Consider the following 113,383-nt stretch of genomic DNA (forward strand, 5'->3'; position numbering starts at 1 on the left):
CAGGAGCTGGAGCGCCAGACCAAGCGCAACATCCGCCGCGTGCTGGTGTCGCCGCCCGAGATCAAGCGCTACATCGCCGAGTTTTTTGCCTTGGCGCGCTCGGTCAAGGCCGCCGTCAAGGCCGGTGGCAACACCACGGCGGCGAGTTTCGAGCAGCTGGTCGAGCTGGGTTCGGGCAACAAGCAGCTCGACGCCAACGACCAGGGCGTGGTGCAGGTCGTGGACTGGCTGTGGCAGTACGCCTTCGAGCAGCGGGCCAGCGACATCCACCTGGAGCCGCGGCGCGAGCAGGGCGCGATCCGCTTCCGCATCGATGGCGTGCTGCACCGCGTGTACCAGATGCCGATTGGCGTGCTCAACGCCATGATCGCGCGCGTCAAGCTGCTGGGCCGCATGGACGTGGTCGAGCGCCGTCGCCCGCAGGACGGCCGCGTGAAGACGCGCAACCCGGCCGGCGCCGAGGTCGAAATGCGCCTGTCCACGCTGCCGACCGCGTTTGGCGAAAAGCTGGTGATGCGGATCTTCGATCCCGACAACTCGGTCAAGACCTTGTCCGAGCTGGGTTTCACGCCCGACGAGGCGCGGCGCTGGGAGACGCTCACCAGCCGGCCGCACGGCATCATCCTGGTGACGGGCCCGACAGGCTCGGGCAAGACCACCACGCTGTACGCCACGCTCAAGCGCCTGGCGACCGAAGAGGTGAACGTGTCCACCGTCGAGGACCCGATCGAAATGATCGAGCCGGCGTTGAACCAGACCCAGGTTCAGCCGCAGCTGGACTTCAGCTTTGCCGAAGGGCTGCGCGCACTCATGCGGCAGGACCCGGACATCATCATGGTGGGTGAAATCCGCGACCTGGAAACCGCCGACATGGCGGTGCAGGCGGCGCTCACCGGGCACCTGGTGTTCTCCACCCTGCACACCAACGACGCGCCGTCGGCCGTGACCCGTTTGATGGAGCTGGGCGTGCCGCCGTACCTCATCAACGCCACGGTGTTGGGCGTGCTGGCCCAGCGCCTGGTGCGCACGCTGTGTCCGGCCTGCAAACAGCCCGACGAAGCGCCGGACCCCGAAAGCCTGGCCGAGGCCATCAAACCCTGGACGCTGAACCGCGGCAACTACCGCCCCTACCGGCCGGTGGGCTGCCTGGAATGCCGCATGACGGGGTATCGCGGCCGCATGGGCCTGTATGAGCTGTTGGGCCTGAGCGAAGACTTCAAGCACCTGGTGAACAAGGAACCCAGCATCGACCGGCTGCGCCGCCAGGGGGTGAAGGATGGCATGCGGCCTTTGCGGCTGGCCGGCGCCATCCGGGTGGGCGAGGGCATGACCACGCTGGACGAGGTTGTGGCTGCCACGCCGCCATTGCACTGATGTGACGGGGTCACCTGGGCGACGGAGTATGCCGTCAAAACCGGGGTAAACCCGTATCAAATCAGGGGGTCTGCAGCCTTCGTAGGTGAAATCCACATCGAAGCGTGGGATACCCGTGCGCACAATCGCGCCCGGAAATCACCCATATGAAGGAGATGCAGTGTTCATCAAAAGTGAGAAGGACTTCTGGTCCGGCCTCATGTTCATCGGCATCGGCGGCGCATTCGCCATCGGTGCCCAGAACTACACGATCGGTACCGGTGCCCGCATGGGCCCGGGGTACTTCCCCATGATGGTGGGCATTCTGCTTGCCGTGCTGGGAGCCGCCATCCTGTTCAAGTCCATCACCGTGGCCACGCCCGATGGGGACAAGATCGGCAAGTGGGCCTGGCGCCCGTTGTTCTTCGTCATTGCAGCCAACCTGGCCTTTGGCGCGCTGTTGGTCGGCATCCCTTCCTGGGGCATTCCGCACATGGGCATGGTGGTCGCCATCATCGCCATGACCTACATCGCGGCACTTGGGGGCGATGAGTTCAACTTCAAGGAAGTGACCATCCTGGCCATCATCCTGGCGGTGGGCAGCTACATCGCTTTCGTTTGGGGTCTGAGTCTGCAGTTCCCTGTCTGGCCCAGCTTCGTGGCCGGTTGATCGGGGAGACGACACATCATGGAATTGTTTGACCACTTGGCCATGGGTTTTGGCGTCGCCTTCACGATGCAAAACCTGTTGTACTGCTTCATCGGCTGCTTCCTGGGCACGCTGATCGGCGTGTTGCCCGGCCTCGGCCCGGTGACCACCATCGCCATGCTGCTGCCGGCGACCTATGCGCTGCCGCCGGTGTCGGCCCTCATCATGCTGGCCGGTATTTACTACGGCGCCCAGTATGGTGGCTCGACCACTTCGATCCTGGTGAACCTGCCGGGCGAAGCTGCCTCGGTGGTGACCGTGATCGACGGCTACCAGATGGCGCGCAAGGGCCGTGCAGGTCCGGCCCTCGCGGCGGCTGGCATCGGCTCCTTCATCGCCGGCTGTTTCGGCACCCTGGTGCTGGCGGGTTTCGCCGGTCCGCTGACCGAAGTCGCCTTCAAGTTCGGCCCCGCCGAATACTTCTCGCTGATGGTGCTGGGCTTGATCGGCGCCGTGGTGCTGGCATCGGGCTCGCTGCTCAAGGCCATCTCGATGATTCTGCTGGGCCTGCTGCTGGGTCTGGTGGGTACCGACGTGAACTCGGGCGTGGCCCGTTACTCGTTCGACATCCCCGAAATGACCGACGGCATCGACTTCATCGTGATCGCCATGGGTGTGTTCGGCTACGGCGAAATCATCAAGAACCTGTCGACGCCCAGCGCGGAGCGCGCCGTGTTCACGGCCAAGGTGGAACACCTGTATCCGTCCAAGGAAGACTGGAAGCTGATGACCCCCGCCATCCTGCGTGGCACGCTGCTGGGTGCATCCCTGGGCATCTTGCCCGGTGGTGGTGCACTGCTGTCCTCGTTCGCGTCGTACACGATCGAAAAGAAGACCAAGCTCCGTCCTGGTGAAGTGCCGTTCGGCCAAGGCAACATCCGCGGTGTGGCGGCGCCCGAGTCGGCCAACAACGCCGGTTCGCAAACCTCGTTCATCCCGCTGCTGACGCTGGGCATTCCGCCCAATGCCGTGATGGCGCTGATGGTCGGTGCCATGACCATCCACAACATCCAGCCTGGTCCCCAGGTGATGACGAGCAACCCCGAGCTGTTCTGGGGCCTGATCGCCTCGATGTGGCTGGGCAACGCGATGCTGATCGTGCTGAACCTGCCGCTGATCGGCATCTGGATCAAGCTGCTGTCGGTGCCGTACCGCTGGCTGTTCCCCGCCATCGTGCTGTTCTGCGCCATGGGCGTGTACTCGACGAACAACAACTCGTTCGACATCTGGCTCGTGGCCCTGTTCGGCATCATCGGCTACATCTTCGTCAAGCTCGGTTGCGAACCCGCTCCGCTGCTGCTGGGCCTGATCCTGGGCCCGATGATGGAAGAAAACCTGCGCCGTGCGCTGCTGCTGTCGCGTGGCGACTGGAGCGTGCTGGTGACCCGTCCGCTGTCGGCCACGCTGTTGGGTCTGGCGGTTGCACTGCTCGTCATCGTGCTGTTGCCGGCCGTGAAGAAGAGCCGCGAAGAAGCCTTCGTCGACGAAGACTGATGGGCGTGAGGGCCGGGCTCTTGCCTGGCCTGACACCCGCAGACCCACAACGCCTCGCAGGCTTTCTGCGAGGCGTTTTTTCATGGCCGGCCGCGACGGTGATGCCGCCCATTTGTGGGGTGTATGTGCCAGCTGTCGTTTCATAGCCATCGGGTGCTGTGGGATACTGAGGCATTCAATCGGCGGTGTCCGGTTTCAGTCCGCTGTGCGACTGTGGCTGGCCGGGCATTCGGTATGGTGACGCGCAAAGGCTGCATGGGCGGCCGCAGGAGTGGATGACATGGATTTGGGCATTGCAGGCAAATGGGCGCTGGTGGGTGGCGCCAGCCGGGGTTTGGGCTGGGGTTGCGCCAAGGCGCTGGCCGAAGAAGGGGTGAACGTGGTGATGGTGTCGCGCCGTGAAGACGTGCTGCGCGACGCTGCCGAGACCCTGGCCAAGCAGGTCAAGTCCCAGGTGCTCTGGGTGGCGGCCGACATCACCACGCCCGCGGGGCAGGATGCCGCCTTTGCCCAGCACGGGCAGTTCGACATCGTGGTGAACAACGCCGGCGGCCCGCCGCCGGGCGACTTCCGCGACTGGGAGCGCGAGGACTGGATCAAGGCCCTGGATGCCAACATGCTGGCGCCGATCGCGCTGATCAAGCGCACGGTCGATGGCATGGCCGAGCGGGGCTTTGGCCGCATCGTCAACATCACCTCCAGCTCGGTGAAGCAGCCGGTCGAGATCCTGGGCCTGTCCAACGGCGCGCGTTCTGGCCTGCACGGCTTCGTCGCAGGCGTGGCGCGTCAGCCCAAGCTGGTCAGCCGCGGCGTGACCATCAACAACCTGCTGCCCGGCAAGTTCGACACCGACCGCATCAAGACCACGCTGGGTGCCCGCGCCCAGAAGACCGGCGAGTCGCTGGAGACGCTGCGTGAGGAGCAGGCCAAGCTGGTGCCGGCCAAGCGCTTTGGCACCGCCGAAGAGTTCGGGGCGTTCTGCGCCTTCATGTGCAGCCAGCAAGCTTCGTACCTCACGGGCCAGAACATCTTGCTGGATGGCGGCGCCTACCCGGGCACGTATTGAGTTGCTGATGGGGTATGAGTCAGTTGCCGTTTTTGAATCAACGGCAACTGCTGTATACCCCTGAGAACCACTGCCTCAGCGCCGCGCCGAGAGCGCGATGCCGCACACGATGAAGGCAAAGGCCACCACGTGGTACCAGCGCGGTGGATCGCCCAGCACCAGCGTGGACAGGATGGCCGCGAACACCGGCGTCAGGTTGGTGAAGAAGCTGGCCAGCGTCGGGCCGGCCAGTTCCACGCCCTTGCCCCAGCAGGCGTAGGCCAGCACCGAGGGGCAGACCACCAGGAAGGCCATCGCGGCCAGCACGCCGGTGTTCCAATGCCACTGGCCCTGGCCCGCGGCCCATTCCAGCCCGCTGGCGGCGCCCGACCACATCAGGCCGAACACGATCTGGCCCAGCAGCATGGCGGCCCAGTCGCCGCGGATGGCCTCTGGCTCGCGCCGCTGCACCAGCAACCAGCTGTAGCCGGCCCAGCAGGCGGCCGCCACCAGGATGTAGAGGTCGCCCGGCACCAGCTTGAGCGCCAGCAGCTGCGACCACTGCCCGCGCGAGAGCACGAACAGCACGCCCGTGATGGACAGCGCCGCGCTCGCCAGCTGGCGGCGCGTGATGCGGGCCTGGAAGAACAGGCGGCCGATCAGCATCATCCACAGCGGCATGCTGGACGCCACCAGCGTCACGTTGACAGGGCTGGAGGTGCGCAGGGCCAGGTATTGAAAAGCGTTGTAGCAGCCCACGCCGAGCAGCCCCAGCAGCGAGAAGCGCCGCCAGTGGGTCCACAGGCCGCTGCCGGGTTTCAGCACCCAGCCGGCCAGCGGCAGCAACACCAGGCCGGCCAGCAGCCAGCGCATGAAGTTCAGGCTGATGGGCGAGACCTGGGACGCCAGCATCCGCCCGACCACCGCGTTGCCGGCCCAGAACAGGGGCGGCAAGGTCAGCAGCAGGGCGGTTCGACCAGTGAGAGCGGACATGGGGACGTGGCCGTGGCGGCCTGGCAATCGGCAAGGCGCTCGATTGTGCCAGCCGGGCTGTCTGGGCCAGCGGGGTAGCCGCCGGTCTGGCCGCACTGCGCCCGGTGTGTGGCTTCATGTCGAGCCCGTGCGCCAGTTCAGAGGCGGGCCGATGCGGCACGGTCGGCCCACTGGCGCCCAGCACTTGAGCCGCCATGGCAAACCCGGGCCATCCTGGCCGGCGGTGCGGACGCTCAGAAGCCGCTGCATTGCCCCGGGACGGCCGCCGGGGGCGTTACCTGCACGGTTGTCCCGTCGGGGGCGCGGGCCTGGTGCGGCGCACCGGGGGCCGAGTGCTTTAGGTGTCAGACACGGCTGACGGCTTCTGGCAAGCTGCCAGCTGCATTCGCGGCGATGGTCAAGCGCCGCGGACACCTTCCCAGAACGCTTTTTCACCGAGACAACAGGAGTCACATCATGGCAGCAGAAGCCTACATCGTCGCCGCAACGCGCACAGCCGGTGGCCGTCGCAACGGGCGCGTCAGCGGCTGGCACCCCGCCGACATGTCGGGTCTGGTCATCAACGAGCTGCTCAAGCGCGTCGACGCCGATCCGGCGCTGATCGAAGACGTGATCTGGGGCTGCGTGGGCCAGGCTGGCCAGCAGGCCGTCAACATCGCCCGCAACTCGGTGCTGTCGTCCAACCTGCCGCTGACCGTGCCCGGCACCTCGATCGACCGCCAGTGCGGTTCGTCGCAGCAGGCCTTGCACTTCGCCGCGCAGGCGGTCATGTCGGGCACCATGGACATCGTGATCGCCGGTGGCGTCGAGTCCATGTCGCGTGTGCCCATGGGGTTGGCCTCCATCCTGCCGGCTAAGGAAGGCCTGGGCACCTACACGAGCGAAGCCATGGGCGAGCGCTTTGGCAACGTGAAGTTCAGCCAGTTCACGGGCGCCGAAATGATTGCCAAGAAGCATGGCTTCAGCAAGGACGAGATGGACGCCTTCGCGCTCATCAGCCACAAGCGTGCCAAGGCCGCCACCGAGTCGGGCAAGTTCACCAAGGAAATCCTGCCCATCGACGTGCGCATGGCCGACGGCACCCGCACCGGTGAGCAGCACACGGTCGATGAAGGCATCCGCATGGACGCCACCATCGAGTCCATCGCCGGCGTCAAGCTCATCAGCGAAGACGGTCGCCTGACGGCTGCGACCTCGAGCCAGATCTGCGATGGCGCCTCGGGCGTCATGGTGGTCAACGAGCAAGGCCTGAAGACCCTGGGCGTGAAGCCGCTGGCCCGCATCCACCACATGTCGGTGCTGGGCGATGACCCCGTCATCATGCTGGAAGCGCCCATCCCCGCCACGCAACGCGCGCTGAAGAAAGCCGGTCTGTCGCTGAATGACATCGACCTGTACGAAGTCAACGAAGCCTTCGCCTCGGTGCCCATGGCCTGGGCCAAGGTGCTGGGCGCCGATCCGCAGCGCTTGAACGTCAACGGCGGCGCCATTGCGCTGGGTCACCCGCTGGGTGGCTCGGGCACCAAGCTGATGACCACGCTGGTCCACGCCCTGCACGAGTATGGCAAGCGCTATGGCTTGCAAACCATGTGCGAAGGCGGCGGCATGGCCAACGTCACCATCGTCGAGCGCCTGTAAGGGTCTGATCGATTGATGGGGTATGGAGCCATTTCTGTTGTGTCAAGAACGGAAATGGCGGTATACCCCATTTACACATTGATTGATGCCGGCCCATGTGCCGGTATTTTTGTTTGCACCTGAGATGGCCAACCGTTCCTACGTCTACAGCCTCAGCAATCGGCCCACGGCCTACGAAGACCGGCCCGAGACGATTTCTGGTCTGTCCGAGTGGCCCTACGACGTGCCCTTCATGGTTCGACTGTTGATGTCGGGCGATCCGCAACTGTGTGCCTCGTTGATATCGGACGGCTTCGATGACGAAGGGCCTGGGCGCAAGACGAAGCTGTACGCCATCAGCAGCCGTTTCGAGTCGGGATTCGAGCGCGTGAAGCGATTCGCCACGATCGCCCGGGTGGCCGCCAGCTTGCCGGACGATGCGGTGAACCTGCCGCAGGGACGCCCCCTCATGGACCGTCTGAAGCGGGTGTTCTCCGCCAGGCAGCCCGCAACAGTGCCGCCCGCTGCCTCGACGGCGTGGTTCCTGGCCGGGCTCGACGAAACGCTTGAATTCCTGGAAGCGCACCGCGATGCCTTCCTGCTGCTGGAGACCGTCGAGCTGGACTGCATGACCGAAGGGGATGAGGCCGCACTGCGTGCCTGTGTCGAGCGGGAGGTGTCCCGATGTCTGCGGGCGGGCGCAGCCCTGGATGCGCTGCCCCTCGACGTGACGCAAGCCGCCAGCATTCTGAAGCGGGCCACCCGTCACAAAGGTGAGCTGCCGCTCGACGCCTTCTTCGGCTTGCGGCTCGATGACGACTGCGACAACACCCGCGACGGTGCCACCCAGGTACCGCTGGGGTTGTTCTGGGACGAGGTGCTGTACTTCCAGCTTCGAAATCGCGCCGAGTTCAAGGCGCGGGAGCAGAACGCCTGAGGGTGCTCCCGCTGCCTGCCAGGTCGGGCCGTGTCAGCGCAGCGGCGCCGATGCCGTGTGGGGCGCCACCTGCGGCAACCGGGTCTCGGCGGCGCAGCCCCGGGTCGACCAGCCACCCAGGTGGTCTTCGACGATGCCGACCAGCGCGGCCATCCAAGCGCGGCTGTCGTTCAGGCAGGGGATCTGGTGGAACTCCTGGCCACCGGCGGCCAGGAAGGCGTCGCGGCATTCCAGTCCGATTTCCTCCAGCGTTTCCAGGCAGTCGCTGACGAACCCGGGGCACACCACGTCCACGCGGCGTGCGCCCTGGCGGGCCAGCGATTCGATGGTGGGCTGGGTGTAGGGCTCCAGCCACTTCGCGCGGCCAAAGCGCGACTGGTAGGTGAGCTTGAACTGGTTGGGTTTGAGGGCCAGCCGCTCGGCCAGCAGCGCGGCCGTGGCCTCGCACTCGCGCGCATAGGGGTCGCCGCGCTGCACGTTGCGCTCGGGAATGCCGTGGAAGCTCATCACCAGCTGGTCGGGCTGGCCGTGCTGCTGCCAGTGCTCCATGACCCGGCGTGCCAGTGCCCGGATGTAGCCGGGGTCGGCGAAGAAGCGGTTGGCAAAGCGCAGCTCGGGGATGTCGCGCTGCTCAGCCGTCCAGGCATTCACGGCATCGATCACACTGGCCGTCGTGGTGGCCGAATACTGGGGGTAGAGCGACACCACCAGGATGTGCTCGCAGCGGTCCTGCTCGCGCAGCGCGGTCAGCTGATCGGCGATGGAGGGCTTGCCATAGCGCATGGCGTGGCGCACGCGCACGCGGTCGTGACCGCGCTCGCCCAGCCAGCCGCGCAGCAGCAGCGCCTGTTTTTCGGTCCACACCTGCAGGGGCGAGCCTTCGGGCAGCCAGACCTTGCCGTACTTCTCGGCCGATTGCCGGGGGCGGCGCGGCAGGATCACGCCATGCAGGATGGGTTTCCAGAGTGCGGCCGGGATTTCCACCACGCGCGGGTCGCTGAGGAACTCGGCCAGGTAGCGGCGGACGGCCGACGGGGTCGGGGCGTCTGGTGTGCCGAGGTTGCACAGCAGCACGCCGATCACAGGCGACTTGACGGGGTCGAATTCGGGAACATCGCGCGTGGGCATGCGGTATTGTCCTGCAAGTTCCCCGTCATTCGCATAGACCATGACCCGATTGTCTTTCGATACCCGGTCCATTCGTGCAATCAGCCTCGATCTGGACGACACCCTGTGGCCGGTCGTGCCCACCATCGTGCGCGCCGAGGAGCAGCTCCGGCGCTGGCTTGCGCTGCACGCGCCCGCCACGGCCACGCTGGCCGGTCAGGGCAGCGCGTCCAAGGCCGCTCGCGAGGCGGTGCTGGCCCGGTACCCCGACAAGTTGCACGACTTCAGCCACCTGCGCCGCGAGAGCATCCGCCACCTGTTGACCCTGGCCGGCGACGACCCGGCGCTGGCCGAGCCGGCGTTCGACGAGTTCTTCGCCTGGCGTCAAAAGGTGGACCTGTACCCCGATGCCTTGCCTGCGTTGCAATTGCTCGCGGCCAAATACCCCATCGTGGCCTTGACGAATGGCAACGCCGACGTGGCCCGTGTGGGCCTGTCGCCATACTTCGCGGGCGCCATCAGCGCGCGGCAGTTCGGCATGGCCAAGCCGGCGCCCGCCATCTACGCCGCCGTGGCCGAGCATGTGGGTGTGCCCATGGAGGCCGTGCTGCACGTGGGCGATGACCCCGAACTGGACGTGGCCGGCGCCCTGGCCGCGGGCCAGCAGGCCGCCTGGGTCAACCGCGAAGCCCGGGACTGGCCGATGCAGCTCGCCACGCCCACGCTGCAGGTGCGCGACATGACCGAGCTGGCGCGCCTGCTGCTGGCGTGAAGCGCGTCGCGCGCCGCAGCGGGCGGACCGGCTGCGGGGCATGGCCGTGGGAAGGCGTCCATGAACCAGCGCGTGGTGCGAACGGGATGGCGCTGGTGAGGCGGATGAGCGGCAGTGCGCAGCTTGCGTGCGAGGCGGGTGGCGACGCGCTGTTGCAGCCGATGGGGCTGTTGAGGGATGTTGGCCCTGTATGCTGCCCTGGTCGTTGTTCAAAGAACGGCCAGTCCGCCATAGCCATACCCTGTATCGCCCATGCGGTGGTTGCGGCCGTGGGCATCACCCGCACCCAGGCCGCGCGACCTGGCGCAGGCCGAGGCTGAGTCCGAGTCGAGTCTGAACCGGGTCCATGCAGAAACCGGTCGTCTCAGCTGCGCGCCAGGGGCGCGGGCAGGCCATTCAGCGCGCCGACGGCCGCCTGCGCGGTGCGCACGGCGCCTTCCAGCGTGGCGGGATAGGGGCCCGCCACGTGGTCGCCACAGGCCAGCAGACCGGGTGCGATGTGCAGCGCAGGGCGGACCAGGCCCGGCGTGCAGCAGAAGGTGGCGCGCTTGTCGGTCAGCACGTGCTGCACGGCCACGCGCAAGCCCAGCTCGGCCTGGGCCTGGGCCGCGACGGCCTGGGCCAGCGTGACGCGGTCGAGCCGGCTGGCGCTGACCACGAACGCCAGGGCCTGCGTGCGTGTCCAGGGGGCGGCAGCTGCAGCCAAGGTGCGTGCCAGGCCGGCGTTCGGCTCGACGTCGGTGGCGTGGCGCTGTGTTGCCGGGTCAGGCGGTGCGTGATCGGCGGTGGGTGCGGCATGCAGCTGGTCGCGCTCGAACACGAATTGCGCGGGGTGCTGGGCGGTGTTGCGCAGGGCCAGCATGGGGTGTGCCAGGTGGTATGGGCCGCCGTGCGATGTCAATTCATCGGCAACCCGGGCATACACCGTGCTGATGGCCTCGTAGCGCAAAGCCTCGGCGGTTTCGCACCAGCGCTGCAGCCGGGTCTGCAAGGCGGTTGCAGCGGCGCGGGCCAGGGTGCTGGTGCGCGTGTCGCGCAGCAGGCGCGCGGCGGGCGCGGCGTTGGTGGCGAGCAGCACCTGGTCGAACGGTGGGCAGGGCGCGCTGGTGTGAACCCGCCAGCGCAGCGCAGGTTCGGCGCCAGGGTGTGGGGCAGCGGGCGCATGGGATGGACGCATGCTGGCGGCTCCGGCTCCGGCTCCGGCTCCGGCTCCGGCTCCGGCTCCGGCTTCGGCCTCAGCATCAGCATCAGCATCAGCATCAGCACGCGATCCAGATTCAGTACCAGTACCAGTACCTGCTGATCCTGGGTTCCCGGGTCCCGCCGTGGCATCCAGCGCTTCCAGCGCCTGCACGGCCTGACCCAGGCGCAGGTCGGCGCCGCGTTCGCTCAGCCAGCGGGTGGCTTGCTCGCACCACAGTTCACCCAGGGGCTGCCGCGGCAGCATGAGGTTGGACGGGGCCACGCCGTGCTGTCGCGGCCCCATCAGGCTGTCGTGCAGCACCCGCAGGAACACCTGTCCGCTGGCGTCCGGCGCCAGGGTGTTCAGCGCCGACACGCAGAGCGGCTCGATGAATTCGGCCATGAGGCGCGGCGTCAGGCCCTGGCACAGCCGCGCCACGCTCCAGTCGGGCGGGCAGGTAAAGCCCATGGCCTGCCAACGGCGCGAGGCGCGCAGCAGGCTGAGCCGGTCGGCCCAGCGCCAGCCCCGGGCCGTGGCGATGCCCCAGGCGGCGTCCAGACCGGGCAGGCGCGCCAGCGGGCCGTGCCGCCAGTCGGGCAGGGCCAGGCCGGTGCCGTCGGCAAAGCGCAAGGTCAAGGGCAGGCGAAGAAAGGCGGCGCCGGGGTCGGCGCCCACCTCGCGCATGAGGTCGAAGGTGGCGCTGTAGGCGCCGATGAGGATGTGCTGGCCGTTGTCCAGCGCCAGCGGCCGGGTGTGGCCGTCGGCATCGGGCCAGGGCAGGGTGACGGTGCGGGCGCGTCCGCCCCAGTGGTGCGCGGCCTCGAACACGGTGACGTGGTGGCCGGCCTGGGTGGCGCGCACGGCCGCCGCCAAACCGGACCAGCCGCCGCCCACGATGGCGAGGCGCTGCGGGGTGATGGGTGCGGCGAGGCTGTGTGAATCAGGTGTTGGGGCAGTATGCATGAATCGCCGTCAATGAAAAAACGGGGATGGATGGATACTGCTGCTGATGTGCGTGCGGCGCATCGTCAGGCCGCCGTTGCGCCGGTCGGCGCGTCGCGCATCGAAGGACCGCTGCTGCGCGGCGAGCCGCGCATGTCGGCAGCTGGCCTGCCCGTGGCGGCCCCCTGGATGGGCACGCGGCGTCACGTCCCGACCCCCAGCTTCGGCACGCCATGGTGCAGGGGGTGCCGCCCGGCCGTTGTCGGGCCTGGGGCCGTGCGGCTGTCTGCGGTCATCCGACGTGTCTGGCCGATCCCGTCCGCCAGCCTGCACCGGCGTGCGTGCCGCGTTCACGCCCGGGCTGCCGCTCAAAACCGCCCCAGCGCTTGCATCTTCCAGACCAGCCACAGCTTGCGCATCGGGCTCAGGCTGATGCGCTGGTGCAGCACCTGGAAGTTGTCGGACTCGATCTCGCGCAGCAGGCTGCGGTAGATGCTGGCCATCATCAGGCCGGGCTTCTGGGCCAGGCGGTCGGCCTCGGGCAGCAGCGCCAGGGCCTCGTCGTACAGGCGGTGGGCCCGTTCGGCCTGAAAGCGCATCAAGGCCGTGAAGCGGTCGGAGTACACGCGGTTGGTGATCTCGTGCGCCTTGACGTCGAACTGCTGCAGCTCGCTCACGGGCAGGTAGATGCGGCCGCGCAGCGCGTCCTCGCCCACGTCGCGGATGATGTTGGTGTGCTGGAACGCCTGGCCCATGCGGTGGGCGTACTCGGTGGTGCGGGGATCGGTCTGGCCAAAGATGCGCGCGGCCACCTCGCCCACCACGCCGGCCACCAGGTGGCAGTAGCGTTGCAGACCGGCGTGGTCCAGGTAGCGCGTCTGCGTGAGGTCCATCTCGCAGCCCTCGATCACGGCCAGCAGGTGGTCGGGGCGGATGTCGAAGGCGGGGGCATGCGGCATCAGCGCCTGCATCACGGGGTGGCTGGGCTGGCCGCTGAAGGCCTTGCCGACCTCGGAGCGCCACCAGGCCAGCTTGGTCGCGGCCACGCCCGGATCGCTGACCTCGTCCACCACGTCGTCGACTTCGCGGCAGAACACGTAGAAGGCGGTGATGGCGGCGCGGCGGTCGGCCGGCAGGAACCGAAAGCCATGGTAGAAGCTGCTGCCCGACTTCGCGGCCTTGTCCTGAACGTAGCTTTCCGGTGTGGTCATAGGGCGCGGATTGTCCCATGGGGGCGATGGGGTTTTGACATCGGCTGAGCAGAGCCGGGTCATGCAGTGGCCGCCGACCTGTGGCCGAGCCGCGCTCGTTAACATGGCGCCTTGTCCGGCAAACGCACAGGCGCGCCGCCTGCGCTCGCGAAGACCCATGCCTTTTTCCCCGTCGTTCCGATGCCTGGCCGGGCTGCTGCTCCTGGCCAGCCTGACCGCCTGCACCACCCCTGAACCCGCGCCCGGCCGCCTGCCGGCCAGCCGCGCCCAGCCCACACCCACCGCACCCGTCGACGTCGCACAGACCCGGCCGGCCACGAACGTGCCCGCCGCCACGCGCGACGCCCAGGGCCGCCGCATCGTCGCCCATTTCGCTGCCCCGGCCGGCGAGGGCCCACGCACGACCCAGGTCGACGCGGCGGGCACCTACCGTGTGCAGCTGGAGCAACTGCCGCGCGGCGCCGGCTGGCGGGTGCAGGACTTCTTCGAGGTCTCGGGCCGGCCGTTCTCCGACCCCTTCGTGGTGCAGGACGAGGCCGACTTCACGCGCCAGCCCCCGCAATCCGTTGACGGCTGGCTGCGCCAATACCACCACGGCGGTGGCCGGCGGCTGGTCCAGCTGTTTCGCAATGGCCAGCCCGAGGGCACGGCCAGCACCTTCTACCCCGGCAACAAGCGCAAGTCGGTGGTGATCTTCCGCGGTGGCCAGCCCGAAGGCGTGGGCACCTTCTGGCATGCGGGAGGCGAGCTCGCGCTCAAGGTGACCTTCCGCAACGGTCGGCCCGCCGACTACCGCGGCTGGAACGAGGCGGGCGAGACGCTGGACGCGCTCGCGGCCCAGGCGCTGTACGAGCAGCTGCGCCGGAACGAGTGACCCTGCGGTCCTCGGCCTGGGTCTGAGGATCGCCGTGATTGGCCGACTGGCCGATCTGTGCCCGCCGCGGCACACCTCGCGGCCCTGCTCGGCGTCGGTCATGCGGACCCCGGCCGAAACCGTTGCGGTTCAGGCGCAAGGGCGCCATCGCGATGCGCATGAGTTTGCCCAGGGCGCGCTCGGTGGCTGTCTGTCGCCGGGCCCATCCCCGTGCGTGCATCCCCTGAGCCTGCCTGGCCGCACCCCGATCAGGGCCTGGCGGGCGCTTGCATGCCGACGCGCGTGCCGACGCGCATGCCCCCTCTGCGTGGATCGGGGTTGCTCAGGATTTTGGCAGTATGCAGTGGTTGCCGATGAGCATGAAACGACCTTGGCCGGATACTGCTTCAACATTGCCCATCGGTGATGTGAAAAACCAACGCTTGTGCCCGTTGCGGGTGCGTCGTGCACCGGTTTTGATCAGACCGCGCGCGCAAAGCCTTGCCGCGCCCTACACTGCGGTGCCTCATTTTGGCGGCCAGGCCGTGTTCACGGGTGTGCACGGGCGGCGGCCCGTCCTGCGCAGCGGGATGGCAAGGGTTGCCGGGCCGGGCCGGGTGTTCCACGCGACGCCCTCGCACCTTGCCGGCCAACGCCAGGTGGGCCGCGGCCCTCGTGAAGCAGGGCCGCGCGGGAGTTCTTTTCAGCGGAGTGCGCGGTGGCAATTGGCAAATGGGTGGGTGTGGGCCTGGCTTGTGTGGTGGGCGTGGCGGGCTATGCCGTGTGGCGGCAACAGGCGGTGCCCTCGGTCGGTGTCGAGCGGCCGGCGTCGCCCGGTGCTGGGCAACGGGCTGGCGCAGCGGTGTCAGGCGAACAGGGCGTGGCGCACGCGGCACCGGGCGCTGCAGGCGCGCGTGAGGCGGGCTCGGCATCGCCTGCAGCCGGCGTCCACGCCAGTGCGAGCGCAAGCGTCGGTGCACGTGCCACGGTGCAGCCCGGCCCGGCGGCGCAGCGGGCGCCGCTGCCGGCCAACACGCCGGTGTTCGTGCTCAACTCGCTGAGCGGCAACGTCAGCGTCATCGACCCCACGACCTGGACCGAGGTGCAGCGCATCCAGACCGGCAAGGAGCCGCACCACCTGTACCTGACGCCCGACGAGCAGTCGGTCATCGTGGCGAACGCGGGCGGCGATTCGCTGACCTTCATCGACCCGCGCACGGCCCAGGTGCAGCGCACGCTGACCGGCATCCTCGACCCCTATCACCTGCGTTTTTCGCCGGACATGAAGTGGTTCGTGACGGCGGCCAACCGCCTCAACCACGTGGACCTGTACCGCTGGGACGGCCAGACGCCGACCCTGGTCAAGCGCATTGCCACGGGCAAGACGCCCAGCCACCTGTGGATCGATTCGGGCAGCCGCTGGGTGTGGTCCAGCATGCAGGACAGCAACGAGCTGGTGGTGATCGACCTGGCGACGCAGACGCTGACGCACCGCGTGCCCACCGGCGCGCTGCCGGCGGACGTGTACGTGACGCCCGACGACACAACCCTGCTGCTGGGCCTGACCGGCGGCAGCGGTGTCGAGGTCTATGACGTGGCCGGCGGCAAGGCGCCCAAGCTGATCGGCACCATCGCCACCGGCCGCGGCGCGCACGCCTTCCGCTCGGCAGGCGATGGCCGCCATGTCTACGTGAGCAACCGCGTGGACAACACCATCAGCAAGATCGACACGCAGACGCTGAAGGCCGTGGCCACGTTCGCGGCGCCGTCCGGTCCCGACTGCATGGACGTGCTGGCCGATGGCAAGACCATCGTCGTGGGCTCACGCTGGGCGGGCAAGCTGACGGTGATCGATGCACAGACGCGGAAAATCGTCACCCAGGTGCCCGTGGGCAAGTCGCCGCACGGGGTGTGGACGCTGAACCACGTCACCCGGCAGTGAGTGGCGCGGCCGGGCGATGCGGCGAGGGGCAGCGTTGCCGGGGCCTCGACCGGGGCCGGTGGGCGGATTCGGCTTCTCGGAGGGCGCGCCGAGAGCGTTCGTCCGAAGGCTTGCCGGTGAATCCGCCGCATCGGGCGGGGCGGGCTGTGCGGCCGTTCAGGTTCAGGCGCGCATGTCGTGCGGTGTCAAACGTGAGAAGGGTATGGGGTCATGGTCGATGAAAAAATGGACGCGGTGATGGCATACCCTGCCTGTCAAGGCGGGCAGGCCGGGTTCACGCCGGCGGTGCGGTGGCGCTCGGCGGGCCTGCGCCTGGCGGCCGGCCTGGTGGTCGCGGGCGCTGCCTCGGCCCAGCCTGCCACGCCGTCGGCTGCCCGGGCCGAACCCCAGCCGCCTTGCGACAAGCCGGTCTACCTGACCTTTGACACCGGTCACATGGGCGTGGCCAAGCTGGTGGCCGACCTGCTGCACAAGTACCAGATCCGCGCCACCTTCTTCGCCGCCAACGAGAAGACGCTGGCGGGCGAGGGCAGCCTGAGCCCGGCCTGGCAGGCCTGGTGGGCCACCCTGGCCAAGGGCGGGCACGAGTTCGCCTCGCACACCCTGAACCACACCTACTGGGTGAAAGACCTGCCGGGCGACCGGCCGGTGCGTTTCGTGGTGCGGCCCTCGCAAGGCCCGTTCGCCAACCGCAGCTTCACCTGGGACGAGAAGCAGTATTGCGAGGAAATCACGGCTGCGCGTGACCGCCTCAAGGCCTACACCGGCAAGGAACCGCTGGCGCTGTACCGCGCGCCGGGCGGCAAGACCTCGCCCCGCCTGCTGGCTGCCGCCGAGCGTTGCGGCTACAAGCACGTGGGCTGGTCGCCCGCGGGTTTTCTCGGCGACGAGCTGCCCAGCGACCGATACCCCAACGACAAGCTGCTGGCCAAGGCCCTCAAAAACATCCAGCCCGGCGACATCCTGCTGGCGCACCTGGGCATCTGGTCGCGCCAAGACCCCTGGGCGCCCGCCGTGCTCGAGCCGCTCATCGTCGACCTGCGCGCCAAGGGCTTTTGCTTTGCCACGCTGCGCGAGCACCCCGACCTGCGGCCCTGGCTGCGCGGCAAAGGGCAGTGAACGTGGTGACGGCCTTCTCGTTTCGGGTGCTGCTGGTCGCATCCTGTGTCCTGGGGGTGCTGAGTGGCTGCCTGGATTTCTTCATGCCCGAGCTCGTTCCCGCGGCCTTGCATGCGGATCGCGTGGCGATTGAAGCAAGCCGCGCGGACAGCTACACGCTGCCGATGGGCGCCGTGGCCTTGCTCGCTCTGGGCGGCGTGCTCATCGCGATCTACGGCCTCTACACCTTCAGGCGTTGGGCCCCGTGGCTCAACCTGGCAATGACCGGCGTGGGCTTGGTCTTGACGGTGGCCGTGGGTCCCGGTGTGCAGTCGGGTTGGGCCCTGGCGCTGCTCATGCTCTCGTCCTACCTGTGGGGGGCGTTGGTGCTGGCGTCCTTTGGCGGCGTGTACCGCGCTCAGTTTCAAGGTCAGAAGCATTGAGGCCAAGCCATGCAAGACCTGTTTGCCCAGCTGCAAGGCTGGCTGTTTGAAACCCTGGTGCAGCCCCTGGCCTTTGCCGTGGGCGCGGGCAACCTGCTCGAGGACGGCTACGTGGCCACGGCCTGGCTGCTGTATGGCGTGCTGCAGATCGCGGTGCTGGTGGCGGTCATCGGACCGCTGCAGCGGCGCTGGCCGGTCGAGCCCGTGCAGGACCGCGCGGCCATCCGCGTGGACGTGATCTACACGCTGCTGCACCGGCTGGGCTTGTTCAAGCTGGCGATGTTCTTCACCTTTGAAAACTGGGTGGAGCAGGGCCTGGGCCTGCTGCGGGCGCAAGGCCTGCCGACGCTGCACATCGACCAGCTGTGGCCCGGCGTCAGCGACCAGCCGCTGGTGAGCTTTGCCATTTACCTGGTGGTGTTCGATGCCGTGGCCTGGGCCATGCACTGGGCGCAGCACCGCTGGGACTGGTGGTGGCGGCTGCATGCCGTGCACCACTCGCAGCGCCAGATGACCATGTGGAGCGACAACCGCAACCACCTGGTCGACTCGGTCCTCACCGACCTCATCGTGGCCGTGCTGGCGCTGTTGATCGGCGTGGCGCCCTCGCAATTCATCGCGCTGGTGGCGGTGTCGCAGCTGCTGGAAAGCCTGCAGCACGCCAACCTGCGCTGGCGGTTTGGCGCCGTGGGCGAGCGGCTCTTGATCAGCCCCAGCTTCCACCGCCGCCACCACGCCATCTGGCTGGGGCACAGCCCGCAGCAGGCGGCCCATCAGCTGCCGGCAGACACGCATGGTGAGGGGCTGTATCAACCCATTGCCGTTGATGTGAAAACGGAAAACAAGGCATACCCCTATGGGGCGAACTTTGGTGTGCTGTTTCCCTGGTGGGACATGCTGGCGCGCACGGCCGATTTCACGCCCGGCTTCGGCCCCACCGGCATCGATGACCAGGTCACCCTGGGGCGCGACTATGGGCGCGGCTTCTGGGCGCAGCAGTGGCTGGGGCTGCTGCGCCTGTTCAAGGTGAAGGGCGTGTGACCGACGCGGCCCGTGCTTGATCGGCCTGGCGGGGCCTGAGCCGCGGCCTGGTCACGCGTGGCAATCTGGCCGGATGCACCGGATCTGACGGCTGCCGCGACACGGTGTCGCGGCAGGGCAGGCGGATCAGCGGACGGGCAAGCGGGCGTGGCGCAAGGTGCGGAGACCGGCGAAGGCCTGCGCCCAGCCACGGGCCGCTGCGCCGCAGGGTGGCTCGCGTTGAGGCGCTCGGGTCCGAGGTCTTCAAGCGTCACCGTTGTCCGGCGGCAGACCGTCCAGCTCCATTTGCGGCACGCTGGGCAGCGGTTGCGCCCAGGGCTGTTTGACGAAGCTGTCGGCCAGGTAGCGGATCAGGGCCTGCACGCGCGCCGGGCGGCCCCGGCCGGGCGGCGTGACGATGTGCAGCGAAATCGGCGGCGGCTCCCATTCGGGCAGCACCGCCACCAGCTCGCCCGTCTGCAGGTGCTGCCAGGCCAGGAAGGCCGGTTGCAGGGCCACGCCCAGGCCGGCCAGCAGGGCCGGGGTCAGCGCCTCGGCGTTGTTGACGCGCAGCGGGGTCTGCATGACCTGGACGAACTCGCCCTGTGTGGCGTGGCGAAAGCGCCAGCTCGCACCGCTGCGCGCGTAGGCGTAGCTCAGCGCATGGAGTTGCGCCAGGTCGCTGGGGTGTCGGGGCGTGCCGTGGCGCGCGAAGTAGGCCGGCGAGCCCACGATCTGGATGGGCACGTGGCAGAGCTGGCGCGCCAGCAGGCTGGAGTCCTCGAGCCGGGCGATGCGCAGCACCACGTCGAAGCCCTCGGCCACCACGTCCACCTGCGCGTCGTCGAAATGCAGGTCCAGCTGCACCTCGGGGTGCGCCCGCATGAAGGCCGGCAGCAGCGGCGCGACGTGGGCCACGCCGAAGGACATGGGCGCCGCCACGCGCACCAGGCCGCGCAGGCTGGCCGATTGCTCGGTCACCTCGGCCTCCAGGGCCAGGCCTTCGTCGAGGATGTGGGTGGCGCGCGCCAGCGCGGCGCGCCCGCCCTCGGTCAGCGTCATGCGGCGCGAGGTGCGGTGGAACAGGCTGGCTTTCATGCGCGCCTCGAGCCGGTTGATGGCCTTGGACACCGTGGCCTGGGAGACGCCGAACTCGGCGGCCGTGCGCGCGAACGAGCCGGTTTCGGCCACCTTGGCAAAGGTGGCCCAGGCTTCGAGGTCGGGCATGTTCTTCATGGGGACGCAGGGCTTGATTGGATCAAAAATGGAAAGAATGAGATTCCATCTTGGCTATTTTCAAGATGATCGGCCGATCCTACAGTACGTCCATCGCAACACATTTTTGAGAGGACGCACACCATGATCGAGATTCGCAGCTTTGACTCCCTGGGTGGCGCCAACCACGGTTGGCTCGACGCCAAGCACCATTTTTCGTTCGCCGACTACCACGACCCCAAGCGCGTGCACTGGGGCAATGTGCGGGTGTGGAACGACGACACCATCGCTCCGGGCACGGGCTTCCCGCCCCACCCGCACGCCGACATGGAAATCATCACCTACGTGCGTCAAGGCGCCATCACGCACCAGGACAGCCTGGGCAACAAGGGCCGCACCGAAGCCGGTGATGTGCAGGTGATGAGCGCCGGCACGGGCATCCGCCACTCGGAATACAACCTCGAGTCGACGGCCACGCAGATCTTCCAGATCTGGATCCTGCCGAACCGGCGCGGCGAGCAGCCGTCCTGGGGCGCCAAGCCCTTTCCCAAGGGCGACCGCTCGGGCAAGTTCGTGACCCTGGCCAGCGGCATGGCGGGCGACGAGGACGCCTTGCCCATCCGCACCGATGCCCGGGTGTTGGGCGCCACGCTGAAGGCCGGCGAATCGGTGGTCTACCGCTTCGACGATGCCCGCCGCGTGGGCTACCTGGTGCCGGCCACCGGCGCGCTGGAGATCAACGGCGTGGCCTTGAACGCCCGTGACGGCGCGGCCATCCAGGGCGAAACCGAAATTCGCCTGACGGCCACGCAAGACACCGAGCTGGTCCTGGTCGACTCGGCCGACCTGCAGTGACGCGCCACCGGTGGCGGGCAAGGCCTGCCACCGGGGCCACCCATGCCTTCCGGGCCGACTGGCCCAGTCCATGAACCCTTTGTCTGTTTTTTTAGGAGCCTCCCATGCCTCAAGCGTCCTACCTCGAAGTCCTGACCCCCCAGAACAGCCAGATCATCTTCATCGACCAGCAGCCGCAGATGGCCTTCGGCGTGCAGTCCATCGACCGCCAGGTGCTCAAGAACAATGTCGTCGGCCTGGCCAAGGCGGCCAAGGCCTTCGACATTCCCGCCACCATCACCACGGTGGAGACGGGCAGCTTCTCCGGCCACACCTATCCCGAACTGCTGGCCGTGTTCCCCGAGCACAGGCTGCTGGAGCGCAGCTCCATGAATTCCTGGGACGACCAGAACGTGCGCGATGCGCTGGCCGCCAACGCCGCCCAGGGCCGCAAGAAGATCGTGGTCTCGGGCCTGTGGACCGAAGTCTGCAACACCACCTTCGCGCTCTCGTGCCTGCACGACACCGACTACGAGATCTACATGGTGGCCGACGCCTCGGGCGGCACGTCGCTGGACGCCCACAACTACGCCATGGACCGCATGGTGCAGGCCGGCGTGGTGCCCGTGACCTGGCAGCAGGTGCTGCTGGAGTGGCAGCGCGACTGGGCGCGCCGCGGCACCTACGACGCGGTGATGGACATCGTGCGCGAGCACTCCGGCGCCTACGGCATGGGCGTGGACTACGCCTACACCATGGTGCACAAGGCGCCCGAGCGCGTGCAGCACGGCGAGACCGTCGGCCCCAACCCCGCCCAGGCCTGACCTCCCGCGCCGCCAGCCCCCGCCACAGGAGTGACACCATGAAGCTCTACGCACTGTCCCTGGGTGCCGGCCTGCTGGTCGGCGTGGTCTACAGCCTGCTGCAGGTGCGCTCCCCCGCGCCGCCGCTGGTGGCCCTGGTGGGGCTGCTGGGCATCCTGGTGGGCGAGCAGGCCATTCCCGTGGGCAAGCAATTGCTGCGCGGCACGGCCTTCGGCGCCGCCTGCGAGCAGACCCGAGCCACCGAGCATGTGCTGGGGCAGCTGCCCGGCCGCCAGAACCCCGGCGCGGACCAGCGCCAGGGCTGACACCAGCCCCCATCTTCAAGGAAACTGCCCCATGAGCACGCGCAGAAAAGTCCTGGGCTCCGCCGCCACCCTCGCCGTGGGTGGCCTGCTGGGCTGCAGCATCCCCTCACGCCAAGGAGCCTCCATGACCGACCACACGCCCGACGCCGTCTTCCACAACGGCCGATTCACCACGCTGAACCGGGCCCAGCCCACGGCCACGGCCGTGGCCGTCAAGGACGGCCGGTTCATCGCCGTCGGCTCCGACACCGAGGTGCTGGCCCTGGCCGGCAGCGGCACGCGCCGGATCGACCTGCAGCGCCGCAGCGTGCTGCCCGGCCTGTTCGACAACCACACCCACGTGGTGCGCGGCGGCCTCAACTACAACATGGAGCTGCGCTGGGACGGTGTGCGCTCGCTGGCCGATGCGCTGGACATGCTCAAGCGCCAGGTCGCCATCACGCCCGCGCCGCAGTGGGTGCGCGTGGTCGGCGGCTTCACCGAACACCAGTTCGTGGAAAAGCGCCTGCCGACCCTGGCCGAGATCAACGCCATCGCGCCCGACACGCCGGTCTTCCTGCTGCACCTGTACGACCGCGCCTTGCTCAATGGCGCGGCCCTGCGGGCGGTGGGCTACACCCGCGACACCCAGGCCCCGCCCGGCGGCGAGATCGTGCGCGACGCAGCCGGCAACCCCACCGGCCTGCTGCTGGCCAAGCCCAACGCCACCATCCTGTATGCCACGCTGGCCAAGGGGCCCAAGCTGCCGCTGGACTACCAGATCAGCTCCACGCGCCACTTCATGCGCGAGCTCAACCGCCTGGGCGTGACCGGCGTCATCGACGCCGGCGGCGGCAACCAGAACTACCCCGAGGACTACGAGGTGATCCAGAAGCTGGCCGAGGCCAACCAGATCACCGTGCGCTTGGCCTACAACCTGTTCACGCAAAAGCCGCAGCAGGAGAAGGAGGACTTCCTCAAATGGACCTCGTCGGTCAAGTACAAGCAGGGCGACGACTACTTCCGCCACAACGGCGCCGGCGAAATGCTGGTGTACTCTGCGGCCGACTTTGAGGACTTCCGCGTCGAACGCCCCGACATGCCGCCCCAGATGGAGGGCGAACTCGAGGAGGTCGTGCGCGTGCTGGTGCAGAACCAGTGGCCCTGGCGCCTGCACGCCACCTACGACGAAACCATTTCGCGCGCGCTCGACGTGTTCGAGAAGGTCCACCGCGACACCCCGCTGACCGGCATCCACTGGTTCTTCGACCACGCCGAAACCATTTCGGACCGCTCCATCGACCGCATCGCCGCACTGGGCGGCGGCATTGCCGTGCAGCACCGCATGGCCTACCAGGGGGAGTACTTTCTGGAGCGCTATGGCGCCAAGGCCGCCGAGGCCACGCCCCCCATCAAGCGCATCCTGGACAAGGGCGTCAAGGTGTCGGCAGGCACCGATGCCACGCGCGTCGCCTCGTACAACCCCTGGGTGTCGCTGGCGTGGATGATCACCGGCAAGACCCTGGGCGGCACGCAGCTCTACCCGCAGCGCAACCTGCTCGACCGCGAGACGGCGCTGCGCATGTGGACGGAGAACGTCGCCTGGTTCAGCAACGAGGAGGGCCGGCGCGGCCGCATCGCGGTGGGGCAACTGGCCGACTTCATCGTGCCCAGCAAAGACTATTTCAGCGTGCCCGAGGACGAGATCTCCTTCCTGACCTCGCTGCTGACGGTGGTGGGCGGCCGCGTCGTCTACGGCGAAGGCGAGTTCGCCCCGCATGACGACAACCCCTTGCCGCCCGCCATGCCGGACTGGTCGCCGGTCCGCAGCTTCAAAGGCTACGCCGCCTGGGGTGACCCCGAGGGTGCGGGCCGGCATTCGCTGCACCCGGCGCGCTACCAGGCTGTCTCGTCCTGCGGCTGCGCCAGCGCCTGCGGTCTGCACGGCCATGACCATGCGAGCGCCTGGGGCTCGGCGGCCCCGGCGTCCGACCTGAAAGGCTTTTTCGGCGCCCTGGGCTGCTCCTGCTGGGCGGTCTGAGCGCCCGCCGGTCTCACTCAGCCTCGTCTTCGGGTGATTGGGGTATGCAGACAGGGTCGATGGATGAAAAACGACCAACGATGCATACCCCCTGATCGAAGCCATGACGATGGTCTGGGGAATGAACGGCGGCACCGGCGGCTTCGCTGGTGCGGCGGGTGGCCAGGCGCCGCACGGGCGGCGCGGCCTTGCCGGCTGCGGGTGACCCGCGTCCAGAGGTTGGCCCGGGTTCCCCAGCGAGCGCCGTTGCCCTGATTTTTTTCATGCACTGAGCAGTATGCAGGCCTCGCCGATGTATTCGAAGCGGCAGACAACCCATACTCCTTCTCCATTTTTGACGACTGGAATCCCATGTCCTTGCCTTTGACGACCTCACGCCCACGGGTCACCGCCGCAGCGCAACAGGTGTTCGGCAGCCGTGCGGTGCGCGGGCTGGCCTACCTGGGTCTGTGCGCGGCCTACCTGCAGGGTGGCCTGGTCAAGCTGACCGATTTCCCGGGCGCGGTGGCCGAGATGGCGCACTTCGGCCTGGCGCCGGCGCCCGTGTTCGCTGCGCTGGTCATCGCGCTGGAGCTGTGCGCGTCGGCCATGGTGCTCACCGGCCGCGGCCGTTGGCTGGGCGCCTTGGCACTGGCCGGCTTCACCGCGCTGGCCACGGCCCTGGCGCTGCAGTTCTGGACCTTGCCCGCGGGCCAGGCCCGCTTCATGGCCGCCAACTCGTTTTTTGAACACCTGGGCCTGATCGGCGGTTTCCTGCTCGTCGCCTGGCTCGACCTGAATGAACGGGGTGCCGCATGACCCATCCACACCACACGGCGCCTGGCGCCACGCCCACCGAGGGCGACCCCGCAGCGGGCCATGCCGCCGAGCCGTCCCCCTTGGGCAGCGGACCAGGGGAGCGCGGGGGCAATGGCCGCAGCGCCGGGCCGTCCCAAGCAAGGCCAGCCCCCTTGGGGGGCGCCCGGCGTAGGGGCAGCGGACCAGGCGAAGCCGGGGAGCGTGGGGGCAATGGCTTCACGCCTTTGCGCCAGACGCTGTTCCTCGTGCTCTGGGTGGCCACCATCGTCGGCAACACGGGCAGCTTTGTGCGCGACGTGGCCAGCGCCTGGCTGATGACCGACCTCTCGCCGTCGCCGGCCGCCGTGGCCCTGGTGCAGGCGGCGGCCACGCTGCCGGTGTTCCTGCTGGCGATTCCGGCCGGCGTGCTGGCCGACATCCTGGACCGGCGCAAATTCCTCATCGGCGTGCAGCTGCTGCTGGCCGGCACCAGCGCCAGCCTCATGTTGCTGTCGGCCGCCGGGCTGCAGTCGGTCACCTCGCTGGTGGCGCTGACCTTTCTGGGCGGCATTGGCGCCGCGCTCATGGGGCCGACCTGGCAAGCCATCGTGCCCGAGCTGGTGACCAAGCGCGACCTCAAGAGCGCCGTGGCGCTGAACTCGCTGGGCATCAACATCGCCCGCGCCATCGGGCCCGCGCTGGGCGGCGTGGTGCTGGCGCACCTGGGGGCGGCCGTCACCTATGGCGTGGACGTCATCAGCTACGCCTTCGTCATCGCCGCGCTGCTGTGGTGGCGCCGGCCCGATGCGGGGCAAGACGAGCTGGGCGAGCGCTTCGGCGGGGCCTTCCGGGCCGGCTTGCGGTACGCACGCGCCAGCCGCGAGCTGCACGTGGTGCTGTTGCGCGCCTTCCTGTTCTTTGCCATGGCCAGCTCGGTCTGGGCGCTGCTGCCGCTGGTGGCGCGCCAGCTGCTGGGCGGCGGCGCGGGCTTTTACGGCTTGCTGCTGGGGGCCGTTGGGGCGGGCGCGATTGCCGGCGCCATCGTCATGCCCAAGCTGCGGGACCGCGTGAGCGCCGACGGCCTGCTGCTGGGCGCGGCCTTGCTCACCGCGGGGGTGATGGCCTTCCTGGCCAGCGCGCCGCCGCAGTGGGCGGCGGTCGTGGCCCTGCTGGTGCTGGGCGCAGCCTGGATCACGGCGCTGACGACGATGAACGGCGTGGCCCAGGCCATCTTGCCCAACTGGGTGCGCGGTCGCTCGCTGGCCGTCTACCTCACGGTGTTCAACGGCGCCATGACGGCCGGCAGCCTGGGCTGGGGCGCGGTGGCGCAGGGGGTGGGCGTGCCCATCACCTTGCTGGCGGGGGCGGTCTGCCTGGTCCTGGTGGGCCTGGTGGCCCACCGGGTCAAGCTGCCGCGCGGCGAGGCCGAGCTCTCGCCGTCCAACCACTGGCCCGAGCCCTTGACCGCAGCCCCTGTGGAACACGATCGGGGTCCGGTCATGATCCTGATCGAGTACCGCGTCGCGGCGGCAGACCGCGCCGACTTCCTGCGTGCGCTCACCCGGCTGTCGCACGAGCGGCGCCGCGATGGGGCCTACGCTTGGGGGGTGACCGAAGATGCCGCCGACGCCAGCCTCATCCTCGAGTGGTTCCAGGTCGAGTCGTGGGCCGAGCACCTGCGCCAGCACCACCGCGTGTCCAAGGCCGATGCCGACCTGCAGGCCGAGGTGTTGCGCCACCTGCGGCCGGGCGAGCGGCCCGTGGTGCGGCACTTCCTGACCGTCGACCCGCCGCCCAAAGTGGGCAGGTGAAGTGACATGCAGTATCGGTCTATGGTCGATGTTTGATCATCGGGATCTGGCTGATACTGCTTCAGGGTGTGGGGTAGGTCATTCAAGCCAGGAAGACGGCGGGGCCATGCCGCGTCGGCCCGCCCGTGTGGGCGCGGTGCACGCTGCGGCCGCCTGAGCCGGGGCCTTCAAACCCGTTCCCAAGGGCAGCCCAAGGCCGTCGCCGGGGCCGCACTGGGCCGTCGCCGGGGGCTGTGCTACGCCGTCGCCGGGGGCTGTGCTACGCCGTCGCTGGCGTGGGGCGGCCCCTACAATCTTGCCCATGCTCGACACCCAACTGCTCCGCAAAGACCTGGATGCCGTGGTCGCCAAACTCGCCACGCGCAAAGACCCGCAACCCTACCTGGACGTGGACGCCTTCCGTGCGCTCGAAGCCGAACGCAAGTCCATCCAGACGCGCACCGAGGCGCTGCAAAGCCAGCGCAACACCGCCTCCAAGCAGATCGGCCAGCGCAAGGCCAAGGGTGAATCGGCCGATGACCTGATGGCCGAAGTGGCCTCGATCAAGGACGAGCTGGAGCGCTCGGCGACCCGCCTCGACGGCCTGCAGCAACAGCTCGAAGCCCTGCTGCTGGGCGTGCCCAACCTGCCGCAGGACGGCGTGCCGGTGGGCGCGGACGAAACGGGCAACGTCGAGGTGCGCCGCTGGGCCCCGCACGGCCTGGAGCCGCGCCCGTTCGACTTTCCCGTGAAGGACCACGTGGACCTGGGCGCGCCACTGGGGCTGGACTTCGAGACCGGCGCCAAGCTGGCCGGCACGCGCTTTTCGTTCATGAAGGGGCCGGTGGCACGCCTGCACCGCGCGCTGGCGCAGTTCATGCTCGACCTGCAGACCACCGAGCACGGCTACACCGAGTGCTACACGCCCTACATCGTCAACGCCGAATCGCTGCGCGGCACCGGCCAGCTGCCCAAGTTCGAGGAAGACATGTTCGCGGCCAAGAAGGGCGGGCAAGAGGGGGAGGATGGGCACTTCTACCTCATATCCACCGCTGAGATCACGCTGACCAATTCGGTGCGTGACCAAGTGCTGGCCGAATCGGACCTGCCCATCAAGCTGACCGCTCACTCGCCGTGCTTTCGCTCGGAAGCGGGGTCGGCCGGGCGCGACACGCGCGGGCTGATCCGCCAGCACCAGTTCGACAAGGTCGAGATGGTGCAGATCACCCACCCCGAGCAGAGCAACGCGGCGCTCGAGGCCATGGTGGGCCATGCCGAGGCGGTGTTGCAGAAGCTGGGCCTGCCGTACCGCGTGCTGCTGCTGTGCACAGGCGACATGGGCTTTGGCTCGGCCAAGACCTACGACCTGGAGGTGTGGGTGCCGGCCCAGGGCGCGTACCGCGAGATCAGCTCGGTCAGCAATTGCGAAGCCTTTCAGGCGCGCCGCATGCAGACCCGCTTCAAGAACGCGCAGGGCAAGAACGAGTTGGTGCACACGCTCAACGGCTCGGGCCTGGCCGTGGGCCGCACACTGGTCGCCGTGCTCGAAAACCACCAGAACGCCGACGGCAGCATCAACGTGCCGCCGGCCCTGCGGCCCTACCTGGGCGGGCTGGACGTGCTGCGCGCTTGAGGCGGAAATTTGAGGCGTATTCATGCCTGCCGATGATTTTTTCATCGGTAGCGCTGGATACTCCTTGTTGACTGTCCTGGTGCGGGCGCTGTTTCAGACCTGGCACCTGGCACCTGGCACCTGGCACCTGGCACCGGCGCCGCTCGTGTCGACGCCCCCTTGATCGGGCCGCACGCGTGGACGCGCGTGTTGAGCGGCCCATCCCCATCCTCGGCGGCCCATCGCGGATCCGGCCTCATCGCACCGCGGCGGGTCGGTTCAGCGCCTGAGCAACCGCCTTGGCAATCAAGCCGGCCAAGCGGCTGTGCCCGCAGCCGCGCACGTCCATGGCACCGACATGGTGCTGCGTTTCGGTACTTTTTAACGGTTTGAAGTTCGGGTTTACACGGGTGTAAGCGTGATTCCTTTTGTGTGACTGCTTTGTGAAGAGAATCCGCAACTTTGTCAGCTAGGGGCCCAAGTGCCTCGATGGGAAAGTTTGCGTGAAAGTCAAGGGATTCGTGAAGTCGGTAGGAGCCGGCGCGGTGTTGCTGGCGGCGCTGGGTGGGCAGGCCAGCGAGTTGAAGTTGTACCTGTCGCAGCCGGCGTTCAACGCGGCACTCAATGCGGCCGTGCCCGATGGCGCTTTGCCCTGGCCGGCCAGCTACGGTGAAAGCTACGTCATCGAGACGTTCAACGGCGAAGCCCTTGGCACCAAAACCTCAGGCACCTGGGCCGTGGGCCGCTACGCGGTGGCCGCCGGCGGCAACACCAACGTGTCGGGCCCCAGCCAGTGGGGCGGCGCCGGCACCGGAACCCGGCTGTACGCCGGGGGCTCGCCCTTCCTGAATGCCGGCAACACGGGCACGCCCGCTGGCGTCACCATCACCCTGGACGAGGGCGCGCGCTACGTCGGCTTCTGGTGGTCGGCTGGGTCCGATGGCAACCACGTCGAGCTGCTCGATGAGCACGACAACGTGCTGGTCTCCATGAACACCAGCGACCTCATGAACTTCCTGGGCAGCGCGGCCACGTTCAGGACGCTGGATGGTGCGACCTACAACCGCGGGCAGTACAACAACAACCCGTTCACGAGCGGCGGCGGGGGCCAGCCGTTTGCCTACCTGAACTTCGTGCTGAACGACAGCACCGGCACGGGCAGCGTCACGATCCGCAAGCTCCGGTTCTGGGGCACCGGCTTTGAGCTGGACAACGTCGCCGTGCGCAGCCCGGCGCTGACCGGCACCCTGCCGCCGAGCTGGATCGACACGGGCATCACCAAGGCCATCGTCGACCCGCCCGTGACCGAGGACGACACCGGCACCACCCGCGTTGACCAGCCGGTCACGCTGAACCTGGTCGGCAACGACCCCTACGTGCCGCCGGGCAGCACCGTCACGGTGCCGCCCCGCAGCGACCAGGGCGGCACCGTCACCGCGGGCGCCAACCCCGGGGAATGGCGCTACACGCCGCCCCCCGGTTTCACCGGCACCGACACCTTCAGCTACGAGGTGTGCCTGGCGGCGCCCAACCAAACCACGTGTGCCACCTCGACCGTGACCGTGACCGTGGTGGCGCCCGATGTGCGCGTGGACCTGACGGGCCTGCCCCCCGCGGCCACCGTGGGCCAGCCCTACACGGGCAGCTTCAGCTGCACGAACCAGGGCACGGCCGATGCGCTGGCCGCCACCACCTGCAAGGTGGACAACCTGCCCCAGGGCGTGACGCCGGGCGCCTGCGCCATCAGCCCCGGCAACGTGGCCTGGGTGGCCGGTGATCCGATTCCGGTCGGCGAAACCGTGACCTGCGCCGTGAGCGGCACGCCGGACAACCAGAAGGGCACCGTCACCGTGCAGGGCAGCACCAGCGCCACCGGCGACACCGTGCCCGGCAACAACACCGCCACGCAGGACATCACCGTGTCCGGCGTGCCCGATGTGGTGGTCGACATGTCCGGCCTGCCCAACGGCACGGTCGGCCAGCCCTACGAGGGCCAGTTCACCTGCACCAACCGCGGCACGGCCGATGCGCCGGCCACCACCTGTGACGCCAGCCTGGCGCCGTGGATGACGCAGGGCGCTTGCACCATCAGCCCCGCGGGCGCGGCCTGGACCTCGCCGGCCACCATCCCGGAAGGCGCGACCGTGACCTGCCCGGTCACCGGTACGCCGAAGGAAACCGGCGAATGGCCGGTCACGGGCACCGGTGGCGGCAGCACGGGCAAGGTGGACGTGAGCGTTCGCGCCCTCAAGCCCGTGCCCACGCTGACGCACTGGGGCCAGCTGCTGATGGCCGGCGCGCTGGCCGCGCTGGGCCTGGCCCTGCGCCGCCGCCGCTCGGTGTGATCGGCGCCCTGGCCTTTTTCTGAAAAAGGGCCATTAGTATCGGGGCATTGGCGTTTTAAATTGAACGGCAGTGACTGGATACTGGATGTATTCAAGGATGGTTGTGCTGGACGAGGGACTCGCGGTTGCAGGGGTGCCGCTCGGCGCGCAGCAGCTTGAGCGCCACGCGTTGCCTGAGCCCTCATCGCACGGCCACCGGCCATCTCGGGTCCTCCTCAGGGCCCGTTTTGCTTTCAGCGGCCTGTGCGTCCGTGACGCGGGCGCAGCCGATTGAGACTTGGAAGACCTGACGGCCTGACAGGTGCCAGGCCTGTTGCGGGCGCAGGCGCGCAGGCGTGACGGGGGGCTGCGGCGGCAAGCGCGAGCAGCCGCCGGTGCTGCCCAGGCCGGGGTCAGGCCAGAAAGCGGCGCCAGATGCGCTTGCCCGCGTCGTCGTAGGCCTTGACCGTGTCCAGAAAGGCGGCGCGGGCCGGCGCCGGCACCAGCGGCTCGGGCAGCAGCGGGTCGAAGACGAGCTGACGGATGGCGGCATCGCCCGTCAGCCAGGCCTCGCGTGCCGCGGCCTCGAGCGGCAGCTGGGGCAGCCGGGTCAGCGAGGCCTGCAGGTGGGCCTGCGTCTGGTCGTAGGCCGCGGCCAGCGCCTGCAGCGGCCACAGGCCGCGGGCCGCCTTGTCCAGCGGCGTGTCCAGCTCGCGCACCTGGAACACGGGCGCGCCGCGGTCCAGGCCCAGGTCCCGCAGGCGTTTGCGCAGGCGCATGACGCCGCCGTCGAGGTTGTCGGGCCGCACGCACAGGCCGGCCGTCAGCTCGCGCAGCCCCAGCAGGGCGAGCGCGCGCTGGTTGGCGCGCTGCACCTTGCGGTCGGGCGACGCCAGGGCCAGCACCGCCACCCAGCCACCATCCCACGGCACCAGCTGCTGCTCCAGGTCGCGCCACGCCGCCACCTCGCGTCCCATCGCCCGGCCTTGCGGGCCCAGGCGGTAGGCGCCACGGCCAGCGGTCTCGACCAGGCCGCTGGCCAGCAGGCGATTCAGGGCCACGCGCACGGCGTTGTCCGCGACGTCGAACAAGGCGCAGGCGCGGATCGCGGTGGCCGCATCCAGGGGCTGGTTTTTGCGCGACACGAGCAGCTTGAGCAGCAACTCGCGCGCGCTCGGGGCATCACTGCGGGTCACGGTGTCGGGCAGGGCGCGGGGCGATGGGCGGGGCATGGTGCCAATGCTAACGGGGCCTCCCGCGCAGGCTTTGGCGTGGGTAGGGCTTGTGATTTCATTACATTGAGAGAATAATTTGTGCGTTATGTGTAATGTTTGAGGCGCTGCAACCGCGCCCGCCCGCCTTGCCCAGGAGACCGTCACATGTCTGTCAAAGCCCAGTTCCTCACCCATGCCGTCACGAATCAGCCGCAGCCGCTGCCGGACTACAACGCCTGGACCAGCGACACCGTGCTGCAGGCGTGCGTGGCCCGCGAAGGCGGCGGCTGGGCCGACGATCACCTGACGCGGCATGGCGAGTTCGCGGGCGGCGAGATGATGGCGCTGGGCCAGGCGGCCAACCGGCACAAGCCCATCCTGCACCCCTTCGACCGCCACGGCCGACGCATCGACGAGGTGGAGTTCCACCCCGCCTACCATGAGCTGATGCGGCGCCTGATGGCGAACCAGGTGCACAACTTCAGCTGGGTGCACCAGGGCCAGCCCGGCGCCGCCGTGGTGCGCACCGCGCTGGGCTACCTGAGTGCGCAGGCCGATGCCGGCACCGGCTGCCCGCTGAGCATGACCTTCTCCGCCGTCCCCGCGCTGCGGCACGACCCGGCGCTGTTCCAGGCCTGGGCGCCGCGCCTGATGTCGTCGACCTACGACCCCCGCACGTTGCCGGCCGACCAAAAGCAGGGGTGCACCATGGGCATGGGCATGACCGAGAAGCAAGGCGGGTCGGACGTGCGCGCCAACACCACGCGGGCGATTCGCCAGTCCGATGGCAGCTACGAGGTCGTGGGCCACAAGTTCTTCTTCTCGGCCCCCATGTGCGATGCGCACCTGGTGCTGGCCCAGACCGAGGGCGGCATGACGACGCTGCTGATGCCGCGCGTGTTGCCCGATGGCTCGCTCAACGCGGTGCGCATCCAGCGGCTCAAGGACAAGCTGGGCGACTGGAGCAATGCCTCGTCCGAGGTCGAGTTCCAGGGCGCGACCGCCCACATCGTGGGCGAGGAGGGGCGGGGCATCGCCTACATCCTGGACATGGTCATGTACACCCGCCTGGGCTGCATCGCGGGTTCGGCCAGCGGCATGCGCCAGGCCCTGGTGCAGGCACTGCACCACACGCGCCAGCGCAGCGTGTTCGGCAAGACGCTTATCGAGCAGCCGCTGATGCGCAACGTGCTGGCCGACCTGGCGCTGGAGAGCGAGGCGGCCACGGCCCTGGCCATGCGCGCCGCCCGGGCGGTGGACGCATCCGAGCGCGATCCGATGGAGGCGGCCTTTGCGCGCATCGTCACCCCGGTGGGCAAATACTACGTCTGCAAGCGCGCGCCGGCTTTCGTCAACGAGGCCCAGGAATGCCTGGGCGGCATCGGCTACGTCGAGGAGAACATCCTGCCGCGCCTGTACCGCCAGGCGCCACTCAACTCGATCTGGGAAGGCAGCGGCAACGTGCAGTGCCTGGACGTGCTGCGCGCGCTGCGCCGTGAGCCCGAAACGCGCGAAGCCTTTTTCGCCGAGCTGCTGAAGGCCCGCGGCCTGCATGCTGCCCTGGACCGCGAAATCGAGGCGTTGAATGCCACGCTGGAGGACGTGCAGGCGCTGGAGTTGCGCAGCCGGTACGTGGTGGAGCGCATGGCGCTGGCCGTGCAGGCGGCCATCCTGCTCACCAGCGGTCAGGACGCGATTGCCCAGGCTTTCTGCGAATCGCGCCTGAATGGCGCCCATGGCCTGACCTTTGGCACCCTGCCCGCGGGCGCGCCGTTCGACACCTTGATGGCCCGGGCCATGCCAGCCTTCTGAAGAGCGGTATGGTCAGTCTGTCGATGAAAAATAAACGAGGGTGAGGCGATACCCATCATCGATGGCCCACCATCGGTTCAGGTCACCCCAGGCGAGCGCCGCCACCCACCCATCCGCAGCAGGCAGTCGGCGATGCGCTCGGTGGGCACGTCGCTGTCGAAAGGCAGCCACGCGGCGCCGACTTTGGCGATGGCCAGTTGCAGAGTCAGCAGGTCGAGGCCGTGGGGCAGCCACAGCCTCACCTTGTCGCCGGCCTGCACGCTGGCCTGCAGCAGGTCGGGGCGATCCGGCCCGTGGAGGATGGGGAGCATGGGGGCGCGCTGTCGTGGCAACAGGGGCAGACATTAGCACCGATTGCCCCCGCTTTGAGCCTGTGAGGCGGTGTGACGCCAGGGGCAAGCGGCAGCGCGTTGCAGGGGACTGCGTCAACCCAAAAAGAAGGAGTATGGAGGTGATTGCGATCTGGAAAGATCGACGGCAGGATGATACTGCCGATGGCGGTGTGCGTCGACGCGCAACGGGGTCTGAATCCGGCTGAGCGGGCTTCAGACCCCGCGGAGGTGCTCAGCAGCAGCGCCCGCCGCCGCGCCCGTAACGGGCCTCCAGGCGCTCGCGGAAGAACGCCTCGTAGGTCATGGGCGTGCGCTCGGGGTGCGTCTTGGCCATGTGGCTGAGGTAGGTGTCGTAGTCAGGCAGGCCCACCATCAGCCGCAGGGACTGGCGCACCGAGCGCGCCAGGTAGCGCCCGGTTTCGGGCAAGGTTTTGCCGTTCAGCATGGCGTCAATGGGCGCCTGCCGGGCTCACGTCGCCCAGGGGTTGGTAGGGCGTTTCACGGGCCGTGGGCCGCTGGTTGCGGCGCGCAGCCAGGCAGGACTTGATGGTGTAGACCAGCACGCACAGCACCACCAGCATGAACAGGGCGGTGAGGCCCGCGTCCAGCCGGTTGTTGAAGGCGATGCGGGCCATGGCTTCCGGCGTCTTGGCGGGCGCGATCAGCACGCCGTTGGCCAGGCCCTCGGCGTACTTGTTGGCGTTGGACAGGAAGCCGACCTTGGTGTCCGGCGAGAAGATCTTCTGCCAGCCCGCGGTCAGCGTGCAGACCAGCAGCCAGGCGGCCGGTGCCGCCGCCACCCAGGCGTAGCGCTCGCGTTTCATGCGGAACAGCACCACCACGCCCAGCAGCAGCGCCACGGCGGCCAGCATCTGGTTCGAAATGCCGAACAGCGGCCACAGCGTGTTGATGCCGCCCAGCGGATCGACCACGCCCTGGTAGAGGAAGTAGCCCCAGGCCGCCACGCACAGCGCCGTGGCGAACAGGTTGGCCGGCAGCGAATCGGTGCGCTTGAGTGCGGGCACGAAGCTGCCCAGCAGGTCCTGCAGCATGAAGCGGCCGGCGCGCGTGCCGGCGTCCACGGCGGTCAGGATGAACAGCGCCTCGAACAGGATGGCGAAGTGGTACCAGAAAGCCATCATGGCCTGGCCGCCGATCACCTGATGGAGGATGTGGGCCATGCCCACGGCCAGCGTGGGCGCGCCCCCGGCGCGGCCCAGGATGCTGGTTTCCCCCACGTCCTGGGCGGTCTGCGTCAGCACATCGGGGCTGACCACGAAGCCCCACGAGGAAATGGTCTGCGCCACGGCTTCGGGCGTGGTGCCCACGAGTGCGGCCGGGCTGTTCATGGCGAAGTAGACGCCGGGGTCGATGCACGAGGCCGCCACCAGCGCCATGATGGCCACGAAGGATTCGGCCAGCATGCCGCCGTAGCCGATGTAGCGGGCGTTGCGTTCGTTGTCCAGCATCTTGGGCGTGGTGCCCGACGAGATCAGCGCATGGAAGCCGGACACCGCGCCGCAGGCGATGGTGATGAACAGGAAGGGGAACAGGTTGCCCGACCACACCGGGCCATTGCCTTGTGCGAACTGGGTCAGCGCCGGCATCTCCAGCGTGGGCATCACGACCACGATGCCCAGCGCCAGCGCGATGATGGTGCCGATCTTGAGGAAGGTGGACAGGTAGTCGCGTGGTGCCAGCAGCAGCCACACCGGCAAGCTGGCGGCGACGAAGCCATAGCCCACCAGCATCCAGGTCAGGGCCTTGCCGTCGAACGTGAAGGTCTGTGCCCATTCGGGATGCTGGCTGACCCATTGGCCGCCGAAGATGGCCAGCATGAGCAGCACGAAGCCGATGATGGAAATCTCACCGATGCGGCCGGGGCGGATGTAGCGCAGGTACAGCCCCATGAAGATGGCCACCGGGATGGTGGCCGCCACCGTGAACGTGCCCCAGGGCGATTCGGCCAGGGCCTTGACCACGATCAGCGCCAGCACGGCCAGGATGATGATCATGATCATGAAGGTGCCGAAGAGCGCCACCATGCCGGGCACGGGCCCCATTTCCTGCTTGACCAGGTCGCCCAGCGAGCGGCCGTCGCGGCGCGTGGAGATGAACAGCACGATGAAGTCCTGCACGGCGCCGGCGAACACCACGCCCGCCAGGATCCAGAGCATGCCGGGCAGGTAGCCCATCTGCGCGGCCAGCACCGGACCCACCAGGGGACCCGCGCCCGCGATGGCGGCGAAATGGTGGCCGAACAGCACGTGTTTGTCGGTGGGCACGTAGTCCAGGCCATCGTTGTGGCGGTAGGCCGGCGTCATGCGCGAGCCATCGAGCTGCAGCACGGTGTTGGCGATGAACAGGCTGTAGTAGCGGTAGGCGATCAAGTAGGTGCACACCGCCGCCACCACCACCCACATGGCGTTGACGGCTTCGCCGCGCGACAGTGCCACCACGGCAAAGGCGGCGGCGCCCAGCAGCGCCACCAGCAGCCACACCAGGTGGCGTTTGAAGAAAGTCATGTGGTTCTCCCGAAGGTCTCTGAGCTGGCCGTGCGGGATGCTGGAAAAGCCCCACGCGGCGCGGGGCATAGGGTACGCCTGTTTTGGTGCGTTTCACGCAGGTGACTGCATCGAATTGCATTCCAGGGCAGGCAGGGGCGGGGCGACCTGGCGAGCACGCGTCACCCCCGACTTGGACGCCGGTGCAGTGCACCGCGCCCGCGGGCACACCGCAGCCGCCACAGCTTGCGCTCCGGGATTCGCGGCTCATCCCCCAGGCATGTGGGGGGCACGGTCATGCCGGTTCAAGGTCGCCGGGCGTCGACGTTCATCTTCGCTTGCCGTGGCGGGGGGCAAGGTCTGTTCAAGGCATGGCAAATGAATGATGGGGTATGCGTCAATCACCGTTTGCTTTGAAACGGATTGATGTGCATACCCCATGAGATGGTCGAGTGGCGGGGATGTTCGCCGCCTGACGTGGCCAGCGGCGGCGGGGAATCGCCCAGCCGATCAGCCGGGAGCATGGTCCGGCGCCTCACCGGGTTGCTTCAGGTGTCACGCACGCAGGGCTCGCAGCCGTCGGGCCTGTGTGCCGCCAGCTCGAGCACGGCACGCCCCGGCAAGGGCTCGACGCCCGGGGTCGGCCCCGAGGCAGCCGGCTCAACGGTGCATCACTTCGACAGCAGCCGCATGGCGTCTTCCAGGCCCTTGAGCGTCATGGGGAACATGCGGTTGCTCATGAGCTTCTGGATCACGGCGATGCTCTGGCGGTACTGCCACACGCCTTGCGGCTCGGGGTTGATCCACGCGAACTTGGGATAGGCGTGGGTCAGGCGCTGCAGCCACTCGGCACCGGGTTCGTCGTTGTTGTATTCGACGCTGCCGCCTTTTTGCATGATCTCGTAGGGGCTCATGGTGGCGTCGCCGACGAAAATCAGCTTGTAATCCTTCTTGTACTTGCGGATCACGTCCCAGGTCGAGATCTTCTCGGCAAAGCGGCGCTTGTTGTTCTTCCACATGTAGTCGTAGACGCAGTTGTGGAAGTAGTAGAACTCGAGGTGCTTGAACTCGCCCTTGACGGCCGAGAACAGCTCTTCGACGCGCTTGATGTGGTCGTCCATGGTGCCGCCCACGTCCATCAGCAGCAGCACCTTCACGTTGTTGTGGCGCTCGGGCTGCATGCGGATGTCGAGGTAGCCGGCGTTCTCGGCGGTCGCGCGGATGGTGCCGTCCAGGTTCAGCTCTTCCTCGACGCCCTCGCGCGCAAAGCGGCGCAGGCGGCGCAGCGCCATTTTGATGTTGCGGATGCCCAGCTCCAGGCTGTCGTCGTAGTCCTTGTAGGTGCGCTTTTCCCACACCTTGACGGCGCTGCGCTTGCCGCCCTTGCCGCCGATGCGCACGCCCTGCGGGTTGTTGCCGCCATTGCCGTAGGGGCTGGTGCCGCCGGTGCCGATCCACTTGCTGCCGCCTTCATGGCGCTCTTTCTGCTCCTCGAGGCGCTTTTTCAGCGTCTCCATGAGCTCGTCCCAGCCCATCTTCTGGATCTTGGCCAGCTCTTCGGCGCTCAGCTCCTTCTGCAGGATGGCCTTGAGCCATTCGGCCGGGATCTCTTTGGTGAAGTCGGTGATGTGCTCGATGCCTTTGAAGTAGGCGCCGAACGCCTGGTCGAACTTGTCGTAGTGGCGCTCGTCCTTGATCAGCGTGGCCCGCGACAGGTAATAGAAGTCGTCGATGGCGCAATGCTCGGAGCGCGGGCCCACGACGTCCTTCTGCAGGGCTTCCAGCAGGGTGAGCAGCTCCTTGACGGACACCGGCAGTTTGGCGGCACGAAGGGCGTAGAAGAAATCGATCAGCATGAAGGCCTCGGTCTACATCAAGATGTAATTTAAAGGTGTTAGTTTTGGTGAGCCCTATCTACAGGCCCAGACTCATGTCGCTTGACGAAACCCAATTCAAACTCGCCAAGACCGAAGCCGGCCGGGCCGCCTTGGCTGAACGAACCGCGTGCACGCCACGTGAACGCCAGGTGCTCATCATGTGCGATGGCGAACGCACGGTGGCAGATTTTCAGGCCATGCTCGGCAGTCAGGCATGGCCCATCATCGCATCGCTGCAGCAAAAAGGGTATGTCCTGAGTGTCACGCCCATGTTGGCGCGGCTGGCCCAGTTCTCGCACACGGGCACGATGGAGTGGCCAGACACCGCCGTGCCGGCCGAGGTGACGCGGCCGCCCGCGACGCTGAAGGTGCCTGCGCCGGGCCGGCCGGCTGCCGCCCGAATTGCCGCCGAGGCGCCGGCCCAGGCGGCGCCGGTCGCGGCCCGAACCCCGCCGCGTGCGCGGCGCTCGCTGGCCGCGACCAAGATGTACCTGGTCGATGTGTTCCAGAAGCAGCGCGAGGAGGCCTCGCGCGCCATCACCCTCAGCCTGCAGCGCTGCAGCGACGAAGCCTCGCTGCTCGAAGCCATGCTGCCGGCGCTGAAGCACCTGCACGCCCAGTCGGGCGCCAGCTACGCCTCGCGCGTGGTGCGGCACCTGCTCGACATCCTGCCCGATGAGTTGTTGTCGCAGTTCTGCGAAGGCGTGCTGTCGCTGGACCTGCAGGCGTTGACGGTGGCCTCGCTGTTGACCGAAAGCACCGCGTCCTGAGGGCGGACCGGCGCATCGCCTGGCCGCATCAGCGGGCGCGCTAGGATGGTCCATCGTCGTTGACTGCGGATCTGCCATGCCGACCGGGCTGAACGGGCTCCAGGTGTCCCTGGGCCAACTCTGGACCTTGTTCCTGTTCCTCGTGCACCTGGGGGTGGTGGCGCGGGCCCTCACGCGGCCCAATCGCTCGCCGGCCTCGCGCGTGGCCTGGGTCGCGGTGGTCATGCTGCTGCCGGTGGTGGGGGTGTTGGCCTATTTGCTGCTCGGCGAAACCAGCGTGGGCTGGGCGCGTGTGCGGCGCCTGCGGCGCACGGCGTCGCAGCTGCGGCTGACCGACGAAACCGGCGTCGATCCCGAGCAGGTGCCCGCCAAGCTCCGCTCCCTGTTTGACCTGGGGCGTTCCATCAACGGCTTTCATGCCGTGGCGGGCAACCGCATCACCTTGCTGGGCGACGCCGAGGCGACCCCCAGCGAGCCGACGCGCCATGTGCGGGCGGCCATGAACCAGCTCATCGCCGACATCGAGCAGGCCCAGGTCCAGGTGCACATCGCGTTCTACATCTGGCTGGACGACGACACCGGCACGCGCATGGCCCAGGCCGTGGCCGCGGCAGCCCGGCGCGGCGTGCAGTGCCGCGTCATGGTCGACGCGCTGGGCTCGCGGGCCTTTCGCCGCAGCGCACTGTGGCGTGAGCTGGCCAGCGCCGGCGTGCAGCTGCTGGCCACGCTGGACGACGTCTCGCGCCTGTGGCACATGGCGTTCAGCCGCGTGGACCTGCGCGACCACCGCAAGCTGGTGGTCATCGACAACCGCATCGGCTACTGCGGCAGCCAGAACTGCGCCGATCCGGCGTTCCGCATCAAAGCCCGCTTTGCACCGTGGATCGACCTGCTGCTGCGGTGCGAGGGCCCGGTGGTGCGCCAGATGCAAAGCCTGTTCCTGAGCGGCTGGGTGCCGGAAACCGGCGAGGACTTGCGCGCGCTGCTCGGCGCGGCACCGGACGAGGCGGCCGCGGCCGAATCGGCCTGCGTCGCCCAGGTGTTTGAAACCGGGCCCACCGCGCGCCACAACGCCATGTCGGACATGTTCGTGGCCAGCCTGTACGCGGCGCGCGACGAGCTGCTCATCACCACGCCGTATTTCGTGCCCGACGAATCCATCCTGCGCGCGCTGTGTGCCGCCCCGCGGCGCGGCGTGCGCACCACGGTCATCTTCCCGGCGCGCAGCGACTCGTGGCTGGTGGGCAAGGCCTGTCGCAGCACCTATGCCGACCTGCTGGAGGCCGGCGTGGCCGTTCACGAGTACCCGTTGGGCCTGCTGCACACCAAGGCGCTGACGGTGGATGGCGAGCTGGCGTTGGTGGGCTCGGCCAACATGGACCGGCGCAGCCTGGAGCTGAACTACGAGAACAACCTGCTGATCGCCGATTGCGCGGTGGCGGCGCAGGTCCGCGAGCGCCTGCTGGGCTATCTGGCGGTGTCGCGGCCCGTCAGCCTGGACGCCGTGCGGGCCTGGCCGTTCCACGTTCGGCTGGTGCAGAACGTGGTGGGCATGATGTCGCCTGTGTTGTAGGTCATGGAGTATCCATCGGTTGCCGATGCGTGAAGAACGGGAATCGATGGATACTGCTTTGAAATCAATCGACCATCCGGGCGCACCTTCGCGATGACCGCTGTGCGCGTCATGCGGGCGCTGCGTCACGCGGGCTCGCTGCCGTCAGACCTGCCCCGCATGACATCCAAGGCGGCCACCTGGCCGCGCTCAAGGGCGTCGCTGTTGCGCTCGAGCAGGTCGGTCAGCGAATCCGCCACCACGGTGCGCGCCCACGATTCGTTGTCCAGCTCGATGATTTGCCCGTATCGCCCCTCGGGGCCTGGGCAGGTGTCGTGCGCCAGCGGAATCCAGCCGGGGTGGGCATAGGCCTGGGTCAGGATGTGCGTGGAGGCTGTGGCGTCGGGCGGCGGATCCAGGTCGTCGCTCAGGTTCTGCAGGTCCTGCCAGGCCTGCCGCAGGTCCTTGAAGGCCTGCAAGGTGTAGCTGTGGCCGTGCTCGCCGACCACCAACTGGGCGGCCGAAGTGACCGGGTGGTAGGCCACGTTGACCAGCTGGTAGAAGTTGACCAGCTCATCGGGCACCTGGTGGCCGTCGCCCAGCCGAATGCCGCGCGCGATCTGCGCGGCGTCGACGCCGGGAATCCAGGTGCTGTAGGGGTGGTCATCGGGCACCCGCTCGCGGATGGCGGCCACCCAGCGCTTCACCACAGGGGCCAGGTGCGCAAAGCGCGCATCGAGCTCGGCGGGCACCGGCGCCGGGGCGGCCGGTTGGGGTGCATGGGCTGCAATTTCGAGGGCCGTCACGACCCCGTCTTCCACCTTGAACCACACACTGAAGCCGCCATGCACGATGGCCTTGCCCCGGTCGCCCTTGAACAGGGGCACCAGGGCACTGGGGTTGGTGGCGCGCAGGTGCAGCACGTCGTGTCCGTCCATCGTCAAGGCCTGCGCAAACGGGGTCTGCGGGCTGAAGTCGAACTGGCCGGGGCTGAGCTGCAGCATCAAGCCCTCGGCCAGCGCGCCATCCTTGGCGTAGGCCATCAGGCCCAGCGCGTCCCAGGTGAAGACGTGGGTGTACTTCAGCTGCCGGTGCCGGCTGGGGCCCAGCAGCGTGGCCAGTTGGGCCACAGGCACGGGCAGGGCGATGGCCTGGCCCTGGATGAGCAACTGCCCCTGAACGAATGCAACGGTGGACATGGCACTCCCTGAGTCGACTTGTCAGGTCATGTTGCCACAGCCGATGCGGGGCCCTTGGGGCAGCATCTTGCCGGTCCTGTTGAGGAGTCCTGAAACCGTCGCCGAACAAGGTTGAGCGCGATGCGCCCCAGGCTGCCGGAGGTGGCTCGTGCCACGCGCCCGCGTCAGCTGGCCGATCAGGGCAACGCGCTTCAAAGGGGTGTTGGCGTGTGGGCGGTGCGGTCAGGCAGGGAATCCGCTTGCCACGGCCGGTCCAGGCGCTGCCTCCAAGCGCAACGGAACGCTGCGCCACTCGCCAGCGCGCAATCGGTCGGCCGACGACCGGCAGCTCAGCGCGGTTTGCCCAGCAGGTAGAGCAGCTGCGCCTTGGCTTCGGGCCATTCACCGGCTGTCATGCTGTACATGACGGTGTCGCGCACCGTGCCATCGCGGCGCAAGGCGTGGTGGCGCAGCACGCCATCGCGTTTGGCACCCAGGCGTTCGATGGCGCGCTGGCTGGCAAAGTTGAAGTTGTCGGTGCGCCAGCCCACCAGCGCGCAACCCAGGGTCTCGAAGGCGTGCGTCATCAGCATGAGCTTGACCGTCGTGTTCACGTGGCTGCGCTGCACGCTTTGGGCATACCAGGTGTAGCCAATCTCCAGCCGGTCTACCGCCGGCACGATGTCGTGGTAGCTGGTGGTGCCCAGCACACGGCCCGAGGCTTCGTCGATGACCGCGAAGGCGATGCGCGAGCCCGCATCGCGCATCTGCAGGGCCTGCTCGATGTAGGTGGGCGTCTGCTCGGGTTCGGGGACCGAGGTGATGCGCAGCGTCCACAGCTCGCCATCGGCGGCCGCGGCCCGCAGGCCATCTTCGTGCGACAGGGCCAGGGGTTCCAGCCGCAGGCCGCCGCGCTGCAGCACCACGGGTTCAACGAAGCGATTGGCGAGGGTCATGGGACGGGTGGTGTGAAGGTTGAAAGGCAGTATGCCTGGGTTTCCGTTCATCAACAAACGGAAACCCAGGCATACTGGTCATGGTGCCGCCTGCGGTCATGCGACGCGCAGGCCGGCATGGCGCAGGCGGTGGGGCGTGGGGCCACGCCGCCGCCGCATCAGCGGTTGCGCTGGTTCATGAACACCAGCTTCTCGAACAGCGTCACGTCCTGCTCGTTCTTCAGCAGCGCGCCCACCAGCGGCGGCACGGCCACCTTGGCGTCGGCGCTTTGCAGCGCATCCAGCGGGATGTCTTCGGCCACCAGCAGCTTGAGCCAGTCCAGCAGTTCGCTGGTCGAGGGCTTCTTCTTCAGGCCGGGCAGGTTGCGCACGTCGTAGAACACCTTCATGGCCGCGGTGAGCAGCTCGGCCTTCAGGCCTGGGAAGTGCACGTCCACGATCTGCTTCATCGTGTCCGGCTCGGGGAACTTGATGTAGTGGAAGAAGCAGCGGCGCAGGAAGGCATCCGGCAGCTCCTTCTCGTTGTTCGAGGTGATGAACACCAGCGGACGGTGCTTGGCGCGGATCAGCTGACGGGTTTCGTAGCAGTAGAACTCCATGCGGTCGATTTCGCGCAGCAGGTCGTTCGGGAACTCGATGTCGGCCTTGTCGATTTCGTCGATCAGCAGGGCGACGGGCTCGTCGCTGACGAAGGCCTGCCACAGCACGCCCTTGACGATGTAGTTCTCGATGTCCTTGACGCGCTCGTCGCCGAGCTGCGAATCGCGCAGGCGGCTCACGGCGTCGTATTCGTACAGGCCTTGCTGGGCCTTGGTGGTGGACTTGATGTGCCACTGCAGCAGCGGCATCTTCAGGGCTTCGGCCACTTCCTCGGCCAGCATGGTCTTGCCCGTGCCGGGTTCACCCTTGACCAGCAACGGGCGCTTGAGCGTCATGGCGGCGTTCACCGCCAGCATCAGATCCTGCGTGGCAACGTAGTTCTTGGAGCCTTCAAATTTCATGGTCAAGCCAATCCCGAAAAGAATGTCCCGTAAGGTGACAGGTGGGTGAATGCAATCACTCTAGAATGGTCGCGATCAGAGCAGTTCTGTCTCAACACACCAGAAATTGTGCGCAGAATATGAAAAAAACATTGTCTCTCATGTTTGCCGCCGTCCTCACGATGCAGGTGGCAACAGTGGCCAACGCGCAAGCGGTGGCAGGGAACGCAGATCGAGGCAAGGACAAAGTCGCCATGTGCATTGGCTGCCATGGCATCCCAGGGTACAAGGCCACCTTTCCCGAGGTGTACCACGTGCCCAAGATTTCGGGACAGAACGCCAAGTACATCGAGGCCGCGCTCAAGGCCTACCGCGAGGGGACGCGCAAGCACCCGAGCATGCGCGGCATCGGCGGCTCGCTGACGGATGAGGACATCGCCGACGTGGCCGCGTTCTACGAGGCCTCGGCCAAGCCATCCACCACCGAGGTGACGGTGCCCACGCCCAGCCCGCAGGTGGCCTCGCTGCTGCAAAAGGGCGCGTGCGTGTCATGCCACGGCGCCAACTTCTCCAAGCCCATCGACGGCAACACGCCCAAGATCGCGGGCCAGTATGCGGACTACCTGTACGCCTCCCTCAAGGCTTACCGCGATGACACCCATCGCACCTGGGGGCGCGGCAATCCCGTGATGGCCGGACAGGCCAAGCAATTCAGCGATCAGGAGCTCAAGGCCCTGTCCAAGTACCTGAGCACCGTGCCAGGCGACTTGGCCACCGTGCCCGAGCCCCGCTTCATCCGATGACGCAAAGGTGTTGATGTGATGCGTGTGCCGGCCAGTTTGTTGCGGCCCATGAAGGTATGGGGAATCGGGGTGTGGGTGCTGGGCCTGGCGGCTTGCGGCGGTCAGCCGCTGGTCGCGCCCGAGTTGATGGCCAAGCCGCGCCTGTCGGCAGCGGAACTCCAGCGCATGGACGAGGAAACGCTGGAACAGCGCCGCGCCGACTTTGCGCGTCAGCGGGACCAGGCCGCAGCCGATTTCCGGCAGGCCGAGTCGCAGTGCTGGAAGCAGTTCGCCGTGAACCGCTGCCTGGACAACGCGGCGCAGACGCGGCGCGCCCTGCTGGATCAGTTGAGCGCCGATGACCGCGTGGTGCAGGACGAGCTGCGTCAGCGCAAGCTGCAGCGTGCCGACGAGCGCCTGCAGGGCAAGCAGGAAAAAGCCGCTCAATGAGCGGAGTATGGGCCGGCTGCCGTTGTTGAAACAACGGTGGCAGGCCCATACTGCCATTGAAGATGATGCAAGGCACTGCGCACGCCTTGGCCTTGGCGGCGGCGCCACCCCCATCGCCGGCAACCCGTCTCCGGGTCACGCGCAGGCAGGCGCGCCTTGCGCGGCCTGTGGGCCGCAACGCGGCGCGCGCTCGGCGCATACCCAATCCACTACGATCACGCCCATGAACAAAACGCATTTCGGCTACGAATCGGTCGATGAACAGGACAAGGCCCGCCGCGTGCGCGGCGTGTTCGATTCGGTGGCGTCCAAATACGACGTGATGAACGATTTGATGTCCGGTGGCCTGCATCGGGCCTGGAAGGCCTACACCGTGCTGGTGGCCAACCTCAAGCCCGGCGACAAGGCCTTGGACATCGCCGGTGGCACGGGCGACCTGGCCCTGGCGTTTGCCAAGAAGGTGGGCCCCACGGGCCAGGTGGTGCACACCGACATCAACGAGGCCATGCTGAGCACCGGCCGTGACCGCCTGATCAACCAGGGCGTGCTGCTGCCCACGGTGATTTGCGATGCCGAGGCGCTGCCCTTTCCCGAAGGGCATTTCGACCTGGTGAGCGTGGCGTTCGGCTTGCGCAACATGACGCACAAGGACCAGGCCCTGCGCGAGATGAACCGCGTGCTGCGGCCTGGTGGCAAGCTGCTGGTGCTGGAGTTCTCGCGTGTGGCCAAGCCGCTGCAATCGCTGTACGACTGGTACTCCTTCAAGGTGTTGCCCAAGATGGGGTCCATGGTGGCCGGCGATGCCGACAGCTACCGGTACCTGGCCGAATCCATCCGCATGCACCCGGGACAGGAAGAGCTCAAGGGCCTGATGAAGGACTGCGGGTTCGGTCATGTGGACTACCACAACATGACGGCGGGTGTGGCGGCCCTGCACGTGGGCATCAAGTGCTGAGGCTGCCCGGGCGCTGACCCAGCGGCTCGCACGCGCGCAAGACCACGCCTGACGAGGGACATCGTGTGGCGCGACTGCGCCTGCGGGGCCGGCATGCGATCCTTGCACCCACATCGGCAGCCATGCCGACTGGTTCAATTCTTTTCATACCGGAGGCGGAGTGATCAAACTGTTTTCAATCATTGTGGCGGCCCTGATGCTGTTCACCACCTTTGACGCCGAAGCCAAGCGCATGGGGGGTGGCAGTTCCATGGGGCGTCAGTCGAGCAACGTGACCCAGCGTGAAGCAGTTCGTCCTCCGGTGCAGGCACCGGGCAACCAGGCTGCCACGGCGGGTGCCGCTGGCGCGGCCGGCGCTGCGGCGGCCGCCACGCGCAAGCCCTGGATGGGCATCCTGGGTGGCATCGCCGCAGGCTTGGGCCTGGCCTGGCTGGCCAATTCGCTGGGCCTGGGTGAAGGCTTTGCCAACATCCTGCTGATCGCCTTGCTGGTCATGGTGGCGGTGGCGGTGTTCCGCATGCTCAAGAACCGCAGCCAGGCTGGCCAGATGGGCAACCGCATGGCCTACCAGGGCGCTGGCGCGCCGGGCAACGTGCAGACGCCGGGCGGCTACAACCCCAGCCATGTGGGCAACGACGCTGCGGCACGTCCGTGGGAAAGCCAGGGCACCGCTTTCTCGAACGCGGGCGCCGCGGCGGGTGGCTCCATCATCGGTTCGGCCCTGTCGGGTTCGCAAACCTGGGGCGTGCCGTCCGACTTCGACACCGACGGCTTCGTGGCCGCGGCCAAGCGCAATTTCGTCACGCTGCAAAGCGCCTGGGACCGCGCCGACATCCCGGCCCTGCGCGCCATGATGACGGATGGCATGCTGAGCGAAATCCAGGCCCAGCTCGCCGAGCGCGAGCACAGCGCGCCGGGTCAGCCCAACCACACCGACGTGGTGAAGGTCGAGGCCCAACTGTTGGGCATCGAGGAGTTGGCTGACGAGTACATGGCCAGCGTCGAGTTCAACGGCCTGATCCGCGAAGACGTGGGCGCCGGCCCGACGCCGTTCCGCGAGGTCTGGAACATGACCAAGCGCAAGAGCGGTGGTGGCTGGCTGGTGGCCGGTGTGCAAGCGCTGCAATGAGCGCGCAGTGACCCGCGGCGGCTGGGCTGTATACCGGCTCGTGCTGCCAGGGGGACTGGCAATTCGTTGAATAATGGGGACATGGCAACATCGTCCCCTTTTTCTTTCCTGACCCAGGCACTGGACAAGCTGGGTGGCGCCCTGCAGCCGCCGGCCTGGCTCACGCATGAGATCCAGCATCGCGCGGTGCTGTTCGTCAACCACCTGCTGATGCAGGAACCCGAGGCGCAGCAGCGGCTGCTGGGTCAACAAGGCCGCTCGGTGCGGCTGGCCTGGCGCAGCCTGAACGCCCAGGTGCGCATCACCCCGGCTGGCCTGCTCGAGCTCAGCGATGCGCCCGAAGCCGACCTCATCCTCACCGTCACCGATGAATCGCCGCTGGAGCTGGTCAAGAGCGCGGCAACGGGGCAGCGTCCGGCCGTCCGCATCGAAGGCGATGTGCAGCTGGCTGCCGACATCAACTGGCTGGTCGACAACCTGCGCTGGGATGTCGAGGAAGACCTGGCGCGCGTGATCGGCGACGGGCCGGCGCACGCCGTGGGCAATGTGGCGCGCTCGGCGGCAGCCGCCTTGAAAGGCTTTGTCGACAAGGCCTCCTCATTGGGACGCGGCAAGGCAGAACCATGAAGCGGTATTGGCGCGGCGCCTACATCCTGTGGGTGGCGCTGCGATATGGCCTGGACGAGCTGGTCCTCAACAGTTTCGAGAAACCCTGGTTGCGCGCACTGGCGCGTTTTGCGTCCCTGGGCCGCGATTTGTCGGCGCCGCGGGGCCAGCGCCTGCGCGAAGCGCTGGAAAGCCTGGGTCCGATTTTCGTCAAGCTGGGGCAGGTGCTGTCCACGCGGCGCGACCTCATGCCCACCGACCTGGCCGACGAGCTGGCGCTGCTGCAGGACCGAGTGGCGCCTTTCCCGGGCGACGAGGCGGTGGCCATCATCGAGCGGGCCTTCAAAAAGCCCATCGACCAGCTGTACCGGAACTTCGACCGCACGCCCGTGGCCAGCGCGTCCATCGCCCAGGTGCACTTTGCCGAGATCGAGGTCGACGGCGTGATCAAGTCCGCCGCGGTGAAGGTGCTGAGGCCCGGCATGCTGAACGTGATCGACCAGGATCTGGCGTTGATCCACATGGTGGCCGGCTGGATCGAGCGGGCCTCCGCCGACGGCAAGCGCCTCAAGCCCAAGCAGGTGGCCGACGAGTTCGACAAGTACCTGCACGACGAGCTCGATCTGCTGCGCGAGGCCGCCAGTGCCGCGCAGCTGCGGCGCAACATGGCGAACATGACCAGCGTGCGCATTCCCGAGATGTACTGGGACTGGTGCCGCCCCGAGGTGGTGACCATGGAGCGCATGAGCGGTGTGCCCATCAGCCAGATCGAGCGCCTGCGCGAGGCCGGTGTCGACATCCCCAAGCTGGCCCGCGACGGCGTGACCATCTTCTTCACCCAGGTGTTCCGCGATGGCTTCTTCCACGCCGACATGCACCCGGGCAACCTGCAGGTGAGCCTGGCGCCCGAGAGTTTCGGCAGCTACGTGCTGCTGGACTTCGGCATCGTCGGCACGTTGACCGAGTACGACAAGGAGTACCTGGCGCAGAACTTCACGGCGTTCTTCCGGCGCGATTACAAGCGCGTGGCCGAGCTGCACGTGGAAAGCGGCTGGGTGCCGCGCGACACGCGCATCGACGAACTCGAATCGGCCATCCGCAGCGTTTGCGAGCCGTACTTCGACCGGCCGCTGAAGGAGATCTCGCTGGGCATGGTGCTGATGCGGCTGTTCCAGACCTCGCGCCGCTTCCAGGTCGAGATCCAGCCTCAGCTCGTGCTGCTGCAGAAAACCCTGCTCAACGTCGAGGGCCTGGGCCGTCAGCTCGATCCCGACATGGACCTCTGGGTCACGGCACGGCCCTTCCTCGAGTCGTGGATGGTCGACCAGGTTGGTCCCAAGCGCTTCTGGCGCGAACTCAAGAACGAAGCGCCGCGCTACGCCCAGCTCGTGCCCGAGCTGCCGCGTCTGCTGCACGAGTACCTGTCGCAACGCGCGCCCAACCACTCGGTCGAGCTGCGCGCCCTGGCCGAGGAGCAGCGCCGCACCAACCGCCGCCTCACGCGGCTGATGTGGGTGGGCCTGCTCGTGCTGCTGGCCATGGCCGCCGCGCTCGTGGTGCTGGTGCGCGTGGTGCTGCTGCAGCCGGCCGTCGTGGCCTGACCACCGACCGACCGGCGACGCTCAGGCCGGGTCGTGGGCCAGCTGGCCCATGCGGATCAGGCCTTGGCGGTGCGCATCGCTCCAGGCGCCCAGCGCGATGCGGTAGCAGCCTTCGTAGCGGCCCGTCAGGCTGAAGAACCGGCCGGGCGGGGCCAGCACCCCTTCGGCCAGGCAGCGTGCCTCGAAGCGTTCGGCATCGACGTCCGGCGGCAGTTGCAGCCACAGCAACAGGCCGCCCGAGGGGTTGGACAGGCGCGTGCCCTTGGGGAAGTGGCGGGCGATCAGCCCCCGCGCCTCACGCAGGCGCGCACTGGTTTTCTGCCGCAGCTGGCGCATGTGGGCCGCGTGGCTGTGGCCGATCAACTGCGCCAGGGCCAGCTGAAGCACCGTGGTCGGTGCCCCCATCTGTTTGTCGCGCAGCGTGCGCACGGCATCGGTCCAGCGGCCGGCGTGCAGCCAACCCAGGCGCAGGCCCGGTGCCAGGGTTTTGGTGAACGAGTGGCAGAGCATGACGTGGCCGCTGCGGTCGTGGGCCTTCACGGTGCGCCGGTGGGCGTCGTCGTCGGCCCATTCGTTGTAGACGGCGTCCTCGATCACCGCGACGTCGTGCGTGCTGGCCATCTGCGCCAGGCGTTTGCGCTGCGACGGCGGCATGCAGCTGCCCAAGGGGTTTTGCAAGGTCGGCACCACCAGCACCGCCTTGATGGGGTGGGTGTCCAGCGCAAGCTGGAGCGCGTCGAGCGACATGCCGTGGCTGGCGTGGGTGGGCACCTCGAGCGCGCGCAGGCCCAGGCTCTGCAACAGCTCCAGGAAAGAGAAGTGCGCGGGCGACTCGATCGCCACCACGTCGCCGGGCTGGGTGCACACGCGCAGGGCACAGGCAATGGCGTCGATGCAACCCTGGGTGATGACGATGTCCTCGGGGGGCAGCACGCAGCCCAGGTCCAGCGCAAAGCGGGCCAGCGCGTGTTGCAGCACCGGCGCACCCGTCTCGTGGGGGTAGACCGTGAGCGAGGCCGCGTTGCGGGTGACGGCCTGGTGCAGGGCCGTGCGCACCCGCTCCGGGGCCAGCAGCTGGGCATCGGGCGTGCCGGTGCCAAAGGTCACCACGCCCTCACGCGCGTGCGAGCCCAGCAGGCGCTGGGCATACCAGTCCAGGGTGACGGCGGTGGGCTCCAGCGGCGGCACATCCAGGCGCGGGGCTTTCAGGCGCGCGGGTTCGGGCCGGGCGCGCACGTAAAAGCCCGAGCGCGCGCGGGGCGACACCCACAGCTCGTCTTCCAGCGTGCGCATGGCCTGCAGCGCCGTGTTGTGCGATACCCCGAAGCGCTGGGCCCAGTCGCGCACCGAAGGCAGGCGCTGACCGGGACGCAGCACGCCCTGTTCGATGGCCTGCATGACGTGGGTGGCGAGGGTGCGGTACTTCGGGGTGGGCGTGACGTCGGAGCGCATGCGCCATTGTGCGGCTCAGGTTGCGCCAGGGGCAGACAGATGCGCGCCGGCGCCACCAGACAGCGGCGGGCCTGAAACCGGCTGTCTGGTGCAGACAGCGGCCCGTTGCCGCTGGCGGGTGTGCCAGGGCGGGCGGACACTTCATCGGACGGAATCACCCCTCGCGCCAGACCTGCAGTCCCCGAGACAGCACCGGTGGGGCGGGCGATTCAGCCCAGATCGACCGGCCACGCCGGCGGCCTGGTGTACAGCCTTGATCGACCCTTTTGCCTGCCATGTCTGCTCATCTCTCCCCCCTCTGTCTGGTTGTCTCCGAACCGCATCGCGGTGCCAGGTGGCGGCGCATCGCGGCCCTGGTCACCGGGCGCAGCGCGGCTGCTCGCTTGCTGGCGGATCACGCCACGGCAGTGGGGGCGGCTTGGCGGGTGCAGGGCCAGCCGCATGCGTCGGTCTGCGCGCCTCAAGGCGGTGGCCAGCCGCTGACGAGTCGTGGCCTGACCTTGCGCACGGAGCCGTTGCACAGCGCGCCGGCCAAGGATGCGGCGCCGCATGGCGACCTCGTTGGAGGCCCCGTCGGAAGCGTATTCGGGGACCCATTTGTGCACCCATTCGGGAGCCCATTCGAGAACCTGCGCGGGGACGCCCTTGGGCATCCGTTTGAGGACCCAGGCCGCACGGCGGCGCCAGACAGCGCCCCTGACTCGGCCGTCACCTACTGGCACCTGCGCGAGGCCGACGGCCCCCAGGTGCTGGTGCTGTCGCCGGCCCAGCGCCAGACCGTGCAGGTGGTGCACGGCCGCCTGTGGCTGACGGCCGAGGGCAGGGCGGACGACCAGGTGCTGCAGGCTGGCCAGGCCGTGACGCTGTGTGGCCCGGGGCGCTTGCGGCTGGGGGCGCTCGTCCTAGCGAGCGACGGGCCCCGGGGGGCGCGGCGGGCTGGTCAGGGCCGTGGCCCGACGCCGGACGGGGCGTTCGCTGAGCCGGGTGCGTGTGTGCTGCGGTTGACCCGGGATGTGCCATGATCATGGAGTATGGTCGAACTGCCGTTCATCAGAAAACGGCAAGGCGTTGATACTCCATTCAGCCGATGGCCTGAAGCGATGTGCAGACTGGCTCGCCCGCTCAGTTGCGCACGCCGGACGCCACGTGTCCGGCGGGCACGTAGCTGGCGGCTGAATCCACGTGGCCGGTCTGGTCGTCGAAGAAGAAGTCGGGCTGGAATTCGCGCAGGAAAGCGCCTTTGGGCAGGCCGCCCAGAAACATGGCTTCGTCCACGGCGATGTTCCAGCTCATCAGCGTGCGGATCGCGCGCTCGTGAGCCGGTGCGCTGCGCGCCGTGACCAGGGCGGTGCGGATGCGCATGGGCGTCGCCTGCGGCTCGGCGTCTGCGACGGCCAGCGGTGGGCGCTCGCCGTGGGCCGGCTCGGGCGCTTGCAGGCCGCGCGCCTGCCCGGGCAGGCGCGGTGGCCGCCGGTCCTGCAGCTGCTGCAAGGCGGCCAGAAACGGCTTGAAGGGCCCGGGCGGCAGCGGCAGCTCGGCCTTGGTCCGCTCGTGCAACTGGAAGGCGTCCAGCCCGTCGGCCTGGTAGACGCGCTCGGCCTCGTCCGAAAACAGCACGGCGTCGCCATCGAAGGCGATGCGCACCTCGTTCGGGTGCGCGTCAGAGGCCCGCATGGCGTGCGTGGCCACCTGGGCGGCGGGGTAGCCCAGCGCCAGCGCCTCGCGCACGTCGGCCCCGTTGGCCGACAGGAACAGGTGCGCGCCCAGCGGCCGCAGGTAGCCGAAGGGGTCGGCGCCCTGGGTGAACACGCCGCGCTGGATGCTGGCCAGCCCCAGGGCCGCGGCCGAGCGGAACACGCGCAAGCCGCTGGTCGGGTCGTTGCGCGAGAGCATGACGACCTCGACCCGCTGCTGCCCCGGCTGGTTGAAGGCCAGCAGCTTGCGCACCAGCGAAAACGCCACCCCGGGGCGGGCCGGCACGTTCAGGCGCTGCAGCTGCAGCTGCATGTAGGCGTCGGCATCGCCTTGCTCGAACAAGGTGTTCTCTTCCTCGAAATCGAACAGGGCGCGCGACGAGATCGCCACGACCAGCTGGCCCTCCAGCGTTGCTGCCATGTCAGCCTTTCTACATCGGTAAATCAGGGGTATGCATGGAATGCCGTGCAAAAATGAACGGCAACAGGTGAATACTCTTGGTATGGGGACGTTCGGTCACTTCACCCAGCTGTTGAGCTCGATGATGGGCTGCAGCACGGCCAGCACGATGGTGCCGACGACCGCGCCCATGAGCACGATGAGCAGGGGCTCGAGGATGGTGGCCAGCTGCATGGCACGCCGCTGCACCTCCATCGACAGCTGGCGCGAGGCCCGCTGCAGCATCACCGGCAGCTCGCCCGTCTGCTCGCCCAGGCGCACGAACATGGACAGCAGGCCTGGAAAGCGCTTCTTCTGCGCCAGGGCCGTGGCCAGCGGCGCGCCCTCGCGCACCATGACCAGGGCTTCCAGCGCGTCGGCCCGCATGGCCTGGTTGGACAGGGTTTCGCCCGCCGCCTGCAGCGCGCGCAGGATGGGCACGCCGGCCGCGCTCAGCATGGCCAGCGTCGAGGCGAAGCGGGCCGCGTTGTAGCCACGCGCCAGCTTGCCGATCACCGGCAGGCGCAGCCAGAAGGCGTCAAAGCGCTCGCGGAAGGCTGGCGAGCGCAGGGCGTACCGCAGCCCCAGGCCGGCCAGCACCAGCAGACCCGCCACCCACCAGCCCCAGCCGCGCACGAAGTCCGACAGCCCCAGCATGGCCCGCGTCAGCACCGGCAGCGTGCGGTTGCTGCCTGCGAACACGCCGGCCACCTGCGGCACCACGTAGCTGACCAGGAAGATGACGATGACCACGGCGATGACCGTGACGATCATGGGGTAGAGCGCCGCCCCCATCAGCTTGGCCTTCAGGGCCTGGCGCTCTTCCAGGTCGTCGGCCAGGCGCTCCAGCACCTCGCCCAGGTCGCCGCCTTGCTCGCCAGCGGCGATCACGGCGCGGTAGACCTCGGAGAACTCGCGCGGCTCCTGGGCCAGCGCGCGCGCAAAGCTCGACCCCGCATTCACCTCGGCACGCAGCGCGCCCACCAGGTTGCGCTGGCGCAGGTCCTCGGTTTCTTCGGCCAGTGCCGTCAGGGCGCGCTCCAGCGGCAGGCCGGAGCTGACCAGGCCGGCGATCTGCCGCGTCCACACCGCCAGGCCCGTGGCGCTGAACACCTTGCTGGCCCACAACACGCGCGAGGACTTGGGGGCGTCGCCTTCGTCGGCGCCCACGGCAGTGACCGCCAAAGGCACCAGGGACTGGCCGCGCAGCAGCGCGCGCGCGGCCTTGGCCGTGTCGGCATCGATGACGCCTTTGCGGGCCTGGCCCTGGTCGTCGAGTGCCTCAAATGAATACGCAGGCATGGAGGAAGTGCTGAACTGGGGTGGCGTGCATTGTCACCCATGCGCATGGCGGTGGTCGCCGGCGGCACGCGGCGGCCGGCGCAGTGCGAGGCCTGCACGCCGGGCCGCGTCACAATGCCGGTCCATCGCCGATCGCCACGCAGGCACCGGGACCGATGTGCGCCTGGTGCCTGGTCGTGGCGCACCGCGCCGCCGTGGCCCGCGTCTCGGACGCTTCCACTGGTCCCCCCGCTTGCAAGGACGACTGCCATGCCGACCCTCATCCGTTGCCTGATTGCCACCGCCTGCCTGGGCAGCGCCGCGCTGGCGGTCAGCGTGGCGCAGGCCCAGCCCGACGAGGCCCGGCCAGGAACGGCCCGGGCGCGCGCGGCCCTGCCCACGTTCAGCGGCTTTCTGTGCTGCAACATGCGCACCGACGGCAGCTGGATCAGCGACATCAACTACGTGGCGCCGGACAAGCGCGTCATCGAAGCGGGAACGCCTGTGGTCGTCACCGGGTATGGGCGCCAGCGCGTGCACACCACCGTGGACGGCACGCCCCAGGACCTGGGCAACGACTACAGCCGCGACCTGGACCTGGAGGCCTTCGCCCGCCGCTATGTGCAGCCGACCGACCCCCGCCTGGCGCTGGCCCGGGCACCGGCCGCGGTGCGTCAGGCCGTCCGAAGCCAACGCGTGACGCCGGGCATGACGCGCGAGCAGGTGGCCATGTCGCTGGGCTGGCCCGTGGCCAGCGAAACGCCCCGGCTGGACGGCCGCGTCTGGCGGTACTGGCTGAGCAGCTTCGAGGAATTCCACGTCAGGTTCGACGCCGACGGCCGGGTCAGCGCCATCGACGGCGAGGCCGAGGTGCTGCAGCGCGTGGTGCTGCAGCGCTGACGGCCCGGGCTGGCATTGGACGCGCACCGGTGCTGGGCCGGTCTTCGGCGGCGCGGCGATCCACTTTGGGAAGCCGTCAAACGCCGGGCCGGGTCGCCTGCGTCGGCCCGCGCGCCCAGCCGGCTCAATCGCCGCGCGTCAGCGGCAGCAGCTCGTGCACCATCAGCGGCTGCTGGCGCCCCCGCAGCTCGACAGCGTCGATGGGGCGCGTCGTCAGCCGGCCGGCCAGGGCCTGCGCGGTGGTGTCGGAGACCAGCACGCGCGTGCCCAGTTTGCGGTTGATGCCCTCGATGCGGCTGGCCACGTTCACGGTGTCCCCCACGGCGGTGTAGGCCAGGCGGTCGTGGGCGCCCAGCACCCCGGCGACCACCACGCCGGTGTGGATGCCGATGCGGGTGTCGAAGGGGGCGAGCTGCTGCTCGGCCCAGCGCGCGTTGAGCCGGTCGGTGGCCTCCAGCAGGGCCAGCGCGGCCTGGCAGGCCTTCAGTTCGGCATCCGGCAACTCGGTGGGCGCGCCCCACAGCACCATGATGCCGTCGCCGGTGAACTTGTCGATGGTGCCGCCATGGCGCGCGATGACCTCGGACGCGACGTTGAAGTACTGCGTCAGCTGGTCGACCAGCACCGTGGTCGGGGTGGACTCGGCCAGGGTGGTGAAGCCGTGGATGTCGGTGAACATCACGGTGACCTCGCGCGGCTCGCCGCTGGGCTGCAGCGGGCGGCCCTCGTCCAGCAGCTGCTGGACCACGTCCAGGGGCACGAAGCGGCGGAAGGCCCGCAGGCCCCGCGCCGATTCGTCCAGCGCGTGGTCCAGGTGCTGCAGCTCGAGCACCGGGCTGTTCACGCGCGGCAGTTCGTCGAGATCCAGCCGGCCGATGCGGCGCGCGATGTGCGACAGCTGCTCCACGGGCGTGGTCACGCGCTTGGACAGGTGCAGGGCCAGCAGCAGCACGATGCCGAGGAACACCATCATCGCGCCCAGCGCCAGCAGCACCGAGCGCCGCAAGCCGCCCAGCAGCTGGTCTTCGGGCACCCAGCTGACCAGCTGCCAGCCTGTGCTGGCGATGCGCGAGGCCTGCACCAGAAAGCGCTGGCCGTCGATCATGAGGGGAAAGTGCACGCTGGCCGTGCCGTCGCGGCCCTCGGCCTGCAGGTGGGCATGGATGGCGCCCAGCACCCCGCCTTGCGGGCTGGACAGGCTGCGGGTGCGGCCGGGCACGTCGCTGCGCGCCAGCACCTGCTGCTCGGCGCTGATCAGCGCGCTGTGGCCATAGCCGGCGCTGCTGAACTGGTGCACGAAGTCCGACAGGCGCCCCAGCGTCACGTCGCCCGACACCACCATCAGCTGCACGTCGTCGCCATCGCGCCGGTAGTCCGGGATGGCGTAGGTCACGCCCAGCTCCTGGGCGGCCTGGAAGATGTAGGGCGTGGTCCACACCGGCTGACCGGTGCGCACCGCTTCGGTGAACCAGGTGCGGGCGACGGGGTTGTATTGGGACTGGCGCACCTCCACGCGCTGGGTCTGAAAGCGCTGGCGCGGGTCGCGCTGGTCGTCGGGCAGGGGCTTGTACTCCCAGGTTTCCTGGGTGATGCCGTGGCTGCGGGCGATGTGGCGCACGGCGGGCTCGGGGTAGCGCTGCACCATCAGCATGTGGCCGACGGCATCGGCCACGTAGACGCTGTCCAGCTCGGGCGACTGCTGCAACAGCACCCACAGCAGCTCTGCCGACTGCTGGGCATGATCCCCGCGGGTTCCAGGCTGGGCGAGGCGGCCATGGCGCTCACCACGGATGCGGCCTTGGCCAGGAAGGCATGGATCTTGTCCTCGACGCGCAGGTGATCGGCGCGGTGCACCGATTCGCCCATGGCGCCCACCAGCCGCTGCGCGCCCCAATAGCCCAGGCCCAGCAACAGCAGCGATTGCACCACCACGACCAGCGTGATGATGGTGCCCACGTCGACCCGAAAACGGCGCAGGCGGGATGAGCGGACAAAGGACGAGGAAACGGACATAGGCCTTTACAGCGGCGCACCGCGTGTGGGGGTCCGCATCATCGGCAATCGCGCCGCCATGCCGCAGGTTGGGTGCGTCGGGGGCTCACATTGCTGGCCCACCCTGATGAATACGACACGTTTTGTCGTACAAATGCTTCAACCTGAGGGCCTCGACACGCGCTCTCCGCGGTGCCGGATCCAGGACGCAGGGCCGAGCGGCCAGGAAGTGGGGCGATGTTCAGGGCATGAGGACCCGGCAGCGCAGCCCGCCTGAGCCGGCAGGCGATGGGCCAACACGCGCCTGTCTGCAGCAGGGCTGGCGCATGGCCACCGGTCGCTTGCTGCAGGACGGCTCCAGCTGGCGCGAGCGGCCAGCGCGCGCATCGGCTGAAGCGCGGCGCGCACCGGCGGTGCTCACCCTTGGGTGGCCAGGCGCACCATGGGGGCCATGCCTTGCAGGGCCCATTGAGGCAGCCGCCCCGGTCAGCTGGCCGCCGCCTTGCACTGGGCCACGATGTCGAGCGAGCGCAGGCGCAGGGCTGGGTCGAAGATGTCGCAGACGAACATGAGTTCGTCGGCCTGCGTGGCCTGGACGATGGACGTGAGACCGGCGCGCACGGTCTCCGGCCCGCCGATGACGGCCATGGCCTGGAAGTCCTCGATGCCGGCGCGGGCCCGGTCGTCCAGCATGTCCCAGAAGCCCTCGATGGGCGGCTTGAGCTTGCCGCGCTGGCCGGTGAGGATGGCCAGCACGCGCTGTTGCGAGCTGGTGGCCAGGAATCGGGCTTCCTCATCGGTGGGCGCGGCGATCACCGGCACGCCGACGACGGCGTGCGGCTTGGGCCAGCGCTTGGACGGGCGGTAGTTGGCGCGGTAGATCTCGAGCGCCTGCATCAACAGGCGCGGCGCAAAGTGCGAGGCAAAGGCGTAGGGCAGGCCTTTGTAGGCCGCCAGCTGCGCCGAGAACAGGCTGGAGCCCAGCAGCCAGATGGGCACGTGCGTGCCCGCGCCAGGCGTGGCCACCAGGCGCTGGCCGTCTTCGACGTTGCCCAGCAGGTGTTCGAGCTCGGCCACGTCACGGGGGAAATCCTCGGCCGATTCGACGCCCACGTTGCGACGCAAGGCCCGCATGGTGTGGGGGTCGGTGCCGGGTGCGCGGCCCAGGCCGAGGTCGATGCGGTCCGGGTACATCTCGGCCAGCGTGCCGAAGGCCTCGGCCACCACCAGCGGGGCGTGGTTGGGCAGCATGACGCCGCCCGACCCGACGCGGATGCGCTCGGTGGCCCCGGCGATGTGGCCGATGAGCACGGCCGTGGCCGAGCTGGCGATGCCGACCATGTTGTGGTGCTCGGCCAGCCAGTAGCGCGAGAAGCCCAGTCGCTCGACATGGCGGGCGGTGTTCACGGCCTGGGCGATGGCCTCGCGCACCGTGCCGCCTTCGCGCACGGGCACCAGGTCGAGGAAGGAAAAAGCGGTGTGGGTCAGATCAGGCATGCGGGGCATTGTGGCGGCTGCCGGCGCGGCAATCCGTCGCCGCAGGGCGAGACCCTGCTGCCAGCGCTGGGTCCGTGGCGGCCTGTAGGGGCGGGGGCCGGCGCTTTGCTAGGCGGCCTGGCGGCTTGGCGGACCGGATTGCGGCAGGCTGGTGGGGAAATGGGCAGTATGGGCCTGTTGCCGATTCAGATGTATCGATGTAGTGGCCATACTGGTAGTTTGGGATTGGGGCTCGAGTGTCTGCACAGCCCGGTGCGGTCGTCCAGCGGCTGTGGGGCCCGCTTGGCGATCGTCAGCAACGCGGCGTTGCTGCCGATCACGCCGGCGGGTTGGCCGGTCTGCCGGGCCAGCTGAGCGCGCCGCCATGTGGCCGGGCCGTCAGCCGGCGCGTTCTCCGGCGCCGGGCTGGCAGACCGCTCTGCCAACCCCAAGTCCATGCTCCAGGCCGGGGCGCAGCGCCTCAGGCGTCGGCCAGCTCTTCGTGGTGGCCGGCTTCGCCTTGCTTCCAGTACGCGGCGATGCGCATGCGCTTGGCGTTGGCACCGGGTTTGGCCAGGATGGCCTTGCGCAGCGCGGCCATGGTGCGGCTCTCGCCGGCGGCCCAGACGAAGCCATCCCCGGGGGTAGGTCCAGCGCGGCCACGGCGGCGGTCAGGGACGGCACCCATTGCAGGTCGAGCTGCGCCGCGCTGCGCCAGGCGCGCTGGTCGGCCGGGTTGGCCAGTTGCACGCGCACCACGGCGCGGGTGGTGGCCGGCAACTCGGCCAGGCGGCGTTCGATGGCCGGCATGGCGGTTTCATCGCCCAGCAGCCAGTGCCAGTCCTGCTGCGGGGACACCACCAGGCTGCCGCGTGGGCCGGCCAGGCCCAGCCACTGGCCGATGGGCGCACTGCGCGCCCACTCCACGGCCGGGCCACTGCCGTGCAGGGCCACGTCCAGCGTGAGGGTGTGACGCTCGGCATCGTGGTGCAGCGGCGTGTAGTCGCGCATGGTGGGGCGCTCGCCCTCGACGTGGGGGCGGCCGTCCACCAGCTGCGGCAGGTTGGGCTTGTCCAGGCCGGCCTGCGGCAGGATGAGCTTGGTGTGGTCGTCAAAGCCGGCGCTGAGGAAACCCTGCAGCCCGGGGCCGCCGACGGTCAGCCGCAAGAAGCCGGGGCTCACGGTGTCGCGCGCCAGCAGCTGCACGTGGCGCGAGGTGAAGGGGTGACGCACGCGTTGCATGACGGATTTGGGGTCTGTGGACATGGTGTGATTTGATTGATAAAGTCCACCAACTATCACGCATAAAGTTGACATTGTCAACAATACCCATGACGTCATCGTCCCTCAGTGCCGACGTGTTCGAAGTGCTGCACGACCTGCTGCACCTGTTCCGCAACCGCTTGATGGCGGCCAGCCAGGCCGCCACGCCGGACCTCACCTTCAACGAGGTGCGCATCCTCATGCAGACGGGGCGGCATCCCGGGCTGACGCAGAAAGACCTGGTGGCGCGCAGCCACACCGACAAGGCGCAGATGGCGCGCACCCTGAGCCAGCTGCAGGACAAGGGCTGGTTGCTGCGCACACCCAGCGCCGACGACAAGCGCCTGCGCTGCCTGCACCTCAGCGAGCGCGGGCAGGCGTTGTTCGCCGAGCTGCAGGCGCAGCGCGAACAGATCGCCGGCGAACTGCTGAACCACTTTCCCCAGCCCCTGCAGCAGCAGCTGTTGCAGCTGCTGAGCCAGGCGCGCAGCAGCGCCCGCGAGGCGCCATCGCGCTGAGCCGGGGCGCTGCTTGGTGGCGGCCTGATCACGGGCCAGTCTCCCAGCCCGAGCCGCGTGGCTGGACGCCCGCTTGGCCGCCGCAACGCTGGGGTTGGGCGATTGGCCGGGCGGCCCATGGGCCCATGGTTCGATGGTTCGCCGCCCGCACCCGGTTAGATCAACGCCTGGCGACAACGCCGGTGGCCGAACCGCCACGGGTCGCCCCCGAGACCCGCCGGCGCGGCCGGGCCGGCTCGGCAGGCGCGTGCTTGACACCCGCCGGCGGGCGACTGCGCTTGAATGCCGGCTGGACCGCTTCAAGCTGACAGGAGACCCATGAACGACCGCGTGCTCATCGAACAACTGCCCCACGGCGTGGCCCACGTGCAACTGGTGCGCGAGGACAAGCTCAACGCCATCGACCCCGAGATGCTGACGGCGCTGAACGGCGCGATCGCCGAGCTGCAGGTCAAGCCCGGCCTGCGTGCCATCGTGGTCTCGGGCCGGGGGCGCGCGTTCTCGGCCGGCTACGACTTCGCCTCGTTCAAGCGTTTTCGCGACGCGGCCGAGCCCGGTGGTCCAGCCTACCGCGACGTGAGCACGCGCACGCATGGGCTGTGCAACGTGACGCAGAACGCGTTCTGGGGCTGGCACGAGCTGCCGGTGCCGGTGATCGCGGCCGTGCATGGCGTGGCATTTGGCGCCGGCCTGCAGCTGGCGCTCAGCGCCGACATCCGCCTGGCCACGGCCGATGTGCAGCTGTCGGTCATGGAGATCAAATGGGGCCTGGTGCCCGATTTGACCGGCATGGCGCGTTTTCGCCGCCTGGTGCGCGACGACGTGGCGCGCGAGCTGACCTTCACCGGTCGCATCGTGCGGGGCGACGAGGCACAGGGCTTGGGCCTGGTCTCGCGCGTGGTGGCCGACCCGCTGGCCGAAGCGCTGGCGCTGGCGGCCCAGATCGGCCAAAAGAACCCGGCGGCGATTCGCGCCGGCAAACGCCTGCTGAACGCGAGCGAGTCGTTCGACGTGAGCACGGGCGAGCTCTTGCTGGCCGAGTCGGTCGAGCAACAGGCCTTGATCGGCACGCCCAACCAGGCCGAAGCCGTGACCGCCAACCTGGAAAAACGCGCGCCGGTGTTTCAGGACTGAGGAGTATGAGGTGGTTTTCGATGAAAAATTCATCGGGATCCATGGATACTGCTGGTCAAGTGGTGGCATGACGCGTTGCCTCGGACGCATCTTGCCGGGCGCGCCTTTCTCCGGCTTCGGTCGCCTGACTCGCTGCTCGCTGCATGGGACAAGCGCGCAGGTGCCGGCTTGACGCAGGAACAGACGCAGTGGGCGCGCGCCCACGTTGGGGCAGTGCCTCGTGCAGGGTGAGGCAAGCCCCCCGTCGCGCGGCGGGGCCGCGGTGTTGCGTTCAGATGGCTGCGGCATGGATGGTCCCTGGGGTGAGCCTGCGCGGCACGCGGTTCGTTGAACCGCCAACGGCTCGGATTTGGCGTAGGCCTTGGCGTCTGACAGGCTGGCCGGGTGCTCAAAACCGTGGATCGCGGACGCGGTGCCGGTCAGCCTGGGTCGTCGCCGCCCGCGTCAGGTGGGGCCGCCGAGTCGGGCAGGGCGGCCGCGCCATCGAAGGCGGGGAACACGTTGGTCTTGATGTCCAGCCAGGGCGGGTTGGCGGCGTACATCTCGGTGATCAGCTGCTTGATGGCCGCGATGTACCAGGAGTCGTCGTTCAGCCGGTGGCTGAGGATGATGGGTGAGGTGGCGCGTTCGTCGTCGATGAGCCGGTAGACCAGGTCCGAGCGCAGCCGCGCGGCGGCCGGCACGATGCACACGCCCATGTCCGCCGCGACCAGGCCGAGTGCGGTCTGCAGCTCGCGCACCTCGTGGACCTCGGCGGCCTGGATGCCCTGGTCGTGCAGCAGGCCCAGCACGTGGTCGGCAAAGCTTGGCCGCGGCTCCTTGGGGTAGACGATCAGGCGCTGCTGGGCCACGTCGCTCAGGCTGGCGTGGCGGTGTTCACGGGCCAGCGGCGTGCCGGGCGCAATCGCCAGCATCAGCCGCTCCTCCCGCAACACCGTACGCGCGACCGAGATGTCGGTGGTGCGGATGCGGCCGAAACCCAGGTCGATGCGGCCGGACTTGAGCTCGCTGATCTGCTGCACGGACGACAGCTCGACCAGGTGCACGTCGGTGTCCGGATGACGCTGGCGGAACATGCGCACCAGCATGGGCAGCCCGCCATACAGCGTCGAGGCCACGTACCCGACCGAGATGGACTGCCGCTGCTGCAAGCCGACCTGGCGTGCGGCGGTCTTCATCTGGCCCACCTGGTGCAGCACCTGCAGGGCCTGTTCGTAGAACACGCGGCCCGCCGGCGTCAGCCGCACGGGGCGGCGGTTGCGTTCGATCAGCTGCACGCCCATCTCCTCTTCGAGCAGCTGGATCTGCCGGCTCAGGGGGGCTGGGCGATGTGCAACTGCTCGGCGGCGCGCGTGAAGTTGCGGGTGTTGGCCACGGCCACGAACGATCGGATCTGGCGCAAATCCATAAGGGAAAACCATGCCACGCTGGGATTGGGTCATTGTAAATCGTTGGTTTTCAAGGTGTTGTGTGCGCTTCATACCCTTTGGGTATGGAATCAGATCAATTTGGTGTTGGATCGATCGCGCGGTGCTGTCGTTCAATGCAGGCCATGGACACCACACCCCGCACCGCGCCAGCCCGGACCCTTGCTTCGGGCCCTGTCGTCATCGATCAGGTCGAGACCCTGCTGGTCGACCTGCCCACGATCCGCCCGCACAAGCTGTCCATGGCCACCATGAACGGCCAGACGCTGATGCTGGTGCGCATCCGGTGCTCGGACGGCACCGTCGGGGTGGGCGAGGGCACGACCATCGGCGGCCTGGCCTACGGGGCGGAATCGCCCGAAGGCATGAAGCTCGCCATCGACACCTATTTCGCCCCGCTGCTGCTGGGGGCTGACGCGAACCGCGTGCCGGCGCTGATGGCGCGGCTGAACACCGCGATCCACGACAACCGCTTTGCCAAGTGCGCGGTGGAGACGGCGCTGTTCGACGCGCTCGGCCACCGCGTGGGCCTGCCCGTGTCCGAGCTGCTGGGGGGCCGCCTGCGCGATCGCCTGCCGGTGGCCTGGACGCTGGCCTCGGGCGACACGGCCCGCGACATCGACGAAGCGGAGCGCATGCTGGCCCTGCGCCGTCACCAGGTGTTCAAGCTCAAGATCGGCCGCAAGTCGGTGCGCGAGGACGTGGCGCACGTGGCCGCCATCAAGCAGGCGCTGGGTGATCGCGCCGCGGTGCGCGTGGATGTGAACAAGGCCTGGAGTGAGCTGGAGGCCCAGCAGGGCCTGGCCGGTCTGGTCGATGCGGGCTGCGAACTGGCCGAACAACCCGTGGCCACGGCCGACGTGCTGGCGCGGCTCAAGGGCCGCTACCCGATCGCGATCATGGCCGACGAGTCGCTGACCGGCCCAGCCAGCGCCTTTGCGCTGGCCCGCGACGGCGGGGCCGACGTGTTCGCCATCAAGACCGAGCAATCGGGCGGCCTGCAAGCCGCGCAGCAGGTTGCGGCGATTGCCGATGCCGCCCACATCGAGCTGTATGGCGGCACCATGCTCGAAGGGGCGGTGGGCACCATCGCCTCGGCCCACGCGTTCGCCACCTTCCGCGAGCTGCAGTGGGGCACCGAGCTGTTCGGCCCCCTGCTGCTGACGGAGGAGATCCTCGCGCAGCCGCTGACCTATGCCGACTTTCACCTCACGGTGCCGACCGGCCCCGGCCTGGGCATTGCGCTCGACGAAGACCGCGTTCAGCATTTCCGCCGCGATCGGCCGCGCATCAGCGTCGGGCCCGCCGCCAATGCCGTGGCCTGAGCCGCCCGAACCGGCCTTTTCCATCCATTCATGCCTACCCACGACAAGGAGACCCCGATGAGCGTCCAGATCTTCAACACCGAAGAAGTCCAGGATTTTCTGCGCCTGGCCAGCGGCCTGAACCAGGACGGCGGCAACCCGCGCGCCAAGCAGATCGTCCACCGCATCCTGTCCGACCTGTTCAAGGCCATCGAAGACCTGAACATCACCTCCGACGAGTACTGGGCCGGCGTGGCCTACCTGAACCAGTTGGGCGAGCGGGGCGAGGCGGGGCTGCTGTCGCCCGGTCTGGGTTTGGACCGCTATTTCGACATGCGCATGGACGCCGAGGATGCGACGCTGGGGGTGGAAAACGGCACGCCACGCACGATCGAGGGGCCGCTGTACGTGGCGGGCGCCCCCGTCGAGCACGGCTTTGCACGCCTGGACGACGGCAGCGACACCGCCGGCCACACGCTCATCCTGCACGGCACGGTGTATGGCGCCAACGGCCAGCCGGTGCCGGGTGCCCAGGTCGAGATCTGGCACGCCAACACCAAGGGCTTCTACTCCCACTTCGACCCCACGGGCGAGCAGCAGCCGTTCAACATGCGCCGCACCATCATCGCCGACGCGCAGGGCCGCTACAAATGCCAGACCATCGTGCCCGTGGGCTATGGCTGCCCACCCGATGGCCCGACCCAGGCCTTGCTGAACCAGCTGGGCCGCCACGGCAACCGGCCTGCGCACATCCACTACTTCGTGTCGGCCGACGGCCACCGCAAGCTGACGACGCAGATCAACATCGATGGCGATCCGCTGGTGTACGACGACTTCGCCTACGCCACGCGCGAAGGCCTGGTGCCGCCGCTGGTCGAGCACACGGACCCTGCCCGCATCGAAGCCGAGGGGCTGACTGGCCCCTTCGCCGAGATCGTGTTCGACGTCCGCCTCAGCGCCCTGGTCAATGGCGTGGACAACCAGGTGGTCGACCGCCCGCGCCTGGCTGCCTGATGCGCTGACCTCGCCGGGGCCGCCCGGCCCCTTGCTTCCCCCGATTCGTTTGAACCGCGACCGCCGTCGCGGGGGATGGCTGCACCCCAAGGAAACCCACCATGAACACGACCGCCGCTGTTGACAAGTACGACGATGTCGAGAAGTTGCTGGAAACGGCCTTGCAAGACGACCCGCAAACCGGTGTCTTTCGTTGCCGCCGCGACATCTTCACCAACCCCGAGTTGTTCGAGCTCGAGATGAAGCACCTCTTCGAGGCGAACTGGGTCTACCTGGCGCACGAGAGCCAGATCCCGAACAACAACGACTACTACACCACCTCGATCGGCCGCCAGCCCATCGTCATCACGCGCGACAAGCACGGCGAGCTGCACGCGGTGATCAACGCCTGTGCGCACAAGGGGGCCATGCTGTGCCGCAAGAAGCACGGCAACAAGGGCAGCTTCACCTGTCCCTTCCACGGCTGGACCTTCAGCAACAGCGGCAAGCTGCTCAAGGTCAAGGACGAGAAGACCACCGAGTACCCGGTCTCCTTCAACACCAACGGCTCGCACGACCTGACCCAGGTGGCGCGCTTCCAGAGCTACCGCGGTTTCCTGTTCGGCAGCCTGAACGCCGACGTTCAGCCCCTGGAGGACTACCTGGGCGAGACCCGGGTCATCATCGACCAGATCGTGGACCAGGCCCCCAACGGCCTGGAAGTGCTGCGCGGCAACTCCAGCTACATCTACGACGGCAACTGGAAGATGCAGATGGAAAACGGCTGCGACGGCTACCACGTCAGCTCCGTGCACTGGAACTACGCGGCCACCATGAGCCGCCGCCATCAGGAAGGCACCAAGGCCACCGACGCCAACAACTGGAGCAAGTCGGTGGCCGGCGTCTACGGCTTCGAGAACGGCCACATCCTGCTGTGGACCAAAACGCTGAACCCCGAGGTGCGCCCGATCTGGAACCAGCGCGAAGAGCTGGCCCAGCGCGTGGGCCAGGACCGCGCCGACCTCATCGTCAGCCAGACGCGCAACCTGTGCCTCTACCCCAACGTGTTCCTGATGGACCAGTTCGGCACGCAGATCCGCGTGGCGCGGCCGCTGAGCGTGAACCAGACCGAGATCAGCATCTTTTGCTTCGGCCCCAAGGGCGAGAGCGCTGAGGACCGCGCCCTCCGCATCCGCCAGTACGAGGATTTCTTCAACGTCTCGGGCATGGGCACGGCCGACGACCTGGAGGAGTTCCGCGCCTGCCAAGCCGGCTACGCCGGCAGCGCGGTGCGCTGGAACGACATGAGCCGCGGCGCACCGCTGTGGATCCAGGGCCCCGACGAGAACGCCAAACGCATGGGCATGAAGCCCTTGATCAGCGGCGAGCGCAGCGAAGACGAAGGCCTGTTCGTGTGCCAGCACGACCACTGGGCCAAGACCATGCGCCGCGCCGTGCAACAAGAACGCGAAGGAGCCCAGCCATGAGTGCCGCCGTGACGACCGACCTTCAGGCCGTGTGTGCCTTCCTGTACCGCGAGGCACGCCACCTGGACGACCGCGAATGGGAGCCGTGGCTGGCGCTGTACGCCCCCGATGCCGAGTACTGGATGCCGGCCTGGGACGACGACGACCAGCTCACCGAAGACCCGCAGAGCGAGATTTCGCTGATCTATTACCCCGACCGCAACGGCCTGGAAGACCGCGTGTTCCGCATCAAGACCGAGCGCTCGAGCGCCTCGATGCCCGAGCCGCGCACCAACCACATGCTGACCAACATCGAGGTGCTGGCCGAGCGCGATGACGCGGTGGACGTTCGCTACAACTTCCACACGCTGAGCCACCGCTACAAGATCACCGATCACTTCTTCGGCACCGTGTACGTCACCCTGCGCCGGCACGGCGACAGCTTCCTCATCGGGCGCAAGAAGATCGTGCTGAAGAACGACTACATCCGCCAGGTCATCGACGTCTACCACATCTGACGCGCCAGGAGACCCCTCATGACCAGCTATCGCATTGCCCTGAATTTTGAAGACGGGGTCACCCGCTTCGTGGACTGCGGCGCCACCGAAAAGGTGCTGGATGCGGCCTTCCGCAACTGCATCAACCTGCCCATGGACTGCTCAGACGGCGTCTGTGGCACCTGCAAGTGCCGCGCGGAAAGCGGCACCTACGACCTGGGCGACGACTACATCGACGACGCGCTGACCGACGACGAGGCCGGCCAAGGCCTGGTGCTCACGTGCCAGATGGTGCCGCGGTCCGACTGCGTGATCGCGGTGCCGGTCCCGTCCACGGCCTGCAAGACCGGCACGACCCAGTTCAACGCCACGGTGGCCGAAGTGGCCACCTTCAGCGATGCCGCCTACGAGCTGGTGCTGGACCTGCCGGACCAGGCGCTGGATTTCTTGCCCGGGCAGTATGTCAACATTGCCGTTCCAGGGACAACGCAACACCGCTCATACTCGTTCAGCTCGCTGCCGGGCGAGCGGCGCGCGCGCTTCCTCATCAAACACGTGCCCGGCGGCGTGATGAGCGGCTGGCTCACGGGTGCGGCGGCCGGTGTTGCACTGCAGATGACGGGGCCGCTGGGCAGCTTCTACCTGCGCCCCGTCACCCGGCCGCTGCTGCTGCTGGCCGGGGGCACCGGGCTGGCGCCGTTCCTGTCCATGCTCGAGGTGCTGGCCCAGCAGGGCGCGACCCAGCCCGTGTACCTGATCTACGGCGTGACGCGCGACGCCGACCTGGTGCTGGTGGACCGCCTGCAGGACCTGGCCCGGCGCGTGCCGGGCTTCACCTTCAGCACCTGCGTGGCCGACCCGCAGACCACGCACGAGCGCCAGGGCTACGTCACCCAGCACATGCCGGCCCAGGCGCTGCACGGCGGCAACGTGGACGTGTACCTCTGCGGACCACCGCCCATGGTGGACGCGGTGCAGAAGCACTTCCAGGCCGAAGGCATCACGCCGGCCAGCTTCCATTACGAGAAGTTCACCCCCAACGCGGCCACGGCCGCCTGAGTGGAGCACACCATGACGCCGAGATTTGAAGGCAAGACCGTGGTGGTCACGGGGGCGGCCCAGGGCATTGGCCGCAGCGTGGCGCTGCGTGCCGCGGCCGAAGGCGGGCGCGTGCTGTTCGTGGACCGCGCCGAGTTCGTGGCCGAGGTGGCGGCCGAGGCCACGGGCGGGCAGGCGAGTGCCTGGGTGGCTGACCTCGAGACCTACGAGGGCGCCCGCGCCACCATGGCGCAGGCCGTGCAGGTGTTCGGGGGCATCGACGTGCTCATCAACGGGGTGGGGGGCGCCATCCGCATGCGCCCGTTCGCCGAGTTCGAGCCCGAGCAGATCGACGCCGAGATCCGCCGCTCGCTCATGCCGACGCTCTACGCCTGCCACGCGGTGCTGCCGCACCTGCTGCGCCGGGGTGGCGGCACCATCGTGAACGTGTCGTCGAACGCCACGCGCGGCATCCGGCGCGGCCCGTATTCGGCCGCCAAGGGCGGCGTCAACGCGCTGACCCAGGCGCTGGCCATGGAGTACGCGCCACACAACATCCGCGTGGTGGCCACGGCCCCCGGGGGCACGCTGGCGCCGCCGCGGCGCGTGCCTCGCAACGCCGCCGGCGACAGCGCGCAGGAACAGGCCTGGATGAACGAGGCCGTGCAGCAGGTCACCGAGTCCACCTTCTTCAAGCGCTACGGCAGCATCGACGAGCAGGTGGCGCCCATCCTCTTCCTGGCCTCGGACGAGGCGAGCTACATCACCGGCTCGGTGTTGCCTGTGGCCGGCGGAGACTTGGGTTAAATCCCCTCATTGAGTTGGGGTATGTGGCCATTGCCGTTTGCCAAGAAACGTCGATGGCCACATACCCATGGATCGATATCGAGCGTGACAACAGCCGTTTCAGCGGCGCACACCCCTTCAACGCAGGAGACAACGACCATGAAGACACTGGACGTCAACCAGGTCATCGACAACGCCCGCTTCACGCGGTTTCACTGGATGGTGGTGTGGCTGTGCGCCCTGCTGCTGATCTTCGACGGCTACGACCTCTTCATCTACGGCGTGGTGCTGCCGGTGCTGATGAAGGAGTGGAACCTGTCGCCCGTGCAGGCCGGGGCGCTGGGCAGCTACGCGCTGTTCGGCATGATGTTCGGTGCCTTCATCTTCGGTCCGCTGGCCGACCGCATCGGCCGCAAGAAGGGCATTGCGATCTGCTTCCTGCTCTTCACCGCGGCCACGTTCTGCAACGGCTTCGCCAAGTCGCCGACCGAGTTCGGCGTCTACCGCTTCATCGCGGGCCTGGGATGCGGCGGCCTGATGCCCAACGCGGTGGCGCTGATGAACGAGTACGCCCCCAAGCGCCTGCGCAGCACGCTGGTGGCGGTCATGTTCAGCGGGTATTCGCTGGGTGGCGTGCTGTCGGCGGGCCTGGGCATCTACATGCTGCCGCGCTTTGGCTGGCAGGCCATGTTCTTTTCGGCCGCGGTGCCGCTGGTGCTGCTGCCGCTGATCCTGTGGAAGCTGCCGGAGTCGGTGGGCTTTCTGCTGCGCCAGGGGCGCGAGGACCAGGCCCGTGCCTTGCTGGCCCGCATCGCGCCGGCCACGCCCATTGACGCGCAGACCCGCCTGGTGCTGAGCGAGGGCAAGGGCGCTGGCGTGCCCATGCTCGACCTGGTCAAGGAAGGCCGCGCGCTGGGCACGGTGATGATCTGGGTGGCGTTCTTCTGCTGCCTGCTGATGGTGTATGCCCTGGGGTCGTGGCTGCCCAAGCTCATGGCCAATGCGGGCTACAGCCTGGGCTCCAGCCTGTCGTTCCTGCTGGCGCTCAACTTCGGCGGCATGGCCGGCGCGATTGCCGGCGGCTGGCTGGGGGACCGCTTCAGCCTGCCCAAGGTGGTGCTGGCCTTCTTCGCCGTGGGCACGGTGTCGATTGCGGCCCTGGGGTTCAACAGCCCCATGCCCATCCTCTACCTGCTGATCATCCTGGCCGGCGCGACCACCATCGGCACCCAGATCCTGCTGTACGCCAACACGGCGCAGTTCTACCCGCTGACCATGCGGTCCACGGGCCTGGGCTGGGCGTCGGGTGTGGGCCGCACCGGCGCCATCGTGGGGCCGCTGCTCGGCGGCTCGCTGATGGCCGCGGCCTTGCCCCTGGAGATGAACTTCCTGGCGTTCGCCGTGCCCGGCCTGGTGGCGGCGGTGGCCATGGGCGTGTTCATCGCCGGCACCCGCAACCAGCCCGATGACGCCGCCCTGCGCGTGGCGCAGACGGCATCCCCCACCTGAACCTGAAAAGACACCCATGAGCCAAGCCGCCCTGTCCCTGAACACCCGCCGCGGTGCGTTCCGCGTCACCGTCGACGGCGACCCCGACGCCCCGGCGCTGATCCTGAGCAACTCGCTGGGCACCACGCTGGAGATGTGGGACCCCCAAGTCGCCGCGTTGGCCAAGGCCTTTCGCCTGGTGCGCTACGACACGCGGGGCCATGGCGGCAGTCCGGTCACGCCCGGCCCTTACGACTTTGACGGCCTGGGCCAGGACGTGCTGGCCGTGCTCGACGCCCTGGCGATCGAGACGGCCGCGTTCTGCGGCATCTCGATGGGCGGCCACACCGGCCTGTGGCTGGGCGTGCACGCGCCCGCCCGCTTGCGCGCGCTGGCCGTCTGCAACAGCGCTGCGCGCATCGGGGCGGCCTCGGCCTGGCACGAGCGCGCGGCCGCGGTGCGCGCCAACGGCGCGGCGGGCATGCAGGCCCTGGCCGATTCGGCCCCGGGCCGCTGGTTCAGCGAGGGCTTCATCCAGGCGCAGCCCGCCGTGGTGCAGCGGGCGCAGGCCGGGCTGGCCCGCATCGCCCCCGAAGGCTACGCCGCCTGCTGCGAGGCCCTGGCCACGTCGGACCTGCGGGACAGCCTGCACCGCATCGACGTGCCCACGCTGCTGCTGGCCGGTGCCCACGACCCCGTGACCACGGTGGCCCATGCCCAGGCCATGCAGGCTGCCATTGCCGGCGCGCAGCTGGCGGTGGTGCCGGCCTCGCACCTGTCGAACCTCGAGGCGCCCCAGGCCTTCGAGCAAGTCGTTCTAGAGTTCATGGCCAGCGCGCTCGTGCGCTGACGCCGCGACACGCGCCGCGTGCCCATGCGGTGCGTTCTGATTGAAAGGAAATCCTCATGCTTTACCTGGTGCACATGGTCGTCGACATCCCCGCCACCGTTCCGGCGGACGAAGCCGCCCGCATCAAAGCCGAAGAAAAGGCGTATTCGCAGGCCCTGCAGCGCTCCGGCAAGTGGCCCCACCTGTGGCGTGTGGTGGGCGAGTACGCCAACTACAGCGTGTTCGACGTGGCAAGCAACGACGAGCTGCACGACACCCTGAGCCAGCTGCCGCTGTTCCCCTTCATGAAGATCACGGTGACGCCGCTGGCCAAGCACCCGTCGTCCATCGTGTAGCCCGTGGCCCGGCCGCTGCCGGCCTGGTGTCGTTCTGTCGTCTGGAGACCTTCATGCCTGTGAATCGACGTACTGTGGCCACGCTGGCCGCCGCCCTGGTGCTGCCCGCCGCCCAAGCACAGCCCGCTGCCGCCTGGCCCAGCAAGCCGGTGAAGTGGGTGGTGCCGTTTCCGCCCGGTGGCGCCATGGATGTGATGGCCCGCACGCTGGCGGAACGGCTGGGGCGCGATCTCGGCCAGCCCTTCGTGGTCGAAAACCGTCCGGGCGCCGGCGGCAACCTGGGCGCTGAGTACGTGGCCAAGCAACCCGCTGACGGCCACACCCTCCTGATCACATCGATCGGCATGGCCACCAACCCGGCGCTTTACGCGCGGCTGGCTTACGACCCGGTGAAAGACTTCGCCCCCGTCAGCCTGCTGGCGGTGGTGCCCAACGTGCTGGTGGTGCAGGCCACCCCGGAGACCGACAAGTCGGTGCGCGAGCTCATCGCCCGGGCCCGGCGCAGCCCCGGCAAGCTGACCTATGCCTCGGCGGGCAACGGCACCTCCATCCACCTGGCCGGCGAGGTGTTCGCCTCGATGACGGGCGTGGAGCTGTTGCACGTGCCTTACAAGGGCAGCGGTCCGGCCATCGCCGACCTGCTCGGCGGCCAGGTCGACCTGATGTTCGACAGCATCACCTCGGCGCGGTCGCACATCCAGGCCGGCAAGCTGCGCGCCCTGGGCTTGACCACCAGCCGCCGCTCGGCGACCTTGCCCGGCGTGCCCACGATGGCCGAGGCCGGCGTGCCGGGCTACGAGGTCTCGCCCTGGTTCGCCGTGTTTGCGCCCGCAGGAACGCCGGCCGAGGTGGTGGCGCGGCTCAACGGCGCCCTGGTGGCGGCGCTGAAACAACCGGACACGCTGCGCAAGCTCGAGGGCATTGGCGCCGAGCCCATCGGCTCGACCCCGCAGCAACTGGCAACGCACCTGAGCCAGGAACTGGCGCGCTGGGGCCGGCTCATCCAGGACCGCCACATCCGCCTGGATTGACCGTGCGACCCGCCATGCGTGTTCAAGACGGATCGGTCAGCGCCTGGGTGGCCGGCTTTCTGGCGGTGCTGATCTCGTACTGCGGCCCGCTGGTCATCTTCATCCAGGCCGCGCAGGCCGGGGGCATGTCGGCCGACATGCTGAGTTCCTGGATCTGGGCCATTTCGATGGGCGCCGGCGTGAGCGGCCTGCTGCTCAGCCTGTGGCTGAAGCAGCCCATCATCACGGCCTGGTCGGCGCCGGGCACGGCCTTGCTGCTCAGCCTGTTCCCCCACATCACCCTGCCCGAGGTGGTGGGCGCCTACCTCACGGCGGCGGCCCTGACCCTGGTCATCGGCGCCACGGGCTGTTTCGAGAAGATCGTCAACGCCATCCCCAAGGGCATCGCCGCCGGCATGATGGCCGGCATCCTGTTCCAGTTCGGTGTGCAGGCCTTCCGGGCCAGCAGCGCGTTGCCGGCGGTGGTGCTGGCCATGCTGGCGGCCTACCTGGTGGGCAAGGCCTGCTGGCCGCGCTACGCCATCGTGCTGGTGGCCGCGGTCGGCCTGGCCGTGGCGGTGGCCACCGGGCAGACGCAGCTGCACACGCTGCACCTGGCGGTGGCGCAGCCGGTGTTCACCGCGCCGGTGTTCGACCTGGGCGTGTTCTTCAGCTTCACGCTGCCGCTGCTGCTGGTCAGCCTGACCGGGCAGTACCTGCCCGGCATGACGGTGCTGCGCCTGGCGGGGTATGCCACGCCGTCGCGCGCGGTGGTGGTGGGCACGGGCGCCGCGTCGCTGGCGGTGGCGTGCTTTGGCGGCATCTCCATCGTGCTGGCGTCCATCACGGCCGCGCTGTGCACCGGGCCGGATGCCCATCCCGACACGCGCAAGCGTTACGTCGCGGGGGTGGCCAACGGCGTGTTCTACCTCGTCGGGGGCACCTTCGCCGGCACCCTGGTGCTGCTGTTCAGCGCCTTGCCAGCCGCGCTGATCGCCGCCTTGGCGGGGCTGGCGCTCATCGGTGCCATCGCCAGCAACATCGGCCTGCTGGCCGACGATCGGCGCCACATCGAGCCGGCGGTCATCGCCTTTCTGGCCACGGCCTCGGGCATGTCGCTGCTGGGCCTGGGCGCGGCGTTCTGGGGCGTGGTGCTGGGCATGCTGGCCCATGGTGTGCAGGTATGGGCTCATTCCCGTTCAAAAAATATCGATAAGCAGTGAGTACTCCCATGATTTTGAAGGATGGTGTGACACCCGGTGACCGCTGGGGCGAGGCCGCGCAGGCGGTGGGTTCGGTGTTGCCGGCGCGCCTGCACGACCTGGCCCGCCTGCGCCTGCTGGCCGAAGCCGGGCCCTGGCCGGTGGTCACCGTGGTGGGCAAGTACAACCATGGCAAAAGCCGCCTGCTCAACGAGTTGATGGGCCAGGCCGCATTCGCCGTGGCGGACCGGCGCGAAACCACGGTGCTGGCCGAGCAGCGGCACGCGCAGGTGCGTTGGCTCGACGCGCCCGGACTGGACGCCGACGTGGCCCAGGGGGACGATGGCCACGCACACGACGCGGCCTGGCTGCAGTCCGACATCCGCCTGTTCGTGCATGCGGCGCAAGAGGGCGAGCTCGACGCCAGCGAGCGTGGGCTGCTGCACGCCCTGCAGCAGGATGGCCGGCGCACGCAGCGCCAGACCTTGTGGGTGTTGACGCAGATCGACCAGCTGGCCGACGAGGCCGAGCAGGGCCAGGTGATGGCGGCCCTGGCGACCCAGGCGCCCGACGTGACCTGGCAGCCCGTGTCATCCACCCGCCACCATCAGGGTCTGGCGGGCAACAAACGCCTGTTGCTCGAGAAAAGCGGCTTTCCGGCCCTGAAGGCGGCGCTGACGCAGGCGCTGGCCCGCGTGCCCGATGCCCGCATGCACGAGGCGGCGGTGCTGCATGGCGAGCTGCGCGAGCAACTGGGCCAGCTGGCGGCCGACCGGCAGCGCGCCCTGGCCGCGTTGCAGGCCGAGCAGGCCGCGCAGCGCACGCGTTTCGAGCACGACCTGACGGCGGTGCTGGCGCAGGTGGGCAAGGGCATGCAGGCCGTGCTGGACGTGCCGGGCCCTGACCATTCGCTGACCCCCGACTCGTTCGAGAACCAGTTCAAGGTCACGCCCGGCAAGCTGGAGCGCAACCGGCTGCAGGTGGCGTATTCCAAGGCCTGCCTGGCCATCAACGCCATCCTGATCAAGCACGGGGTGGTGGAGCTGCCCCTGGCTCAGCAAACCCGCGTCAAGAGCCTGGACAGCGTGATGGTGGCGGTGCTGGGGGTGTCGGTGAAGTACCGCCAGGACCTGCACCGGCTGTTCTGCACGCCCGAGGGCCGCGACGGGCTGTGGCACGACTTCGCCCGCTATTTCGAGGTGTCGGCCGAGCGCGAGGCGCTGGTCCTGCGCATCGCCGAGGCCGGGGCGGCGCTGCGGGCGGTGCAGCAGGCCGTGGCCGCCCAGGCCCAGCTGGAGGCCGCGCCTTGAGGGCCGAACGCGCGCTGGTGGCCGCCGCCGATGCGCTGGACTGGGGCATGGACGAGACGGCCGGCGCCATGGTCGCGCTCGACACCTGGCTGGCCCGCCTGACGCAGGGTCTGGCCGCCAACCGGCTGCAGCCCCCGGGGCTGCACCGCGATGGCGAGCTGGCGCGGCAGGTGCAGGCACTCAACGCCTGGATCGACCGCCAGGCGCAGGCCTGGGCGCTGCAGTGGGACGAGCTGGCCCCCGCGTACGACCTGAGCCGGCGGTTCGACGGCGCGGCCATGCTGCTGGTCTTCGGCAAGTTCAACGCCGGCAAGAGCTCGCTGTGCAACTTCCTGGCCGACCGCTTCGCCGCGCAGGGGCGGGCCGTGCGCTATGTGCACCTCGAGGGCGGGCGCCTCGTCGAAACCGGCCAGCGCCTGCAAGAGGGCGCCACGGAAACCACCGCCCGATTGCAGGGCGTGTGCCTGGGGGACCGCCTGGTGCTGCTGGACACACCCGGCCTGCACTCCACCACGCCCGAGAACGCGGCGCTGACGCAGCGTTTCATCGACAGCGCCGACGGCGTGCTGTGGTTGACCAGCTCGACCTCGCCGGGCCAGGTGCAGGCCCTGGACGAGCTGGCCCGCGAGCTGCACCGGGGCAAGCCGCTGCTGCCGGTCATCACGCGCAGCGACACCCTCGAAGAGGACGAGGTCGACGGCGAGATCCGCAAATGCCTGTGCAACAAAAGCCCGGCCAATCGCGCGCTGCAAGAGGCCGACGTGCTGGCCCGTGCGCAGGACAAGCTGCGGCAGCTGGGCGTGGATCCGCAGCTGCTGTGCGCGCCGGTGTCGGTGTCGGCGCACGTCGCGCGCGAACAGGCCCAGACCCCTGCCGCGCTGGAGGCGGCTGGCTTTGACCGCCTGTATGCCGCCTTGCTCGCGCTGATGCGGCCGGCGCAGGCCTACAAGCGGCGCAAGCCGGCCGAGGTGCGGCTGCATCACCTGGACGAGCAGGTACTGGGCGCGGTGCGCACCGAGGGTTTGCCGGCGCTCGCGCAGCTGGACGCCGCGGTCTGCGGCGTTCGCGACCAGCTGGCCGCGTCGCGGTCGCGCATGCTGCGCGCCGCCTGGCGCCAGGTGGCCCCGGCCTTGCCTGCGCTGCTGGCCGAATCGCCCGTGGCCTGGGCCGATCTGGCGGGTTGGATGCAGGCGGCCGTGCGCGAGCAGGCGGCCCAGGCCCTGGCCGAGTTCGAATGGCCGGGTAATGCGGCGGGTTGGCCGGACGGCGAGGCGTGCGAGGCTGTGGCCACCCGCCTGCAGGTGGCCGTGGCGGGGCACACGGCGCTGGCTGAACTGGACCCCCAGCGTTGGCACGATGCGGTCCAGGCCGCGGTGCAGCACGAGCTGACGGCGGCGTTCGATGCCCTGGCCACACACGGCGAGGCCAGGCTGGACCAGTTGAGCCAGCAGGTGCACGGGTTGCGGTCGGTGCTGGACTGCGAGGACGCGCTGCAGGACATCGGACGCGCGTTGCGCGCCCCGGTTTAGCGGGCGTCCGTGCACGCCGGCGGGCGCTGGGGGCTGTGCAGGAAGGTGGGCAGGGCCAGGGGCTGGCCCGGCGCCGAGGCCGTCTCGCCCGCGCGGATGGCCTGCAGGCGCGCGGCCGTGTCGGGGTGGGTCTGCAGGAACTCGGGCGCGGCGGCACCGCGCTGCTCGCACAGCATGCGGGCGAAAAACGCATCGGCATCGGCCACGTGGCCATAGGTGGTGCGCAGGGCCGCCAGCGCCGCGGCGTCGGCGTCGCGCTCTTGCTGGCGCGAGAAGCTCAGCTGCGACAAGGTGGCGGCGGCCTCGCTGGCCACGCCGCTGCCGCCCAGCAGGGCCTGCAGCGCCAGGCTGACCGCCAGCCCGCCGCCCAGGGCGACGATGGGGTCGCGGTGCTTCACATGGGCCATTTCATGCGCCAGCACCATGGCCACGGCGTTCTCGCTGTCCACGCGGTCCAGCAGACCTTGGTGGATGACCACATGGCCGCCCAGCGTGGCGAAGGCGTTGGGGTCCTCGCTGGCCCGCCAGTGCACCGTCACGGGCATGTCGGCAGGCATCTGCAGGGCCGGGCGCAGCCGGTCGGCCAGCGCCTGCAGCCAGGCCTGGCGCTGGGTCGCCAGGCGCGCGTCGCCACCCGGCGTGGCCTCGCCCTGCCAGTAGGCCATGACGGGGGCGGCCATGCGCTGCTCCCAGGCAAACGGCAGGAACGGCGCCAGCCAGCGCGCCCCCAGGTAGACGGCGCCCACCAGCACCACCGTGGCCAACGCCAGCCACAGGCTCAGGCTGAGGAATTCGCGCAGTGGCGAGCCCGCGCTGACGTTCACGTCGTGGTTGACCTCGGGGTTTTCGTAGCTGGCCACTGGCGGTCTCGGAGAAAGGGCGCAAAGGAGGGCGAGCGTAGCAGGCCGACGCCGTGCGCTCGCGGCCGGCGCTGGGCACCGTTGGTGACTGACGTTCGTGCCAGGCTGCGGGGGCGGGGCGGTTCAGGGCCATCGGTCACGGCCTGGGCGCCGGTGACCAGCCGGTGTGCGGGATGACCGCGCAGGCAATTGACACACACGGGGGCCAGCCTGCCGATAGACTGCGCTGACTCAACCCCTGCGAGGACACCATGGCTGCAGACACCATCACCCACCAAGGCCTGGCGGCCGTTCGTCACCGACTGGAAACGGGTGACACCGTGATCGCGAGCCTGCATGGCGGCCAGGTCCTGTCCTGGGTGCCAGGCGAGGGCGGCGAGCGCCTGTTCCTCAGCGACAAGCAGGTGTTCGGGGCCGATGCCGCGATCCGCGGCGGCGTGCCGATCTGCTTTCCCCAGTTCAACGAGCGCGGCAACCTGCCCAAGCACGGCTTTGCCCGTCGCGCCAACTGGACGCTGGAGCAGGAGACCGGCGACGGCTTCGTGCTGCTGCTGCGCGACAGTGCCGCCACGCACAGCATCTGGCCCGAGCGCTTCGAGCTGCGCCTGCAGGTGGCGCTGGCCCCGCAGGTGCTGAAGCTGAGCCTGTCGGTGCACAACCCCGGCCCGCGCGAGTGGTCGTTTGCCGCCGCGCTGCACAGCTACTGGCGCACCCGCGACGTGACCCAGGTCACCCTGGGGGGCTTGGCCGGCACGCGCTGCTGGGACGCCCGGGCCGACCGCCGCTTCATCGAAGACAGCGCCCAGATCCACTTTGGCCAGCTGGCCCAGCAGGGGTTTGACCGCGTCTACACCGTCGCCTCCGAAGGCTGCGAAGCCAAGCCGCTGACGCTGGCGCACGAGCATGGCCGCCCCCGCCTGACGCTCACGCAGTCCGACAACCTGCACGAGGCCGTGGTGTGGAACCCTGGCCAGGCCGAGGCCGCGCGGCTGGCCGACATGCCGGCCGAAGGCTGGCGCCACATGCTGTGCGTCGAGGCGGCCCGCATCGACGAGCCCGTGCGCCTGGCGCCCGGCCAGCGCTGGACCGCCTGGCAGCACTTGCGCTTCGAGGCCTGAGCGGCTGCGGGTGATCGACGAGGCGTGCGCATCGCCCTCGGCACAGTCCCCTTGGCTGGCCCGCAGCAGGCATGGGGAATTCATGGCGCTGGAGTATGCGGCTGCTGTCGATTCAGAATGATCGGCAGCCGATTCATACTCCTTGAATTAAAACGATGGTTCGCCTGAGAGCCTGCACACACGAGCGGCGAGGCCCAACCATCGGCATCGCAGCGTGGCGTGGCGTGGGCACAATCGGTCGGTCGTGGGGCCCCAGCTGCTCGCTGTTCAGATCGGTGGCCGACACCGGATGGGCTGAGCCTTGAAGTCGTGGCGGTGCGCCAGGCGCCGTGGGCCCAGAGGCCGTGGTCCGGGCATGCGCGGCGGCGGGCCCTGCACGCCGCGTTCAAGTGCGGGCATGGCGGCGAGTGCGCCACGTCATGTGTCTGCCCAGGGCGTCGTGCGTGGCAGCAAGGGATGGGTTAGGCAGTATGGGTGGAAGGTTGATGAAAGAGAAACGGGATTTGCTGGATACCCCCAAGCCGGCGCGGCGACCTGGCCGGCCGGCACGGGCCGCCGTGACGGACGCAGCGGCCATGCCCGAGCTCGACCGCTTCGTCGACGCGCTGTGGCTGGAAGATGGCCTGTCGAGCAACACGCTGGCGGCCTACCGGCGCGACCTGACCCTGTTCGCGCGCTGGTTGCAGGCCCAGGGCGTGGGCCTGTGCGATGCGGCCGAGCACCAGCTCATGGCCTACATGGCCGAACGCGCCGACGGCAAGGCCACCTCGGCCAATCGCCGGCTGACGGTGTTCAAGCGCTTTTACCGCTGGGCCCTGCGCGAGCAGCTCATCGTGCGCGACCCCACGCTGCGCCTGCTGGCGGCGCGTCAGCCCGTGCGCGTGCCCAAGACCCTGAGCGAGGCCCAGGTCGATGCGCTGCTGGCCGCGCCCGATGTGGGCACGGCGCTGGGCCTGCGCGACCGCACCATGCTGGAGCTGATGTACGCCAGTGGCCTGCGTGTGAGCGAGCTGGTGGGCTTGCGCACCTTCGAGATTTCCCTGGCCGAGCACGTGGTGCGGCCCACGGGCAAGGGCAACAAGGAGCGTCTGGTGCCCTTTGGCCTGGAGGCCGGCGATTGGCTGGCGCGCTACCTGCGCGAGGCCAGGCCCGAGATCCTGGGCGCGCGCCAGAGCGAAGACCTGTTCGTGACCAGCGCCGGGGCCAAGGCCGGCTCGGCCATGTCGCGCATCATGTTCTGGGCGCTGGTCAAGCGCTACGCCCTCACGGCCGGCATCACCGCGCCGCTGTCGCCGCACACGCTGCGCCATGCCTTTGCCACGCACCTGCTCAACCACGGCGCCGACCTGCGCGCCGTGCAGATGCTGCTGGGCCACGCCGACATCTCGACCACCACCATCTACACCCACATCGCGCGCGAGCGCCTCAAGACGCTGCACGCACAGCACCACCCGCGGGGGTGAGGGCGCCTCAGGCGCCAGGGCCTCGTCAAACGCGGCTGGGCCGGCGCTGGCCCCGAACCCTGGCGCCGTGCCCTGACGTCAGGTCTCAGGTCTTTTTCCCCTCGGCGATGACCTGTTTCCAGTGCTTGAGGTCGCGCGCCATGATGCGGGCCGTGTCCTCGGGGCTGCGCGTGCGCGGCACGGCATACAGCTCGATCAGGCGCCGGTTGATCTCGGGGTCGGCCACCAGCTTCTGGATCACCTCGCCCATGCGCCGGCGCTTGTCGGCCGGCATCTTGGCGGGGCCGATGAAGTTGACCCAGGACACGGCGGTCTGCAGCTCGGGGTAGCCCGATTCGGCCGAGGTGGGCACGTCGGGGAAGTCGGCCGAGCGCTTTTCGTACGACACCGACAGCGCGCGCAGGCGGCCCGATTTCAGGTGCGCGCCGATGTTGGTGGGGTCCATGAGGATGACGCCGATGTGGTTGCCCAGGATGTCGTTCACGGCCGCCATGGCGCCCTTGTAGGCCACGTGTTCCATCTGCAGGCCGCGCTGGCGCGCCAGGCGTTCCATGGACAGGTGGCCACCCGTACCCGGCCCGGAGCTGCAGTAGTTCACCATCTTGGTCTTGGCCAGGGCGAACAGGTCGTTCAGTGTGCGGACTTCCGCCATGTCGGGGTACTGGGGGTTGACGACCACGAAGCCGTATTGCTCATAGACCATGGAGATGGCACTGATCTTGTCCAGTTCCGCCTCCTGGCCGTTGACCACGAAGCCCATCATGGTGGTGGTGGGGTAGAGGGCGTAGACGTCCTGGTTGGGCGCGCTGGCCTCGACCTGGCGGATGGCCAGCGTGCCCGAGGCCCCGGGCTTGTTCTCGACGATGACGGTCTTGCCCAGCGCGGCCGCCAGGCCGGGCGAGATGAGGCGTGCGATGACGTCGGTCGAACCACCGGGCGGAAAGCCGACGACCAGGCGCACGGTGTCGCTGCTGGCGTGTGCGGGCGCGGCCAGCGGGCTCAATGCGGCGGCGCCGGCCAGGGTCAGCAGGTTGCGGCGTGACCAGCGTGGCTCGGCGGCCTTGCAGTAAGGGCCGGGGTGGCCGGTGGCTTCGAGGTGGTCGGGGGCGGCGAGGGGGCGCAGGCGCATGGGTGGACTCCGGTGGGGGCGGACAGAGGAACCTCGGCCAGCACATGACCGGAACTGCGCGCATGCCTGGCCGAGGCACACCTTACGCCGTCGCTGCGCGATGCGGGCGCTGGGTTTCCCGCAGGGCTTGTCACGCCTGCAACAGCGCACGCCGCATCGGCAGTGACGTGGTGCGCAAGCCGCTTGCAGAGGGCGGACGCCGCAACGGCGTCGTGCCGGCCAGGGCCGTGGGAGGTGTGGGGTGGCCGTGGTCGGTTTCAGCGTGGTGTGTTTGACCGCGCCCTCGGCCTCATCCCTGGCGGCGAGGCGCTCGGCCTGCCCACGCGCGCGGTGCTGGCCGATCCATGCCGCGCGGCAAGCCGGGGCACGGCGCCTGTGTGCACGGCGTTCAGACAGACGGAAGCTTGCTTCGCGGGCGCCATGGCCACGCGGTGACGATGGTGTGGGCGTGTGATGGCACGCTTGGGCGGCTGGGGCGCGGATTGTCTCGACGGACCAGGGTCGGCCTGGATTCTGGCGCGTCAGGGGACGGGGGTGTGGATATGTTGATGCAGTATCAAGCCAAGCCCGATCAATTTTCATCGCATGGCCTGGTATACCCCAGAAATTCATGAACAAGCGTGCCGCACCCAGCGGGCTGGACTGGGTCCAGCGGAGGGCAGGCGCGTCAGGGCCGGATGACGATTTGCGGGTTGATGACGATCGCCGGCTCCTGGTAGACGGGCTGCACGTGCCGGGCGCGCACGGGCTCGCACTTGCGCTTTTCCTGGTAGGTGCCGTTGGATTTCCACTTGCGCTCGACCTTGCAGGGGCCGTCCCAGTAGGTTTCCTTGTGCGACCGGTGCTTGCCGTGCTTGTGGTCGGGGCCGGCCAGGGCCAGCAAGGGAGCGGACAGGGTGAGGGCGGCGGCAACGGCCAGCCGGAAGGAGAGGGTGTTCATGGGCCTTGACGCTAGCACAGCAGCGGGCGGCCCAGGCCGCGCCAACGATGTGTTGCGCTTCAAGCTGCAACAAGGCTCCAGGCGCGCTCGGTGCGCACGCCACGCGTTTTGGCGGACAGGCCGAACAGCTTGCGATCGCGCTGCCAGGCCTGCACCGCCGCACTGGCGGGCGCGTTGGCGCAGTGCGCGTCGACGGCGGCGTAGACTTGGTCGATGCTGCGCAGCGTGCCGGCCAGGGCGATGTGCGTGGCCGCGGCGCCCGGCGGCTGGCTGGCCAGCACCTGCAGGGCGGCCAGGGCGCTGAGGCTGTCTTCGACGAGGGTCTGCGGCCAGGCCTGGTCGCAGGCGACGCGGACCAGGTGCGACAGGCAGGCCGCGGAGACGAAGATGTCCTCCAGGGTGCGAAAGGGCTTCACGAGGTCGGACCAGCCGTCGCCGGGCAGCACGTCATCCGGGGCGACGGCGATCTGCTGCAGGCTCAGCTCGGCGTGGGGCAGCTCGGGCGTGAAGGCCGTGGCCGGCATGGGCGTGATGCGCACGCCGGGCGCCTGGGCCGAGACGCGCACCAGCTTCAGCGTGGGCCTGGCGAAGGCGTCGCCCTCGGTGGCATCGCGCACCAGCACGAACAGGTGCGTGGCCACGGGCGACATGGTGGACCAGCGCTTGGCGCCGTTGAGCTGCAGGCTGCCGTCGGGCAGGGTGCTCAGCGTGGACTGGATGTCGCGCGGCCGGTTGCCGGTGGCCTCGGTGGCGCACAGGCTGCCGGTGTCGGCGCCGGTCAGGTGTTGCGGCTGCAGCTCGCGGATGGCGGCCTGGTAGCCGCCGCCGAAGGCCCAGGCCAGGCGGTCGGCCGTGAGGCCGGCGCGCACGGCCAGGTCAAACGGGGCCAGGCCGGTGGCGGCGATCTGCGGCCAGTGCGCACGCCACTCGGCCGCGCTGGCGATGACGGGGGGCGTGTTGCGGGGCGGGAAGTGGGTGAGCAGTTCCATGGACGTGCAAGGCGTGCGGGTTGGGGGGCGGGGCCACGGGGGGTGAGGCACCCTTGCAGAACTTGCCAAGGAACTGTTCGGGTGTCATGGACTTGCCATCAACAACCGGGTTCTTCGGGTCTTCGATGTCCGGCACCTTGCTGTCGCAGGCAGCAAGGATCACGGCCCACGCTGTGCACGAACACGGCGCTGAAGATGGTGAGCAGGTACAGCTCTGGCACCAGATCTCGATGAAGCGCCGCTTCACCATGTCGACCTTGCAGCCGAAAAAGCCCGGAGCAGTTGAAGGAACCGGAGTTCCTGGTGAACCAGGTCTTCGCCGCGCTGGAGAAGCGCCAAGCCTAAGCAGGGAGTTGTTCAGCGCACTCATTCTTGTGCGCAAACTGCTGGCTTAGGCCTTAGCCCGTGGCTTCAAGCGGAAGCTGATCCCCATGCGGTTGATCGCGTTCATGGCGGCGATGGTTAGCGTCAAGTCCACCAGGTCTTTCTCCCCGAACACCGCCTCAGCGGCTGCATAGGCCTCGTCGGATGCATGCGTTTCGCTGACGCGCGTCACTTCCTCGGACCAGGCCAGCGCTGCGCGCTCCTGCTCGGTGAACAGGTAGGCGGCTTCGTGCCATACGGGGACCAGCACGATTTTCTCGACGGACATGCCTTCCTTGATGAGATCCCGCGTGTGGATGTCGATGCAGTGGGCGCAACCGTTGAGCTGCGAGACCCGAAGAAAGACGAGGTGGACCAGTAGGCTCGGTAGGCTTGTTCCGGTCGTGACGAAGTGGTGAAGGCTGCCCACGGCCTTTGCACCTTCGGGCGAGACTGCGAACCAATTTGCACGCTGCATACGTTACTTTCCTTTCGTGTGTTGAAGACGTGACGGCCAGCGATAGGCTCGGAGGGCCAAACGCGGCGGACGGAAAGGGTCCAGCAGGGCAAGCCGGCGCGGCGGAAGGCGCCGACCTGTGCAGGCCCTGCGGCCCATTGTGGGTGCCGGTGCGCACGGCGCCTGTCGCCCAGGGCATGCGAGGGCTGTCGGTCGCTTCGGGTCGGTCCGGGGGCGCGGGAGCGGAGGCTGTCTGGTTCCTGGCACGCCAGGCTTGCCGAGGATGCGCGGCTTGGGCGGGACGCTGGAGTCGCCGCATGTGCGCGGCTCCAACCGGCTTGGCGCGCGGCGCGCGTCTTGGGCGGGACGCTGGAGTCGCCGCATGTGCGCGGCTCCAACCGGCTTGGCGCGCGGCGCGCGTCTTGGGCACAAGGCAAGGTCCAGGGGCCTGGGCTTTGCGCAACGCGACGTCGGCGGATGTGGAAATGGGGTATCACCTATCTGCCTTTGTAAATTGAGCGGTAGCTGATGAATACCCCCGTTGTGGTGCGCGGCTCGGGTGGCAGGGTTCGGCGAGCCGCTGTCGTCAGCTTTCCGACGGTGGCACGTAGCCGGCTGCGGCGTCGGCGCCTTCGCCGAAGAAGTGCTTTTCCATCTGTCGGGCCAGGTATTGGCGCGCGCGCTGGTCGGCCAGATTCAGGCGGTTTTCGTTGACCAGCATGGTCTGGTGCTTGAGCCAGTCGGCCCAGGCTTCCTTGCTCACGCTTTCCCAGATGCGCTTGCCCAGCTCGCCGGGGTAGGGCGGAAAGTCCAGCCCCTCGGCTTCTTTGTGGAGTTTGACGCATTGCACCATGCGGGCCATCGGGGGTCCTTTTTAGATGATTAAGTAATTTGAAAACTTCAAAACTGTAGTTCAAGTTTTAAAGCGTGGTCCGCAGAATCCGCCGCATTCGTTCAAAACGCCGACTGGAAGAGAGCAGGACCATGATGTTTCGCCGCAACTTTATCAACGTTTCGATCGCCGCCCTGGTGGCGGGGGCAAGCCTGGCAGGCGTGAGCCTGACGGCTCAGGCGCAAGGCAAGGTCGAGCTGCTCAACGTGTCGTACGACCCCACGCGTGAGCTGTACGTCGAGTACAACAAGGCCTTCGCCAAGCACTGGAAGGACACGACCGGCCAGGAGGTGGTGGTCAAGCAGTCGCACGGTGGCTCGGGCAAGCAGGCCCGCTCCATCATCGACGGCATCCCCGCCGACGTGGCCACGCTGGCCCTGGCTGGCGACATCGATGCGCTGGTCAAGCACGATCAGTGGCTGCCGGCCGACTGGCAAAAGCGCCTGCCGCACAACTCGGCACCGTACACGTCGACCATCGTGTTCCTGGTGAAGAAGGGCAACCCCAAGGGCATCAAGGACTGGGGCGACCTCGTCAAGCCGGGTGTGCAGGTGATCACGCCCAACCCCAAGACCAGCGGCGGCGCGCGCTGGAATTACCTGGCGGCCTGGGAATTCGGCCGCCGCCACTTCGGCGGTGAAGCCGGCGCCAAGGACTTCGTGGGCAAGCTGTTCGCCAACGTGCCGGTGCTGGACACGGGCGCCCGGGGGTCGACCATCACCTTTGTGCAGCGCGGTGTGGGAGACGTGCTGCTGGCCTGGGAAAACGAGGCTTTCCTCGCCCAGCGCGAGTTCGGCAAGGACAAGTTCGAGATCGTGGCGCCGTCGGTGTCCATCCTGGCCGAGCCCTCGGTGGCGCTGGTCGACAAGGTGGCCGACAAGAAAGGCACGCGCAAGGTGGCCGAGGAGTACCTCAAATACCTGTACTCGGACGAGGCCCAGGACATCGCGGGCAAGAACTTCTACCGCCCCACGGGCGCCAAGGCCCAGGCCAAGTACAACGCCCAATTCCCCAAGCTGGACCTGGTGACCATCGACAAGGCCTTTGGCGGCTGGACGCAGGCCGACAAGCTGCACTTTGCCGATGGCGGCAGCTTCGACCAGATCTACACCAAGAAGTGAGCCGGGCTCAGCCGATGCCGCAGCGACCGCGAGGGGGCGTGGCGGCATCGGCGGCCTGCCCTGCATGAGCAGGGGTTGATTTCTGTGGAAGGAATCAACGACCCAGAACAAGACTGCCCGGGATGCGACAAGACCCTTTGATCGCACAGCCACCATGAGCCAACTTCACATTCACGCCATCAACCACGTGCAACTGCCTTTTCCGGTGGGCGAGGAGGACAGCATCCGCCATTTCTACGGCGAGTTGCTGGGCCTGCACGAGCTGCTGCCCGCTGCCGGCCGTGGCCTGCGCTTTCTCGCCGGCAGCCAGCGCATCGACCTGGTGCCCACGACCGCCGGCGCCGGGGTCTCGGGTGCGGCGCACCTGGCCCTGGAGGTGTGCGGCCTGCCGCAGTTGCGCTGGCGCCTGATCGAAGGCAACTGCCAGTTGATTGAGAACCAGGCCTTGCCCGGCTACCTGCGCTTTTACGTCAAGGACCCGGCCGGCAACCAGCTGGAGTTCCTCGAGCCGGATGAATCGCAGTACGCGATGAATTGAGCGGGCTGACCGTCGGCTTGGGCCGAACGGGCAGCGCCGCACGCCGTTTGGGGAGTGTGTCGATCACAAGAAGAAGAACAGCGGCGGACCCTGGATGACACGGGGCCGCTGGCATGGCGCCAGGCGACATGCCTCACCAAGGACTGACGTGAATTTTCAACAACTGCGCTCCATGCGCGAGGCCGTCCGGCAGAGTTTCAACCTGACCGATGTGGCCAACCTGCTGTTCACCTCGCAGCCTGGCGTGAGTCGGCAGATCCGCGAGCTCGAAGACGAGCTGGGCGTGGAAATCTTCGTGCGCGCCGGCAAACGCCTGACAGGGCTGACGGGGCCGGGCGAGGCGCTGCTGCCCATCGTCGAGCGCCTGCTGCTCGAAGCCGACAACCTGCGCCGCGTGGGCGAGGACTTTGCCGACAGCAGCCAGGGCCGCCTCGCCATCGCGGCCACGCACTCGCAGGCGCGCTACGCCTTGCCACCCGTGGTGCGCGATTTCCGCGCGCGGTATCCCAAGGTGCAGCTGCACCTGCACCAGGGCTCGCCCAAGCAGGTCGCGCAGATGCTGCTCTCGGGCGAGGCTGACCTGGGCGTGGCGACCGAGGCGCTGGCGGGTTTCGACGGCCTGGCCACGCTGCCGTGCTACCGCTGGAGCCACAGCATCGTCGTGCCGGCCGGCCACGCGCTGGCGGTCCATGCCGAACGGCCGCAGGGCCTGACGCTGGAGCAACTGGCGCAGTGGCCCATCGTGACCTATGAACCCGGTTTCACCGGCCGTGCCCACATCGACGAGGCCTTTGCCCGCGAGGGCCTGATGCCCGAGGTCGTGCTGTCCGCCATGGACGCCGACGTCATCAAGACCTATGTGGGCCTGGAGCTGGGTGTGGGCATCGTGGCGTCCATCGCCTTCGATGCCGAGCGCGACAAAGACCTGGTGGCCATCGACGCCCGGCACCTGTTCGAGGTCAACCTCACGCGCCTGGGCTTGCGCAAAGGCGCCTGGCTGCGCGGCTATGTGTACGACTTCATCGAGTGCTTCGTGCCCACGCTGACGCGCGACGTGGTGCAGGGTGCGCTGCAGGACAAAGCCGCCCCGCCGGCCGGCGACGACGAGCGCGAGGCCGTCAGCCTGGCCTGAGCGCCGGGGACCACGGCAGCGTGGCAGGCGCCGGTCCAGTCCCTAAGCGCTGGCGGCAAGGTGGAAGCGGGACACCGTGGCGCCAGGCGGCGGCAGAGGGCGGCGCATCGGGATTCCCTGTCGGCGACAGGGTTGGGCGTGCACGTGCGCCTGGTGCGGCTGGCTGCGGCGAGAATGCCGGCACATCCGGCCCAGCAGCCCCGGGGAGCCCTGGGGGCTGGGTTGCACCACCAAGCCCGCGACTGCGCCCGACACGATGAACAAACCCTTTGAAAACCTGCCCGTCAAAGCAACAGGGGACGTGCAACCGGACGTTGCCCAGGCCCTCGGCCTGGACGACGTGGTGGCCCGTCTGCGCGATGCGCGCAACGCCTGGCGCGCCGCCACCCACCGCTCGCCCGAGATGGTCGAGCGCGAGCTGCCCTCGGTCGAGGCCATGGCCGACATCGTGCTCGGCCTGCAGCAGGCCCTGTTTCCCATGCGCCTGGGGCCGTCGGCCCTGCGCACCTCGGACGAAGACGCCTACATCGCGCGCACCCTGGCACGGGTGCTGGGGGCCCTCGAAGACCAGGTGCGGCTGGAACAGGCCCACCAGGCGCGGCTGGGACTGGCCGTGGGCGAGCCGCAGCCGCCCATCGCCATCGTGCGTGACTTTGCGGCGCAACTGCCGCAGATGCGGGTGCTGCTCGACAGCGACGTGATGGCCGCCTTCCATGGCGACCCCGCGGCGCGCAGCGTGGACGAGGTGCTGCTGGCCTATCCCGGCATCCACGCCATGATTCACCACCGCATTGCCCATCAGCTCTACCGGCAGGGCATGACGCTGCTGGCGCGGCTGATCTCGGAGCAGTCGCACGGCGCGACCGGCATCGACATCCACCCTGGCGCGCAGATCGGCCCGGGCCTGTTCATCGACCACGGCACGGGCGTGGTGATCGGTGAAACCGTCATCATCGGCCGCAATGTGCGCATCTACCAGGCCGTGACGCTGGGTGCCAAGCGTTTTGCCAGCGACGAGAACGGCCACCTCGTCAAAGGCGGGGCGCGTCACCCCATGCTGGAAGACGACGTGGTGGTGTATGCCGGTGCCACCATCCTGGGGCGCGTGACGATCGGGCGGGGTTCGAGCATCGGCGGCAACGTCTGGCTCACGCGCAGCGTGCCGCCGGGCAGCCACATTGCGCAGGCGCTGGCGCGCGACTGCGGCAAGGAGGACGACGGCCTGGCTGTCGGCAACCCCTGCCGCTGAGCCCGCCGCACCGTCGCACTGACCCCGCCACGAGCGGGGTTTTGTGGGGTAAATAAATTGCACACAATTGAATTGCGTGATACATTTTCGACATGCACACCGCCAAGCCGTCCCCCGATGAGTTGCTCAAGCTGGACAACCAGCTGTGCTTCGCCATCTATTCGGCCTCGCTGGCGATGACGCGGCTGTACAAGCCGCTGCTCGAGCCGCTGGGGCTGACCTATCCGCAGTACCTCGTCATGCTCGCGCTGTGGGAGGCCGATGGCCTCACCGTGTCGGCACTCGGCGAGCGGCTGTCCCTCGATTCCGGCACCCTGACGCCGTTGCTCAAACGCCTGGAAGCCGCCGGCCTGCTGAGCCGCGTGCGCGACGCCGCCGATGAGCGGCGCGTGCACATCCGGCTGACGGCGCCGGGCCGGAACCTGCGCGCACAGGCCGCCGAGGTGCCGCGCTGCGTGCTGGCGGCCAGCCAGTGCCCGCTCGATGAACTCGCCCAGCTCAACCAGCAACTGCGCGCCCTGCGTGACCGGTTGCGGCAAGCCGCCTGAACCGCACCCACCGATTTCTCCGCCGCTTCACACCGAAGCCCTCTCAACTCCCTGCAAGGAACGACCATGACCACCTCACTCGACAAGGTTCTCTACACCGCACAAGCCCACACCACCGGCGGCCGCGACGGCCAGGGCCGCAGCAGCGACGGCGCCATCGACGTGCAACTGAGCCCGCCCGGCTCCGGCAAGGCCGGCACCAACCCCGAGCAGCTGTTTGCCGTGGGCTATGCGGCCTGCTTCATCGGCGCCATGAAGGCCGTTGGTCCCAAGGTCGGCGTGAAGGTGCCCGACGACGTTGCCATCGACTCCAGCGTGTCCCTGGGCCCGACCAACGGCGGAGCCGCCTACGGCATCGCGGTCAAGCTCGCCATCAGCCTGCCGGGGCTGGACGACGCCGCCAAGCAGAAGCTGGTGGATGCCGCACACCAGGTCTGCCCGTACTCGAACGCCACGCGCGGCAACATCCCGGTTGAGCTGACCATCGCCTGAGCCTGGCCATGGCCTGGATCGCGCGCGGCCTGACGCTGCTGGTGGCGCTGGAACATGTCGGCATCCTGGTGCTGGAGATGTTCTTCTGGAATCGGCCGGCGGGCCTGCGGGTGTTCAAGCTGACGCAGGCCTTTGCCGATGCGACCACCACGCTGGCCGCAAACCAGGGTCTGTACAACGGCTTCCTGGCCGCTGGCCTGCTGTGGGGCGCGCTGGCCCGCCATCGTCCGGTGACGCTGTTCTTCCTGGGCTGCGTGACCGTGGCTGGCGTGTTCGGCGGGCTCACCGCCTCCCCCACCATCCTGGTCGTGCAGGCCTTGCCCGCGTTCGTCGCCGCCGTGGCCGTCCTGTTGACCCCGCGCACCGCCTGGTCGGCTTGAGGGCCGACCCTGCCGCGATGCTGGCGGCCGAGTCGATAGACTGCGAGTCAACCCGCGTTACATCAAAGCAGTATGGGGCTGTTGCCGTTTTGACATGAACGGGAACAGCCCCATACTGCGTAGACAAATGCTTCTTCCCTGTGAGGCGTTCGATGCCTTGGTCTGGGGTCAAGGTCCGGTGCCATGTCGAGGTGCGCGACGCTCAACTGATTGCCCGAGCGAGGCCAGCATCCGCGCACGCGGCAGGCCCCAGGGGTCTGTCGCCCAGGGCTTCAGCGCACGCCGAACAGGGCGGCAGCCCGATCGCCGCCTTGGGTCAGGCTGATGCGCTGCCAGGTCCAGCCTGGCGTCGTCTGCGCGCCAGCCGTGTCTGCGGCAGCGGTAACGGCAGCGGGCGCCGCAGCAGGGGTGTCTCGCATCAGGCGGATCACGTCAGCGCGGGGCGGCCGGGCCTGCAGGTCCCAGTCGGACAACACGATGCGCAGCGGGCCGGGCTCGACGCCTGGGGTCGCTGGCTGCTCCGTGGACAGGCGAATGGGTTGGCCCGTTGCTGGCTCGCGGTTCGGGGCCAGCGCGTGCTCCGCGGGCCGGTGCGTGTGGCCGTGCAGCAGCACGCTGGCGTCGCTGGCGGCCAGGGCCGCCTGTGCGGTGGCGGTGTCCACGTCGGCGTGGCTGAGCATGTCGGCCTGCTTGCTGGCGCTGGCCTGGCGCATGGCACGCGCGATGGCCTGGCGCTCGGCCAGCGGCTTGGCCAGCAGGGCGGCTTGCCAGGTCGGCGTGCGCACCTGGGTGCGAAAGCGCTGGTAGTCCACGTCATCGAGGCACCAGGCGTCGCCATGGGTGAGCAGCCAGCGCTGGCCTGCGCCCAGGTCCAGGCAGGTGGGGTCGTGCAGGCCCTGCAGGCCAGCCTGGGCGAGGAAGGTCGGGCCCAGCAGAAAGTCGCGGTTGCCGGCCATGAAGTGCACGGCCGCGCGCTGGCTCAGGGCGCGGATCTGCGCGGCGACCCGGGCTTCGAAGCTGCCCGGCGTGGCCGCGTCGTCGCCCACCCAGACCTCGAACACGTCCCCCAGCAGGAACACCGCATCGGCCGGCGTGTGCTGCAGGTAATGGGCAAAAGCCTGTGCGGTGGCGGCGCCGTCGTCGCCCTCGTGCAGGTGCAGGTCCGAGAGGAAATCGATGCAGCGCCAGCCCCGGCATGCAGCACGGGACTGGCGGGGAAGGGCGTGCTGGCGGTCATGGTGGGGTATGCCTCGGTTTCCGTTCTTTGGATGACGGAAAGGGCTGTGTACTGGGTGTGTGGCGGCGTAAGGGCTGCGGATGCGCAGGCGCTTTCAATCGGGTGCTGGGCGTGTCCGCGTTGACCCGATTGGGCGCGGCAGCGTGTCGGCCCGGGTGCCCCTGAAGCCTGGGCTGGCCGTGGCGGGTGCACCTGAGGCTAGGAGGCTCGGGCCGCGCAGGTCTGGCGTGCGCATCGCGGTGCGGCGACCCAGGAGCGGGCGCGTCGGTGATCCGCAAGAGCCCTGTGGGGTCCGCCGCAGTGCGGCAGGACGACAGGTGGCGCAGGGCATCGGCTGATGCCGAAGCCGCTGCGCCCGGTCGATCAGAGCACTTCGACCTTCTCGATGACCACGTCGTCCTGGGGCACGTCCTGGTGGCCGCCGCGGTTGCCCGTGGCCACGCCCGCGATGGCGTCCACCACGTCCTGGCCGGCCGTGACCTTGCCGAACACGGCATAGCCCCAGCCCTGGGCCGTGGGGCTGGTGAAGTTCAGGAAGTCGTTCTTGGCCACGTTGATGAAGAACTGCGCGCTGGCCGAATGCGGGTCGCTGGTGCGCGCCATGGCGATGGTGTATTTGTCGTTCTTCAGGCCGTTGTTGGCTTCGTTGGTGATGGGCGCATCGGTGGGCTTTTGCTTCAGGCCCGACTCGAAGCCGCCGCCCTGGATCATGAAGCCGGGGATGACGCGGTGGAACACCGTGCCGTTGAAGTGGCCTTTTTCGGCGTAGGCGATGAAGTTCGCCACGGTCTTGGGGGCCTGCTCGTCGTCGAGTTCCAGGGTGATGACGCCGCGGCCGGCGATGTGCATGTTCAGTGTGCGCATGGTGCTTATTTCACGAGGGTTGCAGATTGGATGACGATGGGCGTCTTGGGCACGTCGGAGGGGAAGGGGCCGCCGGCGCCCGTGGGCGTCTGGCGGATCTTCTCGACCACGTCCATGCCGCTGACCACCTTGCCGAACACGGTGTAGCCGAACAGGGCGGGGTGGTTGATGACGTTCTTGCGCGGGATGTCCTTGTGGACCTGGCCCTGGAATTCAAAGGTGACGGGGTCGCCATCGGGGATCGCCACCGGGTCCAGGCGTGCATTGTCCACGGTGTTGATGAAGAACTGGCTGGTGGCCGAGTTCGGGTCGTTGGTGCGGGCCATGGCGACCGAGCCGCGCACATTCTTCAGGCCCTTGGCCAGGGCGGCCCGTCCTTCGTGCAGGATGGCCGGGCGCGTGGGCTTTTGCTTGTAGTCGGTGTCAAAGCCGCCGCCCTGCACCATGAAGTCGGCGATCACGCGGTGAAACGTGGTGCCGTCGTAATGCTTGTCCTTCACGTACTGGAGGAAGTTGGCCACGGTCTTGGGCGCCTTGTCGGGGTAGACCTCGATGACGAAGTCGCCCACGTTGGTGCTGAACTTCACACGGGGGTCTGCGGCGGCGTGGACCAGGCCGGTGCCACCCAGCGCCAGGGTGGCGGTCAAGGCCAGCTGGGTCAGCTGTCTGCGGTTGAACATGCAAGCAACTCCTTGTTGAGTCGGTCAGGGTGTCGGAAAAAGGGGCGAAGGCTAGCACGAGGGCACGGCCACGCGCTGCGGCCTGGGCGCAGGGGCGTCAGCGGGCGCTGCCCGGGGCGGAGGCTTTGGCCTTGGGCTCGGGGGCCGTCTGGGCCGAGCCCAGCACCTGCGCCAGGTCGCGCTGCTTGGTGGCCAGGCGCGGGGCGTTGCCGCCCGCGCGCGACGACAGCGCGTACTGCTGGCTGGCGAGCCGCGCGTACACGTCGCCCAGGTTTTCAAAGGCAGTGGCGTAGTTGGGGTTCAGGGAAATGGCCGTTTCCAGCTCGGTTCGCGCCAGGTTGTACTCCCCGCGCGAGGCGTAGATCACGGCCAGGTTGTTGTGGGGCTCGGCCAACTCGGGGTAGTCGGAGATCAGGGCGCGCAGCGTGTCGATGGCGTCGTCGGTCTGGCCCGCGGCCGATTGGGCCGACGACAGCAGGAACCGCATCTGCGGGTCCTTGGGTTTGGCTTTGACGTAGGCCTGGGCCTTGACGATGGCCTGTTCGTTCAGGCCGCTCTTGAGCAGGCGCTGGACGTCGCTGTAGTCGTTGGCCCAGGCGAAGGGGCTGGCACACGCCAGCAGCAGCAGAGCCAGGGCGACCGGCGCGGATCGTTGCTTGAAAAGGAGCGAGGGCATCCGGCAATGATAGGGGCATTGCCCATGCCCGATGCAGGACGCGGTCCCGCGCCGGCGTCAGGCCGACCGCGGCCGGTGCGCGTGTCGGGACGGCGGTGAGGGCAAGGGGTGGCCGGCCCCGGCCTGCTTACAATCGAACGCTTTGTCACGCCCATCCGCACGGATGACCGCGTGTCGGCCGCCCCGTCGCGCCGGGGTGGCCCAGGTCGCTCGGCGCCCGGCAGCCGGCCGTTTCCTCCCATCCGTTCCCACCTCACGTCCACCATGAGCCTGCGCATCCACAACACGCTGACCCGTTCTGTCGAGGCCTTTGAGCCCCTCGACCCCGCGAACGTGCGCATGTATGTCTGCGGCATGACGGTGTACGACTACTGCCACCTGGGCCATGCGCGTTCCATGGTGGCCTTCGACGTGGTGCAGCGCTGGTTGCGCGTGTCGGGCTATGGCCTGACCTACGTGCGCAACATCACCGACATCGACGACAAGATCATCAAGCGGGCGGCCGAGAACGGCGAAACCATCCGCAGCCTGACCGACCGCATGATCGACGCCCTGCACGAGGACGCCGATGCGCTGGGCATTGCGCGGCCTGACCACGAGCCGCGCGCGACCGAGCACGTGCCGCAAATGCTGCGCCTGATCGGCCTGCTGCAGGACAAAGGCTTGGCCTACCGCGCCGAAGGTGACGGCGAGGGCGGCGACATGAACTACGCCGTGCGCCGCTTTGCCGGCTACGGCAAGCTGTCCGGCAAGTCGCTGGACGATTTGCAGGCCGGCGAGCGCGTGGCCGTGGCCGATGGCAAACAGGACCCGCTCGACTTCGTGCTCTGGAAGTCGGCCAAGGCCGGCGAGCCGGACGACGCCAAGTGGGACTCGCCCTTCGGCACCGGCCGGCCCGGCTGGCACATCGAGTGCTCGGCCATGGCCTGCGAGCTGCTGGGCGAGACCTTCGACATCCATGGCGGCGGCGCCGACCTGCAGTTTCCGCACCACGAGAACGAGATCGCCCAGAGCGAGGGCGCGCATGGCCAGCCCCTGGCGCGCTACTGGCTGCACAACGGCTTCATCAACGTCGACAACGAGAAGATGTCCAAGTCGCTGGGCAACTTCTTCACCATCCGCGACGTGCTCAAGGCCTACGAGCCCGAGGTGGTGCGCTTTTTCGTCGTGCGCAGCCATTACCGCAGCCCGCTGAACTACAGCGACGTGCACCTGGACGACGCCAAGGCCTCGCTCAAGCGGCTGTATACGGCGCTCTCGTTGGTGAACCAAACGCCGGCGGCTGATACTGCGGCCATCGATTGGTCCCACCCCGTGGCCGCGCGCTTCAAGGCCGCCATGGACGAAGACTTCGGCACGCCCGATGCCGTCGCCGTGCTGTTTGACCTGGCCAGCGAACTGAACCGCTCGCGCAACGCCGCCGATGCGCAGCTGCTCAAGGCCCTGGGCGCCTGCCTGGGCCTGCTGCAGGACGACCCGCAGACCTTCCTGCAGGCCGGGGCCGGCCTCTCGGAGGCCGAGATCCGGCAACAGATTGATGCACGGGCCGCGGCCAAGGCGAGCAAGAATTACGCCGAAGCCGACCGCATCCGCCAGGCCCTGCTGGCGCAAGGCATCGCCCTCAAGGATTCCCCCACCGGCACCACGTGGGAATCTGTGTAAGCCTCCCGCATTCCTCCCTCTGCCCGGCCCGCAGCCCTGCGGGCCGTTCTTGTCCCCCTCATCGTCCTCGTTTCGACGGGCTTTCCCCCATGAGCAGCTCCACCCCAGGTCCTTCTGTGTCGCCCGCCTATTGGGGGGAGGCCTGCCAGCACCTGATGCGCAAGGACCGGGTGATGAAGCGGCTGATCCCGGCGTGCGGCGCCGTCTGCCTGGAGTCGCGCGGCGACGCTTTCGTCACGCTGGCACGCTCGGTTGTGGGCCAGCAGGTCTCGGTCAAGGCCGCGCAGGCCGTGTGGGACCGTTTTGCCGCCTTGCCCAAACGCATGACGCCCGCGTCGGTGCTCAAGCTCAAGGTGGATGACATGCGCGCGGCCGGCCTGTCGGCGCGCAAGGTTGAGTACATCGTCGACCTGGCCCTGCATTTCCAGGGTAAGAAGCTGCACGTGGGCGACTGGCCCGACATGGACGACGAGGCCATCATCTCGGAGCTGGTGGCCATTCGCGGCATCGGCCGCTGGACGGCCGAGATGTTCCTCATCTTTCACCTGCTGCGCCCCAACGTGCTGCCGCTGGACGACGCCGGCCTCATCAAAGGCATCAGCGAGAGCTATTTTTCGGGCGAGCCCGTCTCGCGCTCGGACGCGCGCGAAGTGGCCGAGGTCTGGGCGCCATGGCGTTCGGTGGCGACTTGGTATATTTGGCGCTCGCTTCAGCCCCTGCCGGTCGCGTATTGACGAACCTGGCGCACGGACGCAGCCGCCGCGGGCGGCTTTTTTGTCGCCGGCCCGAGGCGGACCTCAGGCGTGGCAGGCCGGTGGGCAGCGCACTTTTTGGAGAACATTCTTGGCAAAACGCACTTTTCTGGATTTCGAGCAGCCGATTGCCGAGCTGGAGCACAAGATCGATGCCCTGAGCCAGTCCAGCGAAGGCGGCGTCGACCTCAGCGCCGAGGTGGAGCAGCTGCGCGCCAAGAGCCTGGCGCTCACCGAGCAGGTGTACGCCCAGCTCACCCCGTGGCAGATCACCAAGGTGGCGCGCCATGCCGACCGCCCCTACACGCTGGATTACCTCGCCGCCCTGTTCACCGATTTCATCGAGCTGCACGGCGACCGCCACTTTGGCGATGACGCCTCCATCGTCGGCGGGCTGGCGCGCCTGGACGGCCTGGCCTGCGTGGTCATCGGCCAGCAGAAGGGCCGCGACACCAAGTCGCGCGCGCTGCGCAATTTCGGCATGCCGCGCCCCGAGGGCTACCGCAAGGCCCTGCGCCTGATGAAGACGGCCGAGAAGTTCGGCCTGCCCGTGTTCACCTTCGTCGACACGCCTGGCGCCTACCCTGGCATCGACGCCGAAGAACACGGCCAGAGCGAGGCAATTGGCCGCAACATCTACGAGATGGCCCAGCTGCAGGTGCCCATCGTCACCACCGTGATCGGCGAGGGCGGCTCGGGCGGTGCGCTGGCGCTGTCGGTGTGCGACGAGCTGCTCATGCTGCAGTACGCCGTGTACTCCGTCATCAGCCCCGAGGGTTGTGCCTCCATCCTCTGGAAGACGGCCGACAAGGCCGAGTTCGCCGCGCAGGCCATGGGCATCACGGCCGAGCGCCTGCAAGGCCTGGGCCTGGTCGACCGCATCGTGCCCGAGCCCGTGGGCGGTGCCCACCGTGACCCCGCCGCCATGGCCGCCCGCCTGAAGGCCGCGCTGACCGAAGCCCATGCCGGTCTGGCCCGGCTGTCGGTGGACGAGTTGCTGGCCCGTCGCCACGCCCGTTTGCAAAGCTATGGCCGTTTCGAGATCGACCACGGCGTTGGCACGCCCGAGGTCGTGGCGGGCGCCTGAAGCGGATGGCGCAGGGCGAAGGGCCGGGTGAACCGGCTCAGACCCTCCGCTCTGACGTGACCTGCGCGGCGTCCTCACGCTCGGTTTTGACACTGCGCAAGCTTGCGGGGACAGCCGTTTGCCGTGCAGAGGATGCGCCAATCCGATTGACGTTGCGCAGTACCGCTGTCTCCACCAGATTTCATGATCGGCGACAGATGGATACTGCTTTGAGCGAGGCGTGCCGCATGCAACGGGCAAAGCAGGGGCCGTGCGTTGCGAAGCCGATGGAAATGCAGCCGTGTTGAGCCTCGCGGATCGGGCCCCAAGCCCTCCAAGCAGCGCCGACTTGGCGCCCCATCTCCCGTCGGCCCACGGTGCGCGCGCGGCGCGGCCTGGTGCGGCTCGCCTGCGTCGTGGCATTTGCCCGCGCGGTGTCACGACCGGACGTGCTTGGCGTACTCGGGCGTGGGCAATGCGGTGTGGGACAGGCATGCGCCGCCCGTCCTGTGGGCCGGATGGCTGAACCGGCCCCCACCAACCGTCGGCCGACGCCCGCGGCACCGGCGCGGCGCGGGCCCGGCCGCCTGGGCTGGGTGCTGGCGCTGGTGGTCACGCTGGCGTTGGTGCGCGGCCTGGCCCACGTGGCGCAATGGCCCTGGCTTCATGCGCTGCTGGCCGTGCCCGGCACCGCGTTGCACGAGGGGGCCCACGCTGGCGTTGCCTGGATCTTGGGCGCCCAGCCGCAGGGCTTGAGCCTGTGGCCGGCACGCCTGCCCGATGGCCGCTTTCAACTGGGCAGCGTGCGCTTCGTGCCGGTCTGGTGGAACGTGGCGGCCATCAGCCTGGCGCCGCTGGCGCTGGCTGGCGTGGCTGCGCTGTGCGTGGGCGCTGCCGTGCGTGCCCGATCGTGGCCGGGGCGCCTGGCGGGCGTGTACCTGGCGGCCTGTGCCGTGTCCAGCTGCTGGCCGTCGGGCGTGGATTGGGGCCATGCGTTGCGCGCGCCGCTGAGCTGGCCCCTGGCGCTGCTGCTGGGCGTCATCTGGCATGGCGCGGTCTGGTGGGCACTGCACCGGATGTGGCGCCGGCCCTGAACCGGGGACTGGGCGCGCTGCATCGCTTGTTGGGGCACCAGACGGCGTTGGCGCGGCACCGGAACGCCGTCCAGGCCAGGCGGTCAGATCGGCGGTGGCAGGCGCCCCGGTTGCGGATGGCCCGGCCCGGTTCAGCCTTGTCGCGGCGCTGTCCCGGTGGTCCCGATCCACACCAGGGATGGCCGTGAGCGGCACGCCAGCCGGTCAGCCACTGAGTGCTCGGCCTCCCGCGACGCGGCCCCTCGCCGCACGGTCAGTCAGGGCCGATCGGGCTGCCGCGCGGACCGGCCCGGTAAAATCACGCCGCTTGGGGCCGTGAGCGGGCCCGCGCAGTCGCCCGTCGGCCAGCCCGGTGTGGCTTTGAGATTTCTGGGGTATGCGCCGGTTGCCGTTTATAGTCAAACGACAGCCGGGTCATACCCCTTGTCTGTGTCCCAGAGACGTTCAACATGATCGACATTCAAGGCTTGTCGCTGAGCTACAGCGGCCGGCAAGGGCCGGTGCATGCCTTGCGCGGCATCGATCTGCGCATCCAGTCCGGCGAGGTGTTCGGCATCATCGGCCGCAGCGGCGCCGGCAAAAGCTCGCTGGTGCGCACCATCAACCTGCTGAACCGGCCGACCGCCGGGCGCGTCGAGGTCGCGGGCCGCGAGCTGACCACGCTCACGGCGGCCGAGCTGCGCGCCGCGCGGCAGGACATCGGCATGGTGTTCCAGCACTTCAACCTGCTGTCGTCGCGCACCGTGGCTGGCAACGTGGCCCTGCCGCTGGAGCTGGCGGGGGTGCCGCAGGCCGAGATCGAGGCGCGCATCCAGCCGCTGCTCGAGCTGGTGGGCCTGGCGCAGCTGGCCGACCGCTACCCGGCGCAGATCAGCGGCGGGCAAAAGCAGCGCGTGGGCATCGCGCGTGCGCTGGCCAGCCGGCCCAAGGTGCTGCTGTCCGACGAGGCCACCTCGGCGCTGGACCCGGAGACCACGCGTGCCATCCTCGACCTGCTGCGCGACGTGAACCGCCGCCTGGGCGTGACCATCGTGCTCATCACGCACCAGATGCAGGTCATCAAGCAGATTGCTGACCGCGTGGCCGTGATCGACGGCGGCCGCATCGTCGAGATGGGCCCGGTGCTCGACGTCTTCACCCGGCCGCAGCACCCGACCACGCGCAGCCTGATCGAGGAGATCCTGCCGGCCTCGCTGCCCGAGTCGGTGCTGCAGCAGGCGCGCGGCATCGCGGCCCAGTTGCCGCCCGGCGTGTACGCGCACCTGCTGCGGGTCAGCTACGGGGGCGAGGCCGCCAACGCGCCGGTCTGGAGCGAGGTGGCTTCGCTGGGCGTGCAGGTGAACGTGCTGCATGGGGTGATCGACGAAATCCAGCGCCAGCCCTTTGGCATGCTGGCCGTGCTGCTGTGCGGCGCCGACCACGACCTGCAGGCCGCGGCCGCGCACCTGACGACGCGCGGCTACACCTGGACCTCGGTGCAAGAGACCGTGACCCCGCCCGGATCGGGCGCGGACTGGTGGGCCAACACGCGGTTGCCCCGCGACCCTGACGAGAAGACGATCTATGTTTGAGAACATCAGTGCCGCCATGCTTGCGCTGCTGGGCCAGTCGCTGTGGGAAACCGTGCTCATGGTCGGCGTGTCCGGCGTGCTCGGCTCGCTGCTCGGCGTGCCGCTGGGCATCTACCTGCGGCTGACCGACCAGGGCGGGGTGCTGCAGAACGCCGCCGCCCACCACGCCGTGGGCTGGGTGGTCAACGCGCTGCGTTCGGTGCCCTTCATCATCCTGCTGGTGGCCATCATCCCGTTCACGCGGCTGGTGGTGGGCTCGTCCATTGGCACGGCGGCGGCCATCGTGCCGTTGACGGTGGCGGCGGCCCCCTTCATGGCGCGCCTGGTCGAAACGGCTTTGCGCGAGGTCGACGGCGGGCTGATCGAGGCCGCCCAGGCCATGGGCGCCACCACCGGCCAGATCGTCTGGAAGGTGCTGCTGCCCGAGGCGCTGCCCGGCATCGTGGCCGGCGTCACCATCACCTTCGTCACGCTCACGGGGTATTCGGCCATGGCCGGCGCCATCGGCGGCGGCGGCCTGGGCGACCTGGGCATCCGCTATGGCTACCAGCGCTTCCTGCCCGACGTGATGGTCGTGGTCGTGCTGGTGCTCATCGTCTTCGTCCAGCTCATCCAGAGCCTGGGCGACTGGATGGTGCGCCGCATCAGCCACCGCTGAGCCGGGGCGGCCGCGCGCAGCAGAGGCTCAGAAGGCATCCATGCCATCGCCCGCTCCGCACCCGGATGCGAGCCTGCCATGGTCGCAGCTGGTGCATTGGCATGGGCGTGCCGAACAGGTGCCCACGCAGATCGAGACCTTGTGGCACCCGCAGGCCGCCGCGCGCCGCGAGGCGGCCCACACCCCCTGGCCCGCGTGCTGGAACACCAGGAGGGCGTGATGCAGGCCACGCCGTTTGCCGTGCAGCGCATGCTCACCCGCTGGCGCAAACGGGCAGCCACCGGCTCGCCGCCGCCGAGCGATGGGCTGATGGCCGTGCTCGCGCCCATCGCCACCGCCCTCACCCTTCAGCAACTGGGCCGGGGGGCCCAAGCCTGGACCATGGGGCTGACCTGGGCCGAGGCTTTGGCGCCCGACCAGCTGTGGCCGCCGTACGCGTCCGACCCCGACGACGAATCGCGCTGGGAGGCGTGGGTCATGACCGAGGCCATGTGGTGGGGCTGGCAGCGCCTGACGGCCGAGCAGCTGCTGGCGCATGCGCCAGCGATTCGGCAGGCTGCCGCGCTGGCGCGGCCGCTGGAGGAGCGCGAGGCCGATGCGTCGCCCCGGCGCCAGGGGCAGCGGCCAAGGTTCGACCTGCGCGGCACGCCTTCGCGCCAGGTGCTGTTCAGCCTGGCCCGCCTGGCACGTGCGCACGCCTTGGCCCTGTCTGCCTGAGCCGCGGACCAAGTGAATGCGGCGCCCGGTCGCTGAGGTCTCGTCCGGACGCAGCCTGAAGGCGGTCCCGGTCCAGGTTGATGCCACATGCTGGTGCGTTCACCACCCCGGCACAATCGCCGCTTTCTTCCAAGGGAGCATCGCGATGCGTCATCCGTTGCGTGGCCTGGCCGTGCTGGGCCTGGCGGCTTGCCTGTGGGCGTCGGCCGGGCCGGTGTTGGCCCACGACGAGGGCGTGCCCAGCATCGTGCACATGGCCGACACCGACCCGGCCATGCAGCAGGCGTTCCAGCGCGCCCGGGCCAGCCTGCCGCAATTCCTGCGGCTGGTGGCCAAACCGATCGCCGGCAGCGACGCCCATGCCGTGAAGGTGGGCCTGCGGCACGCGGGCGGCACCGAGTACGTGTGGCTCAGCGAGCTGCGGGTGCAGGGCGACCGCATCGAGGGTGTGCTGGACAATCGGCCGGCCCACCTGCCGCACAAGGCCGGGCAGCGCCTGACGGTGAAGGCGGCCGATGTGGTGGACTGGCTGTACGTGGACGCCCAAGGGCGCATGCAGGGCAACTTCAGCGCCTGCGCGCTGCTGAGCCAGGAGCCGCCTGCGCACGCCAAGGCATTCAAGGCGCAGTATGGCCTGGTTTGCGATGACAAGAAAACGGCCAGTTAGGGATACTGCTTGCCAGATGCGACCGAGGTGGCGTTTCGGCGCGCGCGGGCCGATTGCCGACGCCTGTGTGCTGGCGCGCTGGCTCCGGCGTGAGCCGCATTCGAGCCGCTGTTGCTGCCTCGCCCGCGCAGTGGCCTCCCGGGCGCTGAAGGCCGGTGGCGGAACAGCGCGCGCAGCGGCACGGCGGGCTGGCTCAGAGGCTGGCGCCGGCGCCCCAACGTGGGCTTCCGACATGGGGGCTGGTCGAGCAGGTCTATGGCCTGGGCCACCGCCGCGCGGGGCAGGCCCCCGCGACCGTTTCCCGCTCAGGCCAGCGCGTTGTAGGCGTGGTGCCGGAAGGTGAAGGTGTAGGGGTTGCCAAAGCCGAAGTAGCGCTGCGTCATCAACACGCCGGCGATGTTCAGGCGCGGGTTGATCCACCACACGGTGCCGGCCAGCCCGCCCCAGCTCACCTCGTCGGTGGAGGCGGCGGGGTCGAACTGCCCGGGCCGCTGCAGCACCGAGCCCACCAGGCCGTAGACGCGGTCGGGGTTGGTCGGCATGTTGGGGAACTTCACGCACAGGCCGGGCGCGACGTGGCTGCGGCTCATGTCGGCCAGCGTGTCGGGCTTGAGCAGCGTGGGGCCACCCGGCATGAGCGACTGCACCAGCCGCACCTGGTCGTCCAGGGTCGAAATCAGCCCGCCGCCGCCCGACTGGCGCGGCGCGGCGCTCATGTAGGCGCCGGGGTAGGGCGCCTGGTCCATGCGCTGCAGGCCGGGTTTGCGCGGGTCCATGAAGTCGACGCCGCCATACAGCGCCGTGAGGCGAGCGCGCTTGTCCTCGGGCACCCAGAAGGCCGTGTCCACCATGCCCAGCGGGCCGAAGATGCGCTCGGCAAAAAAGTCGCCCAGGCTCTGGCCCGACACGACCTCGACCAGGTGCCCCAGCACGTCGGTCGCCAGCGAGTACTCCCAGCCCTCGCCGGGGTGGAAGGTCAAGGGCAGGGTGGCCAGCTTCTCGACCATCTGCGCCTGCGTTTGCAGGGGGTTGTGCACGCCCGATGCCTGATAAGCCTGGAACGCCACCGTGCCCGGGTCGAACAGGCCGTAGCTCAGCCCGCTGGTGTGGGTCAGCAGGTGGCGCACGGTGATGGACTGGCGGGCGGGCTCCACGTCATCGATGCGCGTGGCGCCGGGGCGCAGCACCTGGCGGTTGCCCAAGGCCGGCAGGTGGCGTTCGATGGGGTCGTCGAGCGTGAGCTTGCCGTCTTCGACCAGCAGCAGCACGGCGCACGAGGTGGGCAGCTTGGTGTTCGAGAAGACGCGGAACAGGTGGTCCTCGCGCAGCGGCACGCCGGCTTCCATGTCGGCCATGCCGCAGACGAAACGGTCGACCACCTCGCGGCCGCGCAACAGCGCGGTGGACACGCCGGGCAAAAAGCCTTCGTCCACCTGGGCCTGCATGGCGGTGTGAAGCGGCTGGAAGCGGGTTTGCAGCATGAGGTCTCCTTAGGGGTGTTATGGGGCTGTGCCCGCCAGCATGGCCCAAGCGGCGGGCCGCGTTCGGCCCGTTGGCGACATCCACGCGCCGTTGGCTGTGGCAGGCGTGGCGCTGGAGTGCGACCTGGTCGGGTCTGCGCAGGCCGAACCGGCTGGGTTGAGGTGTTGGATGGATATGGGGTATGTGCGGTTTTTCGATCAAAAGGCCATGGAATTGGAGTGATACCCTAAACGATGTCGCGGCTGGTGCGGTGAAAGCAGCGTCGCTGCCGCGGCGGTGGTCGATGCCGCCGGGACGGAACTGCGCGGATCCCATCAGGCCCATCGGGTTCACTCGGTGCATCGTCACTCCGTTCGGAGGCCAACTGGACCGGGAACGAGGACGGTGACGGCCGGCTGCTTGGCCTGCGACCCAGGCGACAGCGCCAAGCGGCGCGGCCTTCGTATAGTGGCCGCTGTTCCAGCCAGGAGATGTTCATGGATTTTCAAGCCGTCGTGCTCACGCAAGACGACGCCCGCGTCACGCAGGCCCGTCTGCAGACCGTGTCCACCGACCAGCTGCCCGACGGCGATGTGCAGGTGGCCGTGTCGCACTCCACGCTCAACTACAAGGACGGCCTGGCCATGCTGGGCCGCAACGGCGTGGTGCGCGCGTTTCCCATGGTGCCCGGCATCGACCTGGCTGGCACCGTGGTCGAGAGCCGCAGCGACCGCTTCAAGCCCGGCGACGCCGTGCTGCTCAACGGCTGGGGCGTGGGCGAGGTGCACTGGGGCGGCCTGGCGCAGCAGGCGCGCGTCAAGGCCGACTGGCTGCAGGCCATCCCCAGCCCCTTCAGCGCGCTGGACGCCATGAGCCTGGGCACCGCCGGCTACACCGCCATGCTCAGCGTCATGGCCTTGCAGGACTGGGGCCTGCAGCCCGGCGACGGCCCGGTGCTGGTCACGGGCGCCAACGGCGGCGTGGGCACGGTCGCCATCAGCCTGCTGCACGGCCTAGGCTTCGAGGTGCACGCCAGCACCGGCCGCCCGCAAGAGGCCGACTACCTGAAGGCGCTGGGCGCCAGCCAGATCGTCGACCGCAGCGAGCTGAACGCGCCGGCCAAGCCGCTGCAGAAAGAGCGCTGGGCCGGCGCCGTGGATTGCGTGGGCAGCCACACGCTGGCCAACGTGTGCGGCAGCCTGAAGTACGGCGGCGCCGTGGCCGCCTGCGGGCTGGCGCAAGGGCTGGACCTGCCGGCCTCGGTTGCGCCCTTCATCCTGCGGGGCGTGGCGCTGTTGGGCATCGACAGCGTGTACGCGCCCCGGGCCAAGCGCGAGCGCGCCTGGGAGCGTCTGGCCCGCGAGCTGAAGCCGGCGCAGCTGGCCGGCAACACGCGCGTGATCGGCCTGGGCGAGGCGATCGACACCGCCCACGCCCTGATGGCCGGCCAGGTGCGCGGACGCGTGGTGGTGGACACCGCCCGCTGAGCCGGTGTGCGTCATGCCTGTTGGCAGTATGGAGGGGTTGGCGTTCAGACTTTGACGCCAATGCTGGCATACTGAGGTGAATGCCGCGCATGACGCGGCAGGCTTGACGCGCAGCCGGGCAAGGGCAGAGCCTGGCTTGGCTGCGAACAACCCGCCCGCCGCCTGTGCGGGCGCCACATGGAGTGAGACATGCAGAGCTTTGACGTGACCGAGTTTGGCAAACCCTTGCAGGCGCGCCTGCGCGAGATGCCGGTGCCCAAGGGCAAAGAGGTCGTGGTCCGCATCACGCATTCGGGCGTTTGCCATTCGGACGTGCACCTCTGGCAGGGCTATTTCGACCTGGGCGGCGGCAACAAGATGGAGATGGCCAAGATCGGCATGGTGCCGCCGCTGACGCTGGGTCACGAGCCCTACGGCGAAGTCGTGGCCGTGGGCCCCGACGTGACCGACGCCCGCGTGGGCGACGTGCGCCTGGTCTACCCCTGGATCGGCTGTGACAACTGCTGGTCGTGCGAAGCCGGTGACTCCACGCTGTGCAACAAGCCGCGCAACCTCGGCATCGGCCTGCCCGGCGCCTACGCCACCCACATGCTGGTGCCCGACGAGCGCTACCTGGTCGATGCCAGCGGCATCGACCCCAACTTCGCCGCCACGCTGGCCTGCGCCGGCGTCACCGCCTTCTCGGCCATCCGCAAGCTGCGCGCGCACTTCATCGACGGCGATGCCGTCGCCGTGATCGGCTGCGGCGGCCTGGGCCTGTCGGCCATCGCGCAGCTGAAGGCGCAGGGCTTCACCAAGATCGTGGCCTGCGACGTGGACGACGCCAAGCTCGAACTGGCGCGCCAGCAGGGTGCCACCCACACCGTGCGCAGCGACGCGGCCGATGCCCGCAAGGCGCTGGCCGAGGCCGGTGCCGGGCGCCTGGGCGCGGCCATCGACTTCGTCGGCGTGCCGGCCACCTTCCAGCTCGCCTATGGCGTGCTGCGCAAGGGCGGCGTGTACGTGATCTGCGGCCTGCTGGGCGGCGAGGCCTCGTTCGCGCTGCCGGTGCTGCCGCAGCGCTCGGTGTCCATCGTCGGCTCGTACGTCGGCACGCTGGACGACCTCAAGCAGCTGGTGGCGCTGGTGAAGACCGGCAAGGTGCAGGCGACCCCGGTGTCGACCGCCGGCCCCGAGCAGCTGACCGACCTGCTCGACGCCATGGAGCACAAGCGCAGCCAGGGCCGCACCGTGCTCGACATGGCCAGCGTGCCCGATCAAGCGCCTGCCTGAGCGTGAGCCGGTGCCGGCGCGGCCCCCGTGCGGGCCGCGTGTGCACCGGTGCCGCGCCGGTCGCACCTTTGGGGTGTGCGTGGTGCCGAATCAGGTGATGTTCAGCAGTATGCAGTGATTGGCGTTCGATTGAGAACGACGAGTGGTTGATACTGGTGTGTCATCGGTATCACCGCAGGCCCATGTGCCCTGCGCAGGTGGGCCCGAGTAGCGAGACTGACAAGCAACCGGAGACACCCCACATGCGCGAATTCGACATCCTCATCCGTGGCGGCCTGCTGGCCGATGGCCAGGGCGGCCCCTTGCAACGCGCCGACATCGGCATCGCCGACGGCCGCATCGCCGCCGTCGACCTGGGCGGCACGCCCGACGGCACCACACAGGCCAAAGAGGTCGTCGACGCCAAGGGCGCCGTCGTCGCCCCCGGCTTCATCGACATCCACACCCACTACGACGGCCAGGCCATGTGGGACTCGCAGCTCAACTCGTCGAGCTGGCACGGCGTCACCACGGCCGTGATGGGCAACTGCGGCGTCGGCTTTGCGCCCGTGCGCGTGCCCGACCGCCAGCGCCTCATCGAGCTGATGGAAGGCGTGGAAGACATCCCCGGCGTGGCCCTGCACGAAGGCCTGGACTGGGCCTGGGAGAGTTTTGGCGACTATCTGCAAGCCGTCGAACGCCGCCCCCACGACATGGACATCGGCGCCCAGCTGCCGCATGGCGCCCTGCGCGTCTACGTCATGGGCGAGCGTGCCGCGCGCCTGGAACCCGCCAACGACAACGACGTGGCCCAGATGCGCGAGCTGGCGAGCGAGGCCATGCGCGCCGGCGCGCTGGGCTTTTCCACCTCGCGCTCCATCAACCACAAATCCGTCAAGGGCGAGCCCACGCCGTCGCTGCGCGCCAGCGAGGCCGAGCTGACCGGCATCGCCATGGGCCTGGCCGATGCCGGCCACGGCGTGCTGCAGCTGCTGTCCGACTTCAACGTGCCGTCCCCCGAAGAAGAGTTCGCCATGCTGCGCCGCGTGGTCGAGAAATCCGGCCGCCCGCTGTCCTTCTCGCTGGCGCAGAACAACAGCAAGCCCGACGGCTGGCGTGTGTTGCTCGACCTGCTGAACAAAGCGGTGGACGATGGCCTGCCCATGCGCGCCCAGGTGGCGCCGCGCGCCATCGGCGTGCTGATGGGCCTGCAGGCCAGCCGCAACCCCTTCTGGGCCGTGCCCGAGGTGGCGGCGCTGGGCGAGCTGTCGCTGGCCGAGCGCTGGCGCACCATGAAGGCGCCGGCCTTCCGCGCCCAGGTGCTCGAGGCCTTTGCCGCCTTGCCCGAAAAGCGCCAGTACAACTTCGGCCGCCTGTTCCCGCTCAGCGATCCGCCCAACTACGAGCCGCCGCTGCACACCTCCATCGCCGCCCAGGCCGAGCGCCGCGGCATGCGCGCGGCCGAGCTGGCCTACGACCTGCTGCTCGAGGACGAGGGCCGCGCGCTGTACTACGAAACCTTTGCCAACTACCACGCGGGCGACCTGCGCGTGTGCCGCGAAATGATCGCGGCCCAGAACAGCCTCATCGGCCTGGGCGACGGCGGCGCGCACGTGGGCATGATCTGCGACTCGAGCTTTCCCACCTTCCTGCTCAGCCACTGGTCGCGCGAATGCGGCCGCGCCGATGGCTTCGACCTGTCCTGGCTCATCAAACGCCAGACCAAGGACGCGGCCGACTTCATCGGCTTGCATGACCGCGGCGTGATCGCCCCCGGCATGAAGGCCGACGTCAACATCCTCGACGTCGAAAAGCTGGGCATGCCCGCGCCGCGCATGAAACTCGACCTGCCGGCCGGCGGCAAGCGCCTGCTGCAAGGCGCCAGCGGCTACCGCGCCACCATCGTCTCGGGCCAGATCACGCAATGGCGCGGCGAGGCCACGGGCAAGCTGCCCGGGCGGCTGCTGTTCGGGCCGCAGCGCCAGCTGGCCTGAGGCTGATCTGACGCCGGCACAGCGGGCTCGACCCAGCTCACCGGCCTGTCGGCCAGCTTGGCTTTCCATGGCGATCAGCCAAGTCCCCCGCCCGCCACCAGGCGGGCGGCGGCTTTTGCGGGTGGCTGCCCGTTGGCGGCAGTGTCTGTGCAGCGGCCTCCGAACAACGCTGTGGGTGTGAGTCGGCACGGAGGTGGCCCGCCGCACGGCTGCTGGGCGGGCCGGGTCGGTACGTGGCCGGTTGGCGCAAGGCCAACGCGCTGGGCTGCTTTGTTCAGCAGCGCGAGCAAGTCGGAGCCCCTTTCACCCAGAACTTGCTCGAAGTGGGGAACACGTCTTCGGGACATTCGGTTGCGAAGTCGACGTGCGCCGGCCCGGCGCCTGTGCAGGGGCTGGCCCGACGGATGCCGGTGCGGGGGCAGCGCTGTCGACACGATCAGGTGCCGCCCCAGCAGCCTCGCTCGCGTCAGGTCGCTGTGCCGACGTTGGTGCTTGAGGTGTCATCGGTGTTCAGGGGTATGCAGCCATCGCCGATTCATGATCATCGAGATTCGGTGCATACTGCATGCATGATGCCCGATGATTTCATCCTCGCCCTGCAAGCGTTGGGCTGGCAGGCGCTGCCGGCGACCCGGCCACCATGGCCTGACATCGGTGAGCCTGGGACAGACCCGAGCCCGATCTCAACGCCCACGCCAACGTTTACGGTTGCCTCTGGGCCCGAGCGCCAGCTCGAATCCCCGCATCCAGCCGATCGGCACCAGCCGCCGGGAGTGCTGCCCGCTGCACTGCACGCGTTCTGCGCCGCGCACGGCGGCCTGCAGAACCCGGCGCAGACTGTCTGGTTCTACGGCCTGGCCGACCATGCGGGCCAGTCCGACGCCGCGTTCAGCTGGGACTTTGCGCAACGCCTGAGCCTGGACGCCGCCGTGTCCGAGGCTGACACCTGGGCCGTGCGCACTTTCTGGCAAGCGCACACGCCGTTTGCCGCCTCGGTGGCGGGCGACTACGCCTACCTGGCTCTGCGCCACGATGGCGCGGTGGTCGTGGGCCAGGGGCCCGAGTTCGAGGAGTCGGCTGAGTGGCTGGCCGACTCGCTGCCGGCGTTCTTCACCGCGTTCGTCGCCCACCTGACGGGCCAGGCACGCGATGCGCGCCTGTTGGATTTCGGCTGACGGATTCCGGCTGACCGCCGCCGGCGCATGCACACTGTGGGCATGCGTTCATTCAGCCCCGAGTCCTCACCATCAGCCGCGTCGCCAACTCCGCTCTGGACGTCAGGCGCCTCAACAGCTTCGCCTGCTGGCTCGCCGAGCTTGCAGGACGGGCTTTCAGTGGCTTTGCCGGAAGGCTGGTCGGATGGGCCGTTGAAGGGGTCGCTGGGTGACGCGTCAAGCGGCTCGCCAAATGGCTTGCCCAACGGCTCGTTCACGCACTCGCTGGCGGGCTTGGCCCCAGCGCCGTCCGCCGAGCCATCCGCGCTGTCATCCGCGCAGCCGTTCGACCCGTCGTTCGACCCGTCATTCGCCGATTCACCCGCCCAGTCGTCGGCCGGTGCGTCAGCAGGCGTCGAAGGCGGGTCGGGCGCGGGGGATGGCGGAGGCGCCAGGGCGGGCAACTCAGGCGACGCGGATCGCGCGCCCGCCGAACCCACCCTTCACCAGGGCAGCTGCCTCTGCGGCGGCGTCCGCTACACGCTGCATGCCCCCATCCGGGCCGTCACGCATTGCCATTGCGGCATGTGCCAGCGCGCCCACGGTGCGGCCTTTGCCAGCTTTGGTGCGGTGCCGCTGGCGGACTTTCGCCTCGTGCAGGGCGAGGCGCTGTTGCGACAATATGCGTCGTCACCCGGCGTGGTGCGGCGCTTTTGCGGCCAGTGCGGCTCGCCCATCACCTGGCAGCGCGTGCAGGGCGAGTGGGCCGACTGGACCTGCTTCACCCTGGCCACACTGCTCACTCCGTTCAAGCCGGCCAAGCAGCGTCACGTGCACTGCGAATCGGCCCCGGCCTGGCAGGCCGCCGACCATGCCATCGGCTGCGAGGCGACCCGCCCGGCGCAGGGCAGGGCGGCCGATGGCCGTACCGCCGATGGTGCGGCCGTGGACGCCGCCGTGTGACCCAAACCCGTGAGCCTGTATGAGTCCCAACCCGAACAACGATGAACGCCAGTCCCACCATACCCCGTGGTGGTCGTGGCACCGCGTGCAGGGCCGCCTGCGCCTTGAATGGCGCGACCTGACCGAGGTCAAGCGCAGCGACCGCAGCTGGCACATGCCATTCGCGGCGGCGCTGGCCTCGGGCATTCCGCTGTTCGTGGGCGCGTTTTTCGGGCGCATGGACTTCGGCCTGCTGGCCAGCCTGGGCGGCATGGTGTTCCTCAGCCTGCCCAACTCGCCGCTGCAGCACCGCATGATGATGCTGCTCGCGGCCTCGTTCGGCATGGTGGCCAGCTTCGCCGTTGGCGCGCTCACGCAGTTCTGGCCCGCGCTCATGGTGCTGGCCCTCACGCTGATCGCCATGGTGGTCAACATGGTCTGCCGCACCTACCGCCTGGGGCCGCCGGGCAGCCTGTTCTTCATCATGGCCGCCGCCATCGCGGCCTACACGCCCGGCACGCTGGAACAGGTGCCGCTGCGCGTGGGCGTGGTCGCCATGGGCTGTCTCGTCGCCTGCCTGGTGGCCTTCGTCTACTCGCTGTACATGACGCGCGTGGCGCCGCCACCGCCCGCGCCCGAGCTGCCGGCGCCCGACTTCGATTTCGTGGTCTACGACTCGGTCGTCATCGGCGCCTTCGTCGGGCTGTCGCTGGTCGTGGCCGAGGTGCTGGGCCTGGAGCGCGCCTACTGGGTGCCCGTCAGCTGCCTGGCCGTCATCCAGGGCGCCAACCTGCGCGCGGCCTGGAGCAAGCAGGTGCACCGCATCATCGGCACCGCCGCCGGGCTGCTCATCGCCTGGGGCCTGCTCAGCCTGCCGCTCAACGTCTGGACGCTGAGCGCCATCATGATGGCGCTGTCCTTCCTCATCGAAACCCTGGTGGTGCGGCACTACGGCCTGGCCGCCACCTTCATCACGCCGCTCACCATCTTCCTGGCCGAAGCCGTGCACCTGGGCCAAAGCGACCCCACGCCCTTGATCCACGCCCGCTTCATCGACACCGTGATCGGCGCCTTCATCGGCTACCTGGGCGCCTTGCTCATCCACAACCCCCGCGTGCGCCCGGTGCTCAGCCGCTGGATGCGGGCGGTGCTGCCGAGCAGGGTGCGGTGAGGGAGTTAGGCCTCTTTCGACCTGGAGCGGCTCCTCTGAACAGGATGCTCTGGCCAGGATCTGAAAGAAAGCTTCCGCCTGCTATCTCAAAATGTATCTGCTAATCTAGACGCGCGGCACAGTGCTTGCACTGTTGCATAAGCCTCTTCTGGAATTTGACCAACGTGCCCATGCCAAGGATCACTGAAAACGAACTATTGTTGGTTTCGAAATCCAATCAGGAGACTCTGAAAGGATTTGTTCGAGGTGCCCAGCTGACCAGTCGGTCTGGCAAGACAATTCATGAATTGCAAGTGCGCGTTGCTTTGGATCGTATCAAGTTAGCGAATCTCCATCTAAGGCAAGCAGTCGCTTCTTCACGAGCGAAGCTCCCCCAGCACCGAAGCACGGTAAGCAGAGCTTATTATGCGATGTATCACGCCGCTCGGGCCGCCACATATATTTCTATCGGTGGTGACGATCACGAGCAGCACTCGGTGCTTCCGACAAAGCTCCCGGCGGACTTTCCTAATTGTGATGAGTGGAAGAATAGACTCAAGATTGCCAGACTAGAGCGCAATCGTGCAGACTACGATCCCTATCCTGCGGGTGATATGGAATTCAGCGAATCTGCCGGAGAATTGCTTCAAAACGCGCGCATACTGGTAAAGCTGGCGCGTGCTTATCTCCAATCAAAGACATAGGGAATACAGTGGTATGTCATTGGAATCGACAACGCGAAAAATAATCGAGGACGAGCTTCGAGCGGCTGGAATTCAACCAGTTTCTGTTCAGATAAGAACATTCCCAAACGAAGTAATCGCAATCATTGAGGTTGACCGAGACTATGAAGCTGCTCTGTCCGTTGCTCAGCGCATTGACGAGATACTTGATAATGGGTTTGTCACAGTTCGACAAACCAGGGCTGCGTCACTTCGTACGGAAAATTCTCGCGTATCTGGCGTACATGACGACCGAATTTCTGACCTCATTCGTTTACTCAACGCTCGTTCACGCACATCGGAAACTCAGCCCAGCTTGCGATATATTGCAGATGTGGCAGAACGGCTTAGCCTTGCGATATCGCCTCGGCATCACTTAATTTTCGGACGACGCGGAGTTGGGAAAACAGCACTGCTGCTCGAAGCAAAGCGGGTTCTGGAGTTGCAAGGATCCAACGTCCTTTGGGTGAATATGCAATCGCTTCGGTCGCTAGGCGCACCACATGCATTCCTTACTGTAGCGCTAAGGATCTGTGACTTGATACTCGGCGCCTACGCTAGCCGCCCCGATTCATCTCAAGGCCATGAATCATTAAAACTCTTGCGGGCTACGATCGAGCAACGGTTTCAGCCGAACGCCGCGTCACTAGACGATGTGGCTCTCTTGGTGCCGCAGTTGCAACAAGTGTGCGCCAGATTTTGTCTTCAATCTGGCTCGTCGCTTTTCATTTTTCTTGATGACATTCACTACGTGAAAAGTAGCGATGCCCCTAAGTTCCTAGATCTCATTCATGGGGTCACTCGTGATTGCCCAGTCTGGCTCAAGGTGGCTGGTATACAGCACCAGACTCGTTGGTTCATTCCAGACCCGCCTACTGGACTTCAGACAGGACATGATGCCGCGATCATTAACTTGGACGTGACACTGGAACAGCCAGAGAAGGCGAAAATTTTTCTCGAAAAAATTCTGCGGGGTTACGCAGAAGAAAGCAACGCGTTACCATTGAGCGGCGTTGTGAGTGCGTCGGCGATCGATAGGTTGGTACTAGCTTCCGGTGGCGTGCCGCGAGATTTCTTGACGCTCTGTGCGGCTTCACTTCAGACAGCTAGGCAACGGTCGAATGCAAAGACAGTGGGTGTTCAAGACGTCAATAATGCTGCCGGTATCATAAGCCAAACAAAGCAACAGGAACTTGAAGACGACGCTGCGGCTACCTCAGGTCGTTCAGCCATTTTGGTTGCCTCTCTGAACATCGTTAGGGACTTCTTGCTGAGTGATCAGCAAATTACTTTCTTTCGTATTGAGTTTCGCGATAAAGAATTGCATCAGGGTGAATACCGTGCATTACAAGCCCTTGCAGATCTACGAATGATTCATCTAATAAATGCGAGCCTATCGGATCCT

Annotated in this window: 102 protein-coding genes and 2 pseudogenes (2 of these 104 cut by a window edge); 72 read left to right on the forward strand and 32 right to left on the reverse strand. The window is 68.4% G+C overall.

Annotated elements, in window-relative coordinates:
• From tfpB to CCO03_RS06795, 4 genes are all read left to right on the forward strand, one after another.
• Window positions 1-1,374, forward strand: partial view of a type IV pilus assembly ATPase TfpB gene (gene tfpB / locus CCO03_RS06780; protein WP_087278952.1) — the 3' portion only. It extends 453 nt beyond the left edge of the window; only the last 1,374 of its 1,827 coding nucleotides appear in the window; the start codon falls outside the window, past its left edge; its stop codon occupies window positions 1,372-1,374.
• A gap of 160 nt (window positions 1,375-1,534) precedes the next feature.
• Entirely contained in the window at window positions 1,535-2,023 is a 489-nt protein-coding gene (locus tag CCO03_RS06785; protein WP_087278956.1) for a tripartite tricarboxylate transporter TctB family protein, read from the forward strand.
• Window positions 2,024-2,041: 18 nt separating this feature from the next.
• Window positions 2,042-3,556, forward strand: a complete 1,515-nt coding sequence (locus tag CCO03_RS06790) for a tripartite tricarboxylate transporter permease (protein WP_087278959.1) — start codon at window positions 2,042-2,044, stop codon at window positions 3,554-3,556.
• Between the two features lie 280 nt (window positions 3,557-3,836).
• Entirely contained in the window at window positions 3,837-4,622 is a 786-nt protein-coding gene (locus CCO03_RS06795) for an SDR family oxidoreductase (RefSeq protein WP_087278962.1), read from the forward strand.
• Window positions 4,623-4,697: 75 nt separating this feature from the next.
• On the opposite strand, the gene CCO03_RS06800 is transcribed toward CCO03_RS06795, so the two are convergent.
• Window positions 4,698-5,594, reverse strand: coding sequence for a DMT family transporter (locus CCO03_RS06800; protein WP_087278965.1), 897 nt, complete (start codon window positions 5,592-5,594; stop codon window positions 4,698-4,700).
• Between the two features lie 456 nt (window positions 5,595-6,050).
• On the opposite strand from CCO03_RS06800, the gene CCO03_RS06805 reads away from it, so the two are divergent.
• Both CCO03_RS06805 and CCO03_RS06810 read left to right on the forward strand, forming a co-directional pair.
• Window positions 6,051-7,232, forward strand: coding sequence for an acetyl-CoA C-acetyltransferase (locus CCO03_RS06805; RefSeq protein ID WP_087278968.1), 1,182 nt, complete (start codon window positions 6,051-6,053; stop codon window positions 7,230-7,232).
• 124 nt (window positions 7,233-7,356) lie between these two features.
• Window positions 7,357-8,148, forward strand: coding sequence for a DUF7822 domain-containing protein (locus CCO03_RS06810; protein WP_157667542.1), 792 nt, complete (start codon window positions 7,357-7,359; stop codon window positions 8,146-8,148).
• Between the two features lie 33 nt (window positions 8,149-8,181).
• Here CCO03_RS06810 and hemH read toward each other — a convergent pair whose 3' ends face one another.
• Window positions 8,182-9,276 (reverse strand): ferrochelatase, encoded by a 1,095-nt coding sequence (hemH, locus tag CCO03_RS06815; RefSeq protein WP_087278974.1) that lies wholly within the window; start codon window positions 9,274-9,276, stop codon window positions 8,182-8,184.
• Window positions 9,277-9,316: 40 nt separating this feature from the next.
• Between hemH and CCO03_RS06820 the strand changes: the two genes are divergently transcribed.
• Window positions 9,317-10,027 (forward strand): HAD-IA family hydrolase, encoded by a 711-nt coding sequence (locus CCO03_RS06820; protein ID WP_087278977.1) that lies wholly within the window; start codon window positions 9,317-9,319, stop codon window positions 10,025-10,027.
• 364 nt (window positions 10,028-10,391) lie between these two features.
• On the opposite strand, the gene CCO03_RS20325 is transcribed toward CCO03_RS06820, so the two are convergent.
• Both CCO03_RS20325 and hpnD read right to left on the reverse strand, forming a co-directional pair.
• A complete protein-coding gene (locus tag CCO03_RS20325; protein ID WP_236904058.1) occupies window positions 10,392-12,173 on the reverse strand; it encodes a hydroxysqualene dehydroxylase in 1,782 nt (593 codons plus the stop codon).
• A 347-nt stretch (window positions 12,174-12,520) separates the two neighbouring features.
• Window positions 12,521-13,363, reverse strand: coding sequence for a presqualene diphosphate synthase HpnD (gene hpnD / locus CCO03_RS06830; RefSeq protein WP_087278980.1), 843 nt, complete (start codon window positions 13,361-13,363; stop codon window positions 12,521-12,523).
• A gap of 157 nt (window positions 13,364-13,520) precedes the next feature.
• Here hpnD and CCO03_RS06835 point away from each other — a divergent pair, with 157 nt between their 5' ends.
• The 5 genes from CCO03_RS06835 (at window position 13,521) to CCO03_RS06855 (ending at window position 18,740) form a co-directional block, all read left to right on the forward strand.
• A complete protein-coding gene (locus CCO03_RS06835; protein WP_087278983.1) occupies window positions 13,521-14,237 on the forward strand; it encodes a toxin-antitoxin system YwqK family antitoxin in 717 nt (238 codons plus the stop codon).
• Between the two features lie 697 nt (window positions 14,238-14,934).
• Window positions 14,935-16,158 carry a YncE family protein gene (locus tag CCO03_RS06840; RefSeq protein ID WP_418236042.1) on the forward strand — a complete coding sequence of 408 codons (1,224 nt, stop codon included), beginning with the start codon at window positions 14,935-14,937 and terminating at the stop codon, window positions 16,156-16,158.
• A gap of 237 nt (window positions 16,159-16,395) precedes the next feature.
• Window positions 16,396-17,277 (forward strand): polysaccharide deacetylase family protein, encoded by an 882-nt coding sequence (locus CCO03_RS06845; RefSeq protein ID WP_087284330.1) that lies wholly within the window; start codon window positions 16,396-16,398, stop codon window positions 17,275-17,277.
• Window positions 17,278-17,360: 83 nt separating this feature from the next.
• The gene (locus tag CCO03_RS06850) at window positions 17,361-17,699 is read left to right on the forward strand and encodes a hypothetical protein (RefSeq protein ID WP_157667543.1); all 339 of its coding nucleotides are present in this window, start codon (window positions 17,361-17,363) and stop codon (window positions 17,697-17,699) included.
• Between the two features lie 9 nt (window positions 17,700-17,708).
• On the forward strand, window positions 17,709-18,740 hold the full coding sequence (locus tag CCO03_RS06855) for a sterol desaturase family protein (RefSeq protein WP_087278989.1): 1,032 nt from the start codon (window positions 17,709-17,711) through the stop codon (window positions 18,738-18,740).
• Window positions 18,741-18,983: 243 nt separating this feature from the next.
• Here CCO03_RS06855 and CCO03_RS06860 read toward each other — a convergent pair whose 3' ends face one another.
• On the reverse strand, window positions 18,984-19,955 hold the full coding sequence (locus CCO03_RS06860; protein WP_087278991.1) for a LysR family transcriptional regulator: 972 nt from the start codon (window positions 19,953-19,955) through the stop codon (window positions 18,984-18,986).
• Between the two features lie 123 nt (window positions 19,956-20,078).
• Between CCO03_RS06860 and CCO03_RS06865 the strand changes: the two genes are divergently transcribed.
• The 8 genes from CCO03_RS06865 to CCO03_RS06900 all read left to right on the forward strand — a co-directional run bounded on the left by CCO03_RS06865 (window position 20,079) and on the right by CCO03_RS06900 (window position 30,441).
• On the forward strand, window positions 20,079-20,789 hold the full coding sequence (locus tag CCO03_RS06865; protein WP_087278994.1) for a pirin family protein: 711 nt from the start codon (window positions 20,079-20,081) through the stop codon (window positions 20,787-20,789).
• Between the two features lie 104 nt (window positions 20,790-20,893).
• Window positions 20,894-21,592, forward strand: a complete 699-nt coding sequence (locus tag CCO03_RS06870; RefSeq protein WP_087278996.1) for a hydrolase — start codon at window positions 20,894-20,896, stop codon at window positions 21,590-21,592.
• Between the two features lie 38 nt (window positions 21,593-21,630).
• Complete coding sequence (locus CCO03_RS06875; protein WP_087278999.1) at window positions 21,631-21,897, forward strand: XapX domain-containing protein; 267 nt, start codon at window positions 21,631-21,633, stop codon at window positions 21,895-21,897.
• Between the two features lie 124 nt (window positions 21,898-22,021).
• Complete coding sequence (locus CCO03_RS06880; RefSeq protein ID WP_205690399.1) at window positions 22,022-23,917, forward strand: amidohydrolase; 1,896 nt, start codon at window positions 22,022-22,024, stop codon at window positions 23,915-23,917.
• Window positions 23,918-24,268: 351 nt separating this feature from the next.
• Window positions 24,269-24,715: a DoxX family protein gene (locus tag CCO03_RS06885; RefSeq protein ID WP_087279005.1), complete on the forward strand. Its 447-nt coding sequence runs from the start codon at window positions 24,269-24,271 to the stop codon at window positions 24,713-24,715.
• A complete protein-coding gene (locus CCO03_RS06890; RefSeq protein ID WP_087279008.1) occupies window positions 24,712-26,505 on the forward strand; it encodes an MFS transporter in 1,794 nt (597 codons plus the stop codon). The genes CCO03_RS06885 and CCO03_RS06890 overlap by 4 nt, the downstream gene beginning before the upstream one ends.
• Before the next feature lie 301 nt (window positions 26,506-26,806).
• Window positions 26,807-28,117 carry a serine--tRNA ligase gene (gene serS / locus CCO03_RS06895; RefSeq protein WP_087279011.1) on the forward strand — a complete coding sequence of 437 codons (1,311 nt, stop codon included), beginning with the start codon at window positions 26,807-26,809 and terminating at the stop codon, window positions 28,115-28,117.
• 482 nt (window positions 28,118-28,599) lie between these two features.
• Window positions 28,600-30,441, forward strand: coding sequence for an IPTL-CTERM sorting domain-containing protein (locus CCO03_RS06900; RefSeq protein WP_157667544.1), 1,842 nt, complete (start codon window positions 28,600-28,602; stop codon window positions 30,439-30,441).
• Window positions 30,442-30,833: 392 nt separating this feature from the next.
• On the opposite strand, the gene CCO03_RS06905 is transcribed toward CCO03_RS06900, so the two are convergent.
• Window positions 30,834-31,652, reverse strand: coding sequence for a PaaX family transcriptional regulator C-terminal domain-containing protein (locus tag CCO03_RS06905; protein WP_087279017.1), 819 nt, complete (start codon window positions 31,650-31,652; stop codon window positions 30,834-30,836).
• Between the two features lie 147 nt (window positions 31,653-31,799).
• Here CCO03_RS06905 and CCO03_RS06910 point away from each other — a divergent pair, with 147 nt between their 5' ends.
• A complete protein-coding gene (locus CCO03_RS06910; protein ID WP_087279020.1) occupies window positions 31,800-33,446 on the forward strand; it encodes an isovaleryl-CoA dehydrogenase in 1,647 nt (548 codons plus the stop codon).
• Between the two features lie 77 nt (window positions 33,447-33,523).
• On the opposite strand, the gene CCO03_RS06915 is transcribed toward CCO03_RS06910, so the two are convergent.
• The 4 genes from CCO03_RS06915 to CCO03_RS06930 all read right to left on the reverse strand — a co-directional run bounded on the left by CCO03_RS06915 (window position 33,524) and on the right by CCO03_RS06930 (window position 38,138).
• On the reverse strand, window positions 33,524-33,757 hold the full coding sequence (locus CCO03_RS06915; RefSeq protein WP_087279023.1) for an AMP-binding protein: 234 nt from the start codon (window positions 33,755-33,757) through the stop codon (window positions 33,524-33,526).
• Between the two features lie 253 nt (window positions 33,758-34,010).
• Window positions 34,011-34,223, reverse strand: coding sequence for a YbdD/YjiX family protein (locus CCO03_RS06920; RefSeq protein ID WP_087279026.1), 213 nt, complete (start codon window positions 34,221-34,223; stop codon window positions 34,011-34,013).
• A gap of 4 nt (window positions 34,224-34,227) precedes the next feature.
• Entirely contained in the window at window positions 34,228-36,303 is a 2,076-nt protein-coding gene (locus CCO03_RS06925) for a carbon starvation CstA family protein (protein WP_087279029.1), read from the reverse strand.
• A gap of 650 nt (window positions 36,304-36,953) precedes the next feature.
• Complete coding sequence (locus CCO03_RS06930; protein ID WP_087279032.1) at window positions 36,954-38,138, reverse strand: vWA domain-containing protein; 1,185 nt, start codon at window positions 38,136-38,138, stop codon at window positions 36,954-36,956.
• Window positions 38,139-38,185: 47 nt separating this feature from the next.
• On the opposite strand from CCO03_RS06930, the gene CCO03_RS06935 reads away from it, so the two are divergent.
• Together CCO03_RS06935 and cls are read left to right on the forward strand one after the other, a co-directional pair.
• Window positions 38,186-38,929, forward strand: a complete 744-nt coding sequence (locus CCO03_RS06935; RefSeq protein ID WP_157667545.1) for a hypothetical protein — start codon at window positions 38,186-38,188, stop codon at window positions 38,927-38,929.
• A gap of 76 nt (window positions 38,930-39,005) precedes the next feature.
• On the forward strand, window positions 39,006-40,502 hold the full coding sequence (gene cls / locus CCO03_RS06940; protein ID WP_087279037.1) for a cardiolipin synthase: 1,497 nt from the start codon (window positions 39,006-39,008) through the stop codon (window positions 40,500-40,502).
• 125 nt (window positions 40,503-40,627) lie between these two features.
• On the opposite strand, the gene CCO03_RS06945 is transcribed toward cls, so the two are convergent.
• The 3 genes from CCO03_RS06945 to CCO03_RS06955 form a co-directional block, all read right to left on the reverse strand.
• Window positions 40,628-41,680: a DUF7738 domain-containing protein gene (locus CCO03_RS06945; protein ID WP_087279041.1), complete on the reverse strand. Its 1,053-nt coding sequence runs from the start codon at window positions 41,678-41,680 to the stop codon at window positions 40,628-40,630.
• A gap of 329 nt (window positions 41,681-42,009) precedes the next feature.
• Window positions 42,010-42,615: a GNAT family N-acetyltransferase gene (locus CCO03_RS06950; protein ID WP_087279044.1), complete on the reverse strand. Its 606-nt coding sequence runs from the start codon at window positions 42,613-42,615 to the stop codon at window positions 42,010-42,012.
• A 158-nt stretch (window positions 42,616-42,773) separates the two neighbouring features.
• Complete coding sequence (locus CCO03_RS06955; protein WP_087279047.1) at window positions 42,774-43,616, reverse strand: AAA family ATPase; 843 nt, start codon at window positions 43,614-43,616, stop codon at window positions 42,774-42,776.
• A gap of 119 nt (window positions 43,617-43,735) precedes the next feature.
• On the opposite strand from CCO03_RS06955, the gene CCO03_RS06960 reads away from it, so the two are divergent.
• From CCO03_RS06960 to ubiB, 6 genes are all read left to right on the forward strand, one after another.
• Window positions 43,736-44,398, forward strand: a complete 663-nt coding sequence (locus CCO03_RS06960) for a c-type cytochrome (protein WP_087279050.1) — start codon at window positions 43,736-43,738, stop codon at window positions 44,396-44,398.
• Window positions 44,399-44,446: 48 nt separating this feature from the next.
• On the forward strand, window positions 44,447-44,827 hold the full coding sequence (locus CCO03_RS06965) for a hypothetical protein (RefSeq protein ID WP_157667546.1): 381 nt from the start codon (window positions 44,447-44,449) through the stop codon (window positions 44,825-44,827).
• Between the two features lie 223 nt (window positions 44,828-45,050).
• Entirely contained in the window at window positions 45,051-45,782 is a 732-nt protein-coding gene (gene ubiE / locus CCO03_RS06970; RefSeq protein ID WP_087279056.1) for a bifunctional demethylmenaquinone methyltransferase/2-methoxy-6-polyprenyl-1,4-benzoquinol methylase UbiE, read from the forward strand.
• A 196-nt stretch (window positions 45,783-45,978) separates the two neighbouring features.
• Entirely contained in the window at window positions 45,979-46,911 is a 933-nt protein-coding gene (locus CCO03_RS06975) for a Tim44 domain-containing protein (protein ID WP_418236043.1), read from the forward strand.
• 81 nt (window positions 46,912-46,992) lie between these two features.
• Window positions 46,993-47,538, forward strand: coding sequence for a hypothetical protein (locus CCO03_RS06980; protein ID WP_087279059.1), 546 nt, complete (start codon window positions 46,993-46,995; stop codon window positions 47,536-47,538).
• The gene (gene ubiB / locus CCO03_RS06985) at window positions 47,535-49,118 is read left to right on the forward strand and encodes a ubiquinone biosynthesis regulatory protein kinase UbiB (RefSeq protein ID WP_087279062.1); all 1,584 of its coding nucleotides are present in this window, start codon (window positions 47,535-47,537) and stop codon (window positions 49,116-49,118) included. The genes CCO03_RS06980 and ubiB overlap by 4 nt, the downstream gene beginning before the upstream one ends.
• 21 nt (window positions 49,119-49,139) lie before the next feature.
• Here ubiB and CCO03_RS06990 read toward each other — a convergent pair whose 3' ends face one another.
• Window positions 49,140-50,570: an aminotransferase-like domain-containing protein gene (locus CCO03_RS06990; RefSeq protein WP_087279065.1), complete on the reverse strand. Its 1,431-nt coding sequence runs from the start codon at window positions 50,568-50,570 to the stop codon at window positions 49,140-49,142.
• 599 nt (window positions 50,571-51,169) lie between these two features.
• Here CCO03_RS06990 and CCO03_RS19540 point away from each other — a divergent pair.
• Window positions 51,170-51,592, forward strand: coding sequence for a DUF2917 domain-containing protein (locus tag CCO03_RS19540; RefSeq protein WP_157667547.1), 423 nt, complete (start codon window positions 51,170-51,172; stop codon window positions 51,590-51,592).
• A gap of 100 nt (window positions 51,593-51,692) precedes the next feature.
• On the opposite strand, the gene CCO03_RS07000 is transcribed toward CCO03_RS19540, so the two are convergent.
• Together CCO03_RS07000 and gspF are read right to left on the reverse strand one after the other, a co-directional pair.
• Complete coding sequence (locus CCO03_RS07000) at window positions 51,693-52,685, reverse strand: 5'-nucleotidase (protein WP_087279071.1); 993 nt, start codon at window positions 52,683-52,685, stop codon at window positions 51,693-51,695.
• 96 nt (window positions 52,686-52,781) lie between these two features.
• Window positions 52,782-54,005 (reverse strand): type II secretion system inner membrane protein GspF, encoded by a 1,224-nt coding sequence (gene gspF, locus CCO03_RS07005; protein WP_087279074.1) that lies wholly within the window; start codon window positions 54,003-54,005, stop codon window positions 52,782-52,784.
• Between the two features lie 249 nt (window positions 54,006-54,254).
• On the opposite strand from gspF, the gene bamE reads away from it, so the two are divergent.
• Window positions 54,255-54,884 carry an outer membrane protein assembly factor BamE domain-containing protein gene (gene bamE / locus CCO03_RS07010; RefSeq protein ID WP_087279077.1) on the forward strand — a complete coding sequence of 210 codons (630 nt, stop codon included), beginning with the start codon at window positions 54,255-54,257 and terminating at the stop codon, window positions 54,882-54,884.
• A 124-nt stretch (window positions 54,885-55,008) separates the two neighbouring features.
• Here the strand turns inward: bamE and CCO03_RS07015 are convergent, their stop codons facing one another.
• The 4 genes and pseudogenes from CCO03_RS07015 to CCO03_RS07025 form a co-directional block, all read right to left on the reverse strand.
• A complete protein-coding gene (locus tag CCO03_RS07015) occupies window positions 55,009-56,595 on the reverse strand; it encodes an adenylate/guanylate cyclase domain-containing protein (protein WP_236904060.1) in 1,587 nt (528 codons plus the stop codon).
• The gene (locus CCO03_RS20330) at window positions 56,529-56,897 is read right to left on the reverse strand and encodes a hypothetical protein (RefSeq protein WP_236904062.1); all 369 of its coding nucleotides are present in this window, start codon (window positions 56,895-56,897) and stop codon (window positions 56,529-56,531) included. The genes CCO03_RS07015 and CCO03_RS20330 overlap by 67 nt, the downstream gene beginning before the upstream one ends.
• A 465-nt stretch (window positions 56,898-57,362) precedes the next feature.
• Window positions 57,363-58,373, reverse strand: a complete 1,011-nt coding sequence (locus tag CCO03_RS07020; protein ID WP_087284336.1) for an LLM class flavin-dependent oxidoreductase — start codon at window positions 58,371-58,373, stop codon at window positions 57,363-57,365.
• A gap of 460 nt (window positions 58,374-58,833) precedes the next feature.
• Window positions 58,834-59,618, reverse strand: a pseudogene (locus tag CCO03_RS07025) (siderophore-interacting protein).
• Window positions 59,619-59,683: 65 nt separating this feature from the next.
• Between CCO03_RS07025 and CCO03_RS07030 the strand changes: the two are divergent.
• Window positions 59,684-60,133 carry a MarR family transcriptional regulator gene (locus CCO03_RS07030; RefSeq protein ID WP_087279080.1) on the forward strand — a complete coding sequence of 150 codons (450 nt, stop codon included), beginning with the start codon at window positions 59,684-59,686 and terminating at the stop codon, window positions 60,131-60,133.
• A gap of 318 nt (window positions 60,134-60,451) precedes the next feature.
• Window positions 60,452-61,267 (forward strand): crotonase/enoyl-CoA hydratase family protein, encoded by an 816-nt coding sequence (locus tag CCO03_RS07035; RefSeq protein ID WP_087279083.1) that lies wholly within the window; start codon window positions 60,452-60,454, stop codon window positions 61,265-61,267.
• Between the two features lie 419 nt (window positions 61,268-61,686).
• Here the strand turns inward: CCO03_RS07035 and CCO03_RS07040 are convergent.
• Window positions 61,687-62,675 (reverse strand): annotated as a pseudogene (locus CCO03_RS07040) (LysR family transcriptional regulator).
• 144 nt (window positions 62,676-62,819) lie between these two features.
• On the opposite strand from CCO03_RS07040, the gene CCO03_RS07045 reads away from it, so the two are divergent.
• The 13 genes from CCO03_RS07045 (at window position 62,820) to CCO03_RS07105 (ending at window position 76,502) form a co-directional block, all read left to right on the forward strand.
• On the forward strand, window positions 62,820-64,019 hold the full coding sequence (locus CCO03_RS07045) for a muconate/chloromuconate family cycloisomerase (protein WP_087284339.1): 1,200 nt from the start codon (window positions 62,820-62,822) through the stop codon (window positions 64,017-64,019).
• Between the two features lie 57 nt (window positions 64,020-64,076).
• Window positions 64,077-65,012 (forward strand): catechol 1,2-dioxygenase, encoded by a 936-nt coding sequence (gene catA, locus CCO03_RS07050; protein ID WP_087279088.1) that lies wholly within the window; start codon window positions 64,077-64,079, stop codon window positions 65,010-65,012.
• A 101-nt stretch (window positions 65,013-65,113) separates the two neighbouring features.
• Complete coding sequence (locus CCO03_RS07055; RefSeq protein ID WP_087279091.1) at window positions 65,114-66,478, forward strand: Rieske 2Fe-2S domain-containing protein; 1,365 nt, start codon at window positions 65,114-65,116, stop codon at window positions 66,476-66,478.
• On the forward strand, window positions 66,475-66,975 hold the full coding sequence (gene benB / locus CCO03_RS07060; protein WP_236904064.1) for a benzoate 1,2-dioxygenase small subunit: 501 nt from the start codon (window positions 66,475-66,477) through the stop codon (window positions 66,973-66,975). The genes CCO03_RS07055 and benB overlap by 4 nt, the downstream gene beginning before the upstream one ends.
• 18 nt (window positions 66,976-66,993) lie before the next feature.
• Window positions 66,994-68,013, forward strand: coding sequence for a benzoate 1,2-dioxygenase electron transfer component BenC (benC, locus tag CCO03_RS07065; protein WP_087279094.1), 1,020 nt, complete (start codon window positions 66,994-66,996; stop codon window positions 68,011-68,013).
• A gap of 12 nt (window positions 68,014-68,025) precedes the next feature.
• Window positions 68,026-68,799, forward strand: a complete 774-nt coding sequence (gene benD / locus CCO03_RS07070) for a benzoate diol dehydrogenase BenD (RefSeq protein WP_087284345.1) — start codon at window positions 68,026-68,028, stop codon at window positions 68,797-68,799.
• Between the two features lie 138 nt (window positions 68,800-68,937).
• Window positions 68,938-70,287, forward strand: a complete 1,350-nt coding sequence (locus tag CCO03_RS07075; RefSeq protein WP_087279097.1) for an MFS transporter — start codon at window positions 68,938-68,940, stop codon at window positions 70,285-70,287.
• A 16-nt stretch (window positions 70,288-70,303) separates the two neighbouring features.
• Window positions 70,304-71,116 (forward strand): 3-oxoadipate enol-lactonase, encoded by an 813-nt coding sequence (gene pcaD, locus CCO03_RS07080; protein WP_087279100.1) that lies wholly within the window; start codon window positions 70,304-70,306, stop codon window positions 71,114-71,116.
• Between the two features lie 56 nt (window positions 71,117-71,172).
• Window positions 71,173-71,451 (forward strand): muconolactone Delta-isomerase, encoded by a 279-nt coding sequence (catC, locus tag CCO03_RS07085; RefSeq protein ID WP_087279102.1) that lies wholly within the window; start codon window positions 71,173-71,175, stop codon window positions 71,449-71,451.
• 53 nt (window positions 71,452-71,504) lie between these two features.
• Window positions 71,505-72,482, forward strand: a complete 978-nt coding sequence (locus CCO03_RS07090; RefSeq protein WP_087279105.1) for a tripartite tricarboxylate transporter substrate binding protein — start codon at window positions 71,505-71,507, stop codon at window positions 72,480-72,482.
• Between the two features lie 14 nt (window positions 72,483-72,496).
• Window positions 72,497-73,684 (forward strand): benzoate/H(+) symporter BenE family transporter, encoded by a 1,188-nt coding sequence (locus CCO03_RS07095; RefSeq protein ID WP_087279108.1) that lies wholly within the window; start codon window positions 72,497-72,499, stop codon window positions 73,682-73,684.
• An 8-nt stretch (window positions 73,685-73,692) separates the two neighbouring features.
• Entirely contained in the window at window positions 73,693-74,973 is a 1,281-nt protein-coding gene (locus tag CCO03_RS07100) for a GTPase (protein ID WP_087279111.1), read from the forward strand.
• Window positions 74,970-76,502, forward strand: coding sequence for a dynamin family protein (locus CCO03_RS07105; protein ID WP_236904066.1), 1,533 nt, complete (start codon window positions 74,970-74,972; stop codon window positions 76,500-76,502). The genes CCO03_RS07100 and CCO03_RS07105 overlap by 4 nt, the downstream gene beginning before the upstream one ends.
• On the opposite strand, the gene CCO03_RS07110 is transcribed toward CCO03_RS07105, so the two are convergent.
• Window positions 76,499-77,362 (reverse strand): M48 family metallopeptidase, encoded by an 864-nt coding sequence (locus CCO03_RS07110; protein WP_087279114.1) that lies wholly within the window; start codon window positions 77,360-77,362, stop codon window positions 76,499-76,501. The two genes, CCO03_RS07105 and CCO03_RS07110, sit on opposite strands and share 4 nt — an antisense overlap.
• A gap of 251 nt (window positions 77,363-77,613) precedes the next feature.
• On the opposite strand from CCO03_RS07110, the gene CCO03_RS07115 reads away from it, so the two are divergent.
• Together CCO03_RS07115 and xerD are read left to right on the forward strand one after the other, a co-directional pair.
• Window positions 77,614-78,480 (forward strand): D-hexose-6-phosphate mutarotase, encoded by an 867-nt coding sequence (locus tag CCO03_RS07115; RefSeq protein ID WP_087279117.1) that lies wholly within the window; start codon window positions 77,614-77,616, stop codon window positions 78,478-78,480.
• Between the two features lie 575 nt (window positions 78,481-79,055).
• Entirely contained in the window at window positions 79,056-79,943 is an 888-nt protein-coding gene (gene xerD / locus CCO03_RS07120) for a site-specific tyrosine recombinase XerD (protein ID WP_087284352.1), read from the forward strand.
• Between the two features lie 85 nt (window positions 79,944-80,028).
• Here xerD and CCO03_RS19550 read toward each other — a convergent pair whose 3' ends face one another.
• The 3 genes from CCO03_RS19550 to CCO03_RS07135 all read right to left on the reverse strand — a co-directional run bounded on the left by CCO03_RS19550 (window position 80,029) and on the right by CCO03_RS07135 (window position 83,001).
• Entirely contained in the window at window positions 80,029-81,072 is a 1,044-nt protein-coding gene (locus CCO03_RS19550) for a tripartite tricarboxylate transporter substrate binding protein (RefSeq protein WP_157667549.1), read from the reverse strand.
• 667 nt (window positions 81,073-81,739) lie between these two features.
• On the reverse strand, window positions 81,740-82,012 hold the full coding sequence (locus tag CCO03_RS07130) for a hypothetical protein (RefSeq protein WP_087279123.1): 273 nt from the start codon (window positions 82,010-82,012) through the stop codon (window positions 81,740-81,742).
• Between the two features lie 59 nt (window positions 82,013-82,071).
• Entirely contained in the window at window positions 82,072-83,001 is a 930-nt protein-coding gene (locus CCO03_RS07135) for an acyl-CoA dehydrogenase family protein (RefSeq protein ID WP_087279126.1), read from the reverse strand.
• Window positions 83,002-83,126: 125 nt separating this feature from the next.
• Between CCO03_RS07135 and CCO03_RS19555 the strand changes: the two genes are divergently transcribed.
• On the forward strand, window positions 83,127-83,396 hold the full coding sequence (locus CCO03_RS19555) for a hypothetical protein (RefSeq protein ID WP_157667550.1): 270 nt from the start codon (window positions 83,127-83,129) through the stop codon (window positions 83,394-83,396).
• Here CCO03_RS19555 and CCO03_RS07140 read toward each other — a convergent pair.
• Window positions 83,393-83,842: a carboxymuconolactone decarboxylase family protein gene (locus CCO03_RS07140; RefSeq protein ID WP_087279129.1), complete on the reverse strand. Its 450-nt coding sequence runs from the start codon at window positions 83,840-83,842 to the stop codon at window positions 83,393-83,395. The genes CCO03_RS19555 and CCO03_RS07140 overlap by 4 nt on opposite strands.
• A 565-nt stretch (window positions 83,843-84,407) precedes the next feature.
• A complete protein-coding gene (locus CCO03_RS07145) occupies window positions 84,408-84,683 on the reverse strand; it encodes an oxidative damage protection protein (protein ID WP_087279131.1) in 276 nt (91 codons plus the stop codon).
• A gap of 122 nt (window positions 84,684-84,805) precedes the next feature.
• Between CCO03_RS07145 and CCO03_RS07150 the strand changes: the two genes are divergently transcribed.
• From CCO03_RS07150 to CCO03_RS07180, 7 genes are all read left to right on the forward strand, one after another.
• The gene (locus tag CCO03_RS07150; protein WP_087279134.1) at window positions 84,806-85,834 is read left to right on the forward strand and encodes a sulfate ABC transporter substrate-binding protein; all 1,029 of its coding nucleotides are present in this window, start codon (window positions 84,806-84,808) and stop codon (window positions 85,832-85,834) included.
• A gap of 154 nt (window positions 85,835-85,988) precedes the next feature.
• Window positions 85,989-86,372: a VOC family protein gene (locus tag CCO03_RS07155; protein ID WP_087279137.1), complete on the forward strand. Its 384-nt coding sequence runs from the start codon at window positions 85,989-85,991 to the stop codon at window positions 86,370-86,372.
• Window positions 86,373-86,520: 148 nt separating this feature from the next.
• Window positions 86,521-87,504, forward strand: a complete 984-nt coding sequence (locus tag CCO03_RS07160; protein ID WP_087279140.1) for a CysB family HTH-type transcriptional regulator — start codon at window positions 86,521-86,523, stop codon at window positions 87,502-87,504.
• A 256-nt stretch (window positions 87,505-87,760) separates the two neighbouring features.
• A complete protein-coding gene (gene epsC / locus CCO03_RS07165) occupies window positions 87,761-88,753 on the forward strand; it encodes a serine O-acetyltransferase EpsC (protein ID WP_087279143.1) in 993 nt (330 codons plus the stop codon).
• 92 nt (window positions 88,754-88,845) lie between these two features.
• Window positions 88,846-89,301, forward strand: coding sequence for a MarR family winged helix-turn-helix transcriptional regulator (locus tag CCO03_RS07170; protein ID WP_087279146.1), 456 nt, complete (start codon window positions 88,846-88,848; stop codon window positions 89,299-89,301).
• A 66-nt stretch (window positions 89,302-89,367) separates the two neighbouring features.
• Window positions 89,368-89,793: an organic hydroperoxide resistance protein gene (locus CCO03_RS07175; RefSeq protein WP_087279149.1), complete on the forward strand. Its 426-nt coding sequence runs from the start codon at window positions 89,368-89,370 to the stop codon at window positions 89,791-89,793.
• 8 nt (window positions 89,794-89,801) lie between these two features.
• Entirely contained in the window at window positions 89,802-90,173 is a 372-nt protein-coding gene (locus CCO03_RS07180; protein WP_087279151.1) for a DUF1304 domain-containing protein, read from the forward strand.
• Between the two features lie 272 nt (window positions 90,174-90,445).
• Here CCO03_RS07180 and CCO03_RS07185 read toward each other — a convergent pair whose 3' ends face one another.
• The 4 genes from CCO03_RS07185 to CCO03_RS07200 form a co-directional block, all read right to left on the reverse strand.
• Window positions 90,446-91,420, reverse strand: coding sequence for a UDP-2,3-diacylglucosamine diphosphatase (locus CCO03_RS07185; RefSeq protein ID WP_087279154.1), 975 nt, complete (start codon window positions 91,418-91,420; stop codon window positions 90,446-90,448).
• Between the two features lie 353 nt (window positions 91,421-91,773).
• The gene (locus CCO03_RS07190) at window positions 91,774-92,274 is read right to left on the reverse strand and encodes a peptidylprolyl isomerase (RefSeq protein ID WP_087279157.1); all 501 of its coding nucleotides are present in this window, start codon (window positions 92,272-92,274) and stop codon (window positions 91,774-91,776) included.
• 5 nt (window positions 92,275-92,279) lie between these two features.
• Window positions 92,280-92,954, reverse strand: coding sequence for a peptidylprolyl isomerase (locus CCO03_RS07195; protein WP_087279160.1), 675 nt, complete (start codon window positions 92,952-92,954; stop codon window positions 92,280-92,282).
• A gap of 97 nt (window positions 92,955-93,051) precedes the next feature.
• A complete protein-coding gene (locus CCO03_RS07200; RefSeq protein ID WP_087279163.1) occupies window positions 93,052-93,630 on the reverse strand; it encodes a tetratricopeptide repeat protein in 579 nt (192 codons plus the stop codon).
• Window positions 93,631-93,894: 264 nt separating this feature from the next.
• Here CCO03_RS07200 and cysS point away from each other — a divergent pair, with 264 nt between their 5' ends.
• From cysS to CCO03_RS07240, 8 genes are all read left to right on the forward strand, one after another.
• A complete protein-coding gene (gene cysS, locus CCO03_RS07205) occupies window positions 93,895-95,292 on the forward strand; it encodes a cysteine--tRNA ligase (RefSeq protein WP_087279166.1) in 1,398 nt (465 codons plus the stop codon).
• Between the two features lie 89 nt (window positions 95,293-95,381).
• Window positions 95,382-96,026, forward strand: coding sequence for a DNA-3-methyladenine glycosylase family protein (locus CCO03_RS07210; protein ID WP_087279169.1), 645 nt, complete (start codon window positions 95,382-95,384; stop codon window positions 96,024-96,026).
• 109 nt (window positions 96,027-96,135) lie between these two features.
• On the forward strand, window positions 96,136-97,131 hold the full coding sequence (locus CCO03_RS07215; protein WP_087279172.1) for an acetyl-CoA carboxylase carboxyltransferase subunit alpha: 996 nt from the start codon (window positions 96,136-96,138) through the stop codon (window positions 97,129-97,131).
• Window positions 97,132-97,628: 497 nt separating this feature from the next.
• Entirely contained in the window at window positions 97,629-98,204 is a 576-nt protein-coding gene (locus CCO03_RS07220; RefSeq protein ID WP_087279175.1) for a hypothetical protein, read from the forward strand.
• Between the two features lie 449 nt (window positions 98,205-98,653).
• Window positions 98,654-99,775 (forward strand): methionine ABC transporter ATP-binding protein, encoded by a 1,122-nt coding sequence (locus CCO03_RS07225; RefSeq protein WP_087279177.1) that lies wholly within the window; start codon window positions 98,654-98,656, stop codon window positions 99,773-99,775.
• A complete protein-coding gene (locus CCO03_RS07230; RefSeq protein WP_087279180.1) occupies window positions 99,768-100,433 on the forward strand; it encodes a methionine ABC transporter permease in 666 nt (221 codons plus the stop codon). The genes CCO03_RS07225 and CCO03_RS07230 overlap by 8 nt, the downstream gene beginning before the upstream one ends.
• Window positions 100,434-100,628: 195 nt before the next feature.
• On the forward strand, window positions 100,629-101,150 hold the full coding sequence (locus tag CCO03_RS07235; RefSeq protein WP_087279183.1) for a hypothetical protein: 522 nt from the start codon (window positions 100,629-100,631) through the stop codon (window positions 101,148-101,150).
• 145 nt (window positions 101,151-101,295) lie between these two features.
• Window positions 101,296-101,817: a YegJ family protein gene (locus tag CCO03_RS07240; protein WP_157667551.1), complete on the forward strand. Its 522-nt coding sequence runs from the start codon at window positions 101,296-101,298 to the stop codon at window positions 101,815-101,817.
• 305 nt (window positions 101,818-102,122) lie between these two features.
• Here CCO03_RS07240 and CCO03_RS07245 read toward each other — a convergent pair whose 3' ends face one another.
• Window positions 102,123-103,298 (reverse strand): serine hydrolase domain-containing protein, encoded by a 1,176-nt coding sequence (locus CCO03_RS07245; RefSeq protein ID WP_205690370.1) that lies wholly within the window; start codon window positions 103,296-103,298, stop codon window positions 102,123-102,125.
• A 477-nt stretch (window positions 103,299-103,775) separates the two neighbouring features.
• Here CCO03_RS07245 and acuI point away from each other — a divergent pair, with 477 nt between their 5' ends.
• The 8 genes from acuI to CCO03_RS07290 all read left to right on the forward strand — a co-directional run.
• On the forward strand, window positions 103,776-104,765 hold the full coding sequence (gene acuI / locus CCO03_RS07255) for an acrylyl-CoA reductase (NADPH) (protein WP_169717458.1): 990 nt from the start codon (window positions 103,776-103,778) through the stop codon (window positions 104,763-104,765).
• A gap of 189 nt (window positions 104,766-104,954) precedes the next feature.
• Window positions 104,955-106,037, forward strand: a complete 1,083-nt coding sequence (locus tag CCO03_RS07260) for an alcohol dehydrogenase (protein ID WP_087279193.1) — start codon at window positions 104,955-104,957, stop codon at window positions 106,035-106,037.
• 242 nt (window positions 106,038-106,279) lie between these two features.
• The gene (locus tag CCO03_RS07265; protein ID WP_087279196.1) at window positions 106,280-108,010 is read left to right on the forward strand and encodes an N-acyl-D-amino-acid deacylase family protein; all 1,731 of its coding nucleotides are present in this window, start codon (window positions 106,280-106,282) and stop codon (window positions 108,008-108,010) included.
• A 773-nt stretch (window positions 108,011-108,783) separates the two neighbouring features.
• On the forward strand, window positions 108,784-109,185 hold the full coding sequence (locus tag CCO03_RS07270; protein WP_087279200.1) for an SMI1/KNR4 family protein: 402 nt from the start codon (window positions 108,784-108,786) through the stop codon (window positions 109,183-109,185).
• 42 nt (window positions 109,186-109,227) lie between these two features.
• Entirely contained in the window at window positions 109,228-110,127 is a 900-nt protein-coding gene (locus tag CCO03_RS20815; RefSeq protein WP_472299002.1) for a GFA family protein, read from the forward strand.
• 19 nt (window positions 110,128-110,146) lie between these two features.
• Window positions 110,147-111,277, forward strand: a complete 1,131-nt coding sequence (locus tag CCO03_RS07280) for an FUSC family protein (RefSeq protein WP_087279205.1) — start codon at window positions 110,147-110,149, stop codon at window positions 111,275-111,277.
• Window positions 111,278-111,447: 170 nt separating this feature from the next.
• Complete coding sequence (locus CCO03_RS07285) at window positions 111,448-111,960, forward strand: HEPN domain-containing protein (RefSeq protein ID WP_087279209.1); 513 nt, start codon at window positions 111,448-111,450, stop codon at window positions 111,958-111,960.
• Between the two features lie 13 nt (window positions 111,961-111,973).
• Window positions 111,974-113,383: the 5' portion of an ATP-binding protein gene (locus tag CCO03_RS07290; RefSeq protein ID WP_236904068.1), read on the forward strand. 246 nt of this gene lie beyond the right edge of the window; 1,410 of the gene's 1,656 nt are visible here — the first part of the coding sequence; its start codon is at window positions 111,974-111,976; the stop codon falls past the right edge of the window.

Source organism: Comamonas serinivorans (genome assembly GCF_002158865.1).
GTDB classification, from domain to species: domain Bacteria; phylum Pseudomonadota; class Gammaproteobacteria; order Burkholderiales; family Burkholderiaceae_C; genus Comamonas_E; species Comamonas_E serinivorans.

Coding starts and splice junctions, on each gene's coding strand:
- CCO03_RS06790 (WP_087278959.1), top strand. CDS start 2,042: ATGGAATTGTTTGACCACTTGGCCATGGGTTTTGGCGTCGCCTTCACG.
- CCO03_RS06795 (WP_087278962.1), top strand. CDS start 3,837: ATGGATTTGGGCATTGCAGGCAAATGGGCGCTGGTGGGTGGCGCCAGC.
- CCO03_RS06800 (WP_087278965.1), bottom strand. CDS start 5,594: ATGTCCGCTCTCACTGGTCGAACCGCCCTGCTGCTGACCTTGCCGCCC.
- CCO03_RS06805 (WP_087278968.1), top strand. CDS start 6,051: ATGGCAGCAGAAGCCTACATCGTCGCCGCAACGCGCACAGCCGGTGGC.
- CCO03_RS06810 (WP_157667542.1), top strand. CDS start 7,357: ATGGCCAACCGTTCCTACGTCTACAGCCTCAGCAATCGGCCCACGGCC.
- hemH (WP_087278974.1), bottom strand. CDS start 9,276: ATGCCCACGCGCGATGTTCCCGAATTCGACCCCGTCAAGTCGCCTGTG.
- CCO03_RS06820 (WP_087278977.1), top strand. CDS start 9,317: ATGACCCGATTGTCTTTCGATACCCGGTCCATTCGTGCAATCAGCCTC.
- CCO03_RS20325 (WP_236904058.1), bottom strand. CDS start 12,173: ATGCATACTGCCCCAACACCTGATTCACACAGCCTCGCCGCACCCATC.
- hpnD (WP_087278980.1), bottom strand. CDS start 13,363: ATGACCACACCGGAAAGCTACGTTCAGGACAAGGCCGCGAAGTCGGGC.
- CCO03_RS06835 (WP_087278983.1), top strand. CDS start 13,521: ATGCCTTTTTCCCCGTCGTTCCGATGCCTGGCCGGGCTGCTGCTCCTG.
- CCO03_RS06845 (WP_087284330.1), top strand. CDS start 16,396: ATGGCATACCCTGCCTGTCAAGGCGGGCAGGCCGGGTTCACGCCGGCG.
- CCO03_RS06850 (WP_157667543.1), top strand. CDS start 17,361: ATGCCCGAGCTCGTTCCCGCGGCCTTGCATGCGGATCGCGTGGCGATT.
- CCO03_RS06855 (WP_087278989.1), top strand. CDS start 17,709: ATGCAAGACCTGTTTGCCCAGCTGCAAGGCTGGCTGTTTGAAACCCTG.
- CCO03_RS06860 (WP_087278991.1), bottom strand. CDS start 19,955: ATGAAGAACATGCCCGACCTCGAAGCCTGGGCCACCTTTGCCAAGGTG.
- CCO03_RS06865 (WP_087278994.1), top strand. CDS start 20,079: ATGATCGAGATTCGCAGCTTTGACTCCCTGGGTGGCGCCAACCACGGT.
- CCO03_RS06870 (WP_087278996.1), top strand. CDS start 20,894: ATGCCTCAAGCGTCCTACCTCGAAGTCCTGACCCCCCAGAACAGCCAG.
- CCO03_RS06875 (WP_087278999.1), top strand. CDS start 21,631: ATGAAGCTCTACGCACTGTCCCTGGGTGCCGGCCTGCTGGTCGGCGTG.
- CCO03_RS06880 (WP_205690399.1), top strand. CDS start 22,022: ATGACCGACCACACGCCCGACGCCGTCTTCCACAACGGCCGATTCACC.
- CCO03_RS06885 (WP_087279005.1), top strand. CDS start 24,269: ATGTCCTTGCCTTTGACGACCTCACGCCCACGGGTCACCGCCGCAGCG.
- CCO03_RS06890 (WP_087279008.1), top strand. CDS start 24,712: ATGACCCATCCACACCACACGGCGCCTGGCGCCACGCCCACCGAGGGC.
- serS (WP_087279011.1), top strand. CDS start 26,807: ATGCTCGACACCCAACTGCTCCGCAAAGACCTGGATGCCGTGGTCGCC.
- CCO03_RS06905 (WP_087279017.1), bottom strand. CDS start 31,652: ATGCCCCGCCCATCGCCCCGCGCCCTGCCCGACACCGTGACCCGCAGT.
- CCO03_RS06910 (WP_087279020.1), top strand. CDS start 31,800: ATGTCTGTCAAAGCCCAGTTCCTCACCCATGCCGTCACGAATCAGCCG.
- CCO03_RS06915 (WP_087279023.1), bottom strand. CDS start 33,757: ATGCTCCCCATCCTCCACGGGCCGGATCGCCCCGACCTGCTGCAGGCC.
- CCO03_RS06920 (WP_087279026.1), bottom strand. CDS start 34,223: ATGCTGAACGGCAAAACCTTGCCCGAAACCGGGCGCTACCTGGCGCGC.
- CCO03_RS06925 (WP_087279029.1), bottom strand. CDS start 36,303: ATGACTTTCTTCAAACGCCACCTGGTGTGGCTGCTGGTGGCGCTGCTG.
- CCO03_RS06930 (WP_087279032.1), bottom strand. CDS start 38,138: ATGCTGATCGATTTCTTCTACGCCCTTCGTGCCGCCAAACTGCCGGTG.
- cls (WP_087279037.1), top strand. CDS start 39,006: ATGCCGACCGGGCTGAACGGGCTCCAGGTGTCCCTGGGCCAACTCTGG.
- CCO03_RS06945 (WP_087279041.1), bottom strand. CDS start 41,680: ATGTCCACCGTTGCATTCGTTCAGGGGCAGTTGCTCATCCAGGGCCAG.
- CCO03_RS06950 (WP_087279044.1), bottom strand. CDS start 42,615: ATGACCCTCGCCAATCGCTTCGTTGAACCCGTGGTGCTGCAGCGCGGC.
- CCO03_RS06955 (WP_087279047.1), bottom strand. CDS start 43,616: ATGAAATTTGAAGGCTCCAAGAACTACGTTGCCACGCAGGATCTGATG.
- CCO03_RS06960 (WP_087279050.1), top strand. CDS start 43,736: ATGAAAAAAACATTGTCTCTCATGTTTGCCGCCGTCCTCACGATGCAG.
- CCO03_RS06965 (WP_157667546.1), top strand. CDS start 44,447: ATGAAGGTATGGGGAATCGGGGTGTGGGTGCTGGGCCTGGCGGCTTGC.
- ubiE (WP_087279056.1), top strand. CDS start 45,051: ATGAACAAAACGCATTTCGGCTACGAATCGGTCGATGAACAGGACAAG.
- CCO03_RS06975 (WP_418236043.1), top strand. CDS start 45,979: ATGCTGTTCACCACCTTTGACGCCGAAGCCAAGCGCATGGGGGGTGGC.
- CCO03_RS06980 (WP_087279059.1), top strand. CDS start 46,993: ATGGCAACATCGTCCCCTTTTTCTTTCCTGACCCAGGCACTGGACAAG.
- ubiB (WP_087279062.1), top strand. CDS start 47,535: ATGAAGCGGTATTGGCGCGGCGCCTACATCCTGTGGGTGGCGCTGCGA.
- CCO03_RS06990 (WP_087279065.1), bottom strand. CDS start 50,570: ATGCGCTCCGACGTCACGCCCACCCCGAAGTACCGCACCCTCGCCACC.
- CCO03_RS07000 (WP_087279071.1), bottom strand. CDS start 52,685: ATGGCAGCAACGCTGGAGGGCCAGCTGGTCGTGGCGATCTCGTCGCGC.
- gspF (WP_087279074.1), bottom strand. CDS start 54,005: ATGCCTGCGTATTCATTTGAGGCACTCGACGACCAGGGCCAGGCCCGC.
- bamE (WP_087279077.1), top strand. CDS start 54,255: ATGCCGACCCTCATCCGTTGCCTGATTGCCACCGCCTGCCTGGGCAGC.
- CCO03_RS20330 (WP_236904062.1), bottom strand. CDS start 56,897: ATGTCCGTTTCCTCGTCCTTTGTCCGCTCATCCCGCCTGCGCCGTTTT.
- CCO03_RS07020 (WP_087284336.1), bottom strand. CDS start 58,373: ATGCCTGATCTGACCCACACCGCTTTTTCCTTCCTCGACCTGGTGCCC.
- CCO03_RS07030 (WP_087279080.1), top strand. CDS start 59,684: ATGACGTCATCGTCCCTCAGTGCCGACGTGTTCGAAGTGCTGCACGAC.
- CCO03_RS07035 (WP_087279083.1), top strand. CDS start 60,452: ATGAACGACCGCGTGCTCATCGAACAACTGCCCCACGGCGTGGCCCAC.
- CCO03_RS07045 (WP_087284339.1), top strand. CDS start 62,820: ATGGACACCACACCCCGCACCGCGCCAGCCCGGACCCTTGCTTCGGGC.
- catA (WP_087279088.1), top strand. CDS start 64,077: ATGAGCGTCCAGATCTTCAACACCGAAGAAGTCCAGGATTTTCTGCGC.
- CCO03_RS07055 (WP_087279091.1), top strand. CDS start 65,114: ATGAACACGACCGCCGCTGTTGACAAGTACGACGATGTCGAGAAGTTG.
- benB (WP_236904064.1), top strand. CDS start 66,475: ATGAGTGCCGCCGTGACGACCGACCTTCAGGCCGTGTGTGCCTTCCTG.
- benC (WP_087279094.1), top strand. CDS start 66,994: ATGACCAGCTATCGCATTGCCCTGAATTTTGAAGACGGGGTCACCCGC.
- benD (WP_087284345.1), top strand. CDS start 68,026: ATGACGCCGAGATTTGAAGGCAAGACCGTGGTGGTCACGGGGGCGGCC.
- CCO03_RS07075 (WP_087279097.1), top strand. CDS start 68,938: ATGAAGACACTGGACGTCAACCAGGTCATCGACAACGCCCGCTTCACG.
- pcaD (WP_087279100.1), top strand. CDS start 70,304: ATGAGCCAAGCCGCCCTGTCCCTGAACACCCGCCGCGGTGCGTTCCGC.
- catC (WP_087279102.1), top strand. CDS start 71,173: ATGCTTTACCTGGTGCACATGGTCGTCGACATCCCCGCCACCGTTCCG.
- CCO03_RS07090 (WP_087279105.1), top strand. CDS start 71,505: ATGCCTGTGAATCGACGTACTGTGGCCACGCTGGCCGCCGCCCTGGTG.
- CCO03_RS07095 (WP_087279108.1), top strand. CDS start 72,497: ATGCGTGTTCAAGACGGATCGGTCAGCGCCTGGGTGGCCGGCTTTCTG.
- CCO03_RS07100 (WP_087279111.1), top strand. CDS start 73,693: ATGATTTTGAAGGATGGTGTGACACCCGGTGACCGCTGGGGCGAGGCC.
- CCO03_RS07115 (WP_087279117.1), top strand. CDS start 77,614: ATGGCTGCAGACACCATCACCCACCAAGGCCTGGCGGCCGTTCGTCAC.
- xerD (WP_087284352.1), top strand. CDS start 79,056: ATGCCCGAGCTCGACCGCTTCGTCGACGCGCTGTGGCTGGAAGATGGC.
- CCO03_RS19550 (WP_157667549.1), bottom strand. CDS start 81,072: ATGCGCCTGCGCCCCCTCGCCGCCCCCGACCACCTCGAAGCCACCGGC.
- CCO03_RS07130 (WP_087279123.1), bottom strand. CDS start 82,012: ATGAACACCCTCTCCTTCCGGCTGGCCGTTGCCGCCGCCCTCACCCTG.
- CCO03_RS07135 (WP_087279126.1), bottom strand. CDS start 83,001: ATGGAACTGCTCACCCACTTCCCGCCCCGCAACACGCCCCCCGTCATC.
- CCO03_RS19555 (WP_157667550.1), top strand. CDS start 83,127: ATGTCCGGCACCTTGCTGTCGCAGGCAGCAAGGATCACGGCCCACGCT.
- CCO03_RS07140 (WP_087279129.1), bottom strand. CDS start 83,842: ATGCAGCGTGCAAATTGGTTCGCAGTCTCGCCCGAAGGTGCAAAGGCC.
- CCO03_RS07145 (WP_087279131.1), bottom strand. CDS start 84,683: ATGGCCCGCATGGTGCAATGCGTCAAACTCCACAAAGAAGCCGAGGGG.
- CCO03_RS07150 (WP_087279134.1), top strand. CDS start 84,806: ATGATGTTTCGCCGCAACTTTATCAACGTTTCGATCGCCGCCCTGGTG.
- CCO03_RS07155 (WP_087279137.1), top strand. CDS start 85,989: ATGAGCCAACTTCACATTCACGCCATCAACCACGTGCAACTGCCTTTT.
- epsC (WP_087279143.1), top strand. CDS start 87,761: ATGAACAAACCCTTTGAAAACCTGCCCGTCAAAGCAACAGGGGACGTG.
- CCO03_RS07170 (WP_087279146.1), top strand. CDS start 88,846: ATGCACACCGCCAAGCCGTCCCCCGATGAGTTGCTCAAGCTGGACAAC.
- CCO03_RS07175 (WP_087279149.1), top strand. CDS start 89,368: ATGACCACCTCACTCGACAAGGTTCTCTACACCGCACAAGCCCACACC.
- CCO03_RS07180 (WP_087279151.1), top strand. CDS start 89,802: ATGGCCTGGATCGCGCGCGGCCTGACGCTGCTGGTGGCGCTGGAACAT.
- CCO03_RS07190 (WP_087279157.1), bottom strand. CDS start 92,274: ATGCGCACACTGAACATGCACATCGCCGGCCGCGGCGTCATCACCCTG.
- CCO03_RS07195 (WP_087279160.1), bottom strand. CDS start 92,954: ATGTTCAACCGCAGACAGCTGACCCAGCTGGCCTTGACCGCCACCCTG.
- CCO03_RS07200 (WP_087279163.1), bottom strand. CDS start 93,630: ATGCCCTCGCTCCTTTTCAAGCAACGATCCGCGCCGGTCGCCCTGGCT.
- cysS (WP_087279166.1), top strand. CDS start 93,895: ATGAGCCTGCGCATCCACAACACGCTGACCCGTTCTGTCGAGGCCTTT.
- CCO03_RS07210 (WP_087279169.1), top strand. CDS start 95,382: ATGAGCAGCTCCACCCCAGGTCCTTCTGTGTCGCCCGCCTATTGGGGG.
- CCO03_RS07220 (WP_087279175.1), top strand. CDS start 97,629: ATGGCTGAACCGGCCCCCACCAACCGTCGGCCGACGCCCGCGGCACCG.
- CCO03_RS07225 (WP_087279177.1), top strand. CDS start 98,654: ATGATCGACATTCAAGGCTTGTCGCTGAGCTACAGCGGCCGGCAAGGG.
- CCO03_RS07230 (WP_087279180.1), top strand. CDS start 99,768: ATGTTTGAGAACATCAGTGCCGCCATGCTTGCGCTGCTGGGCCAGTCG.
- CCO03_RS07240 (WP_157667551.1), top strand. CDS start 101,296: ATGCGTCATCCGTTGCGTGGCCTGGCCGTGCTGGGCCTGGCGGCTTGC.
- CCO03_RS07245 (WP_205690370.1), bottom strand. CDS start 103,298: ATGCTGCAAACCCGCTTCCAGCCGCTTCACACCGCCATGCAGGCCCAG.
- acuI (WP_169717458.1), top strand. CDS start 103,776: ATGGATTTTCAAGCCGTCGTGCTCACGCAAGACGACGCCCGCGTCACG.
- CCO03_RS07260 (WP_087279193.1), top strand. CDS start 104,955: ATGCAGAGCTTTGACGTGACCGAGTTTGGCAAACCCTTGCAGGCGCGC.
- CCO03_RS07265 (WP_087279196.1), top strand. CDS start 106,280: ATGCGCGAATTCGACATCCTCATCCGTGGCGGCCTGCTGGCCGATGGC.
- CCO03_RS20815 (WP_472299002.1), top strand. CDS start 109,228: ATGCGTTCATTCAGCCCCGAGTCCTCACCATCAGCCGCGTCGCCAACT.
- CCO03_RS07280 (WP_087279205.1), top strand. CDS start 110,147: ATGAGTCCCAACCCGAACAACGATGAACGCCAGTCCCACCATACCCCG.
- CCO03_RS07285 (WP_087279209.1), top strand. CDS start 111,448: ATGCCAAGGATCACTGAAAACGAACTATTGTTGGTTTCGAAATCCAAT.